Raw genomic sequence first — 107,388 nt, 5'->3', positions numbered from 1 at the left:
GGCATTTGCTCTAAGTATTGTTGCTGCCCGTTAGCGTACAGGAAAACTTTGGCGCCCACGCCAGCCGTGTTTTGGCCGCTGCCCGCCAGTTGCAGTTGCAAGTAGTGGTGGCTTAGTTGCTTATCGGATTGGTTCTGGTAAATAAAGGCGGGCTGGTTCAGGTTATTCGTAATCAGGTCTAAGTCGCCGTCATTGTCCAGGTCGGCGTAGGCCGCTCCACTGCTAGTAGCAGCTTGGTTTAAACCCCAGGAAGCACTATTATTGGTAAAGGTAAGATTACCGTTATTTTTATAGATATAATTTTTAAGGTTAGTGGCCGGTATCTGATGCACCAGGTCCAGTACATCGGTCCGTTGCAGGCGCCCCCCTTTTTGTTGCGCATACGAATTGGAGTATTTTACAAAATCAAGGTTGGTAAAATCGCGCAATACCCCATTGGTTACCAGAAGGTCTTTCCAGCCATCGTTGTCGTAATCGGCAAACAAAGAAGCCCAGCTCCAATCGGTGTTAGATATTCCCGCCAATTGCCCTATTTCGCTGAAAGTGCCATTGCCATTGTTTACGTGCAGCATATTGCGCATGTACTGGTAATAAAAACCGGTTTTTACATTCAAGTCGAACTTCTCGTAATTATCCGGCGATACCAATAACTTTTGTCTTCGGTTATCTTCCGGCAACATGTCCAGGGTATAAATATCCGGTAAGGCATCGTTATTAATATCGGCAATATCGTTTCCCATCGAAAACTGGGAAGTATGCCCTAGGCTTTTCTGGATTTGGTTGCTGAAGGTGCCGTTTTTATTATTGATATACAGAAAATCCGGAATGGTATAATCGTTAGATACGTAAATATCCGGCCAGCCATCCTGATTAATATCGGCGGCACCGGCACCTAACCCATAAGTAAGTTCCGAACTCTGTACCCCCGCCCTTTCGGTAACATCTTTAAACTTGTTTTTATCGTTCCGGAACAAGCGTACCCCAATCTGCGGATCGGGCGTCTGAAGAATATTGGAAGTGGTTATTTCGTCTAATACCGGGGCCGGATTAGGGTTATGGTTCAGCAGAAACATATCCAGGTCGCCATCCCGGTCATAATCAAAAAAGTTAGCGCTGGTGCTAAAGGCAGCATTGGTTAGGCCATACTGGGCAGCTTGCTCGGTAAACATCGGAATTCCGTTGGCATCGGGCCCTTGGTTTATAAATAATTGGGGTGTTCTTTTTTCTTCGGGTAGTTTACCGGAGTAACAAACAAAAATATCCAGCCGGTTATCGCCGTTTACATCGGCCATGGTTACACCTGTCTTCCAGGGTCCTTCCCGACCAGCTACACCGGCCTGCGCAGTAATATCGGCAAATTGCATATTGCCTTTGTTCAGGTACAGGCGATTAGACACCATGTTTCCCGAAAAATAAATATCGTCCAAACCATCGCCGTTTATATCACCTACCGCTACGCCGCCGCCGTTATAAAAATATTCGTACATGAGCACATTGGTATTTAGCCCTTCGGAGAGCGTATTGGCAAAGGTAACGCCCGTTCTTTCGGTGGGTAATAAAACAAATAGCGGGTTAGCAATTGTTTTAGAAGCTTCAGGTTCTTCTTTGTTAGTTGATTGCTGTTGGCAGCTTACCGTACAAAAAAGCCCCAGAGACAGCAATAGACAGGAAATAAACTTAAACCGGAATAACATGTTAATTTGCAAAACGATGTAAAAAAAAATCTATGCCGGTAGGTACCGGCATAGATTTTAAATAAACTAAAAACATAAACTAGTAACCAGGGTTTTGAACCAGTTCTGTATTGCGATTCATTTCATCCCGATGAATAGGTAACCAATACATTTTATCGTTCCAGGCACGGTTTTCTTTTCCTGGGTCAATTTCAAACACAGAATAAGAATAATTATAGCTGGTAGGATCGTATCTATAGATTGAAACTTCTTTGCCCTGCTTTAAGGCACCAAATATGGTAATACCATTCGCCTTACGGGCTAAAGTAGTTGGGGCAATCATCCAACGGCGAGCATCGTGGTAACGCTGCTCTTCAAACACCATTTCTACCCGGCGCTCGTTCCGGTAACGCTGACGGAGGGCATCACCGGTTTCTGTAACGGCTGGCATACCCGCCCGGAAACGCACTTTGTTCAGCCAGGTTTTGGCTTCTTCATCCTGACCTAATTCAATACAAGCTTCTACATAGTTTAACAAAGCCTCGGTGTACCGGAAAAACGGCCAGGGAACTTGCTGCCAGGTGTTCTGGTCCACAATAGCCGGATTCGGATCGGTAAATTTGCGCATGTAGTAACCAGTATAACTACCGTTCCAGTCTTCAATAGAACTCTTGCGGGTATCCAAACCAAAATGGATTTCTTTTTTTCCACCGCGGATTACCTCGTAGCTACCAGTCTGGATTTGGTTAAGCGGGTCTAAAGCTTTTGCGGCATTTGATGGCCGTACTTTCCAAGGTGAACCTTCTACCAGGAAAGTTGAATAGAAACGTGGATCACGGTTATCATAAGGCGCTGAAGCTTGCGCTGGATTGCTCCAGTTAAACTTGGTTCCATCCATCATTTCATAATCATCAATAAGGTGCTGAATAGGTGTGTTACCAGCCCAGTTATTGTAGCCATTTGGTCCGTTATATAAACCTTGGCGACCCCCATTTTCTTGTTTGGAGTTTATAAAATAACGGGCAAAAAGCAGTTCTCTTTCGCCACCGTTCCGGGCTAAAGCCACATTCATATAATTGGTGGTTCCTTGTTCCTTAGATTCTGGTGCAGTTAAGTCTAACTTATAACCATAACCTGGTAAATCCAACACTGCTTTGGCAGCATCTTTAGCTTTTTGCCACCGCTCGGTACGGCTTCCGCCAACAATCGCTAACAATTCGGGGTGAGCGTAAGCAGCCATAACGCTGGATTTAGCTTTAGCCGTATTGGCATCGTATAAATCACTGGCTGCGTAAAGCAGCATACGCGATTTAAGCGCTAATGCTGCTGCCTTTGAAGCCCGGCCTGCAACCATGTTTTTACCTTCCAGTAACTTAGCGGCCTCTTCAGCGTCTTTAACAATAAAGTTAATACACTCTTCCATGGTATTGCGCTTGGCCATATAGGTTTCTTCACCTAACTTATAAACCCGGTCTACGATTACAGCACCACCGTAGTAGCGCACCACTTGGTGGTGATAGTAAGCTCTCAAAAATAAAGCTTCTCCTTTTAACCGATCTACCAAAGTAGGGTCGTTAAACTTAGGCGTTTGCAGGTTTTCTAAAGCCAGGTTAGCTGCCCGAATACGAAGGTATAAGTTTGCGAATTGAATAGGCGTGTTTGTCCTTCCTGGAGCGGCTGGGTTCGAACGGGATTCGGTAATGGTGGTTATATCCCGGCCCGGGTGCGTAAAAATAGCTTCATCGGTGTAAGAGGCCAGCATTTCTTCGTCAAAACCGCCGTTACCAACTCCCGCATATATTTCCGATACAAATGCTTCGGTTAAACCGGCATCCGACCAAACCGCAGTTTCAGACACCTGGTCTAATGGCTGCGTATTAACAAAATCGTCGTTACAACCCGTAACCATCAGAGATCCGATGAGGGCCGCAAAACAAATATTTTTTATTTTATTCATTATTTCTAATCTGATTAAATTTTAGAATGTAACCGATACACCGCCGCTCAAAATGCGAGACTGTGGATAATACTGTCCGTTGGTATTGTCGGTCTCCGGATCGTAAATTTTCATTTTATCCCAGGTAAGAATATTAAGGCCATTAACATAAACCCGTAAATTGTTTAACCCGGCCCGGCTAGATAAAGCAGCTGGAAGCGTGTAACCTAATTCCAGGTTTTTTAACCGGATATAATCGGTATCGCGCAGCCAATAAGTGTTATTAAATGAATAATACTGGTCGCCACGGTTAGTAATGCGCGGATGTTCGCTGCTAGGATTCTCTACTGTCCAGCGGTTATCGTGGATGTATTGCAGGTAATTACCAATGTTACCCATTTCACCGGTGTAGATGTATTGTTTAGCACCGGCCGCACCCTGGAACAGGATAGATAAGTCGAAGTTTTTGAAAGAACCACCTAAAACCACGCCACCCTGGAACGGCGGAATATTGGTTACATCGGTACGAACCTGATCATCAGGAGTAATTTTTCCGTCGGGCACTCTTGTAAAATTGCCGGCAGCATCGCGTCCACCAATATCTTTGTACTTCATGTCGCCAGGGCGAAGCTGGTTAACAAGGGCTTTGTAATCAATTGTGTTAGCATCAATTTCGGCCTGATCTTTAAATACACCGTCGTACTGGTAAGTCAGGAAGGTATTCATAGGCATACCGGTAGCACGTTGCCAGTCAGGTGCACCAGGTGCTTCATCGCGGAATATAATTTTGTTTCTGGCGTAACCACCATTAACACTTACATTATATTTAAACTCGCCTACCTGGTTTTGGTAACCAATATTGTATTCAAAACCTTTATTAGATACTTCGCCAAAATTGGTTAGCGGAGCAGTAATACCAGTACTTTGCGGGAAAGAAGCAGATCTGGCAGCCAGGATATTGGTCCGTTTGTTGTAGAACGCATCAAACTCAAAGCTAAAACGACCATCAAATGCCGAGCCTTCTAAACCAATGTTGGAGTTGTTGGCAATTTCCCAGGTAATGGTATTATTCGGAATACGGGTTTCATACACAGTTTTGGTTTCTACGTTGTTCAGGATGTAAGTCCGGAAACCAAAAGTAGACAAGTAAGCATACCGACCTACGTCGTCGTTACCCAACTGACCCCAAGAACCACGTAATTTCAGGTAATTAATAGCCGGAACACTGTTTTTAAAGAAACTTTCTTCAGAAATTACCCAACCACCCATAACGCCTGGGAAGAAGCCGTAACGCGTATCCTGCGGGAAAATATCGGAACCATCGTAGCGCCACAGGAATTCCAGTAAGTATTTTTCTTTAAAGTTATAAGCCACCCGACCAAAGTAGTTAATACGGGCTTGCTCAAACGCACCACCATTGTTATTCTTTTCTAAATCGCCACCGGCAAATATCTGGTCAACGGCTGGAGAAATAAAGTAACGACGGAAAGCACTAAAATTATCGCCTGAAATGGTTTCGCGGTTAGTACCGGCTAATAAAGTAAGGCCATGGTTTTCGCCAAATTTGCGTTCGTAGTTTAAAACACCGCCTAATAAAATATTTAATCTGTTAGAAGTGCTTTGGTCTAAACGGGGTTCAGATGGGCCACGCTTGGTTGCTATCAGATTTGGATTACCGTTAGCATCAACACCAGTGCCGCGTTGGTACAAAGTCCAGGGAATTTGCCAGGTTTTACCGTTGTCTATGCGCTTATCTATAGCGGCTGTTCCGGTAAATTTAAGGCCTTCTACGCCAGGTATTAAAATATCTAAGGCACCGTTTGTTTGGAAGAAATCGCGTTTATCCCGCTGATAACCGCTTAAATCGGTAGTAATAACAACTGGGTTTTCGCCGTTTTCAATATCCGGACCAGGTACACCATTAGGCCAGTAAGCTTGTTCCTGTGGTTTACCACGCATCTGCATCCGGAATATAGCACTGGCTGGGCGGGTTGGGAACATACGCAATTCTTCCCGGCCTAATAAACCAATAGATGCTTTAATATACTTGTTTATAGTAGCATCGAGGTTAACCCGAATATCGTACTGCTTGTAACCGGTAGCAGAATTTTTGTAATAACCATCCTGATTCTGGTAGCCCATTGAAGCTAAATATTTCAGGTTATCGGTACCACCGGTTACCTGTAAATTGTGGCGAGCCTGCGGCGACCAGGTTTTTAAAGTAGCTTTATACCAATCGGTGTTGGGGTGCAGCCAAGGGTCGGTGCCATTGCGATAAAGTTCTATATCATTCGGGGTAAAGGGTGCATTACGCACTGTACCATTAGGCCGGGTATAAGTACCAGTTTTCTTATAAGCTTCGGTAGCGGCAGCCCACTCCGAAACTGGCAATTCATACACGTTCAAATCGTTCAGCATGCCGGTATATTCAGCCGAACTGGTTAAGTCCGGAATAACAGTTGGCTGCGAAAAACCCTGATTGAAGTCATAAGAAAGGGTTGGCTTTCCGGTTTTACCACGCTTGGTAGTAATCAGGATTACGCCGTTGGCAGCCCGGGAGCCGTAAATAGCAGCGGCCGCATCTTTCAATACCGAAACACTTTCGATATCTTTTGGATTAATACGGTCCAAGCCACCTTCCCGGCCAGGAATACCATCAATAACAACTAAGGCGCTGTTATTATTTAAAGTATTAGAACCCCGAATCCGGATAGCAGAGCCATCGTAACCAGGCTCACCGCTACGGTTTACCGCAACCACACCCGGCAAACGACCAGCTAAGGAGTTAGATAAGTTAACGGTTGGAGATTTTACCAGTTCAGCACCTTTTACAGCAGCTACCGAACCAGTTACGGTTTCTTTCTTCTGTACACCGTATCCTACTACTACTACTTCTTCCAGCGCTTTTGCATCTGGCGCTAAGGTAATATTAATGGTGGTACGATTGTTTACTGCAATTTCTTGCGTTTGATAACCAATAAAAGACACTACTAAAGTACCGGAAGTATTGGCCAGATTTAAGGCATAATTACCATTGGCATCGGTGGCAGTACCATTAGAGGTACCTTTCACCAGTACAGTTACACCGGGCAAGCCATCACCGTTTTCGGCAATGACTCTCCCTTTTACGGCGAGACCTTGTGCCTGGGCACCGGTCACAGCCAGAAGAAAAAGGTGCAGTATTAAGAAATACTTGAACCCTTTAAGTAAAGGTTGTTTCATAATTGTTTTGGTTTGGTGGAAAATTGTTTAATTGACTAATAAAAAAAATAAAAGCAAGACGCTAACACTAAATGAGTTAGCTAAAATTTGGATAGTTAATTAAGAACAAGCGTGTTTCATATAAGGGTAATTTTAACAATTAAAAATTGTCCTAATTTATAGAGTATAATCAGAGAATCAAGGGATGAGAAAAAATTTAGATAACTATTACTATATTCCCCCGGACAATGAATTAATAACAAGGTTTATATGTAAACATTAGAAAAATTACAACAACCTTTGAGTGCAATACAATACTTTTTAATTTATATACCAATATCTTTATAAATTTTATTATTTAATCAAAAAAGCTTCGATTCAGAACTTTGTTATTATAAATATATAAATAATTTATTATATTCTGTATACACTTATAAGTATTTTACTTCCTAAAGTCATCTCCCCTATTTTAAACCAGACCTACTTTGTAAAACTAAATTATAATTACAGCACGCTGCTATTTGTGCCTTAAGTAACTTTGTAGGGTAGCTTTTTAATGCTTGATGCTAATAAGTAAGAAATGATGTAAGAACTAGAGGATTATTAGGCTAAAAATATAAACAAGACGGCTACCAAATACCTTTAAATAAACTTACAGCCTTAATGGTATAATGCTGCTTCGTCATACAGTGGCAATCCTTGCGTGGCTTATCCGGTTGCCGATAGTGTTTATTACATATGTAAGGCTATACAGCATCACGATATTGTAACCAATAATTATTTATTTAGCTTACTAAATTAAGCGTTAAAATTAAAAGCGTAAAATATTAAGAGCGCTTAAACAAAAAGCCGGCACGTAAACGGCAAACTCAATCTATAATATGCAGGAATATTTAATAAGAGAAGCAACTGAATCTGATCTGGCCGAAATAACCGCGTTGGCGAACTGTTATGTATACGATAAGCTTTCGGCACCAGAGCGCGGTGATGGATTTCTGACCGGCCGGTTTGAGCTTAATGCCATGCGTAAAATGGTAACATCAGCTAACAGCCTGGTTACTATTTATCAGCAGCAATTAGTGGGCTTTGTTATTAACTCAAAATTACCTCATCAGGACTACCCGCCCCTGATACAAGCAATGGCTCAAAAATTTCCGGCAATAAATTACCAGAATAAGCCGCTTACCTCCTATAATTATTTTTATTACGGTCCGGTTTTGGTCAGCAAACCCCACCGTGGCCAAGGCCTGCTATCCCGCATGTTCGGGCAAACCCAAAAACTACTTTGTGGTAAATACGATATCGGCGTCGCCTTTATTCACACCCAGAACCAAAATTCCTTACATATTCATACTCACAACTTAGGCATGGAAGTAGTTGGGCAATTTTCTTTCGACGAAAATAATTACCATATCCTGGTTTTTCCGGTGGGCTAAATAATATTTAAGATTAAGTTTGTCCGGAGCATTTATTGCATTAACCAACCCAAAATATTACATGAAAAAATTTACCCGCTTTTCCTTTTTTGTACTACTAGCAATATTAGTTGTTTCCCAGAAAGCCAGCGCGGTAGCACTGCCGGCTATTTTCTCCGACCACATGGTGCTGCAGCAAAATGCCGAAGTAACCATTTGGGGCTGGGCTAGTCCCGGGGAGGAGGTAACAGTAACCGGCAGTTGGGATAAAAATGCCGTAAAAATTAAAGCCAATAATTTAGCACAATGGCAAATTAAAATTAATACGCCGGCCGCCGGCGGACCACATACGCTAACGGTAAAAGGCTACAACACCATTGTAGTGCAAGATATTTTAATGGGCGAAGTTTGGCTATGCTCCGGCCAATCGAATATGGAATGGACTACCCGCGCCGGCGTAGATAACGTACAGCCGGAAATCGCGAAAGCCAATTACCTGTCTATTCGTTTTTTTACTGTGCCCCGCCGGTCCGCAGACGGACCCCAGTTAGATGTAGAGGCGCAGTGGGTAGTTTGCACACCCGAAACAATGCCCAATTTTAGTGCGGTGGGTTATTTCTTCGGCCAAAAAATTCACGAAAACCTGAAAGCACCCGTTGGCCTGATAAATAGCAGTTGGGGCGGCACGCCCGCCGAAATTTGGGTCAATGCCAAAGCAATTACTGAAAATAAAACGCTGGCCGAAGCCGCCGCTAAATTAAAAGAAGAACCCTACGGACCGAATAAACCCGGCAAAGCTTTTAACGCCATGCTTGCCCCGCTTATTCCGTACCGGATTGCCGGTGCACTTTGGTACCAAGGCGAATCGAATACCAGCAATCCGCAAAATTACGAACAGTTGCTGCCGGCCTTAATTCAAAACTGGCGTTCTGAGTGGGGTTACGCGTTTCCGTTTTACTATGTGCAGATTGCACCTTATAGCTACGGCAATAACCAAAACGGCGTGTTGTTGCGCGATGCCCAACGCAAAACCTTAAGCGTACCCAATACCGGCATGGTTGTAATCAGCGATATCGGCAATATTAAAGATATTCACCCCCGCAATAAAATACCGGTTGGCCAACGGTTGGCTAATTGGGCTTTAAATAATACGTATGGTAAAAAAGAAATAATTTATTCCGGACCACTGTATAAAAGTATGCAGGTAGAAGGAAATAAAATCCGGATTTCTTTTGATCATACAGAACCGGGTTTAGTTGCGAAAGATAAAGCATTAACCCTTTTCGAAATTGCCGGCGCCGACCAAAATTTTGTACCAGCCACGGCCAAAATATTGGGCAGTACAGTAGTAGTACAAGCAAAATCGGTAAAAAACCCGGTGGCCGTACGCTTTGCCTGGAACAACACCGCCGAACCCAATTTATTTAACAAAGCTGGCTTACCAGCTTCTAGCTTCCGCACCGACGATTGGCCAATTAAGTAAAGTATTCCTTTACTAAAACAACAAGGCCAACGCTAATAGCAGTTGGTCTTGTTGTTTTTGCGGGCCTTACCCGCCCTAAATTTCTTAAGCAGGAACCAAATAATTTATTCAGGACTTTCGCAAAACTATCCAAAGTACTCCTTCGGAGGGGGCAAGGGGGAGGATTTACCAGGTTAAAAAACTAATTTGAGAAAGCCCTGCTATTATTACTTTTAAAGTCTACCGGCCAAAGTCGTCCTGCACCCGCACAATATCTTCTTCATCAGATGGATTGGCCGCATCGGTATGTTGCCAGATTTCGGCTAAAACACCCCAATCGGCCAGGCCTACCAGCCGGTGCCTCTCGCCTTGCTTCAGGGTAATTAAGGAGCTAACTTCGTGGGTTTTTACTTCACCTTGTTCATCGGTTTGGCTGGTTGCCACTCCTACTGTACCCTGAATTACTTTCCAGATTTCGGCCCGCCGGAAATGATATTGCCACGAAAGGCGTTTTTGGGGCGCTACTACTAATATTTTAGGACTTAACTTTCCGGAAATCCGCAAGGTATCTACCGACAAACCATCGAAGTAGTTATCGGCAAATTGCTGGGCCTGGTCTTCGTTTATCACAAAAAATCCACCCCAGGGTCGTGTCTGGTCTTGTTTATCAATAATAAATCCTTGGTCTTGTAATTTTTGCTCAATTTCCCGGAATAAGGTTTCTTTTGTCTTTTCGGTAGCCATTCTGTTTTATCAATATAAATTAAGGTTTAGCGCTATATTAGGTATTAAGGGTAAACCCGGTTTCAGTTTTAAATATGATGTGGCAATATAAAAAATTATTCTGCCGGCAACAGCACTTAATAATGCTTTACTGTTGCTAATAGCGGTTGCGAAAGGTAACACGAAAGCTCTTACTCAGGTTTGTATTAGTAAACCACCTAACTGCCACAATGTCCGCTGCAATATTTTGCTCAGTATATATTTTTAATAAGCGCTGCTGCCCGACAGTTGTTAAAACACGTGCTGAAATCTTAACGCTATTTTTGTTACGAAGCTGGTTTTAATGATTTTGCTAATTTTCACCTCATTTTGCGGCAATAAACAGGTGTATTGCAAAAGAATTCTGATAAGCGTAATCTGGTAATCATATTTTTATTTAACTTACCCACTAAGTATAGAATATTTAATATTATAAGTTTAACAATAATAAATTATTAAACCTTATTGGCACTGATTTTGTTAACACTGTTATAATTAATAACAAAAATAATGGGCATTGTAGAACGAAAACAAAGACAACGGGAGGAAGTGCGGGATGGCATTTTGCGGGCGGCCTGGGCTTTGGTGCAGGAAGAAGGCTGGCAATCGCTTTCGATCCGGAAAATTGCCGATGCCATTGAATACAGTGTACCGGTAATTTACAGCCACTTCGAAAACAAAGATGCAATTTTGCAGGAGTTTACGAAAGAAGGTTTCCGGAAATTAAATAACGCGTTGGATGAATCTGGAGCGCAAGAAAAAAATCCGGCAGCAGGATTAATGCTCATGGCCAAAGCTTACTGGCATTTTGCCTTTCAAAATAAAGAATATTACCAGCTTATGTACGGGTTAGGCATGCCTACCTGCGAAAAAGTGCGGCAAGTTCCGGAGTTAAGTAAATTCACCGATTTACTGCATGGCGCGGTAAAAAATTTGATCACCAACAGCAAAAATGCCGAAACGGATTCTTTCTTAAAATTTCATACCTTCTGGTCGATGCTGCACGGCTTGGTTTCTATTAACATGGTAGAACGTACAGCTTGTCCGGATAGCTTACACGAACTGGTTTTGGAAGATGCCGTACGCGGATTTATTAAAAATATTCAGGACTAAAAGGTTAAGTAGTTTTATGTTTAAGAGTTTGCGGGGGCTTTATCCAAAATAACGGCATTTAATTCAACTATTTTTTTTGTATCTTTGTTAACACTGTTATAATTTATAACGTACATATTTTTTTCACCTAATTACTTAAAAAAACAAACACATAAATATTTATTATTAGAACTATGGATTTAATACAGGCTTTAAACTGGCGCTATGCTGCCAAACGTATGAATGGCCAAAAAGTACCCCAACAAAAAATAGATAATATATTAGAAGCAACCCGGTTAGCACCTTCTTCTATGGGTTTGCAGCCTTACTCCGTTTTGGTAATTGAAGACGAAGACCTGCGAAAAGAAATTCAGCGGGTAGCCAATAACCAGCCGCAGATTGTGGAAGCCTCGCACCTGCTGGTTTTTGCGGCCTGGGATAATATTTCGGAAGCGCAGGTAAACGACTACATTAATAATACCGCTGAAACGCGCGGCGTTACCTTAGAGTCGCTGGATGGCTTTAAAAATATTTTGCTGGGCATTGCCCACCACAACACGCAAGAACAAAATTACCAATGGGCCGCCCGCCAGGCTTATATTGCTTTCGGAACAGCTATTGCCGCAGCGGCTACCGAACAAGTAGATGCTACGCCCATGGAAGGCTTTAATGCCGCTGCCCTCGACGAACTGCTGAACCTGAAAGAAAAAGGTTTGCGTAGTGTAACTTTACTGCCGCTGGGTTACCGCGATACCGAAAACGATTGGTTGGCTAGCCAGAAAAAGGTGCGCCGCGAAAAAGAAGGATTTTTTCTGCACCTGCAACAAGTAGCTTAATTTAACTTTAATTTATGTTAAAGAAAAGAGTCTTTGGGATTAACTTTAATCCAGAAGACTCTTTTCTTTTAAACTAAAAATAAAAACTTTAAATAATGAGAAGCATCAAGAAAATACATAAAGCTGTTTCGGCACCCATTGGCAATCTGGTAACCTACCGTGCCTTGCCTACGCCCGCCCTCGAAATTGGTGAACTCGATCCTTTCCTGTTCCTGAACCACCACGGTCCGCAGCAATATCCGGCCCGCAACAGCGGTTTACCTTTTGGTCCGCACCCGCACCGGGGCTTCGAAACCGTTACTTTTATTCTGGCAGGCGATATTATGCACAAAGACACAGGTGGCTACGAAAGTACCATAAAAGCGGGTGGCATTCAGTGGATGACAGCCGGCCGGGGCCTGATTCACGCCGAAGTTTCGTCGGATGAATTTATGGCGAATGGTGGCGACCTGGAAATATTGCAGCTTTGGGTAAACCTGCCCGCCCGCTACAAAATGACCGAACCCAACTATATTGGTTTACAGAAAGAAGATATTCCTAAAATTACGCTGGATGAAGGCAAAGTTATTCTTGATGTAGTCTCGGGCCGGTGGGAGGATGTGCCCGCGTCTATTCAATCTTTAACCGATATTCAGTTATACACCGTGTACTTTAAAGTTGGTGGCAAACTAACCACCCAGATACCCGCAACGCACACTATTTTCCTGTACGTGGTTCGGGGCGAATTAAATATTAACGGCCAAACGGTAACCAAGCTTAACCTCGTAGAATTTAACCAAGACGCGGAAGACCTTATTATTGAAGCAACTACCGACAGCATCATATTATTTGGCCACGCGCAACCTTTCAACGAACCGGTTGTAGCTTACGGCCCATTTGTGATGAATTCGGAAAAAGAAATTCAGGAAGCTTACCAGGATTACCAGGAAGGTAAATTTGGTATTTGGCAAGATTAGATTCAAATAACCCATAGGAAGCTTATAAAGCCGGATTTTCTTAAAAAACAAAAACCGCTGCCTTTTATCCGGTAGCGGTTTTTTATTGTCATCAGCTATCAAAGCCTGAATAATACCTTGATAAAACGAAACTTGCGCTTAAGTGTTTGCTACTGGGTCATCCTGAGTTTGTCGAAGGATCTATTAAAACTACGAGAAAATAAATTCAGCTATTTCGACAGGCACAACATAACTGCAATATTTTAAGCGCAATGCCCAAATAATAATAGTTTAATGAAGCAGGTTAACGATTATTTTTTAGAAGCATTATAATTAACTGAACGGGTACAAAAATCATTTACCAATTCACGCTTATGTAAAAATTAAGTTCAGTGCAGTAAATTCGATTTATTGCCTTTATAAATATTAATTATTTTATGCTTAATATTAAGGCTTCCGAACTGGCTCGCCAACGGAAAAATTAACCATTTACCACAAGTTGTTACATGAAAAAACCACTACTCTGGGCTGCCTGTGTTCTGGCCATGCTGGGCGGCGCTACAGGTTTTACCGCCATTAATCCCAACCTCGGTCCCGTACCGCAAAAAGCTAATCTTAAACTTGCACCAGGCTTTTCGGCCACCATTGTAGCCGATGGCTTAGGCGCTGCCCGCCACCTGGTGGTTAGCAAAACCGGCGATGTATACGTAAAGCTGTCGAAATTAAAAGACGGCAAAGGCATACTGCACCTGCGCGATACCGATAAAAACGGCACTCTGGATAAACAAACCGCCTTTGGCGATCACCCCGGCACCGGCATAGCTATTAAAAACGGATATTTGTATTCGGCCTCCAACACCGGTGTTTACCGCTATCCGCTCAACGCCAAAGAAGAAGTAACGCAAACCAATCAGCCGGAAGAAATTGTAAAAGGGTTGGTAGCCAAAACCCGCGATGTATCTAAATCTATTACGCTCGATAATAAAGGAAATATTTACGTAACGGTGGGTTCTCCGGATGAAACCTGTTTCGACGCTAATACCGGCAAAGGCATTATGCCTTGTCCGCTCCTGGATTCGGTGGGTGGCATCTGGCAGTTTAAAACCAATAAAAAGAGCCAAAGCTACGCCGATGCGGTGCATTATGCTACCGGTTTAAAAAACGTAGTGGGCCTGAACTGGAACAACCAGACCAATACCTTATTTGCCATGATGCACGGCCGCGGACAATTTCACGAAAGATTTCCGCAATATTACACGCCCCAGCATTCGGCCGAGCTGCCCGCCGAAACCATGTTCGAAATTAAAGCGGCCGGTGCCGATGGTGGCTGGCCTTACGTATATTACGACCACAAGCAAAAGAAAAAAATGCTAACCCCGGAATACGGCGGCGATGGTAAAAAAACCGGCGGCGAAAAAGCCTTAGACCCCGTAGCAGCTTTCCCGGCCCATTTAGGCCCCAATGCCTTATTGTTTTATACCGGCACCATGTTTCCGGAAAAATACCGCAACGGCGCATTTATTGCTTTTCATGGCAAATCCTCGGAACTGCAAAAAGGTTATTTGGTAGCTTTTGTGCCGTTTAAAAACGGAAAACCATTCGGCGATTACGAAATATTTGCCGATAACTTTGCCGGCGTAGACCTGGTGCAACCCACTGGCCCTATTCAGCACCGCCCCTGCGGTTTGGCCCAGGGCCCCGATGGCGCTTTGTACGTTTCCGATGACTTGGGAGGTACTATTTTCCGGATTGCTTATTCAGCTAAAAAAACCGAAACCGCGAAAAAGAACTAAAGGCAAAATAATATTTTCAACAACTAAATAAAGCAGAAAACAGGGTACAAAAGCCGAGGCAAGCCCTGTTTTCTGATTTTAGTTAAAGAGAAATTAATCTCGCAGCTATATTTTTATAATTACCGCTTGCAGTTGACCTTCCGAAACAAGGGACAAGCTACCCGGAATAATTGGCGCTAATTTTTGATTTTGCATTTTGTAATTAAGCCGCTCGGGTGCCCTCTATTTAGCTATCTTGATTTAATATAAATTAAACTGATGCAGTATAAATTAAACATTATTATTTTCGCGCTTTTATTTTCGATTACAAGCGTGGATTTATTTGGACAGGTAAAAGCTCCTGCACCCGCAGGCGTTAAGGTTGGCGTATACAAAAATCCGTTGGCCGTTTCGTTAGGCGATCCTTATGTATTATACGATGCTCCCAGCAAGCTTTACTATATGTACGGCACCGGCGGCGGAGCCAAAGATGGTTTTGCAACTTATTCTTCGCCGGATTTAGTAAACTGGAAAAACGAAGGGCAGGTATATTTTGGTAATAAACCAGATACCTGGGGCATTCACTCTTTTTGGGCACCAGAAGTGTACCGGGTTAAAAACAAATATTACATGTTTTACAGCGCCCAATGGCGCGATAATCCTACCAAAGAACTTGAAAATTTCCGGATTGGCGTGGCCGTAGCCGATAAACCAACCGGCCCTTTCCGCGACATGGGCAACAAACCTATTTTCGACCCGGGCTACCCGATAATAGATGCCAATGTTTATTTCGATAAAAACGGCAAAACGTATTTATATTATTCCAGGTGTTGCTACAAGCACCCGGTACAAAGCGAAGTAGCCGATTGGGCTAAGAAAATAGGCTTGTATAACGAGATTGAAGAAAGCTGGGTGTACGGCATAGAACTAAAACCAGACTTTAGCGGCACCATTGGCGAATCGGTATTGCTGCTGCGCCCACCCGTTAAAATGAACGATGCCCAGGCCGAATGGGAAAGCCGTTCTGTAACTTCCAAAGAAGTAAACCGCCGCTGGACCGAAGGCTCTTACACCTTTAAACACGGCGACACTTATTACATGATGTATTCGGCTAACCACTTTGGCGGCGAAAATTATGCGGTTGGTTATGCTACTGCCAAAAGCCCTTTAGGCCCATATAAAAAGGCTGCCAATAATCCGGTTCTGGAGAAAAATACCCAAAAAGGCGGCAATGTAACCGGTACCGGCCACAACAGCATTGCGTTTTCGCCGGATGGCAAGCAAATGTTTTGCGTGTACCACGGCCGCACAACCAAAACCGGTAAAGACCGGGTAGTTTTCATCGATAAAATGGAAATTCAGAAAGACGGAAAGTTAGTTGTACTGGGCCCCAGCACCAATCCCAAGCCATTGCCTTTAGGAAAATAAAATTTAAAATTGAATGACTTCCGCCCTGGCCGGTTTTATTACCGGCGAGCAAAACGGCTTAGTCATTATTACCTTTGATAATCAAACAAAGCACTCTCTAAAATACATTACCTAATCTTTTGCCTATAATATTTTAGCAAAGAATATTCGATAAAAATTTAGCCAGCAGATTTTATCTCCGGCAAAAAAGCTTTAGAATAATCCGGATATTTCCTTTATTAGCCAAATATTACCACTGCCCTATTATTTATTCTGTTAATCTGCCACTATGCCCTATTTTAATATTAACCGACGCAATTTTATTAAAGGGGCAACGGCCTCGCTAGCCTTAACCGCTATTGGTGCCCAGGCAGTAGATTTAAGCAGTTTAGCCCCAAAACCCTACCGGGTAGGTTTAATAGGTACGGGCTGGTACGGCAAAAGCGATTTGTTCCGGCTGATACAAGTAGCCCCCGTAGAGGTAGTGGCCCTTTGCGATCCGGATCAGAACCAACTGGAAGAGGCCGCTAAATTGGTAAGTCAGCGGTTAAAAACCCGCAAAGCGCCGCGCCTGTACAGCGATTACCGGAAACTGCTTTCTGAGAACAAACTGGATATTGTATTAATTGGTACCCCCGACCATTGGCATGCCTTGCAAACTATTGCCGCCTTGAAAGCCGGGGCGCACGTTTACGTACAAAAACCCATTAGCGTAGATGTAATTGAAGGCGAAGCTATGGTAGCAGCTGCCCGCAAATATAACCGGGTAGTACAGGTAGGTACCCAACGCAAAAGCACCCCGCATTTAATTCATGCGAAAAAAAATGTAGTAGATGCCGGCTTGCTCGGGAAAATATCGCATGTAGAAATGTGCTGTTATTACCACATGCGCAACAACGGCAATCCGCCAACGCAGCCGGTACCCGCGTTTTTTGATTATGATATGTGGACAGGACCGGCTCCGCTACGACCTTACGATGGGCTACCGCATATTAGGTGGTGGCGTACTTTTATGGAATACGGCAACGGCATTATGGGCGATATGTGCATCCACATGCTCGACACGGTGCGGTGGATGTTAGGATTGGGCTGGCCCAAACGCATTAGTTCTACCGGTGGCATTTACGTACAGAAAGAAGGCAAATCCAATATTGCCGATACCCAAACGGCGCTGTTTGAGTACGACGGACTGAATTGTGTCTGGCAGCACCGGAGTTGGGGCGCCCCGGCTAATCCGGAATATCCGTGGGCGTTTACGTTGTACGGCGACAAAGGCACCTTAATTGCCAGCACCATGCAATACGATTTTATTCCGCAGGATAAAGACGGCCAGAAAATTCACCAGGATGTGGTGTACGAAAAAGAAAAATATCCCGAAGATTTAACCGAAGAACGCATTGAACTGAATGCCGCACCGGCTACGCGCCTGCACATGCTCGATTTCCTGGCGGCCATAAAAAACAAAACCAAACCCGTAGCCGACATAGAAGAAGGGCATATTTCTACGGCTAGTTGTATTTTGGCCAACTTATCAATGCAAGTGGGAAGGCCATTGGTGTATGACCCGGTTAAACGTGAAATTGTCGGCGATTCCGAAGCTACAGCCCTGCTCACCCGCCCTTACCGGCAGCCGTGGGTGCATCCAGATCCGAAAATGGTCTAGTTTTTTTATTTAGGAAAATAAATATAAGAGTTCTAACTACATATTTCTTCCCAGGCTTCACCTTTGTCCATTTTACACCTAGTACTAATTTTTTCATAATATCCTTTAATATTTAAATTAATTATTACTATGGCTTTATTTTTATTTCTAATAGCAGCTATTGTTTCTTTTTATTGGATTTTCAAAGTTACAGAAAGAAATGATAACCGTAAAAAGTCAAAGCATGATGATTTCAGGAAGAGGACATTAAAAGTTGAATATGATTATTATATGAGGCTATCTGATATTGCTAAAAAATATCGTATTTTGGATAAAGATTATCGAAAATATTCAGATATTCAACTTAGAGAAATGCATTCATCTTTACCTGATACAGAATTTTTTACATCTTCTCATAATTTATACCATGAATATTTTTCTCTTCATTGTAAAATTATTATTCTATTAAGAGAAGAAAATTTAACTTTAGAAAATGGCCTTTATTATTCAGATATTGAATTAACATATGACTATAAGATTAAATATAAAAAGGTTGTATCTGAATTATTTAAAATAATAAATGAGAAGAGAATAGAATATGATCTTTATGGATTTGAAGTTAGCCCTGTAATTGATTCTCTTCCTAAAAGTTATTAGAATACTTTAACTAAATAGTTTATCATGAGCCCATCTGACGCTCTTTAAGTGAAACGCAACGCGTGACACGCATCTGCGCGTATCATTCTAAAAAAGAATATTATGTATTTGTCAGGTGATTCTCAAATGACACGACAAAACACGAATTTAGTTTATGGTAGATTATTGACAGTCAATAACTTTTTACCTAATAAATTTATCATAACAACGTGTAATATTTGGAATACACTTTCGGCTAAATTCAATTGCAATCCCACATCAGATTAAAGGTTTAACATGTAATAGTGGACGTACAAATAGTCAGAATAGTTAAAGATAAAAATTCTAAAGGTGAAAATTTAAAATAAATATTCATGTCAAATATGTTTAAAGATTTATACTATTTTGAATGGGCAGAACTCTTTGATTTCGAGGAAGAAACTGAAATTGGTATTGAAGCATTTAAAGCCATTTGCTCTAACCAAGAAAATTTCGTTTTATTAGCACAAAAAGAATTTGAAAAAAGTTGGAAGGATGATGCATGTTTAAATTCAATGGATCCAGAAAATTATAACGGATATTATAGAAATGTTTTTAAAAGAGAAGAGATAGTTTTAAAGGAGATTCAAAGAAGGCAAAGATACGCAAATATCATTTCTATATTCTCTTTTTTTGAAGGCCGCTTACAATCTATCTGCAACCGAATTGAATCTAAGTTAAATTTTATAATAAAAGTTGATGATTTAGGAGACAAAGCCGATTTGATGAGATATTGGAAATATCTGACAAAGGTTTTACAAATTGAAAAACAAAATGTAGAACAATACTTCACACCTCTAAATCAACGGAAAGAAGTAAGAAATATTATTGTTCATCAAGAAGGTTTAGTTAATAGCAAGCAAAGAAATCGAGTTAATTTTCATGGTCTAAGAGTAGAACCCTTTAAAGAAGATTATCTTCAATATCCAATAGGATATGAGCCTAAAGAGCGGATTGAAATTGACTATATTTATATAGAGTGCTTATTAGAGAATGTTAGTAAATTTTTTAAAAAGGCACTAATAGCAATTGATATTAGATGCAATCAAATTAGATGTTCCAAATAAGATTTTATATCTAATCTCTCAAAGGATGCCTTCTCAAAACTTATAATAATAAAATCTAAATATTTCCTGTTTTTATAAGTTTGGCAATTCTACTTCAACCTAAAAGACTGTGGTTCCAAACCCAACGCCAAAGCAATATGCCCCTGGTGGTGGGCAATATGCCAGGTAGCCATATAAAAAAATTGTTTCAGGCTTAAATAGATTTTCCGGACCGGGTGGTAAAAACTTTTGGAAAGTGTACTCTCGTATAGGGTTTTCACCAGGAAAACAAAACGGGGCGTAATAGCCGACAGCATCGCCAAAGAATCCTGGATGGGAGCCTGGGCCGCGTCGGGGGTGCGGGCCCAGTCATCCATCAGTATAGTCGTGTATACAAAGTTTTCCTCAGTCAGCGCTTTCTTCAGGCGCAGGAAATTAAGCAAGTGGATATCGGCTACGTGGTGTACTAATTGCCGAATGGTCCAGCTACCCGGCCGGTACGTTTTCTCGCAATCTGCTTCCGATAAGTTAATTAAAGGCTGCGCAAACTTTGTTGGCGCCTGCTCCATAAAATTTATCAGAAAATTAATTTCCGCCATAGTGTAATCGGGTTGCGGCTGAAAACGACCGATTGGGTAAAGTAAATGTTCCATCGTATTAGTTAACAAGTAAGGATAAAATATTAAACTTTAACTTTTTTCCAGTTTCCGCGCCGGAACAAAACAATGCCCGCCAGGGAAATGGATGTTTCGGCTACCGGTATCGATATAAAAACCCCCATCGGCCCCATGTCCAGCCCTTTTGAAAGCACATAAGCCAACGGAATTTGAAAAAGCCAGAAGCCACATAAATTTACCCAGGTGGGTGTCCAGGTATCGCCGGCCCCGTTAAAAGCGTTAATTAGTACCATACCAATGCCGTAGAAAATATACCCCACGCTCATAATCTGGATAGCCTGCACAGCCACTGCCTGAATTTGTTGGTCGTTCGTGAAAAATGAAACAAATATTTCGGCGCCGGCAAAGCTAATAATGGTAATTAATACCATAAACACCACATTATATTTGGCCGTGGTTAAAACCGCTTGTTCGGCGCGTTGCACCTGATTTGCTCCCAGATTTTGCCCCACCAACGTAGAAGCCGCATTACTTAAGCCCCAGGCCGGCAGCATAAAAAACATGAGCAATCGCAAAGCGGTTTGGTAACCCGCCGAGCCATGATCGCCGCCAGTAGTGGCCACCAGTTGCGCCAGAAAAATCCAGCTACAAGAGGCAATTACAAACTGCAATACGGCCGGTGCGGCTATCTGGCTCAATGCTTTTATCTGCAGCCAATCCGGAATAAACTGCGAAGCTTTAATTTTTAAGGTATTTTGCCCGTTGGCAAGATGATAAACCTGGTAAGCCACGCCCAATCCGCGCCCGATGGTGGTGGCAATAGCAGCGCCGGTCAACCCAAAAGCCGGAATGGGACCTAACCCGTTTATAAAAATCGGGCACAATATTATGTTTATGCCGTTGGCTACCCACAAGCTTTTCATGGCAATAGCAGCGTTACCGGCGCCCCGGAAAATACCGTTTATTAAAAACAGCAACATAATAAATATACTGCTGCCCATCATTATTTGCATAAACGGCGTACCAGCTTCGGCTGCCCCCACCGATGCCCCCATTAGTATTAATATTTCGGTAGCAAAAATTAAACCCGCCAGACTTAAAACGGCGTTGATGGCACTAGCAATTAAAATGGCCTGCATACCCGCTTTGGCCGCCGCTACCGGGTCTTTTTCGCCGACCCGGCGGGCTACTACGGCGGTAGCCGCCATACTAATACCAATGGCCAAAGAATATATTACCGTTAAAACCGATTCGGTGAGGCCTACCGCTTGGATGGCGTAGCTGCTGTTGTGCAGGTGCCCCACAAAATATAGATCTACCAAAGCAAATACCGATTCCAGAATCATTTCGAGCATCATGGGAATGGCCAGTAATATTACCGAGCGCCGGATGCTGCCAACGGTATAATCTATTTCGCCGCCTTGCAGCGATTGCTTGATGATAGAAAAAAAAGAAGATAGGTTCTCCTGCGTTGTTCCAGTTTGCGACATGATAAAGAAAATAAGATTACAAGAAAATTCTGGCAGGTTGTGGTAACGCTGCCATTTTATTAGCCGGAAGAAAGGGTGCCCTTAGCTAAATGAACAGGGCTGCTAATACAATCATAGTCTTAGAAGCTGGAACACAAATATATATCCTTTATCTATACGTAAGCAAAGTTTATTTAATAAATAATATTCTTTTACCTAGCCGGTTTCAGAATCAAAATGTTTCTGTAAATTATGCTCCGTCTTATCCACCACAAATAATAGTTGATAGTACATGAAAAACGAAATTATTTCCCGGCGGCAGTTCCTGGGTTCTTCTGCGCTGGCAATAGGCGGGTTAGCCTTGGCGGCCAGCCCTGCTTTTGGCGTTCCGGCCTACATTAAAAACCTGGGCAAACCCAATTCCTTGTTCAATGGTGTGCAAATTGGTGCCATTAGTTATTCCTGGCGCAGTATGCCCAGCAGTGCCGAACAAGTGCTGCAATATTGTATAGATTGTAATATTAGTGCTCTGGAATTAATGGGCCCGGCCGCCGAAGCTTTTGCCGGCGCACCGGAAGCGCCGGCTCGTCCGGGCGGTGGCGCTGGTGGCCAGCGCCCGCAGTTAACCCCCGAACAAAGAGCCGAGCAAGAAGAATATATAAAAAAAATGGCAGCCTGGCGGGCCAGCGTACCCATGGCTAAGTTTGAACAACTCCGGAAAATGTATAAAGATGCCGGCGTTAGCATTTACGCTTACAAACCAAGCGCTTTAGGCGCCAACAACACCGATGCCGAAGTAGATTACGCTTGCCGGGCGGCCAAAGCTTTAGGCGCCACGCACGCCACCGTAGAACTACCCAACAGCCCTGACCAAACCAAGCGGCTGAGCGATATTGCCGCCCGCAACAAAGTGTATATTGGTTACCACGGCCATACCCAGCAAACCTTCGATTGGTGGGATACAGCTTTGAGCCAATCTAAATACAACGCCATTAATTTTGACATGGGCCACTACGTGGCTGCCGGCTTTGATCCAATTCCGTTTATTCAGGCCAAGCACAGCAATATATTAAGCATGCACACCAAAGACCGGAAATCAAAAGCCAACGGCGGGGCAAACGTTCCGTGGGGCGAAGGTGATACACCCATAGCGGCAGCGCTGCAACTCATGAAAAAGAATAAATACAAATTCCCCGCTACCATCGAGTTGGAGTACCCCGTTCCGGAAGGTTCGGATGCAGTAAAAGAAACTGCTAAATGCGTAGAGTTTGCCCGGAAAGCCCTGGAAGCGAAAGGCTAAAATCCGGCAAAAAAATAAATATTTAAAACTAGCTAATAAAATATTGCTTGAGGCTTTTACAACAGGAAAGCGGTGTAGAAAAAATCCTGCACTGCTTTCCTGTTTTAGCGAATATCCAACTAATGAAAAAAAGCATACTCTTAATTTTATTCCTAACCACACTCCTACACCTAACCAAAGCGCAAACCTGGCGCAGCGAATTATACCCGGCCAATTGGCAGGAACCAACCAAAGCTAATTTTTACTCCGATAAATTAATCCAAGATTTTTCGTACGCCGGCTACCACCGGGGCGAGCAGGAAATACCCGTAAAAACCCAAAACTTAGTAGATGTAACCAAAGCGCCTTACAACGCCGATAATACCGGCAAAATAGATGTTACTAATATTCTGCAAAAAGCCCTGGATGATATTGGCGCAAAACCCGGCGGCGGCATTGTGTACCTGCCCAAAGGCACTTACCAGGTAAGCCCACAAGGCCAAAATAATTATTGTTTGCTTATCCGGCATTCGAATGTGGTATTAAGAGGTTTCGGCTCCGGCCATACGTTTATTTATAATGCTTCTACTGCCATGCGGGGCAAAGCCATTATTAAAATTGATAACGGCAATTCCTGGGCCACCGACGGCACCAACAAGCAAGCCATTACCAGCAATTTAATGAGCCCGACCAGAATTATTCCGGTGCAAAATACCGCTGGGTTTAAGGTAGGCGATTTGGTAATCATCCGGAATTATATTAACAATGATTGGGTTGCCGAACACAACATGCTTGAATATTGGCAGGACAAAGGCAATAATTTAACCGGGCAACTGTATTGCCGCGAAATAATGGCCATAAACCCTAAAACAAAAGAAATTACCGTAGATATTCCCATCCGATACGCCCTGAAAACCGCCCATGGTGCTGCCGTATACAAAGCACCCGCCATGCTGACCGAAGTAGGCATAGAAGATGTAGCCCTGGGCAACCGCCAAAATTTTACCGTAGGCGACTGGAGTGAAGAATCTTACAACAAACCCGCCAACGGTTCTTACCAAAGCCACGATTCCTGGGCCATTGCTATGGCGCAGGTTTACAACGGCTGGATTCAGCGGGTAGCTTCTTATACGCCGCCGGGCAATACTTCCGGCGCTCATTTATTATCTAACGGCATTAAAGTGTGGCAAACCAAAAACGTGAGTATTCTAAACTGCCATTATAAAAACCCGCAGTTTGGTGGTGGTGGCGGTAACGGCTACATGTACCGGGTAATGGGCAACGAAACCTTATTACAGGATTGCATTGCCGAGAATAACCGCCACGGATTTGTAATGTCGCACATGACGGCTTCGGGTAATGTATTTTACCGCTGCCTCGATAAAAATACCGGCCGCCAGACCGGACTTACCGGCCAGGAGAAAACCAGCGGCAGCGGCTCCGACCACCACATGCACTTCAGCCATTCTAATTTATTTGACCAGTGCCACGTAGAGAACAGCTTTTTTGCGGCGGGCTGGCGCAAATGGGGCGGTGCAACCATCCACGGGCTCACGGCCGCCCACAGCCTTTATTGGAATTTAACCAGCATTGGCAGCCAGGCACAGGCGGTACAAACACAACAAGGCCGCTACGGCTACGTTATTGGCACATCGGGTAATAAACCGGAAGTTAGTACGGCGGTGTGGCAACCCGGCACCGAAAAAGTTACCGACCCCGTGGATCATGTGGAGGGCCTTGGTAACGGTAGTTCGTTAATGCCGCAATCGCTTTACCAGGACCAGAAAAGCAAACGTTTAGCTAAGGTTAAAAACAGCAATCAGCAAAAATAAACCTTAACCGGTGCTGCTCTTAACTATTTATTTAAGGCATTAAGCCGTATAAATAAGTCATTTAAGCACTTAAACTTTACTTGGGCAATTTGTAACCTTAATTTAGCACCAGTTACAGAAACTAACCAATATGAGTTAACCACCAGCCTAATCGTTATTAAGCGTTCATATAAAAAGGTTGGGTGGTTAAAATATTAGAATTTTAAATATTAGTTAATTTGCCTTTAATGCTAACAATTATGAATAAGATTACCAGATTAACTTGGGCTTTAATATTTTTGGTACTGCTGCAAGGCGTTATTGCCTGTGAAGAAGATAAACCCGAGCCGGCAGTAGAGGAAGCAGGTAAAATTACGGCCATTATGTTTGATTTTCTGGCCGAAGGCAAAGGCAAACAAGATGTATCGGTGCAGTTCCGGGATAATAACGGCATTAACGGCAAGCAATCTTCTACGCCGCTGCGGCTTCAGGCCAATACTATTTATACCGGAAAAATAACTTTACTGGACGAAAGCGAAACGCCAAATAAGGAAGTAACATCGGCCTATACGATTACTTACCTGGAAAGCGGGACAGACATAATTATTACCAAAAACGGCCAGCAATTACGCGTAGAAACCAAAGCCGCTACCACTAATACGGATGGAGTATTACGCATTGAAATGAAACAAAATAACAACGTGCAAAAAATTTCTTTCCCGGTATTAATTAGTCAGTAAATTTTAGCTGTAGCTGGCGTGAGCGGCAATTTCAAAAAAGCTGAGGTCTTATTTAAGACTAATAAATAATCGTAACCGCCTGTCTTTATAAGCCATGTGCCTTATTCTTTAACAATAAAGAATAAGGCACATGGCTTTTTTGTGTGCTTCAACCGGAATATTTTACCTGCATTAAACCTACGGTATTAGTTTAACCTGTTAAAAACGGCCGTTCACCGGTTTATTTAATAAATATTATAGAAAAATAAATTTTAGCGGCGTAAATTAACCTGGAAACTATATAATGAGGAGCATCCTTAACAATGCCTGGCCGCTCCTGGTCGTTACACGTATAAACTAATCGAGTTGTTAATTTAAACGAATATACCAATGGCAATATTTTTAACATTTATACTAGCAGCCGCCCTGGGCTATATCTACGGGCACTATATCCGGCCGAAACAATTATTGCGCAGCGCCATACAAGAAGTAAGGCAGAAATGTGTAGCTGTGCTGGAAGGCGGCCACAAAGGCCTTTACCGCACCATTATTACCGATAATAACCAATCGTCGGAGTTGGTAGTGGAAGTAAAAGAGCTGGCGGTTACCAAAACCGGACAGGTAAAGGTGCAATATTTAAGCGCGTATTATAAAAATCCGGAATTCCGGACCAAAAAAGGCGATGCCCTGTTAAAAGAAGTTCAGGATTTACTAGGCGATTATTTGCCGCAAGACGCAATAGAATGGTACGAAAACAACCATCGCCAGGAAAATATTAAACAATACCTGAACGACCTTACCATTACCCACTACAACTTACTCTGATAACACTATGAAAAACACCGATATAACTCCCCTCGAAAATAAAGAACTGGTAAAGCAAAAAGCGCAGGTAATTGCCAAAACCATAGACCCCACCAAGCCCGAAACCCTGACCAACTTTGGCGTAGAAACGCAACGTAAGTTAGGCTATTATTCTAACGAACTGCTAACCCGCGTAAAAGTAAAAGATTCGGGCGATGCCGGGGCCGCCATAAACGAATTGCTGACCCAGATAAACATGATAAAAGTGGACGAAGCGGAAAACCCAACCTTCGCTTCCCGCATTCCTTTTATTAAAAAGTTTGTCGATAAATCTAAGAAAATAGCCAGCCAGTATAAATCGGTGGCGGAAAACGTAGATGAAGTAGTAATTAAGCTGGAAAAAACCCGGCAGAGTTTGTTAAAAGATACTACTGGCCTGGAAGTAATGTTTAACCAGGCCGTAGAATATATTCAGGAGGTACGCGCCGTAATGGCTGCCGGCAAGCTAAAGATAGAGGAAATTGATCAGCAGCTAATTCCGCGTTTGCAAGCCGAGGTAGAAACAAGTGACCAGGACGAAATTGCGGTGCAACGGCTCAGCGACATGATTGCGTTTAAAGACCGGCTGGAGAAAAAGGTGCATGATTTTACCTTATCCCACACCATTGCCACGCAGGCCATGCCGCAAATTCGCATGATTCAGACGACCAACGAAGTATTGGCCCAAAAAATCCAAAGCTCCGTAGATACCGTTATTCCGGTTTGGCGCCAGCAGGTAGCCATTGCGTTAGGCCTGGAAAAACAGCGCAAAGCCCTCGAAATTCAGAAAAAAATAACCGATACTACCAACCAGATGTTGCTGAAAAACGCTGAATTGCTAAAAGCCAACGTAGTTACGGCAGCCAAAGAAAACGAGCGCGGCATAGTAGATGTAGAAACCCTGAAAAAAGTAAACCGCGATATGATTGAAACCCTGGAAGCCGTTATTAAAGTATCGGAAGAAGGCAGCAAAATGCGGGCCGCGGCCGTAACCGAACTGGCAACGGTGCAAGAAGAACTGAACCGCAAAATTATTGGCACCCTGGGCCAACCCAAAACCATTGAAGCATAAGCATGACCCCACGTGAACAAAATAAAGAATATTCTCCAGTACGCATCCTGACTCCCGAGCAGGATGCGCTGCTGGATTTATATATAAAAAAACTGGATGATTATTTTGAAGAATTAAAAGCAGCAGAAAATATTCAGGTTGAAATAGAAACGCTGCACCTTAAACGAATTTTAACCAAATGATACAATGGGTGCGATCGGTTTTGGGCTTCGAAGAGGTATCTGGTAAAAGAACGGTGTTAGGCAACCCGGTACCGCTGGATTTAAAGGACGCCCAGCATGTGCATAATTCCGATAAACGGCTTAAGCTTTTGCAAACGTTGTGCAACCAGTACAAAGGCACACCGCACGAGCTTAAAATAAACCAGGTTTACGAAAAAACAAAAAATATTCATACTTACCTCGTAGATCAAAAAAAAGCTACTGCGCTGGAAATATTTCACCTGCAAAATACCGACCATTTTATAAATACATTCGCCTTAATAAGAGCCACCCACGGTAAAAACAAAGTTCCTAAAACCGCTACTATTGCCGCAGACGAAGATAATACCGGAAACGTAGTTATAGGCCGGGCCGGCCAGAGCAGCAGTTATACGCGTGCCTATAAAGCACCGCGCACAAATATTAACGCTACCCACATACCGGCCGCCGGCTTAGCCATACCGGCTATTGCCATTGACACGTTTTCGCGTATAAATTATGTGCGGTTTGATGCCAGCGGCGATCAGAGTTCCTACGAAATTGGTTTTACTTCCTCTTACCAGGATAAAGAATATTTTCTGGCCACCATTGCTACCCGCATCGGGCTCTATAAACCCGATATTACTTACGTGGGCAATACCCAGGTACTGTTACCAGATACTAGCGGGAGCAGCCAGGCCGGCTACGTACCCGTAATTAACTGGCGGGGCAGCATGTACGCCGTAAGTTTATCCGATTATCGGCTTTTTCCGGTAAGAATAAACCGTAACAACACTTAAAACTATTTGCTTATGACTACTAAAATTGATATAATGCAATCGGGGTGAGTGCGCAAGTAATAATTATTTATGAATATCTACAGTTATGATTGGTGGGAAGTTCTTATCTTTTTAATTCTGTTAGAATTAGCAGGCGTTTTAATGGCCTATGTATTAATGAATATTTGGTCCGGCAAGTATTCTAAAGGCGGCAGCGGCCGCCGCAAAAAAAATATTTTTACGCACGGCCGCAAACGCCACGATTAATTCCCAGTCCAGCTGTTCGCTTTATTGGCCCTTTGCTCCTTTAACGCTGCATTCAACCACCAGCCGTGTACCCTAATATTAAAGCTTGCTCGTTCTTAAATTCACCTATTCCTACAAATTTCCCGAAAGCATTTTTTAAAGCACCTAAATATTATACCACGCTTACCATTATAGTTATATTTTCACCTCCTAAGTAATTCCGGCTTTTTACAAATCAGTTTTTTTGAAAAACAAATACCGGCGATTCTAAATTTTGATCGTCCTCGGCATATTCGTAAAAAAGCTTATCGCCATTAAATTCTTTTAGTTGGTAATAGCCGGTACGTGGTTCTAACTCCTCGGCGGCGGCTGGCCGGGTTTTATCTTCTTTGGGGCAAGTGCCCGATTTGCCGTTTTTTACGGTTCTGAAACTACCTGTTTCGGGGTAAAAGGTAAATTTCTGGTTGCTTTCGAATTTAATTCTGCCCTGTTGATGCGTATAGATTTCGGTTACACAGTTAGAGCCATTGCGCAAGCCTAAATATTGCTGAAACTCCATCCAGTCCTGACCATCTTTTACAAAAAATTTGTATTGCCGGCCGGCTTCTATTTCCTTGCCTACTTCGTTGCCATCCGGGTCGTAATAAGACAACGGGCCAGCACTGCCCCAGAACCAAACCCCACTTTTTAAATCGGCCGGAATGGTGCCGCTCCACTTTTCTTTTGCCGGTTCCCCCTGTGGTGTTACCGAATTTTCGTCGCAACTAATAAAGGCCACTAAAGCCAGCAAGCTATAACATAGAATAATTACTTTTTTCATAGTGTTAGATAATTAAGGGATCGTGTTGTTATGTATAATCCAAAATTACCTCTTAGAAAAGAGTAAAACCTGCGCAGTAATCGGCAACTTTAAAACTAAGTAGTTCTACTTAAACTTACTTCCGGCTACTAACCCAAAATAGCTGCGCTTAAGCATGCCTAAAAAAGCAAATGGCCGCTCTTACGATGTGGCCATTAGACTCTATTTAAAAAGTGACAATATTTATTTTATAACCCCAATTACAAATTTCTTTTCTTCAGTTCTTTTACCGCATAATAAGCCGCGCGCGCGGTTAAAGCCATGTAGGTTAAAGAAGGGTTCTGGGTAGCGGTAGAAGTCATACAAGCGCCATCGGTCACGAATACGTTTTTGCAGGCGTGCATCTGGTTCCAGCTGTTCAGGATAGAAGTTTTGGGGTCTTTGCCCATCCGGGCGCCGCCCATTTCGTGAATATCCAGGCCCGGTGCCTGTTTGGAATCGGAGGTGGTAATATTTTTGAAACCGGCTTTGGTAAACATATCCGAAATCTGCTCCAGGTAATCCTTTACCATTTTCTCGTCGTTGTCGTCGTAGCCAATATTGAACCGTAATTGCGGTATGCCCCATTCGTCTTTCAGCGCCGGGTCCAGGCTTAGCGTACTGGTTTCTTTCGGTATGGTTTCGCCCATCATGTGGCTGCCCACACTCCAGTTGCCTAATTTCGGCGTTAATAAATTTTCTTTTAACTCTGCGCCTAAGCCGTTGCGGCTTTGGTACTGCCCCCGGTTGGCGCTAAACCCAGCCGCATAACCCCGTAAGAAGTCGGTTTCTTGTTTAAACACGTTCCGGAAACGGGGAATATACCCACTGGTCGGCCGACGACCATCGGTGGTGGTATCTAAAAAGCCCTCGTAAGAACCCGATACCCGCGCCCGGTAATTATGGAAGGCCACGTATTTGCCCAACACCCCACTGTCATTGCCCAGGCCATTCGGGAAACGGCTGGAAGTTGAATTCAGTAATATTAAATTGGTATTAATGGCCGCGGCATTTACAAAAATAATGGGTGCGTAAAACTCAATGGCTTCTTTGGTAATTGCATCAATTATCCTTACCCCGGTGGCTTTGCCTTTGCGGTCGTCGTAAATAATAGATTGCACCACGGCCTGCGGGCGCATGGTTAAGTTACCGGTTTTAGCGGCCCAAGGCAAAGTAGAAGCATTGCTGCTAAAATAACCGCCGTAGGGGCAGCCTCGCTGGCACAACACCCGGTTCTGGCATTTGCCCCGCCCCTGCTGGTGATGAATGGCTTGGGGTTCGGTTAAGTGGGCACACCGCGAAATAATCACGTGCCGGTCCTGATATTTAGATTTTACCTGGTCTTTAAAATATTTCTCGACGCAGTTTAACTCCAGCGGTGGTAAAAACTCGCCATCCGGCAACTCCGGCAAGCCATCTTTGTTACCCGATATACCGGCAAATTTCTCGACATAGCTGTACCAGGGGGCAATATCTTTATACCGGATGGGCCAGTCTACGGCAAAACCATCGCGGGCCGGACCTTCAAAATCAAAATCGCTCCAGCGCTGGGTATGGCGGGCCCACAGCAACGATTTGCCGCCCACCTGGTAGCCTCTAATCCAATCGAAAGGTTTTTCCTGCACGTACGGGTGCTCCTGGTCTTTCACAAAAAAATGCATGGCATCTTCGCGGAAAGCATAGCACCGGCTGATAATGGGGTTAGCTTTGGTAATTTCCAGGGGCACTTGGCCGCGGTGTTCAAACTCCCACGGGTTTTTAAAGGTGGTAGGGTAATCGGTTACGTGTTTTACATCGCGGCCGCGCTCCAGTACCAGGGTTTTCAGGCCTTTGCCGGTAAGTTCCTTGGCGGCCCAGCCACCACTAATGCCCGAACCAATTACAATGGCGTCGTACGTGCGGTTTTTGATGCTATCGGTATTTAAATTTGCCATTTGGGGTGTAATAACTTTATTTTTTAGCGGATGCAGTTACCGGAAAACAGCCATTGTACCGGCCCGGCACCAGTTCGTATTTATAAACCTCACGCATCACGTATTCAGAGTTTAAATATCCCTGAATGGTTATATTTTTTAAGAAAGGGAAAAACGGCTCTTTTTCGGGGGGTAATATTTTAGCAACTTCTTCGCGGGCTTTTAATATTTCCAGGCGCTGGGCAGGGGTGCAGGTAACAAACGACTTGCCGTAACTTGCTCTTACAGTTTCGTCTAGTTCTTTCAGTCCCTCTACAAAGCGGTTCTGGGCCGATTTCTCGTAACAGTCGGTGAGCATGGTCAGGATAAACCGGTGTACACCTAAATCTTTTGCTCCCGGGGTATTGGTGGCCGGAATGATGGTTTCTACTATTTCTGCCAATAAAGCTTGCTGGTCCGGGGAAACCAACCAATTGGAGTTGCTGGAGAGGATATCTGCATTCCAGGCTTTGGCCCAGGCGGGTAATGCAATGGTGCCGCCCATTACCAGAGCCAGGCTTTTTAAAGCCGTTCGTCTTTTCATAAATGTAAAAAAGAAAATATTAAGCTAAAGTTCAAATTGCAGTGGTAAGAAAATGTCTGATTTCTTGTAAAATCATGAATATTTTTTGTCAATCTTTTGAAAGATTCCATCTTTCAATGGGCGGGTGCTAACTACTTTTAAAAGCCTAAGTTTGCTCAAGGCCGCGGGCCCCGTTTGGTCATTCGGGCTGCTCATCTTTCCTTTCCTCCTCCGTCGGAATGCTGCGCACCGGAAACCTGAAAGGCCCTCATCGCCCAAACTAGTGTAGTTTGCTTCGTAGCTGCTGCCTTTCTAGGTTCAATTATTATCACATAATAAATATTCCCTACAAAGCTATTCTGCTATATTCCGGTTCGGCCGAACTCCTTCCCTAATTTAGGGCTACGATTAGGACACAAATTTTTGGGCCAGGGTCCACCCGTGCAAGATATGCTGGAAGTAATTCCAACCGCGCAAAAGGGTAATCACCCCCGCCTGCTTTTCGTGGGGTTTCCACCCGCCTAATCGGGCTATTATCCAGTAGCACCATTGTAAAGAGTCTTGGGGGTAAGGATTCCGCTGCTTGGCTGTTTTTCCTTCATAGCGTTTTTGTAAAGCCTGCATACAAGCGACTTCCTGCTGGGTAAAGCTTTCTGCCAGCGGCACGGCTTCTTTCTGTTTAGAAGCCAGGTGCAAGAGCATTATCTTGCTAGCGGCAAACAAAGCCAGCAGCGTGAGTTGCACTAAAGCTTTGCCGGTTTCTAAATCCAGCAGTTCCACCTGCAAGCCTTTCTGCTTTAACAGCCGGAAGACCTGCTCAATGTTCCAGCGTAAACTATACCAGTAGATTAGCTGCTGCGCCTGTTGTTGCGTTTGGATGGCATGGGTCGTGAGCAAGCGCCAGTAAATGGGCGCTTTCCCGGCGGGTGCATCTATTTCCTTGGCTTCTACCACATACAGGGCTTTGCCCACGCCTTTCATAACTAACCCCACTTTTGCCCAGCGTAAAGCCACTACCGCTTGCCTGGCTACGCGGCCGCGGCGGGTTTCGCCCGCTAGTTGTAGCTGGTAGCGTCCCCCTTCCGGCAGGCTGGTCAGTAAAGTAGAAAGCTTGCCGGCACCGTTGACCAGCAGGCGGTCAGCATTCGAGCGCACCAGCAAATGGGTCTGGTTGTCGGGCACTTGTAAAAACAACTCGCTAATGTCGCCTTCCCGGTCACAGATAATGGTCAACGCGCTGGCCTTTGCCAACACCTGCTTACTGGCTTGAGCAGCCTGAATCCAGCGGTAGCTTTCTTTCTCTTCTATGGGCTGCTTTTGATACTGCCTTTGCTTTCTATCTGGCGCCATTGCTTCTCTACTCCAGACCTGCACATGGCTGTAGCCCAGGCAGCGGCCAGTATCCGCTTGCACCACCAGCGAAGGATGCAGGAAAAAGCCTAAGGACTGCTTATCTCCAATCACCCCGAGCTGCTGCTGGTCGGAAATGTTGTGCCGGTTGCGTTCAAAGTTAGGTTGGGTCGTATCCTGAAATACTAAATAATGCGCCCCCACCTCCACTTGCCGCCCACAGTCCGCTTGCAAGTACGAAATGATTTGACTGGTCTGCAAACGGGGGTTATGCAGCAGACGGTAGTAACTCCGCTGCTCGGCTTCGCTCGCACTTAGCTGATGTATCACCACACTTTGCTTTTCTATTATCTTTTCTACTACTTGCTTGACCCGTCGCTCTATCCGAATATTGCTAAATATTGCATCTGCCATTTACCCCCAACAGCTCCCCGCTCCATTTTGTGTCCTAATCGTAGCCCTAATTTAGGGAAGGTGCCCGGAGGGCGGAAGGGTTATTCTGCGCCAGCAGAAAAGCAAGGGTCAGATGCAAAGGTGAAAACTATCGAATAGAACAATCTAATATTCTAAATTCCTAAACAGTCTCCAGCTTTACCTTTTGTTTATCCCGGACCCGGTAAACTTTAAGCAGGGTAATAATTAAAAGCACCAGCGCTACGGCCACACCCGCCGTATAAGCAATTTCAACCGGGAGACTAAACCCTTCGGGGGCAACTAAAATATGAGCGGTTACCACGGCACTCATAAAAACCGCCGGCACCAGCGATACCCAGAAATTCTTTTTTTCCTGAATCAGGTAAGCCGTTACCATCCACAACACAACAGTAGCCAGGGTTTGGTTGGTCCAGGCAAAATACCGCCAAACCGTACCAAAATCAATAAAGGTTAAAGCTAATCCGGCCGCAAATAACGGAATACTAATCAGGAAGCGGTTACGGAAGGAAGCCTGGTTTAATTTCAGAAAATCGGCTACAATTAAACGGGCACTCCGGAAAGCGGTATCACCGGAAGTAATAGGCGCGGCTACCACGCCCAGAAGCGCCAGAAACCCACCTAATTTTCCTAAGAGTGAATTAGATATTTCGTTTACTACAAAAGCCGCGTTGCCGTTTTGCTGGGTCATTACCTCGTTTAATTCGCGTACACCACCAAAGAAGCTCATGCTAATAGCCGCCCAGATTAATGCCAGCACGCCTTCGGTAATCATGGCGCCGTAAAAAATAGTGCGACCCTGTTTCTCGTTGGTCATGCAGCGGGCCATCATCGGCGACTGCGATGCATGAAAACCCGAAATAGCCCCGCAGGCAATGGTTACAAAAACCATCGGGAAAATAGGAAACTGCGCCGGGTTCACGTGCATGTTACTTAAATTCGCCATATTTATTTCGGGAATGGCCAGGCCATTTTTTAGCATTACTACGGTAATACCCAAGGCCATAAACAACAAGGCAAAACCAAACAGCGGGTATATTTTACCAATTAATTTATCGATGGGCAGAATGGTAGAAAGCACGTAATAAACAAAAATCAGGCCTATCCAAAGAGCCATATTGCCGGAGCCGGTCATACTATCCAGAATTTTCGCCGGTCCCATAATAAATACGGCGCCTACCATAATCATCAGCAGCAAGGTAAAAAGGCGCATAAACTGTTTCATGCCATTGCCTAAATAATAGCCGGTAAGTTCGGTAATGCTTTCGCCTTTATGCCGCAACGACAGCATGCCCGAAAAATAATCGTGTACCCCACCGGCAAATATCGAACCCAGCACAATCCAGATAAAAGCCATTGGCCCCCACATGGCACCGGCTACTGCCCCGAAAATAGGCCCCAGGCCGGCAATATTTAAAAACTGGATCAGGAATATTTTCCAGGCCGGCATGGGCACAAAGTCTACCCCATCAGTCATGGTCAGGGCTGGCGTCGGGCGTTCGGGTTTAATCCCGAATATGCGCTCTATTACTTTCGAATACAGAAAATATCCGACCACTAAGGCAACAACAGAAAGACAGAATGAAATCATAGCAAAGGTTGGTGGATAAGTAAAAAATTAGCCCAAAGTAAGCATTTTTAACTTTACTTTGGGCTTTAACCGCATATTTCTACAAGGCTTTTTTCGGCTGACTCAGAGTTTGCTTATCTTGCTCCAAGCGACCTTTCAGTTGCTCATAATCCAGGTCCTGTACGGCAATATTTTTATCGATGGCCATGACGGCGGCGGTAGCGGCACTTTGCCCCAGAATCATAAACACCGGCTCCATGCGGATAGAACCATAAGCAATGTGAGAACTGGATACGCAAACCGGCACCAATAAATTCTGGCATTCTGCTTTCTTCGGAATGATTGCGCCGTAGCTAATCTGGTAAGGATTTTTTAAGCCAATGCCAATATCGCCTTCATTTTGTACAAACCCGTCGGGCTTTACGTAGCGCTGAATATTGTGGGAATCTAAAGAATAAGAGCCCATGCCAACCGGGTTGGGAACCGGTTTCTTGCCTACCGTTTCGTTTTCCGTCATCACGTAATCGCTTACCATGCGGCGGGCTTCGCGCACGTAAATCTGGTGCGGCCAGTTACCATTATCTTTAAACTCGTCTTTGGCCAGGCCCCAGGTTTTTAGTTCCTGCTGCATATCGGCCGGCACCCGCGCATCGGTGGTCATGAAATACATTAAGCCTTTCTGGTAGTTTTCGTGTTCTTTAATTATCTCGCGCCGCCGTTCATAACTAGCTTCCGGGTAATCCCAGTTCATCCCAATGTAGTCGGTACTAACCGGGCCGTGGTTGTTGGTATCGGTTTTGCGGTTCGGAATCGGGTCGAATTTGCGGAATAATTCGCGCCAGCCGGAGGCAAAAACGCGGCCTAATAATTCGTAGCGGGCTGGGTCGTAGCCCTCGGGTTTTGGAAAAGGTACGCGGTTATCGGGGTGGTTCGAGAGGCACATCCGGAAATTATAGGCCTGTACTTTCTTATCACCCTCCCCTTTCACGCCGGGGTCTTCAGCCGAAATGAGTGGCAACAAGCCGCTGCTTTTATCGCCGGGCGTTTTATACGGGTCGATGTTGGTTTTAAAATAATGGTCGTGGTGCAACACACCGGTTTGCACGCCGTTGTGTTCTTCGCCGTATAAACTGTTGGCTTCCCGGCCTACGTGGTAGCTCACCCCGGCCGCCGCCATTAAATCGCCTTCGTAGGTAGCATCAATAAACATTTTACCACTAAAGGTTTTGCCGCTGAGGGTTTGAATAGAAGTAATTTTTCCGTCTTCTTTTTTCACGCCGCTTTCCCGGTTCAGCCATTCGTCGCGGAATATTTTTAATTTATTTTCCTTCGCAAAATCTTCGAACACTGCTTCGGCGGCGTGGGGCTCAAATATCCACATGGTGCGTTCGCTACCATCAATAGCCGGAGTGCCCTGGCCTTTGTTGCCATATTCTTCTTGCTTCTGCCATTGCCAGGCATCTGCTTTCTGGTAATGCATATAAATGCGGTGGTAAAACTCCCGGGCCAGGCCGCCAATTACTTCTTTTTTGCCGGTATCGGTAAAGCCCAACCCACCCGACGATAAACCACCCAGGTGTTTATCCGGTGATACCACCAGTACCGTTTTGCCCATGCGGGCGGCTTGTACGGCGGCCGTAATAGCAGCGGAATTGCCGCCGTAAACAATTACATCGGCCTGGTAAGCCTGGTTGCCCGCCTGGTTTTTGTTTCGGGTTGCCTCGCCCCCACAGGAAAACAAGCCCAAACAGAAGAGTAAACAGATAACATAAAGTTGATTTTTTAGCATAGAAAAAGTTTTAAAGGATTATTATACTTAATTAAATTTCTATTTTGATTTTGCCTGGGCAGCATTTGCCCAGGCATAGATTAATTACCAGAAATTAAGGTGCCGGAACCAATAAGATAGCATCGGCCACCACTACCCCATCGGCATCTTTATTTGATATTTTAACATAGGCCTGGTTACCTTTGGCAAAGTTATAAGTACCCAAAGACGCCCACTCACCGGAGGTTTGGCCTACCACCTGAATATCGGCTTTGTTAATTGAAATATCTTTCTGCTGTTTGCCGTCGAAAATCTGGAGATGGGTGTTGGTGCTCGCATTCGGAAGTTTCGGGAAATAAGCATACACCTGGTACCGGCCCGCTTTGCTGATAGTGGGCGTAAATTGTACGGACTGGGTTCCGGAAGCATTTGCTTCACTGGTTAAATAGGTTGGGCCGTAGCCACCTTTGTTATTCGTAGCCCAAGAACCGGTTACTTTGGTAGTTTGGGTATTATCGTTATCTACCAGTATTTCGGGCGTGCTGCCATCGGCCAGCGGATTAGCGGCTAATATTGCCTGTAGCTTTTTAATATTAACCTGTTGCACGGGTTGTTTGGCATCAATGGCCATGCTGGCCGCAACGGCCGCCGACTGGCCGAGCACCATAAATACCGGCTCCATCCGGATAGAACCATAAGCAATGTGCGTAGCCGATAAACAAACCGGCACAAATAAATTAACAGCATCTTTTTGCTTGGGAATAATGGCGCGGTACGAAATAGGATACGGCCCAAAGCCACCTTCTTCTACGTTCCCTTCGTTTTTAACCATGCCATTTACTACCTGCCGGTCGCAGTTGTGCGAGTCCATGGTATAAGCTGCCATTCCCACGCCATCCTGTACTACTTCGCGGCCCTGGCAATGGTGCTGGGTCATCACCAGTTCACCAACCAGGCGCCGGGCTTCGCGCACGTAAAGCTGATGTGTCCAGTGACCGTTTTTGGTGTATTCGTCTTTCGGATAGCCCCACTTTTTCATTTCGGCCCGAATGTGGTCCGGTACGCGGGGATCGTTGCCTACAAAATACAAAAGACCTTTAGTGTAATCTACGTGTTCGTTCCAGATTTTAGCCCGGGTGGCATAATCGGCTTCGGGGTAATCCCAGTTCATGCCAATCATGTCGGTTGAGAAACCGTTGCGGTTGTTAATATCGGTTTTGCCGTTGGGCATCAGGCTCCAGATAAAGCCACTGCTTAAAGAAGTCCAGGGTTTTTTCTCCATTAACCGAACTAATAATTCGTACTTCTTAGGATCATAATTGGCCGGCTGGGTAATGGGTAACTGGTTTTCGGGTACATTGGTCAGGGCAATCCGGAAATTGTAAGCCTGTACTTTTTTATCGCCGCTGCCCGCCGGCTTTAATTCGGAATTATGAATACCCCATAATAGCCCGCTTTTAGGATCGCCGGGTACCACGTAGGGGTCAATACCGTCCGGAAACTGGTGGCCATTCATGAGCTGCACGCCGTTAAAGGTTTCGTTGTACTGGCTGTTGGCTTCGCGGCCTACGGTAAACGATACGCCGGCCCGGGCCATTAAATCGCCCTCGTACGTACAATCCATAAACATTTTGGCCCGCACAATTTTATTCGTGGCGGCTTGGGGCTGATAAGAATTTTCGAGCGTAATTTCTTTAATTAGGTTCCCGGTTTTTTGCGCGCGTACGATCCGGTTCTCGTACAGTACATTTACCTGGCCGCGCTTAATATATTCCTGAAATAGCGCTTCCGCTACCTTGGGTTCGAAAGTCCATTGTTCAAATTTACCGTAGTGTTGCCCAATGCGCCGGTAGAAATCGCGGGCCAAACCCGTAATAGCGTATTTATTTCCAATATCGGTATAACCCAACCCGCCTGAACTCATGCCACCCAGATTGCGGCCCGGCTCAATCAGCAAAACGCTTTTGCCCATTTTCTTAGCGGTATAAGCCGCAATTACGCCCGCCGAGGTACCGCCGTAAATACAAATATCTACCTCGGTTATATTATTTTGCTGTGCCCTTGATGGAAAGTGTAAGCAGAACAAGCTCAAAAACAGCATTATTGCTGTAAGTTTCTTTTTGTATCCCATTTAGTCGGTTTTTTATTCAGTTAGTTAAAAACAGTAAGTTATGCTGCAACTCCGGTTCTCGTGCTTAACCGGAGTTGCAGGTGCTTAACTAAACTTTTGGGTTTTCTCTAATAGCATTTTCAAATATTCTACTTGCGAAAACTATTAATACTTAGGGTTCTGCTCTAAATTGGTATTGGTGAGCACTTCAATGTTCGGGATAGGCCATAAATAATCGCGCGCGGCATCAAAGGCTCTGAGTTCCACTACCCGCATATCGGCTCTGTTTGGTACAGTTGCATAGTTTGGCGTTCCGTTGGCATCAATGGCTGGAGCAGTGGCTAATAAGCCCTTCGGAATACGACCGTAAAAGGTGCCATTCATTACCTGGTCGGCAATTTTCCAGCGCCGGATGTCGTACAAACGCAAGCCTTCGTTCGCCAGCTCATATTTGCGTTCCTTGCGCACAACCGACCGCAATTCTGCCTGAGTTTTACCCGGTTCAATGGCCGGCATATTTACCGATGGCCGTTGCCTAACCGCATTAATGGCATCGTAAACCGATGGGTCGAGTTGCCCCAATTCAATTTTTGCTTCAGCGTAATTCAGCAGTACTTCGGCATAACGGGCCGCAATAATATTCAGCTCGGAGTTCACAACATCGGCCTGATCAATGATATCGGTGTATTTGCGCCAGCAATAACCGGTAAAAGTTGCAAAGGCATGGGTAGCCTCTACATTATCTACCCGTCTGGCGGGTGTGGTGCTAAAATCAGTTGTTTTTAAGCTGTCTTTATTCGTTTCGAACTTAATATTTAAAAAGGTAGAACCGGGTAAAGCTACAGTATAGCCCAAACGGGGGTCGCGGTTAACAAAAGGGTTAAGCGGGTTATAAAGCGGCGATTTATCAATCGTTAATCCGTCGGTACATTCGTAGGCATCAATCAGCACCTGGCCGGGTACTTTGTTAGAATTACCCCGGCCCATGCGCGAAAAGAAACACTGGGGTACGGTGTGCGTCCGGATGCCTCTTAAATATTGGTAAGCAAAAATAATTTCGGTTGAATTTTGCCCGGCGTAGGTAAACAACTGCCCAAAATTAGGATGTAATTTATGGTAGTTTAAATCCATTACATCTTTAGCGGCTTTAGCGGCTACTTCCCATTTGCCATTATACAAAGCCGTTCTGGATTTTATGGCCAGCGCCGCTCCTTTCGTAGCCCGGCCATTATTCTGGGCATCGTAACTAACCGGTAAATCGGCCGCGGCTTCTTCCAGTTCGGTTAAAATAAAATTTACCACTTCTTCTTTAGAACTTTTAGGCAGCGATGCTTCTTCTAATTTCAAAGTTTTGGTTACCAACGGAATGCCTCCAAAAAGCTCCACTAAATGCGAGTAATTAAACGCACGTAAAAAACGGGCTTCGGCTTTGGTGCGGGCATACAGTTGGGGCGTTGTTTTGTCTTTTACTTTATCAATATTATCGAGCAGGAAATTGCACCGGCCAATATCGGTGTATGCCTGTTGCCAAACATTGCGCACAAAACCATTATTGCTGGCATGGCTGCCTTTTCCTATTTGCTGCAAATCGCTGTTATTCCGGTCCCAGCTTATATCAGCCGCATTATCTAACAACATGGGCAACGGCAGGTTATCGCTGGGGTGCACCGCTAAAGAACTGTAACAGGCATTAATGGCCAATAACAACTCGCTCTCGTTCGTGAAAAACGAAGCGTCGGAAGGGCCTTCCAGGGGATATTTTTCTAAATAATCATCGCAGGATGGGGCGGTAAACAGCAAACCGAGACCCAGAACCCAATATTTTATTTTCTGTAACATTTTATCTTCTGATTAAAAATTAACATCAACACCAAAACTGTAAACTTTCACCTGCGGATATCCATTGCCAATACCCACGGGCGTTTCTACATCGTAGCCTTTCCAGAATTTATCCAGCGTAAAGAGGTTTTGGCCATTTACATAAAGACGCAGGTTTTTCATGCCTACCCGCTGCACTAAAGAAGTCGGGAGTTTATAGCCTAGCTGTAAATTTTTCAGGCGCAGGTAAGAAGCATCTTTTAGCCAGAATCTCGATACTTTTTCGTTGTTGGCTTCGCTAAAGGCCAGGCGGGGGAAAGTAGCATTTGGGGTTGCGGGAGTCCAGTGGTCTTTGTGCTGTTCCTGCACCGTACCGCCTAAGAAGAAAGGCATAATGCCTTGCTGCCACAGGAATCCGTCAGACTTACCTACACCCTGGAAGAAAACATTTAAATTAAATCCTTTGTAGGTGGCGTTGATGGTAGTACCAAAAGTTAAACGCGGAATAGTGCTGCCAATAATTACGTTGTCGTTGTCGTTAATAATACCGTCGTTGTTCTGGTCTTTGTACTTAATATCGCCGGGTTTAATGGTTCCGAATTGTTTGGCGTGGGCGGCCACCTCGTCCTCGCTCTGGAAAAAGCCTTCAGCTTCTAACCCAAAGATGGAATTTATGGGGTTACCCTCCCGGCTAACTGTCAGGCCGGTCCGGTTTACGCCGCGCAAGTCCACTACTTCATTTATTACATCCGACAGGTTGAAACTTACATCGTAATTAAAATCTTTAACTGCGCCCCGGTAAGTAAGCCCCATTTCCCAACCGGTGTTGTTAACCACGCCCACATTTTGCGAAGGTGCTGCTAAACCAATAATCAGGGGTACATCTAAGGTGTATAAAATATCGCGGGTTTGCCGAAAATAATAATCGCCGGTAAAAGACAAATTATCTAACAAGGTCAGGTCAATTCCGAAATCCGTCATTTCGGTGGTTTCCCAAGAGATATCGGAGTTAGCCAGGGTATTGAGCGCGGCGGTATTTACAATTTGTTTACCCAGTGTATAAGAGCCTAAATTTATGAAGGAGGTGAACGGATAATTACCAATATTCTGGTTACCCAACCGGCCCCAGGAACCCCGGAATTTTAATTCGTTAACTACGTTTTTCAACGGTTCCATAAAAGCTTCTTCGGAGATGCGCCAGCCTGCCGATACCGACGGGAAGAAGCCGTATTTATTGCCGGTGGCAAAACGCGAAGAACCATCGTAACGACCGTTTACTTCTAACAAATATTTCTGGTTATAATCGTAGTTAATCCGCCCGAAAAAGGATTGCAGGGCCCACTCGGCCCCACCGCCCCGCGCTTGTTGGTTATTGGCCGAGCCGGTATTCAGCACCGGATAATCCGGCAGAATAAAATTATCGCGGAAAGCCGATACAATATTGTTGCGGTAATCTTCGCGAGAAGCACCTAATAATAATTTCAGGCCATGGCCGCCAAGAGTTTTAGTAGCCGTTAGGGTGCCCCGGAAATTATTGTAAAAGGCCTGGTTGCGCTCCTCGGTGAGGGTGCTTCTGGCCGGAACCAGGAAACTTACCGCACCGTTTGGTTTATAGGTTTGTACCGACCGGTTAAAGTCGCTGTTGTTCGATTGGGCAAACCGGGGCGCTGCCGTTAACTCCAGTTGCAGCCATTCTGCAGGTGTATAATTAAGCGAAACATTTAATTGCGCCGATGGACTGTTGTTTTTACGTTCTCCGCCAATGCGGCTAAACGCAATCGGGTTATCGCCGTTCCAGCCTTCGCCCCAGGTGCCATCCGAATTAATGCCAAGCTGGTTAGCCGGAATCCGGTTCATCCAATGAAAAACATCGGAAGTTCCCCGGCCCGGTTCGGTGGTATGGGCGCTTACCAGTTGTAAGTCAAACTTCATGTTAAACTTATCCGAAAACAAAATATCGGCATTGTTACGCAAAGTAAAGCGTTTGAAATTAGAGCTTTCGATAAGCCCCTGCTGGTCGAAATAGCCCAAGGAAGTCAGAAAACGAATTTTTTCGCCCCCGCCATTCAGGCTGATAAAATGGCTTTGCATGGCACCCGAACCGGTTATTACTTCTTTTTGCCAGTCGGTATCGGGGTATAAATCGCGGTTAGCAGGTCCTTCGGTGCGATATTTATCTATTAAGGCATCGGAATAAAGCGCGGCCCGGCCTACGTTTACATAAGCTTCGTTGGTTAATAACATGTGATCGATGGCATTAACCATATCGGGCATATTGGTAGGGGTCTGAAACCCGCCGTAACCGTTGTAACCAATGCTGAGCTGGTTGCCCTTTGCCCGCTTGGTGGTTACTAAAATAACCCCGTTTGCCGCCCGGGAACCATAAATAGAAGCCGAAGCAGCATCTTTCAACACCGAAATAGATTCAATTAAATTAGGATCGATGTTATTAATAGAGCCCTCAATACCGTCTATCAAAACCAACGGGTTAGAATCACTCAGTGTTCCTATTCCCCTAATCCGGATGGTACCCGCATCGCCGCCGGGCCGGCCGGAGCTTTGGGTAACGGTTACCCCGGGGGCTACTCCCTGCAAAGCGGCCGAAGTTTGCCCGATTGGCCGGGAAGTTAAAGCTTCGGAAGAAACGGTAGCCACGGCTCCGGTCAGGTTCACTTTCTTTTGAGTACCAAATCCTACCACTACTACTTCTTCCAGCGCCTTGGCATCTTCTTCTAAGGTAATATTTAATGTACCGCCCGCTGGCGGCACCGCCACTTCTTTGGTAGCAAAACCAATAAAGGAAAATATTAAAGTACCGCCAGCATCCGGCACCGATAAGGTATAATCACCGCCAGAACCCGTTGTGGCCCCCACCGAGGTTCCTTTTAACAGTACGGTTACCCCCGGCAAACCTTCTCCTTTGGCAGAAGTTACTTTACCCGAAATTACTTTATCCACTAATATTCCAGAAGATGGTTTGGATAAAGGCTTTTCGGCTGGTTTTGGTTGCGGCCGGACCGGAACTATAATATAATCGTTGGCCGATATTTTTTCGAAGGTAAGCTGGTGCGGCGCCAGTAATTTGGTAAGGGATTCGTCAATATTTTTGGTCTGACCTTCCAGCGCTTTTAAATCACTCACAATCGGTAACAACAGCTCACTATCGTAGTTAAAGGTTATGTTATGCTGCTTCTCGAAAGCGGTTAATATTTTTGCCAAAGATTGGCGGCTACTTTCTTTGCCGGTACTCCTTTGTTTGGTCAAGCCCCGGTTAAGGGCGGTAAGTACCTGCGCCCTGGCCGGGGGCATGAGGCCGGCAGACCAAATTACCAGCATTAATAGCGGTAGTTTGCGTAAGGGTTTTAACATAATTTTAGATGTTTGTGGTGAATAATAAATTAGGTGATTAGGTAAGGGCTGGACGAAAAACTTACGCCGGTTTTATGGTAATATGCCGGCCTTTCTTTTCGATGGTTAATCTGAAAGACTTCTCGATAGCGGTTAAAAGCAGATCTATTTTCTTAGGATGGCCAGAGCCAGTGAAACGACGGGTGGCCAGGGCTGGGTCGGTAAAAGTTACCTGATACCCATAGGTATCTTTTAAAACCCGTGCTACTTCGGAAAGCGGCGTATCTACAAAAACAATTTTATGCTGCAGGAATGCACTATAAAGCGCCGGGTTATGAACAGTACGTTTATTTAAACGGCGGTCCGGGCCCAATTCTACCAGTTCCCCTGGTTTCATAATTGCTTCGGTTCCTTTCGGGGAGCTCTCTGAGCCATTTTCCTCCCCATGTGCATCCGCAACGGCTACTTTCACCTTTCCTTCGCTCAGCACCACCCTGGTTTTCCGAGGCCGGTTAGTCAGCACAAATTTTGTTCCCAGCACTTCCACGTTTACCCCATCTGAAGCCTGAACCCGAAATTGCTGGTGATTTTGCGTATGCGTAACCGAAAAGTAGGCTTCGCCCTGTAACTTCACTTCCCGTACTGAGGAAGCATCCCAGGAACTGGCGTAACTTAAAACCGAATTCCCGTTTAAAACCACTTTAGAATTATCGGGCAAAGTAACGGTACGGATTTCGCCGAAGCCCGTAGCAACCCGAATTTGGGTACTTTCGGTTTTCTGAAACTTCCACAAAGCCAGGCCGGCAAATAAAACGCCTATAAATATTGCGGCCACCCGCAGCCAGTTAATCTGGTTATTGGTAACCGGCCTTTCTTCCGGTACCAGCGGTATTACTTTTGTATCCTGGGTGCGGACTTCAATATTGTTCCAGATATGATTTACCTTTTCGGCCGGTAATACAACTGGTTTAAAATCAAGAGATAAAAGTAACTCACGGGCTTTTTTAACTTCGTGTTGCTTATTTGGGTGGGCTAACAACCAATTTTGCCAGAACTTTTCATTTTCCGGATTGGGTTGTAATACCCAGCTTTGAAAATAATCGTCTAGTAAAAAATCGGGTGCGGTAAATCCGGTATAATCCATCTGAAAGAAAATATTGCCTGTATACAGCTGCTTTTATATAGCAAAGGGCCAAAGGCTATAAATTCCATCAATATTTTTCAGACTTTTTTAAATATTTCACTTTTTCTAAGAATCAAACCTAACCATTACACTTTTTTGAATTAACAGGGCATAAACCTGAACTTTAATAAAGTACAATATTGGAAGGTTAGTAGTTATGGGATTTAAGCTGCTGGTGTAGGATAATTTAAAGCGGAAAAAACATGAGCAGGAAAAGCGACAGGTTAAATACCTGCACGTGTTCCCGCAATTCCTCTATTGCTTTAGAAATAAGATTATAAGTCGATTTTATTTGCAGCCCCATAATATCAGCTATTTCCTGAAAACTGAGGTTATCGTAAAACCTTAAATAAATAGCTTCCTGTTGGCGTTTGGTTAAAGCCAGTAAGGCTTGCTGCATTCTTTCCCGCTGATTTTCCTCTATGCTGGCCACTATCAGAGAATATTCCGGCGAAGCTTCGGCTGTAAGTTGTTCATAAGCAAAGCTCGTACTTAATTTATTTTTTCGGTTACCAGCTTCCAGTTCCTGGTGTATTCGGCGGCGTAAAGATTTAAACAAATAATATTTAATATTATTTGTAGCGCTTAAATTTTCTTTGTTGTGCCATAAGTAAATAAACAGCTCCTGAATGCAATCTTCTACTACCTGGTTATCTGCACAAATTTTAGTGCCGTAACTAAATAATGCCTGAATATGATTTTGATATAATTCGGCAAAGGCATTCCTATTCCCAGATTTAAATAACTCCCAGCAGTTTTCATCATTAGCCGAAAAGGCTGGTGATGCACTGAAATTTGGTTGCGCCAGAGGGAGCTCCATAGGCAGAAAACACGTTAGGTTTATTGCAGTTTCCTTGTTGCGGGTAATCCGCCGGATTTGTATTGAAAGTTCTCTAAATGTAGATTTTATCAGCCTAAAAAGCAACCGGTAAAAAAAGGTTTAAAAGAATGGGGCAGCAGTTAACACCCGGATGCAGGTGGCTTAATTTATTTAAAGAAATAGTTTTAACGGTTATGCTGTAATAAATTCAATTCCAAAACTGCTCTATAAAAGATTTTAATTTTGGGGAATATTATAAATATATTTAACATTGAGTTAGGTTAATAAAATTACAATTTCCGGCTCCCTGATTTTATTGCTTTTAGCCCAGGCAAGCCAAATTAGCAGCTAACCCATTATTTTGCCTTACAGAAATATAGCAATGCTTCAGAAACCCTACTTACCTTTTAGGCCGGGTAATTTATATTATTTGCGCTGCTTTAAAACCCCAATTTTTTTATTTTCGATGATACCATTTATGCTTAAAAGCATACCCGACCTAACCTTTGTTTAAGCCAGGTTTAAAAATATTAACTATGCCCTTAATAAGAGCTATTTTTTGCTCTAACTAAACCCAATACCGCGTACCTGCATGAAGAACTTTTACCTTTTATTTTTAATAATATTTAGCTGCCTCCCGGCTTTTGCCCAGAAAAAAAATGAAGCTTACCAATTACAACTGCGCAAAACTACTTTACCCGTAGAAGTAGATGGCCTAATGAATGAGGAAGCCTGGCAAAACACCGATGTCGCCAAAGATTTTTTTATGGTGTTGCCCATGGATACCAGCCGGGCTAAAACGCGCACCGAAGTACGCATGACTTACGACGACAAAAACCTGTACCTGATTGCGCTTTGCTACCACGCCTTACCCGGCCCATACTACGTAGAGTCTTTGCGCCGCGATTTTTCTTTCGGTAAAAACGATAACTTCCTGCTCTTTATGGACCCCTTTGACGACCAAACCAACGGATTTTCGTTTGGGGCCAATGCGGCTGGAGCCCAATGGGATGGCACCATGCACAGCGGCAGCGCCGTAGACCTGAACTGGGACAATAAATGGGTTTCGAAAGTAACCAACGATGCCGAGAAATGGGTGTTCGAAATGGCCATTCCGTTTACCACCATCCGCTACAAAAAAGATATTACCCGCTGGGGCATTAATTTCAGTCGTCTGGATTTAAAAACCACCGAAAAATCGAGCTGGACGCCCATTCCCCGGCAGTTCCCAACGGCTTCGCTGGCCTACACCGGCAACCTGGTTTGGGATCAACCGCCGCCGTCTACCGGGGCAAATATTTCGGTAATTCCGTACGTGCTGGGCGGCGGCGTAAAAAATTACGAACAAAATAAACCCGTTGATTATTTGCGCAAAGCCGGCGCCGATGTAAAAATAGGCATCACCTCGGCCTTAAATTTAGATTTAACCATTAACCCCGATTTCAGCCAGGTAGATGTAGACCGCCAGGTTACCAACCTCGAACGCTTTGAATTATTCTTTCCGGAGCGCCGCCAGTTCTTTCTCGAAAACGCCGATTTATTCGCCAACTTCGGCTACGCTAATATCCGGCCTTTCTTCTCGCGGCGCATTGGCCTTAACGTACCCATTCGGGCCGGCGCCCGTCTCAGCGGCAAAATAAACAAAGACTGGCGCATTGGGCTAATGGATATGCAAACCGCCAGCGTAGATGAAACCGGCTTACCCGCGCAGAATTTTGCTATTATGTCGTTGCAGCGCCGGGTATTTGCCCGCTCTAATATTGGGCTCTTGTTTGTAAACAAAGAATCGCTCAACTACCATCCAAAACAAGATACCGCCGCTCCTAACGCTTACACCCGCTTTAACCGCAACGTGGGATTAGAGTATAACCTGGCTTCGGCAAATAACGTCTGGACCGGTAAAGCTTTTGTGCTGAAATCTTTCACGCCCGATAAATCGGGGCAAGATTTGGTACAAGCAGCTCACTTGCAATACAAAAGTCGCAAATGGGATATATTGCTGCAGGAAGAATACGTAGGCAAAAACTTTACCGCCGAAGTAGGTTATGTGCCCCGTAATAATTATTATAAAATTAACCCGGTTGCAAGCCGGTTCTTTTTCCCGAAAAGCGGCCGCATTCTGAGCCACGGGCCTAAGCTAAGTACCATCCAATATTTCGACGATAAGTTTAAATCGACGGATTACCTGAATACTTTAGCTTATGCGTTTGCTTTCCGGACCCAAAGTACGTTTGCGGTAACGCTGGTAGATGAATATGTAAAATTATTACAGCCCTTCGACCCAACCAACACCGGCCGCGAAACTTTAGCCCGCGGCACCCGCCACCACTGGAAAGCCTGGCGCACCGAATATTTCTCGAAACCCCAAAGCGTATTTACATACGCCTTTAGCACCCGCTCGGGCAGTTATTATGCCGATGGTAGCCTAACAAACGTAGCCGGCGAAGTTGGTTATCGCTTTCAGCCTTACGTAAAACTGTTGGCCAACGCCAGTTACAACGATATTCGCCTGCCCGAACCTTGGGGAAATACCAATTTCTGGCTGGTGGGCTCGCAACTGGATTTAACCCTGACAAACAAAATATTCTTTTCCAGCTTTTTCCAGTACAACGAGCAAACCAACAATATTAACCTGAACACGCGTTTTCAGTGGCGCTACCAGCCTGCCTCCGACCTCTTTATTGTGTACACCGATAATTACCTCCCGGCTCCATTTTCGGTCCGGAACCGGGCCCTGGTACTAAAGCTAACTTATTGGTGGAATAGGTAATATTTTCTACTTAAAATATTGCTGGTTTGGGCAATAAAGCTTATTTGAAAAAAATTAAAACAACCACCCCCACCCCTCCTAAACTTAGGCGGGGAGCCCGGCTGAAGTAAAGCTTAGGCCTATCCAATGCATTAGCCTTAACTCCTTACCTAATTTAGGGAAGGTGCCCGGAGGACGGAAGGGTTAATTTCAGCCAGGAGAAAGGCTAACTAATCATTGAAAAAACTAATATTTTGAAATCACTTGCAAAACCCATAATATGGATGTTGATTTTTTAACGGCGCAATCTTTTAACTAGAATTATTTTGAATAAAATATAACTAACTACAAACAAGCAACATACAACCATAACCACCATTCTCACCACCCAAAAACAAGCTATTAAATGAATAAACTTTACACTACTCCCGCGGCTATTAATACCCCCCAGCTAACGGATAATAAAATACAGCGCTACTTATCGCTGGATGTGTTGCGGGGCATGACCATTGCCCTGATGATTGTGGTAAATACGCCCGGCAGTTGGGAAACCATTTACCCGCCTTTCCGGCACGCCCCCTGGCACGGCTTTACCGTTACTGACCTTGTTTTCCCTACTTTTCTGTTTGTGGTAGGTAATGCCCTCAGCTTTAGCATGCGCAAGTTTCAGGGCCACGACAGTGAATTTTTGAAAAAAATATTTAAACGAACGGCCTTAATCTTCTTAATTGGCCTTTTCCTCAATGCTTTTCCGTTTGTAACCCGCGTTAACGGAGAATTAACCTTAATTGATTTTTCGGGCATTCGAATATTTGGCGTATTGCAGCGGATTGCCCTTTGCTATGGTATTGCGGCTCTGGTTATTCATTATTTTAAGGCGCCCGGCGCTTTAATATTTAGCGGGCTAGCCTTACTGGGCTACTGGGCTATTATGTATATTTTCGGCGATCAACCCGACCCGTATACGTTGCCCGGCAATGCTGCCTTAAAACTGGATTTATGGCTTCTATCGGAAAAAAATGTTTACCAGGGCTACGGCATTCCTTTCGATCCCGAAGGTTTATTAAGTACTTTGCCGGCTGTAGTTAATGTATTAGGCGGTTATTTTGCCGGACGATTTATTCAGAGAAGTGGTAATAATAAAAACACGGTAATGCGGCTGGCGCTGGCCGGTGTTGTGCTTACCGCACTTGGTTTAATTTGGGATATTTTATTTCCAATAAATAAACCTATCTGGACCAGCTCTTACGTGGTTTATACCATTGGGCTGGATTTGCTCATATTAGCCACCATTATGCTGCTGATTGAAGTAGCCAATTTTAAAAGCTGGACTTACTTTTTTGAAGCTTTCGGCAAAAACCCTTTGTTCATTTATGCCTTGTCGGGGGTGCTAATCGAAACCTTGGGCTTAATTCGGGTAGATGGCCGGGGCTTACCCGGATGGTTGTACCAAAACCTTTTTACCTCCTGGCTTTCCGGCGAAAATGCCTCGCTGCTCTTTGCCATAACCTATATGTTGCTGCTCTGGCTAGTGGCTTACCTGATGGATAAAAAGAAAATTTATCTGAAAATTTAAGGCTAAGGTCAGAATTTCCTTTTTAAACCGTTAGCATTGTAAAACCATTTGTAAAAACCACGTTCAGCAGCATGAGAAAAATACTTGCCGGCACTTTTTTACTTAGTCATTTATTAACCATAGGCTGTTCGCAGGCCTCCCGCGAAGTAAAAACTTCTACCCAAACCATTACAGCCGCAACCCAAGCCCAAAATAATCCGCTTAAACTAACCTTAGAATTAAAAGATAACCGCTACCAAAATAAACCGCAGTCGAGGTTAGAACTGACCATAGCCAATACCGGCGAACAGGCTTTGCCGGCCAAAGGCTGGAAAATATTTTTTAACAGCAGCCGTCTCCGCACCGCCGACTCCACGGTAATACAGGTAAAACATTACAACGGCGATTTGTATTACCTGGCTCCCGGCTCTAAATTTAAAGAAATAGCCCCCGGCAAATCAGCTAAAATAGAAATAGCGGGCCGTTCTTTCCGCAACTATACCGATTTCCCATTGGGCTTATACCTGGTACTGGATAATAACCCGAAAAAAGGAATGCCGGTTGCCTTTGAAATAAAACCGGGTACGCACTTCCAGCAATCGGAACAGGCACTGGCTGCCAAAATATTTAAAGAAAACCAGATTATTCAGAATATTCCGGCCGAAAAATTAACCAAGGTATTCCCTACCCCGGTTACTTACCAGGAAAAAGGCCAACCATTTATTCTGAACGAAGAAACCATTATTGTAGCGGATAAAGACTTTCAGCGCGAGGCCGAAAGTTTAGCCCAAACCTTGCAAGGAATAATGGGCACCAAACCTGCTATTCAGAACCAGGGCAACGGCAAAGCTATCCGGCTACGCAAAGCTCAAAATATTCCATCAGAAGGTTACGAGTTAAAAGTAAACCCGAACGGTATTGAAATTATTGCTTCGGCACCGGCCGGCGCTTTTTACGGCATTCAATCGTTAAAAACCTTGCTGCCCGCATCGGCTTTTGCAGGCCGGGTAAATGCCGTAACCGTATCGGGTTTGGAAGTGAAAGATGCGCCGCGGTTTGGCTACCGGGGTTTCCAGATGGATATGGCCCGTAATTTTCAGCCGAAAGCGGAAGTGCTGAAGGTGCTGGATGTTATGGCGCTATACAAAATGAACGTGTTTCATTTTCATTTCAGCGAAGACGAAGGCTGGCGTTTAGAAATTCCGTCGTTGCCTGAACTAACTACCGTAGGCGCTACCCGCTTGCACGACCCCGAAAGTAAAACCGGTTTATTGCCTTCTTACGGCTCAGGGCCCGACAACACCACCGCGGCCGGTACTGGCTTTTATTCCCGCACCGATTTTATCGAAATATTAAAATACGCCCGCGACCGCCATATTCGGGTAATTCCGGAAATTGAATCGCCGGGCCACGCCCGGGCCGCCATTAAAGCCATGGATGCCCGCTACGAGCGCCTAATAAAAGAAGGTAAAAAAGCCGAAGCCGAGCGTTACCTCCTCCGGGATTTAAACGACAAATCTACTTACCGTTCGGTGCAAGGCTGGAACGACAACGTAATAGATGTATCGCTACCCTCGACCTATAACTTTTTAGAAACAGTGGTAGATGATATACGCGCCATGTACAAAGAAGCCGACGCCCCTTTAACCACCATTCACTTTGGCGGCGACGAAGTTCCCGGCGGAGTTTGGGCAAAATCGCCGGCGGTTAAAGCTTTAATGAGCAAAGATAAATCAATTAAAACCGTTGATGATTTGTGGTATTATTATTTTGGCAAAGTAAACCAGTTGGTTAAAGCGCGTAACTTATATTTATCGGGTTGGGAAGAAATTGGCCTGAAAAAAGTAGTACAGAACGGCAAAGTAAACTGGATACCGAACGAAACATTTGCTAACCAGAACTTTCACGTAAACGTCTGGAAAAACAGTCCGGGTTCCGGAGCCGAAGATTTAGCTTACCGCATGGCCAACGCCGGCTACAAAGTAATATTAACGGGTGTTACCCACCTCTACCTCGATTTAGCTTATAATACCTCGTACTACGAGCCGGGGCAATACTGGGGTGGTTACGTAGACCTGGAGAAGCCCTTCTATTTTATTCCGTACGATTATTTGCGCAATTTAAGAGAAGACGATAACGGCAACCCCATTAACCGCGCCACTATTAAAAGCAAAGAACCATTAACTGCCAAAGGTCGGGCCAATATTGTGGGTATGGAAGCGCCGCTCTGGTCCGAAACCAACCGGTCGCCGCAGGACTTTGAATACAAGATGCTACCCAAATTGCTGAGTGTGGCCGAACGCGCCTGGTCAAAAGACCCGGCCTGGGCTACCGAGAAAGATGCTACTAAAGGCCAAAATATGTATAACCAGGCCTGGTCGGAGTTTGTGAATGTGGTGGCCAAACGAGAATTGCCGCGCCTGGATGTTTACAGCGGTGGTTTTAATTATCGTATTCCTACCCCGGGTGCTGTTATCCAGGATGGCAAAGTTACCGCCAACGTGCAGTTCCCAGGATATACCATCCGGTACACCACCGATGGCTCGGAACCTACTGCCACCAGCCCCGAATATACCCAACCAGTTACCGCCCAAGGCACTATTAAGTTAAAAGCCTTTAACCCGGCTGGCCGGAGTAGCAGCACCGTTACTTTGGAGAATAAATAAAACTAGCATTAAAATTAAAATTGATAGTTGTGCAACTGGCCGAGTCGGATGACCGGCCAGTTGCATTTTAATTAAAATGTAATTCAAAAATCTGCTAAAGAAAGTAAAGTAGCTTATACCCGCCCGCCCTTGTAAAATGAGTAAAGAGCCGTAAATACCCCCGTAGCATTAAATATATAGGCCAGTTGCAGGTTAAAATAAGATATATTAATACTTAACAAAACCAAAGCGAACCCCGAAAGCCAGAGAAGCCCCATTTTACCAGGATTCTGGCTTGCCTGTATTGGGAGAGTTGTTTTAAACCCAATCAGATGGAGCAGTTTGGGAGCTTCGGCCAACAGCAATAATAAATTGAGCACCAAGAAAACCGCTATTACATAAGGGGTGCCCTGCCAATCCAGCGAAATGGTTATAACCAGAATATTTAACAGCATCGGCAGTAAACTGATGGCACCTAACGTGCGATAGCGCAGGGTTAGTAATAAAAAGCCAATGGTTACCTGCGCATAGGCCACAAAGCGGGCGAACAAACCCAAATTATATTCTTCCAGGCGGGCTTCGAGCCAAACCGGCCCAATTAACCCAGGAAACTTATGTTCGAAAAATAGCTTAGCTAAGCCCGAAGAGAAAAAAATAAAGCCCAGGAAAATACTAATGCCGTTCAGTACGAAGGCTTTTTTATTTACCTGTTTAAAAGCAAAGTGGGAAACATGAGCATCAACTTGGGTTTCCATATTTAAAACTTTAATTTCATTTCTTTACGACCGGTAATTGCAATATTACTATGCTACTTTAATTAGGCTTATGAACTCACTTGTGTCATTCAGGAGGAACCTATGTAGCAGGTAGCCAAATAGTTTCCTCCTGAATGACACGAGTGGGTTGCTTAGGCTTCAATTTTCCAAACTTCAATAATTTTAACTTGAAATCCATTGAAAATGAATATCCTTCCCTACTATTAGCTATACTTAAATATGCTCGCCTAAAGATTTGAGTTGGTAGAATACTCTTTCCATGAGCCGCAAATCTTCGGTAATGATTTCGGCGTTTCCCTGCATTTCCTGCTTAAATAGCAGTTTTTTGTTGTAACTGGTTTTTAAGCCTTGGGGCAAAGTAATTTCGATGGCGTACATATTATCTTTGGGTACCAGCGATATAGATTTTACTTTTCCGTACACGGTTCCAAATTCCTCGAACGGAAAGTTTTGGAGGTAAATATTCACTTTCTGGCCGGTTTTTACCTTACCGGAGTTCTGAATGGGCATTAATACTTTTCCGATAACTGCTTCCTGCTTATCCGGCACAATTACCATCACCTCGTCGCCGGCATTTACAAACTGGTTGCTGCTCCAGAATTTCAAGTACGTGAGTTTGCCGGCCACCGGGGCTTTAAGTAAATATTTTTGCTCCCAGTTGGCTAAAGCGCCGGACAAGGTTTTGTAAGCTTCGGTTAAGTTCAGCTCGTATTGTTTTTGCTTTTCCTCGTTCTGGATTTCTAATAAGGTTAGGGCTTTTTGTAATTCCGAGAGCCGGATGCGGGTGCCGGCAATGCTGGTTTCCAGTTGTTCGAAACTGCGCCGGGTGCGGATTAGCTCGCGTTCGTTATCTTCCAGTTGTTTGTCGGCAATTACTTTGTCTTTATAAAGCGTTAGGTTACGGTCGTAATCTTTTTGCACCAGCCCCACTTCGGTTTTAGAAATAGTTTTTTCTTTTTGCTGATTGGCTAATAAATTGGTGTATTCCTGTACTTCCTGCCGGGTAGAACTTATTTCTTTCGCTACCGGGTCCAGCCTTTTGAAAAGCGCCAGTTCATTATACGCCCGGTAAAAAACGGCGTAATCTTTTTGCAACTCGCCCAAATTAACATTGTCCGGCAAGTTCAGGCTTTGGTCTGTTACCAGGTTGGTGTACGGAACCGTCTGTAAGGTATTTATCAGGCTGAGCACATCTTTGCTATTTGCGGGGTTTTCGATAATACCCAGAATGGCGCCTTCGGCTACTTGTTCATTTTCTTTGTAGGCCAGGTGCATGATTTTACCGCTGACGCGGGCCACCAATCGGGCCGGCGGATTCGAGGTGGTTAATACTACATTCGAGGTGAGCACATCGGGGTATTTTATCAGCCAGCTCAGGCTTAAAAATATTACCATTGTCAGAAAGATGCAGGTCGTGCCCCACCGGATTAGCCAGTGCGGAATGTGCGCCATTACTTCCCGTACTTCATCGCTCCGCTCCAGCGCCTGGTCTATTTTGCTATATCCATCCATTTTAGTAATTTCTTTTAGATTTCTAACTGCCTAATCTGATTTTTTTAATTGCCCAGTTCCAGTTGATTTTTTACCAGGGTATAGTAGGCGCCTTTGGTTTGGGTTAAATATTCGTGCGAGCCGCTTTCAATAATGCGGCCGTGTTCCATCACCAGCACCTGGTCAGCGCTTTTTACGGTGCTCAGCCGGTGCGCAATTACTACCACCGTCCGGCCGATGTAAAACTCTTCTAAGCGCCGCATGATAATTTTTTCGTTGTTGGCATCCAGGGCGCTGGTCGCTTCGTCAAAAAACAAAAACTCCGGATTTTTATAAACTGCCCGGGCAATCAGGATGCGCTGTTTCTCGCCGCCGCTCAGCGAAATACCATCGCCGCCAATTTTGGTGTTATAGCCCAGCGGTAAAGCCTCAATCAGGCCTTCAATATTGGCTACCCGCACTGCGTGCAGTAATCGTTCCCGGTCGATGGAACTGTTGGAGTCAGATTCAGTAATATTGCGGGCAATGGTATCGGCGAAAATAAAACCGTCCTGCATCACGGCGCCGCATTGTTCCCGCCAAGCCTTGGCACTGATATTATTCAGGTTAATATTGCCTACCTGAATTTTGCCTTTGGTGGGCGCATAAAACTTCAGCAACAACTTTAGCAGCGTTGTTTTGCCGCTGCCGCTGGCACCCACAATGGCCGTTACTTTACCTTCGGGAATATAAAAATCCAGGTCTTTCAAAATTTCGGGCGCGTGCGGCCCACCGTAGCTGAAGCTGACATTGTTAATATGAATGTCTTTGTTGTAAGCCGGAATCAGAGCGGTTTTATCGGCGCTGGTATCTTCCTCTTCTTCCTTGTCGTGAATTTCTCCTAAACGCTGTAAGCTGAGCGAGGCATCCTGGGCGGCCCGGGTAAACGTGATAAAATTATTGATGGGCTCGTTTAATTGACCAATTATATATTGCACGGCCAGCATCATACCCAGGGTCATATCACCTTCGATAACGGCTTTGGCCGAGAAAAACGTGATGAGAATATTTTTAACCTGGTTGATAAAATTACCGCCCAAACTTTGGAACTGCGACACGCCAAGTCCTTTGAGCGAGGTTTTAAAAAGTTTTACCTGCGTAGCCTCCCATTCCCAGCGTCTTCTTTTTTCGGAGTTGTTCAATTTAATTTCCTGCATCCCCTGAATCAGTTGCAGCAGGTTGCTCCGGTTTTCCGATTCCTGGCTGTAGCGTTTAAAATCGAGGGTGGCTCTTTTCTTCATAAAGAATAATACCCACACCGCATAAAGCGCCGCTCCCACCAAAAATATCACCAGAATAGAAATATCATAGAAGGCCAGGATGGTACCGAAAACTACCAGGTTAACAATCGAGAAAAGCGTATTCAGGGTGGTGGAAGATAAAAAAGCTTCCACCCGGTTGTGGTCTTCAATCCGCTGCATCAAATCGCCGGTCATTTTGGAATCGAAAAAAGCAATGGGCAGCTTCATTACTTTTATCAGGAAATCCGAAATAAGCGAAATATTCATGCGGGAGCCCACGTGCAGCAAAATCCAGCTCCGGATAACTTCCACCATCGATTGCGAAAAGAACAGCATGAGTTGCGCAACCAGAATAAGGTAAATAAAATCAATATCCTGGTTTTTGATGCCGTAATCAACCACGCCTTGCGTCAAGAAAGGTAAGGTTAGTTGCAAGACGCTGGCGACTACCAGGCCAATAAACAACTGGTAAATATACCGGGTGTAAGGTTTCAGGTAAGGCAGCAGCAGTTTAATACCTTGTTTGCTTTTTTCCTGCTTGTCTTCTTTCTCGTAAAATTCGGGGGTAGGCTCTAATAATAAAGCAATACCTTCTTCGGCCGCGTTCTTATTTTTTCCCAGCCAGCCGTTCAGAAATTCTTCTTTGGTATAAGTAACCAGCCCAAAACCCGGATCAGCAACAAATACTTTATCCTTGCTGATTTTATAGAGCACCACAAAATGCTTTTGCCGCCAATGCACAATGCAAGGCAGCAGCATACTATTTTGTAAGGCAGTATATTTAATTTTAACGGCCAGGGTGCGCATGCCAATGGTTTCGGCGGCATCGGATAAGCCTATCAGCGAAACGCCTTCGCGCGAAGTGTAGCTTTTTTCCCGGAGGTAATCGGCGCTAAATACCCGACCGTGGTGGGCCGCAATCATTTTCAGGCAGGTGGGCCCGCAATCCATCTCGTCGAGCTGCCGGTAAAAAGGAAATTTTTTCATGCTATTTGTGCTTGGTTATTGGGTTAAGGGCTTCTTTCTGTCGCTATCGCGAGCGTCCCGCTCGTGATGTTTTCATCCGGCCTCTGGCCGCTGTAACCGGTAGTTTATTTATTTACACATGCCAGAGGCCTTAGGAATGAAGGCACGAGCGGGACGCTCGCGCCAGCAAAGAATCCGCAATATTATTCTAAAATGGGCGGCTCCAGGGTTAGGATAGAAGGCATGGGAATGGCATTGCTTAAGCGGAGCATTTGGTAGCCGATACCCGCAATACCCGTCATAAAACCCGGAATTTCGATATTTTGGGCGGTACCGCAAAGCCAGCCGTGTTCCTGCATGCTTTGCAAGAGCACCTGGGCAATTTTCCCGGCTTTAATTTTTAAGGCATCGTCTTCGAAAATAGCCGCCGCATCGGCCAATAATTCCAGGTTGCCGAAGTCGCCGTGGCAAAGCGAATGGTTACGGCCGAAGCCTTGGTGGGTAGTGGTTTGAATAGCCGCTTCTATTTCTTCTACCACCTGGTTGTCGTGGAGGAAGTCTAGCATTTTTAGGCGGGCTAAGCCAATGCCGGCGGCACCGGTACACCAGGCTACCATGTCGTTGTGCGATTCGGGGGTAGAAGAACTGGCTTTCCGCAGATCCAGCCAATTATTGCGCTCGGGTACAAACAAGGTTCTTTCGTACGCAATACCTTCCAGGGCCAGCGTTTTAAATTGCTCTTGCCGGGTAAGCAGGTATAATTTAGCTAAGGCATAGGCAATGCCGGCGTTGCCGTGGGCAAAACCAGCCAGCGGTTGCTGGTGTTCTATTTTCCAGGCTTTACCGGTGGGCATGGCAATTGCGTTTTCTTCTAAGTGCCGGCCTAACTTAATTGCCAGGTTTGAAGTAGCTGCGGCGGGGCGCACCCGGTACAAAGCCAGCAAACTTAAAATCATGCCGGCCGAACCCGTAACAATATCTACATCTTTACCGGCTGGCAAATACGGATCTAAAAACCCGATTACCGCTTCGGCCCGGTCGAGTAAATCTGCGCGCTGCCACAATATTCCCAAATGGGTGTAGAGGTAAATAATGCCTACCCAGCCATCAAACATACCCAGCCGCTTCACAAAATTATCGGCCATGTAGTCATCGGTGGTAGAAATAACGGTGTTCAACGATTGCTGGGCTAAGCGGGTATATTTGGGTTCGCCGGTAACGTGGCCCAGGTAAGCCAAAAACAAGGTTACGCCCGGCAAGCCGCTGTATAAATCCATCGCCAGCGGATTAATGTCGTAGTTCTTGCCTCTTAAAACCAGGCCAATCCAGTTGGCATTATCTTCGGTTATAAAGGCCAGCGACTGCAACCGATCTCCTATATTTTTGGCGGCAGCTATTAAGCTTTCTTCAGTAGCTTCGGTGGTTAATTTTTGGGCTAAATAATTTATACTAGCGGTATGATGCTGTTCTACGGGGGCCGATGACGAAAGCGAAGCCCGGATAAACCAGCATTGCTTTTCGCAATCGGCGGCGCTTAAGTTTTCTATTTTGTAGCGCACTTGCTCCAGGCCGGTGGCTTCGTAAAAATCGGTTACACTTTGGTTATCATCGAGCCACAAACTTTTGGCGTTGGGTTTGGTTACGAAAACCGGTATGTCCATTTTATGCAGGGCTGCTTGCTCCGCATCAATTACTTTTTCCACGTCGGGCCGACCAGGGGCTTCTTCCCAGAGTTTATCAAATAAAATATCGCGCTCGTATGCATCCCTTAGAAAATCGGGGTGAAAGCTGGCATATAATATTTGGGTATAAGTGGCGGTTTGCCGGTACATTACCCGGATGTGGTCGTTGGCAAACATATCCAAAATACTGCCTGCGGCTAACAATTCGGCTTTGCTTTGTAGTATTATTTGGTAGGTATGCCGGAAGCCGGCTTCAATCTGATCGGCATATTGGAAATAGTCAGATTTTTCGCCTTGCAGCAAGGCCACGTTCTTAGAACCCTGGTACACAATCTGCTGCTGCACCAATTTCATTTCGTCGGTAGCGTCGGCAATCCAGACGGGGGCAGCCATGGGGCTTAGTTTACCGGCAGAATCGTTCAAGCCGCCCACATCAATGCCTTCGTTTTGGTCGTTTAAATACAGGCGCATGGGCAGCAATTGTACTTTCAGCACCGAAAGTTCGAGCTGATTAAATATATCGGAATACACCCCGTGGTTTTTGTGTACCATGTTGGGGTGAAACAAAGATTCTATGTCAATAAGCACCGGATGTTCGCCGGCCGCAATAATATTTTCTAAGTGAAAATCAGTGGCGTTGATGCTGTAAAGAATGGCTAATAAACTGCCGTAGCGTTCGTAATATTGCTCTAATTCTGCTTTGGATTGGCAGGCAGTATGTTCAATAAATTCTACCCAACCGTAAGTTTCACGGTTCAGAATGGTTAATATTCTAAAAGGATTGGTTACGCCTTTTTGGTTGTACCACTGCAATAATTCCTGAAAATGGGCTTCTACCGCCAATGGTCGGGGTTTGTACACTACTTTTTTGCCCGAAACAAAAGTTACGATGGTTACGGTTTGGCCGCCCCGGTGCCGGTCGCCGGCACTCGTAATTATTTTATTTATGGTATCGTTTTCCGCAATGCCAAAAACCGACAATAGTTGGGTCCAGTCGGTGTGCAATCTTTCTAAAAACAAGCTACTATTTTGGTACCAGCTATCGAGGTAATCGCTGATTTGCCGGATTAATACCGGATATTCCTCGGCCAGGGCCTGGCGGCGTTCCGGCGTTCTGATTAGCTTAATAAAACTATTAAATCTTTCTGCGGGGGTTTCGCCGGTTAGTTCGTCTTTCAGCCGGGCAATATTCATTTCCAGCACCAAGGTGCGGTTTACCATTTCGTACAACTTCGCCGGAATATTATCGACCAGGTGGTTTTTAATATTTTCTATGGCAAAAGCATGGCCCCACTTACCAGCAGCAACGTTCGCATCAATAGTATTGGTTAACCGCTGCACCGCTTCCCGAATTAAAGGTTCTACAAAATCCAGGAAACCGGCTACCGGTACCCGGCTCAAATATTTTTCGGAGAAGTACGTGTAGTTTTCGGCAATATCGGTGTTTAACTGGGCGAGCTTTTGCTGTAAACTAATCTGGTTAAAAGAAATAAAATCTTTTAAAATATTGGTTGGTGCGCCGGTAAGGTTAATAAATTCTGCCTCGGTTAAGTTATATTTTTGCAGTTTCTTCCCAAAATATTCCCCCTCCGAAAACGGGTACCGCGCTTTCCATTTCTCGGCCAGTTTAGAGGAGGCCTCCGGCCCGGATGGGAACGCAACGTTTATATTTTTTACGAAAGCAGCTCTTTCTTTCAGGGTTAAGGCTTTTAACAGGCAGTTTGTATCTAGTTTCATAGTTCTGGTTGGTGAATAGTTCGGCGGAAAAAGGTTTAGAGCGGGAGAAAAAAACAATAGAAGTAAGAAAGACAAGCGCCGGCAAGTAATAGGTTACTTTGTTGGGATATCTTCTTACTTCTATTATTTATGAGGTTGGTGTTAATTTAAGTTGGCGGTAAAACGCGCCTTAAACTTAGGCGGTGTTATTACCAGTAGTATGGGTTGCAAGAATAACCACCATTGCACTCCCCGCTAACCGAGCAGAACCAGCCAGAAGAAGGACGGCCGCCAGAAATATTGCGCAGGGCAATGTTGTCCAGTAATGCGTTAGAATCGTTTACTGGGTTTTCAGGAAGAGATTTTAATTGCTCTTCGGTTAAAGTGGCTCTGTAAGCAGCATCTTTCCAAGCCCGGATTACATCTACATTATTTTTCATAGTTTTGTCTTTGCCTCCTGTCCCGTTATTACACCGCGTAACAACTTCGTTTTGGCTGATTCAAACATACTATGCGGCCTACCCGTTTTGAAAATAATTAAAAATGAATGACCGAAGCTAAACGTTGAGTGGCTAAAAATTAAAGTTGAAAGCCGGTAAATAAGGGTTTGCACATACCGGCGAAAGACAGCCGTAATCAGGGGAATATTTATATTTGGGGCTCTTCCTTCGCCCAGTAAGGATTAAATTAGCTGATTTTTTTAGCGCTTACATAAGATAAATTCAGGTAGCTGACTGGTTTTGGTTTGAATTAAATCCAATATCTACGTTCCGGTGCAGAGGCGTTTTCTAAATTATTATGGTAAAGTAAATTCAGATCCCATATCACTCATCTTACCTATTCGAACATAACGAACACACCCCACACTAATCTTAAAGACTTGTGTGGGGTGTTTAAACATGAGAATAATCTAAATTAAATCTTAAACCTAAGGGCTTACCTTAAAAAGAAACTTTCCCTTTCCAGAAAGCAATGCGTTGGCGGTTCCAGGTATAACAAGCTATTAAATGGCCATCCTGGTAAAAAATATCGGGGTAAGAAAGCTCGGTTTTTTCCTGTCCTTTTTGCTCAATATCAAAAGTAGTAGGCCAGGTTTTACCATTGTCGGTAGATACGGCCACGGTTATGGGGTAACGTTTGCCCCAGTTTTCGCCGACCGGGTTGTATATTACGGCAATGGTATCACCGGCTATTTGGGTAACATCAATGCCACTGTTATTATTCGGGAGGTCGGTGGGGTAAATGGGACTCCAGGTTTTACCGAAATCGTCGGAGTCGCTGCGGCAGATTTTACCACCCGAACTGCGCATGAGCATGTGCACCTGCCCTGGTTTAGATTCCCAAAAAGCTGGCTGAATAACGCCTTCGCCTTTTACTACGCTGCGGTCGAGGGGCAGTTTGCCCGTTGAAGTCCATGTTTTGCCGCCATCAGTACTCCGGTCGATAAAGACATCCCAAACTTTGTTGCGCTCAATAGAAGCCGGCGCCAGCCAGGTACCATCCGATAACACCAAGGGCTGGTTCCGAACCGGGCCGCGCCCGCCTTTATCGCCCGGCACCAGTTCGGTAGGCTTGCTCCAGGTTTTGCCCTGGTCATCGGAGTGCTGCACCCAGGTTTCCCAGTAATCTATTTCTTTGCCTACTTTAAAATACAGGTAAACCCGGCCATCCGGCCCGTTAAACAATACCGGGTTCCAGTGCGCATCGTTCCGGACTTTTACGGCCTGGTATGGTTTCGACCAGTTGCCGGGTTGCCCGTGTGCCATCCAAATACCTACATCATCATTTTTTTCGTGCGAACCGGCAAACCAAGCCACCAGGTAATTGTTATTTTTTAAGCCTATCATGGTAGAAGCATGGCATTGCGGAAAAGGCCGATCATCTTCAAAAATATGTTCGTACAAAATTGTTTTAACTACCGGAGCTGTCGCCGTCGCATTTTCTTTATCCGTGGTCGGCTGAGATACGCCACTAGTTTTAGGAGATGTGCAGGAAAAGGCTATTCCGCAAAATAAAAAAAGCAAGGCACCACTAAATAAATGCTTCATCAGGCTCTAGGATTTGGTTTATTTACTTTTTAAGCAATTACAAGATTTACATCGAAAAAAGGTAAAATATTGGCAGAAACAGGTTGGAATTAACTTTCAGACAGTAAGCTTAACTATTGCGGTTAAATATAACCGGCTTCTGCTATTATTTCTAAAATCCGGGAATAAAATGGCGCTGATTGTTTAAAAATATTTTAAGTTCTTGCGGCGCTATGCATAATAATTTATAGTATTATACCTTTATTAAAATTACTATTCAACATCCAAACATTCACCCTTATTTTATTAATTTATGAAGTATGTAAATAATATGCTTTGGGCCTGCTTGCTGGCGGTAACGTGGCTGCCGGTTAGCCTGGCCCAAACCAAAACTGGCGGTAGCGCGGCTGCCAATCAGGTAAAAACGGCCAATGGCGTGCTGGAAGGCACCACCGAACAAAGCGGCATCCGCAGTTTTAAAGGCGTACCGTTTGCGGCCCCGCCAGTTGGCAATTTACGCTGGCGCGAACCCCAACCCGCAAAAAATTGGCAGGGCGTGCGCAAAGCCACCCAATTTGGCCCCAGAGCCATGCAACTGGCCTTATTCGGCGACATGAATTTCCGGTCGAATGGCATGAACGAAGATTGCTTGTATTTGAACGTGTGGACGCCGGCTAAAACCGGAAAAGAAAAACTGCCGGTGCTGGTATATTTTTACGGTGGTGGCTTTGTGGCCGGCGATGGTTCGGAGCCGCGTTACGATGGGGAGAGCATGGCCCAACAAGGCATGGTAGCCGTAACGGTTAATTACCGGCTGGGCGTGTTCGGGTTTATGACGCACCCCGAATTAACCAAAGAATCGCCGAACAAAGCATCGGGTAATTATGGCCTGCTAGACCAAAGCGCTGCTTTAAAATGGGTTAAACAAAATATTGCGGCTTTTGGCGGTGACCCGTCCAAAGTAACCATTGCCGGCGAATCAGCGGGTTCTTATTCGGTAAGTGCCCAGATGGCTTCGCCGTTATCTAAAAACCTGATTGCGGGGGCTATTGGCGAAAGTGGTTCTTTGTTATCGCTGCAACCAACTACCCCCTTGGCGCAATCTGAGCAGAACGGGGTAACTTTTGCAACCAGCTTAGGTGCTAATTCGCTGGCTGCCTTACGGGCTCTTCCTGCCGACCAGTTACTACAAGCTACCAGCAAACCCGGCACGCCCCGCTTTTCGGTGGTAGTAGATGGGTATTTCTTCCCCAAAGCGCCCTCCGAAATATTCACGAGCGGTCAGCAAGCCAAAGTACCTTTGCTGGCGGGCTGGAACTCCGAAGAGTCTGGTTTCCGGGGTATTCTGGGACAAGAGGCACCCACTCCGGAAAATTACAAGAAAGCTTTGGAAAAACAGTTTGGCGAACGGGCCAGCGACGTGCTTAAAGCATATCCTGCCACCACCGAAGACGAAGTAATACAGGCTGCCACCGCCCTCGCCGGCGACCGTTTTATTGGCTACAGCACCTGGAAATTAATAGATGTACACGCACAAACCAGCGGCAAACTGGTTTACCGCTACATGTATTCCCGTCCGCGCCCCGAAATGACACCCGAAATGGGTAATGCTACGCCCGGTTTAGCCGGTGGCGTTATCCGGAACGCCGATCCGAACGTAAAAAAAGCACCACCGGCTCGCGGCGCGGTACATTCCGCCGAAATTGAATATGCCATGGGTAACCTGGCTACGAACAAAGTTTACGCCTGGACGCCCGAAGACTATAAAATTTCGAAACTAATGCAAAGCTATTTTGCCAACTTTATTAAATCCGGCAACCCCAACGGTCAGGGCTTACCTACCTGGCCCGCCCTTAAACCCGGCAGCCCGGCCCCGGTTATGAACATAGACGTAAATACCCGCCTGGAAACCGATAAAAACCGCGAGCGCTATTTACTGCTGGAAGAGCTCGCAAAAAAATAGATTTATTCTGTAAAATTATTTAATGCCCCTTTGAAGTAGAATATTCTATTCTCCTCTTCAAAGGGGCTTTTTATTTTTCTCTAATTTTGTTACAAATATTGTTGTAGTCTGGAATAATATTATTCCAATTCCCACGTGCCGGCACCCCATTGGGCTAAAGCTTTGAAAACCAGCTTAAATTTACTATATTTAAAAAGTAAAAGCTTCTCTAAAACTTCTAAGCCGGATGAAAAAATTATTGATTTTTAGCTTTATTTTTTTGTTTCTGGCCGCCTGTGGTCAGGAATCTTCGCCGGAAGGCCGCATGACCATGAAGGTAGAGGATTTACAAAAGCAACTCGACAGCCTGAAATCGCAAAACGCTGCTATACTGGATAGTTTGGGCAAGATTAATGAAGCTTTGCAAGCTCAAAAAAGTAAATAATTGGCCTTTGCCGGCTTAGCGCTTAATTCTGCTTTTAGTTAAATATTTAAGGAAGTAAGTTGCTTTTGTAGTGAGGCTAATTAATAGAGTGGCAAAATAATTATTTTCAAACCCAGCTTACGGTCGTGTGCTACGGAGGTAAGCATAAATCTATACGCTATGAAAATATTTACACTACTATTATTCTTTGCTCTCGGGCAGGCAACCGTTTATGCCCAAACCGATACCACCTACTGGCGGCGTTCCTTTTCTTCAGGCCTTAACTTAAACCAGGCTACTTTCAGCGACAATTGGCGGGCCGGCGGCATTAATTCCATTGCCATTGGCCTATTCAGCAACGGCAAAGCCGATTTTAAGCGGGAACGCATATCCTGGGACAATGAAATGCAGCTCCAGTACGGTTTATTCCGGAACAAGGGCCAGGATACCCGCAAAAACCTCGACCGCATTTTCCTCGATACCAAATACGGTTACAGCATCAGCTCCGACTGGAACACCTTTGTTTCGGCTAATTTTTTGTCGCAGTTCGACCGGGGCTTTGAATATGATGTAGATAGCCTGCCGGATAACCGGCGGTTAATTTCAAATTTTTTATCGCCTGGCTTTCTCACCTTTGCGCTAGGTTTGGAGTTTAAACCGGTAGATTGGTTCTCGGTTCGGTTTAGCCCGTTTGCCCCCCGCTTTACTTTTCTCACCGACCAGAACGTGCGGCCAAACCCAAACGAGGTGGTATACGGTGTGCCGGTAGGTCGCCGGGTGCGGCAGGAATGGCTGGCGGCCCAAATTCTAGCCAACCTGAATAAAGATATTGCCACTAACCTAAACCTGAAATTGCTTTACCTGGGCTTTGCCAATTACGAAACCCTGGCCTGGCGCAACATCGACCACCGGCTGGATGCCGTAATTACCGCCAAAGTTAACCGCCTGATAAGTGTAAATATTACCGGCGTGGCCTTATACGACCGCGACCAGGACCACCAAATTCAATACAGCCAGGCACTTGCCCTCGGAGTTATATATAACATCCAGAATTTTACCGATAAAAAATAATTACCCTAACTTTCATTTAAATAGCCGTTTCGGGCATTGGCAATAAATTTTTAAGGAAGAAATACCTTTGACCTGAATATATTTTCCCCGGCTGCTATTGGGGCCAGCACCCCCCCGGAATTTGGACTTAAACCGGCCTGTATGAAGCAAATATTAACTTAAAATGCTTATATTTAAGTAGGTATAAATAACTCATGCCATGAAAACTACTTTAACTTCTGAAAACCCGGCTGCTATAAAAATAATTAACCGCACCGATGCTGATTTAATCATCCAGAATATAAAAAAGGAGTTGCAAACCTGGAAATTGAAAAACTTTTTATACCATTTGCTGGTGGGGGTGCTGGGTACCGTTGCCATTCTCGGTTCGGTAATTGTTTCGGTTTATTTAGATACCCGCTCCGAAATATTAACCGCCGAAAGACTAAAATTAATTGCCATTGCCTCTACCGTTTCTTTATCTATTTTATCGGCTTTTAATATTATTTCTAAAACCAACAATTATATTGCAGCCTGCGATTTAATGCAGGTTGCCTTATTTAAACACAATGCCAGGCTCATTAACCTGGGTACTTTAATTGAGGTCTATGATAAAGCAAATAAAATTATTGGCGGCATTAATTTTAACTTCGATAAAAACTTTACCGGCGCTCCGGGCAAAACCGTGGTTTCGGTAGATACCGCAGAGGAGATGCCGGTAGTTGAAAATGAACGTATTCCGGCTGATGAAACAGACAGCGACTTAGAAGCAAAAGAATTAGAGGCGAAAGAGAATATCCCCGCTAAAAGCAAAAACCAAAGCAATTTATTTAAAACAAACGCCGGCAAATCCACCCCCCCAGCTGCCGGTTCGCAGGCAAACCTACCCATAACATCCGCCGAACCGGCCCCGGTAAAATCCGAAGCCATCATTAATACCGATGAGGTTTCGGTAATGGTATCGGAAAAATAATAGTACGTATCTGCCCCTAAAATCAGTACGCCTGCGCTATACCCGCGTACCTGGCTAATTAAAACCAGGCATAAACAGCCTGCTATAACCTATATTTAAAACAAACTTATTTTTAGTTTTGCGTACCAGCAGAAAGCGCAAAATATACAGCGCTTTATTGCTGTGCTATTATTTCTGCGGATAATTCCGCTACCCAAAGAAATATTTAATCCGAAAACAACAAAACAAAACTATGGAACACAGACAACTAGGCGCATCGGGGTTATTTGTACCGGTATTAAGTTTTGGTACGGCTACTTTTGGCGGCGGTACCGATTTTTTTAAAGCCTGGGGCAGCACCCAGGTAGCCGAAGCCACCCGGATGGTAGATATTTGTATGGAAGCCGGCGTTAATTTCTTCGATACGGCCAATACTTATTCGCAGGGTTTATCCGAAGAAATATTAGGGAAAGCCATTGCGGGTAAACGGGATAAAATGATTATTTCTACCAAAGCAACCTTCCCGTTTGGCGAAGGGCCTCATAACCAGGGTTCCTCGCGATGGCACTTAATTAAACAAGTGGAAGGCAGCTTAAAACGCCTGGGCACCGATTACATTGATATTTACCACATGCATGGTTTCGACGGCAATACGCCCGTAGAAGAAACCCTAAATACTTTAAACGGGCTGGTGCAAAGCGGCAAAGTGCGCTACCTGGCAGCTTCTAATTTTTCGGGCTGGCATTTAATGAAGTCGTTGGCCGTTTCGGAAAAATATGGCTGGAGTCGCTATGTAGGCCACCAGGTGTATTATTCTTTGGCGAACCGGGAATATGAGTGGGAACTGATGCCTTTGGCCCTGGACCAGCAGGTAGGCGGTATTATTTGGTCGCCGTTGGCCGCCGGACGCTTGGGCGGTAAATACCGGCGCAACCAACCTTTACCGGCAGAAAGCCGCGTCGCGCAAGGCGGCAGCCCGGTACCCCAGGCGGTGGTAAACGAAGAAGTGTTCTACAATACCTTGGATGTAATGGATGAGATTGCCGAAGAAACCGGTAAAACCGTGGCCCAAGTAGCCATTAATTGGCTGCTGCAACGCCCTACCGTTGCCAGCATTATTATTGGTGCCCGCAACGAAGAACAACTCCGGCAAAATTTAGGCGCTCTTGGCTGGAACCTAACCGTGGAGCAAGTAAAAAGGCTCGATAAAGCCAGCGAAGTGCCCCCCATTTACCCGTACTGGCACCAACGGCAAAACACCAAACTCAACCCACTGCCAAAATTTTATAAGTAAAATATTTAACGAATTAAATATTGCCGACTATCGCGAGCGTCTCGCTCGTGAGGTTTTCTTCCGGCCTCTGGCCGCTTAATCTTTTGTTCATTATCACCGGCCTGTCTCCCGACAGGCCGCTTTTTTGTAGCCCGTTATTAACACCGGGTAAATCCTCCCCTACCCCCTCCAAAGGGGGACTTTGGGCTATTGTGGATTGATAGGTCGTCTTTTTGTAGTTGGCGTTTGTTGAAGAAAAGCCGAAAGGTTGGTTAGGAGAGGTGTAAGGGGGTAGTAAAATAGGATCCTTATTAAAATATTAACTCTGAAAATCCTTATTCCAACAATGCTGCGTAAAGAAAAACACAAAAGCCGCCTTAGGAAACGCATTAGCGGTAAAAGCCCCATCAGCCTAGTCCCCCTTTGGAGGGGGTAGGGGGAGGATTTTCACCCAAATACCAACAAATTGCCGATTACAACGGAATATTTTACCTCCTATTTTTACGCCCCCTACTCTCCTTTCTCCCACCTTGTATAAGAAAATAACTACTTTCCTCCCTCCTCCAGCCAATTCACCTTCGGATATTTAGCTGCTAATTCCGGACGAAGTACCGAGTAATCTTCGCGCCAGAAACGATTAATATCTATAACTACCGCCAGTGGTTTTAAATCAGGGGTGAGCAGGTGGAGTTCTACGGGCATGTCGCCGGCATCTACGTGGGGATGCTCGGTCCAGCCAAGTACGTCTTGCAGCCGGATTTCGAGGCGCGGCGGGGCGGCGTTGGGCTGATAGTCCAGTTCCATTCCGGAGCCGTCGGGCAGCACGATAGTAGTTGGCGCCAGTTGTTCCAGACGGGCTTTTTTATCCACATCTAATTGCTTTTGTAATATTGGTAGTAACTCGATTTCCCGGAGGTCTGCGGGTACTTCCACGTCGGTGAGGTAAGGCCGGAGCCATTCGGGGTTGGTCATAAGCAAAGTGGGCGTACTCACGTCAGGCCAGGCTTCCTGGGGACGCCACTTGCGCAGACTCAGTACCCGGCGCTGCCATTGCGTTACGGCTTCGGAAAAATTCAGCAGTTGTTCTCCTTCTTTTTTAATCGCTTCCATAATGGCGGGTACCCGGTGTTTATCGTCGGGGGGTGGCAGGGGTTTGCTTTGCAGCACGATGGAGCCGATGCGCAAGTCGCGGGTCGCGGTGAGTTCGCCGTCGGTAGTATCCCAGGTAACCACATCCTGCTGTTTCACGAGCGGGGCCAGGTCGCGGGGATTCAGCGGCGAGGCCAGGAATATTTTACCCATGCCCTGCCGGGCATCGAGTTGGGCCACGGCCAGCCAGGGCTCGTGCGCCAGATCGTCGCGGTGACCGGCCTGGGCGTAGCTGCCGTTGGCAAGCTGGAATTGCGCGTTGTTGCCGGGGCGGGCGTAAGCAATGCGTTCGGGGTAACAGTGGGCCAGCAGCACGCCGGTTTCATACGGGTCTACGGTACCATTATCCAATGAAATATTAAATAGCCGGCGGTACGAAGCAGCAATCTTTTCTATTTTTTTCAACGCTTTGCCACCTACGTTTTCCTGCCGGTACCGGCCCAAGGCTTCTACCCTTAAATTTAGATCAATGCCGGTATCGCGGGGCAGCGGGTCGCGCTCTTCCAGCACGGCGGCAATATCGGTGGCTAAAGGCAACTGACCAGTTTCTTCGGCTTTGAGCAGCATGTGGGCGATGCGCGGGTGGGTAGGCAGCGCGTGCATTTTTTCGCCGTGGGGCGTAATGCGGCCGTTCTCCAGGGCGTGCAACTGGTGCAGCGTATCGGAAGCTTGTTGCAAAGAGGCGCGCGGCGGCGGGTTCAGCCAGGTTAAACTCCTTATATCGATAATGCCCCAGCGGGCCATATCCAACACCAGCGGCGCCAAATCGGCTTCCATTATTTCGGGGGTGCGGTGGGGTGTCAGGCGCTCGTGGGCAGCAGCGGTCCAGAGGCGGTAACAGGTACCGGGCCCCAAACGGCCGGCCCGGCCGGCGCGCTGGTCGGCGGCGTCTTTGGAAATACGGATGGTTTCGAGGCGCGACAAACCCGAATTCGGGTCAAAGCGCGAAGTCTTACCAAAGCCCGTATCTACTACTACTGTTATGCCCTCAATGGTTAAGCTGGTTTCGGCAATAGAAGTCGCCAAAACTACTTTGCGTTTGCCCTGACGGTCGGGCATCAGGGCGGCGTATTGCTTGCCTGGCGGCAGCTTGCCAAATAACGGGTGAATGGCTACGTCGCGCACCTGCCGCCGTAAAATACCCTCCACCTTTTTAATGTCGCCTTCGCCGGGTAAAAACACCAGCACGTCGCCGGTTTTTTCGCGCAGGGCCCGCTGCACGGCCCGGGCGGTCATTTCGGGCAAGAGCATTTCATCGAGTTCGCCGGCATAAATAGTCTCTACCGGGTATTGCCGGCCCATGCTCTGGGCCACCGGGGCTTTTAGCAAAGTAGTTAACGTGGGCATATCCAACGTGGCCGACATCACCAAAATGCGCAAATCGGGCCGGCGGGTAAGCTGGGCTTCGTGGCACAAGGCCATGGCTACATCGGCGTGGATGCTGCGCTCGTGAAATTCATCGAATATTACCAAGCCTACCCCCGATAAAGCATTATCCGAATGAATCATGCGGGTTAAGATGCCTTCAGTTACCACCTCTATGCGGGTTTTAGCGGAAATCTGGTTCTCGAAACGAATACGGTAACCGACGGTCTGGCCTACCTCCTCACCCAGTAAAAACGCCATGCGTTCGGCAATGGTACGGGCGGCTAAGCGCCGGGGCTCCAGCATTATTATTTTCTGGCCGGTTAACCAGGCTTCTTCAAACAAAGCCAGCGGCAGCAAAGTACTTTTACCCGCGCCCGGCGGCGCGTTTACTATCAGCGTGTTTTTAGCTGATAACTGTTCTTTTACTGCGGGTATTATTTCCCGAACGGGTAAGTCTATGTTAAATGGGTTGAAAGGCAAGGGAATTAACTTTTGTACAGTAGATAATTACGTAAACCAGTAAGGTTTAAACCGGGCAAATATCGGTAATTCTTTTGGGTTTGTATTGGTTCGCTCCTATTGCGGTGGGCTGTTTGGTATTGGCTGCTGGTAATGGGGAGAAATTTCTTTTGATTAGGGTTAAACGTTGGTGTTTTTCGGTAAGTCCTCCCCCTACCCCCTCCAAAGGGGGACTTACCGGTAATGCAGCTTTATACGAAAATGCTTTTAAAGGAGGTTTTCTCAGATAATTTGCTAACGGGTTGCCCAACCGGCGCACAGTTAACTACAACCAGATTAAAGGTTATTTCCCTATCCGCTAACCTCAATAAAGGCTAATATTTTAGCCCAGACTGCGAACGCTAACGCCCCAGAACCACACGGATTGCGAACGTCCCCCTTTGGAGGGGGCCAGGGGGAGGATTGCCGGGTAAACCCGAATTATTATTCTTTTTAACCGAACAGAATATCTAATCCAACAACTAACTACTATTATAAATAATTGAGGAGATTGCACCAATTATCACCAACAGCAAACCATTTACAACCTAAAATATTCAAATAAAAAACTAGTATAATACAATTAAATTATATATATTTATTTACGCCCTTACTGCTAATTAATTACCAACTAAATAATTACCCATTTTTCTCTAAAAGAGCCAATACTCGGAAGCTTAGCCTATAACCAACCGGCTATAATAGCTGGCAGTTGGTTGTGGGTGTAAATAAGAGCGTTCCAACTTGCTTATTTAGGAAGGGTAGATTTCCTGTAAAAGAGGAGATTACCAGGGCCGCCCCAATCAGCTAAGCATAACCGTTTGTTTACCCTTACCCGATAGTTTAAAATTTTAAAACCCATCACCATGAATACGCTGCTGTTTATTATTACTGCCAACGGGGGTTTTTACTACGACCTGTTTTATTTGCTGGCTTTTCTGGTGGGGTATATTTTGCTGATTTGGATTGGCGTTAAACAGCAATACAACCTGGCGGTTTGGCTGTTGGTATTGGCGGCGACGCGGTTGCTGTTTATTCTGGGCACCAAACTGTTTTCGTTTTCGGGGCAAGAGTGGCAGGTGCTGCTGAACCAACATTATTTACCGCCGGCTACGGGCAAAACATTGCTGGGCGGCTTGCTGCTGGTAAGTGTGGGGTACTTTGGTATTAAAAAACTACTTCGGCTAAAAACCGAAACCCTCGATGCTTTTGCCCTGGTTATTCCGTTATCGATTACGTTACAGCGGCCGGGCTGTTTTTTAGCGGGCTGCTGCTACGGCAACGTGACAACGGTGCCCTGGGGCGTGCAATATTTACCCGGCACGCTGCCGCATTACCACCAGTTTCAGGCCGGGTTAATACAAGCGCCGGAATTATATTCGTTGCCGGTGCATCCTACGCAATTGTACGAAGCCCTGAACGGCTTGCTGGTGGTGGGCATTTTACTGTTGGTACGGCGGTATGTTAAAGCTCCTGGCAATTACCTTACGCTATCTTTTATTCTGTACTGTTTCTTCCGGTTTTTCAGCGAGTTTATGCGGTCGCCGCTGGCCCATGCCAACGGAGGCACGATGGTGGGCGGACTGATAAAAATACAATGGTGTTTGCTGGCGGCTATTTTGGGGTTAAGCGTTTTATTTATCTTCCGCGAAAAATATACCAAACCAACGTCGGCCACCAACCAGCCGCCGGCTATGGCGGTAATGCTGATGCTGTTAGCGGGCCTGGTAGGCATTACCTGGGGGTTGCGCAACTGGCTTACGTTTATCGAGCTGCTGGCCATTAACATGGCCCTGGTGCCGGCCGTGGTGTTTGTAAGCATATATTTTTTCCGGCATATATTTTTACCGCCGTTCCGCTGGCTGGCGCTGGGCATTTTAGTGTTGCCTTTGTTACTCATGAGCCAGACCTTGCCCCCTGCGCCCGAAGGCGCGCAACCCGATAAAAATAAAATCAGTTCGTTTAGTTCTTTTAAAGTGGGCTTTGCTACCGGTAAGTACCAGAACGACCACTCCGTAATTCTGAGCCGGGGCACCGACCCCAACAGTTCCTGTGATGATCAGAGTATTACCAAATATTACCAGCAAAAATATACCCTGCAAGGGGCCGGTTACGCTTATACCAAAAAAAGAGAAGATACCGAAGTAACCTACGGCCTGAATGCGTTTGCGGGTAAACACCAGGAAACAGAAGTCCCCGACAACATCACCTTTAAGCAACCGGTAAAAACCACCTTATTCGGGGTAAACCCTTATATTAGTTATAATGCCAAATGGGTTGGTTTGGGCGGCGGTTTGGTAGTAGGCAATTTACTAATCTCCCGCGAAAACCAGGACAAAGAAGGCACTAAGCCGCCTACCTCAGCCAATATTAAAACACCTATATACCCGCAGGCCTCTATCCGGGTAGGCCCTATCCGGTATTTTTTTATGGATTACCAACTAGCCCAGCAGTTTCCTTCGGCTTTACCGGGTTTGCGGCACCAGTTAGGGGTTGGCAGCGGCTTTGGCCTCCGGAACGGCAGTTTTTTACGGGGTGGCATAACGGGCATGGATGATAAATTTGTGAGCGGCCAAATTATATTGCAAAACCGGATAGTGCTGGAACCGCTCTACCTCTGGGGCACCTCACATACCCCCTACGAAAGAAGCCAGCGCCAATTTTCTTTGGGTTTGCATTATCGGTTTAACTACCAGGGAGGCAAATAAAATTGGGGGTTGGATCAACAAACATTTCAGCTTTATTAAACCTAGTCAACTGTACAGAACTTACGGTTTGGCCTATCTTTCCGGCCATCTTTACTCCATGTGTTTGGTTAGCTTGTGGCCGGCTATGCGCCGGAGTTCCAGCACAACTATTTTCTACCCGGTTAATCAGGTTTATTAAAAAATAGTCAGATGCAGCAAGGTACTTTTTTCGACTCCCGGCGACGCGTTTACAATCAGCGTGTTTTTAGAAGCAACTTGTTCTTTTACTTCGGGTATTAACTCACGGCAGGGTAAGTCTATTTGGAATGGGTTGAAAGGCAAAAGAATATTGCTTACAAATTAATTATAGGCAAATTTATAGACTTTTGCTGATTTTAATGATATAACCATGCTTAAACTTAACAATATTGCTCTTATTATAGCTTTTCATGATTATTCTACTTTGGAGTATATTATATTTTAGTAATTCATGAATAGGCTTATAATACTCTTAATACATAAGTTATTAATACCTGCCATATATTTATCTTGATGAACTTAATGAGTTATTAATAAATAAGGTTAATGAACCTATTGCTAATAGAGATAATGATAATAAATTTGCGATTCGCGAATCGCGAATTAAGAATAGTAATAATGAAGAAGCATAATGGAATGCGGCCGCAGGATATTGTAGTGTTGCTAAAGATAGTAGCATACAATAATAAAGAATGGCGTAATATTGATGTAGCTCATGATATTCATATAAGTCCTTCTGAAGTCTCTGAAGCATTAAACAGATGTAAGATTGCCGGACTTATTGATTCTAAAAAAAGGAAAGTAAATCTTAATTCCTTCTATGAGTTTATTATATACGGTTTAAAGTATGTTTTTCCTGTCGAACCAGGTGCAGTTGTTAAAGGAGTTCCTACTGCACATTCTGCATCGCCTATAAAAGATTATATTGCAGCAGGTAACGATATCTATGTTTGGCCTTATGCTAAAGGTACTGTTCGTGGACAAGCTATTGAACCACTTTATAATACTTTACCTCAAATTGTACAGCAAGATGATATATTTTATGAGTTACTAGCTATTGTAGATACTTTCCGAGTAGGCCGGGTACGGGAAATAAATATTGCCACAGAAGAATTAAAGAAACGATTGCTAAATGACTAATACTAATATTACAATGCTACAAACTGTTGCAAACGGTTTAGGAGATTTAAAAAATGAAATGGTTTTTGTAGGAGGTGCCGTAGCTGAATTATATGCGGAAAACCCGGCTATATCTGATATTAGGCCAACAATCGATGTAGATTGCGTAATCGAATTAAGTTCCAGAATAGCACATGTGCAACTGGAAGAAGATTTAAGGGCAAGAGGATTTACAAACGATTCCTCCCCTGGAGCCCCTATTTGCAGATGGATATATAAGGGAGTAATAGTAGATGTAATGCCAACAGACGAAAAAGTATTAGGCTTTAGTAATAAGTGGTATCCGGAAGGGATTGAAACGAAAATAGTAAAAAAACTGCCAGACGAAACAGAAATAGCTGTATTTTCTCCGGCCTATTATATAGCTGCAAAGTTAGAAGCCCATAAAAATAGAGGTGGCAAGGATTTGAGACAAAGCCACGATTTTGAAGATATTATATATATCTTGGATAACTGCCCAAACATTTTAGAAGACATTACCAATTCAAGTAATACAGTAAAAATGTATTTAAAAGGAGAATTTACAAGCTTATTAAATAATAAAAATTTAACAGAAGGAGTTGAAAGTGCTTTACCGTATGGCTCAGGAGAAGAAGCTACTGATATTATTTTGGAACTAATACAAGGTATTGCAGAGATTCAATAATGGAGCAAAAGGAACATTTAGATAATTTACCTAAAGGTTGGGTATGGTCAAATATTTCAGAGTTATTTATAATCATTGGAGGTGGAACACCTTCAAAAAAGCACGCAAGATATTGGGGAGGAGATATCAAATGGGCCTCAGTTAAAGATATCAAATCACAATTTATAACAGAAACAATTGATAAAATCACGAATGAGGGATTAAAGCAAAGCAATACAAATCTTGCAAGTAATGGGGATATAATTTTAGTAACAAGAATATCTCCGGGCCAAGTATCAATAGCAAAGGACAAAATTTCTATCAATCAGGACTTAAAAATTTTAAAGCTTTTCGGAGGGGTAATTCCATCTTTTGTATATTTTTTAATTAAAACTAATAATCAAAAGTTTATTTCAAAGGCAAGTGGTACAACAGTAAAAGGTCTGAAAGTATCGGATCTTAACAAGATTAAACTTCCATTACCTCCAATAAAAGAACAAAGTAGAATTATTATCAAAATAGAAGAACTTTTCAGTGAAATAGATCATGCTCATAAAAATTTACAAAAGGCGAAGGATGATTTATATATATATAGACAGAGCGTATTAAAAAGTGCCTTTGATGGGAAATTAACAGCTAATTGGAGAACATTTAATACATCTGCAAATGCGCTGGATGAATTACAGTCAATTCAAAAAGAAAGACAAAAGGAATATAACCTGAAAATAAAACAGAAGCAAAATAAAAAACCAAAAGCTGATTACGATTTTGTATTTGAGCAAGATACTGAAATATCCACATGGGCAAATGCTAAGCTTGAGAATCTAATTGACATAAACGCCCGAATAGGTTGGCGAGGATTAACACAAAAAGAATATACTAGAGAGGGTCCCCTATTTCTTTCAGTACATGCATTAAACTATGGCAAAAACGTAGTTTTTCATGAAGCAAATCATATCACACAGGAAAGGTATGATGAAAGTCCTGAAATAAAATTACAAGTTAATGATATACTGTTATGTAAAGATGGAGCCGGAATAGGGAAAGTAGGAATAATCAATCATTTACCTGCAGATGCTACTGTAAACTCATCCTTATTAGTTATAAAAGCACGAGAAGCATTTAATCCGACCTTTTTGTATTATTTCTTCACTGGCCCAACAATACAGAAACTTGTAAATGAAAAAATTTCAGGAAGCGCGATTCCTCATTTATTTCAAAAAGATATCAAAAACTTTAATTTAAAAGTACCTCCAATTGAAGAGCAAAATAAAATAGTTGAAATACTAGAAACAAGATTCACTTTAATTGAAAACCTTGAAAAGGTAATAAATAAAAGTTTAAAGGATATTGAGTTATTTAAACATTCAACACTTAAAAAAGCTTTCGAGGGGAATTTAGTAAATCAAGATGCATTAGATGAACCTGCAAATATTTTATTAGAACGGATTAAGATTGAAAAAGAGGCATATCTAAAAGCACAAAAAGAAGCAGAAAAATCAAAGCCTAAAAAGGAAAAGCTTATGGAATCAAAGAAAATAGTTTTAAATATTCTTAAAGAAGCTGAAAGACCAATTTCGGCTTTAGAACTTTGGCAATCATCAATACACGAAGATGATGTGGAAAGCTTTTACAATGAGATAAAGAATATTTACAGCCTAATAACTGAATATAAACAGGAAACTGAATCATTTTTAACCCTAAATAATGAAGATAGATAAAGTTCATATAAAAGGAGAATTCAAAAACTTAAAAGATTTTTATTTTGAATTTGATCAAGATGCAACAGAGACAGTTCTATTAGGCTTAAATGCAACTGGTAAATCTAATTTCATGGAAGCCCTGGTAATTATTTTCCGGGACTTAGATTTAGAAACCCCTCCAAAGCTTCAAAAGAAAGGACAAACATTAGAGTATTACATAAGATATAATTGTAGAGAAAAAAATATAGAAATAGAATATTCGGTCAGAGATGGTTATACTTTTATTGTTGATGGAGAGAAACTACGCTCTAAAAATCAATTCTTTAAAAATAAGAATACTTATTTACCTAGCCATGTATTTGTCTATTATTCAGGATTAAGCGAGCGGCTAAAATCATTATATGCAGAACATAAGCTTTTGCAATTTAAAAAAATGATGACCCCAGGACTGAAATACGAAGACTTTAATGAAATGCCCCGAATATTTTTAGTAGAGCCTATACATGCAAGTTTAGCACTAATAGCCTTTTATTTATTTCCAGAAAGAGAAAATGAAACTATAGAGTTCCTGAAAAACGAATTAAACATAGTTGATTTTGGTTCTGCTTTATTCATGCTAAAACAGCCTAATTGGTCAAAGTCTAGGCAAGGAGACGAAAGATTTTGGCATACTAATGGGCTAGTCAGAAGGTTTATTGAAGATTTATGGAATTTCGCTATTGCGCCTATATTTTTCAAAGAAACTGTTAAAGGCGCATTAAATAAAAGAGAATCTCTTCAAAGATTATTTTTATTCATTAAAGACAAAGCCACATTTAGTTCTTTAGTTGAGATGAAGATGTATAAAAGCAAAATACCTTTGTTTAATGCATTATGCAGTTTACACTATTCAGAATTAGTTGATGACCAAGATGTAAGGATTAAAGTTGTGAAAGAAAATATTCCTGGAGAGCTTGTAATGGGAGAATTGAGCGAAGGGGAAAAACAATTAATAACTGTTCTTGGGCTATTAAAATTCACTAAAGACGATGAAGCACTAATCTTATTAGATGAGCCAGACACACATTTAAATCCATTATGGAAATGGAAGTACCTCGAATTTTTAAATAATGTTGTTCATAAATCTGATAAAACTCAGGTTGTGTTTTGTACGCATGATCCATTAGTTATCGGAAGCATGGATAAAAAGCAGGTACGGGTATTTAAAAGAAATAATAAATACGAAACAACAGTTATTGAACCTGATGTAAGTCCTGAAGGAATGGGTGTAGCAGCAATATTAACCAGCGAACTGTTTGGACTACCTACTATTCTTGATAAAAAAACACAAGAAAAGCTTAACCGGAAAAGGTATTTACAAGGCCGCTTAATGCGAGACGCACTTAGTAATGTTGAAAATGAAGAATACCAAAAACTAAAGTTAGAATTAGAGGAGTTTGGGTTTTATGAAGAAGTTGAGGATAAATGGTTTAAATATTATTTGGCTGAGATGTCGAAATTAGACGCTTTTGAAAAAACAGAATTATCGGAAGCTGAAAAACAGATGCTGGCAGAACAAAGTGCAAAAGCTGCAGATCGTGTTTTGAAGTTAATGGAAAAGGATGGATTAAGATGAGGGTTATAAATCTCGATCAATTAGAAGAAGTATTTGATAGTCTAAACGGAAACAGGAAAGGAAGTTTCGATACTTGGCTTGAGAAAGCTGAAAAATGCTTAGAAGAAATCAGGTCTATGAGTAAGGAAGATAGAAGTACATATTGGTCTCGTAATAATATTTGGAGAGAATTGTACCCAGCCCTCTCAAAGCTGTCCGGTCATAAATGTTGGTACTCAGAAGCTCCTGAAAATTCTAGTGAATGGGAAATTGATCATTACAGACCCAAGGCAGAATCAAGATCTGAAGAAGGAACAATTGTTAGGGAAGATGGTTATTGGTGGTTATCATATAAATGGGAAAATTTTCGCTTGGCAGGTTCATTAGTCAACAAGCTTAGAAAAGATAGATTTGATTCAAATGGGGAAGTTTATGGAAAAGGCAGCTTTTTCCCACTAGAAACTGAAGACATTGCTCAACCCGAAGATGAAGATTGCAACTGTGAAAGGCCATTGCTAATTGATCCAATTAAACCAAGGGATGTTACTTTAATATCTTTTGATAAAAATGGAGATCCTTTCCCAACCTATAATGAAAATGAAAGCAAGTTCTATCATAAAAAAGCTATGCTTTCGATTAAATATTATGGTTTAGACCACAAACCTTTATCTAGAGGTCGAAGAAAGATTTGGGCTAACTGTGAAATGGTAGTAAAAAAAGCCCATAATTATATAAAAAATAATATAAATGACCCTGTAAGAAGGGATGAAAAGATTGACGAATGTTTTTTACAATTGTCCAAATACTCTAGATATACAGAACCATATTCTATGATTGTTAGAAATTTCGTAAAGGAAAAATTAAAGGATAAGGAGTATAGCTGGCTCAAAGAAGTTGAACGCGTTTTAGTCTAAGCAGATTATGGAAACCAATATATTAGTAGCAAAAATCTGGTCATTTTGTGATACCCTTAGAGACGACGGGCTCGGGTACGGTGATTATTTGGAACAGCTTACTTTTTTGCTTTTTCTTAAAATGGCAGATGAGAAGAAATCACAATACAACTTACCTAAAGGTTGTACCTGGCAAGTACTAAAATCTGGAACTCAAATAATAGAAACATATGAAAAAATCTTAAAGACCCTTGCAAACTCTGGCGGAATGCTGGAGAAAATATTTGCCGGAGCTCAAAATAAAATTCACGACTCTGTAAAACTCAAAAAGTTGGTAAAACTTATTGATGAAGAGAACTGGTCAACAACAGACACAGATATAAAGGGAGATATTTATGAATCGTTGTTGCAAAAAAACGCAGAAAGTAGTGGTGCCGGCCAATATTTCACACCACGCTCAGTAATTACGGCTATGGTTGATTGTATACAACCAAGACCTAAAGAAACTATTGCTGATCCGTCTTGTGGTACTGGAGGCTTTTTTCTTGGTGCTTTACAATATTTAAAGCCTTCTATTTCAACAGTTGAAGAGTCTAACTTTTTAAAGTTTAAAACCTTTCATGGTTGGGAGATTGAAAAGTCCACGGCTCGTTTATGTTTAATGAATCTTTTCCTTCATGGAATTGGCGATTTAAAGGAAACTCCTGATATCGAGGTAACAGATAGCTTAAAAAGAAAAAATGGGCAGGTTGAGGAAGATGAAAAAGTAGATATAGTTTTAGCTAATCCACCATTTGGTGTCAGTAGTAGCGACATTCCTACCACTGATGAAAAACAAGCAGCTAAAGATGGTTATTTTTTAAGAAAGGATTTTTGGGTTACAACTAGTAATAAACAACTGGCATTTCTACAACATATTGTAACTATGCTTAAAGATGATGGTCGGGCTGCAGTAGTACTTCCTGATAATGTTTTATTTGAAGGTGGTGCAGGTGAAACCATACGGAAAAAACTTTTGGAAGAAACGGATCTACATACAATTTTAAGACTTCCGACAGGAATTTTTTATGCTCAAGGAGTAAAAGCCAATGTGCTCTTCTTCGATAAAGGAAGAAAAACAAAAGAAATATGGTTTTACGATTATCGTACAAATATTAGACATACACCTAAAAAGAATCCATTACGTTCCGAACATTTATTTGATTTTGTAAAAAATTATCAACCAAATAATCGGGTTGAAACCTGGAATGCTGAGACTGAAGATGGACGTTGGCGAAAGTATAGTTATGAAGAGATAATTACTAGAGATAAGACAAACTTAGATATTACCTGGCTTAAAAATGAGAATCTAATAGATTTAGAAAATCTACCAGAGCCAGATGTTTTAATAGACGAAATAATTGAAAATATAGAAAGTGCTTTAGCCAGTTTTAGAACAATTAAGGAAAATATAGAATAATTTTTCAAGTATTTCTCTACATACTATAAGTTAAAATTTGTTTTTAATCCTACTCCAAGTTACCGCTTCGCTCAAATTTGGAGTATAGCCTTTTTTAACAAAACTACCTAAGTATTAAAACAAAGAACAGCAAAACAAATTTTGCTTTGGCTGCCATTACCTCATTTCTGACAATAAGAATCTCGCGGTACTTCTTTGTGGGTGCTAATGGCAATTCGGTTCCAGGCATTTAATAAAAAAAGCCGCTGGGTGGTTTCGCCGTGTTTCAGGGCGTCTTTGGTGTGCATATCAATACAAAAGGCACAGCCGTTTATTTGCGAAGCCCTTATTTTTATCAGCTCTTTGTGGTTTTAGATAATGCGGTGCCGGCCAGGTAAGTTTCCAGCCCCATCAGGGCTTTGCCCGCCAGGGGTTGGGTGGCCAGAATGTCGATGCGCTTTTCCATTGGTTTTAAGTTTTTATGGGTATTAATTTTATGATGCACCAAAGGTAGGCAACGCGCACCCCAAAAAACTTAAACTGGTTTAAGAACGCTTTTTACTTCTGATTTCGCTTAGGTACTCCGGGGTAAAACCTAAAAAAGAGGCGAGTAAATATTGCGGTATGCGCTGCACAAAGTCCGGGTAATGGTCCAGGAAATGGTAAAACAATTCTTCGCGCGACAAATCGTATAAGTATTTAATGCGCATTTGCGAGGCGGCATAGGCACGCTGGTAAATCATCCGGAAATATCGCTCCAGTTTGGGGTGCTGGTGCAGCAAGGCTTCCTGCGCCTAGTAATTAATACACAATAGTTCGGCGGGTTCTACGGCTTGTATAAAAAATGCGCTGGGCAGCTGCTTTTCGTAAGCAATATTATCGGTGAGCCACCAGTTTTCGATGGCAAATTCGGTGGTTTGTTCTACGCCTTTCTCGTTTATAAAAAATTTACGGAGGCAGCCTTTCAACACAAAATAATGGTGCTTACACACCTCTCCGGCCGTTAGCAAATTTTCTTTCTTGCGCACCTGCATCGGTTCAAAATACCCGCAAACGTCCGTAAATTCTCCGGGGCTTATGGTTATAAATTTATCTAAGTGGTTTTTAAATATTCCTGACATGGCAAATGGCTTAGGCTACCTAAAACTAGAAATTAAATGCACTTGGTAAAATAGTTTCGGGCTGGCTGCGCCCCACCTGTTGCAAGTTTAGCTATAGCGTAATTGGTGGCTTTTTAACAGCCAATTTTTAACTAGCGCAGGTTGAAAACCAGCCAATATTTCTACTTCTGTATACCGCCGCGCGCAATACAAAAGTATTCTTTATGCTTATGCTCGTGAACGGAGATTATTCTTAACCTAAACCCTAAATGTCAGCGGCACAACCGATTTATTAATTCGCTTTGCTCCGGGTATAGCGGCCCTAAGTCTTTTGCTTTAGCCATCTCGAAATCCCTAAAATCGAAACCCGGCGCTACCGTACAGCCCACCAGCGCAAACGTTGTTCCGGGCGCGGGCTCCGAAGCAAACCAGGCACCCGCCGGTACCACTGCCTGAAAAATTTCGCCGTTCGCCAGGTCCGGGCCCAGTTGCAGGCGGGTGTACTGGCCGCTGGGGTCCAGCACATGAATATAAAGCGGCCCGCCGGCGTAAAAATGCCAGCCTTCGTCGCTTTTAATCCGATGAAAAGCCGAAAACTCCCCGGCTGGCAATAAAAAATAAATAGCCGTGGCAAAACTCCGGTTGCCGGTGGTTGGCCCAAAACGCGCGGGTAAACCGGCGTTGGGAATATTTTCAGTAGCCCGGTAGGTTTCGCGGTAATATCCACCTTCGGGATGCGGTAATAAATTTAAGTGTTGTATGTAATCCTGGGCAGTCATCGGCAAAAAGGTTGGGTAATATTTTACCCCGAAAGAAAAGCATAATTTGGGTGTTTGCGGTATGGCCGCTGTAAAATATTTTAAACCGGCTGCCGGTTGTTCCCTTATTATGCGGCTGGTGGTGGGTGGCGCATCCAGTTGGGCTGGGGCCGCATTCCGCAACCCGGTATGCCGTTTAACAACCTAATGTTACTGCCCCCCGAACTTACTTTACGCACCACTAAAAGCGGCGTGCGCCTGTTTAGCGTGCCGGTAAAAGAAATTGAAGCTTTATTTACCAAAGTACAACAAGCCCAAAACCTCACCCCCGCCCAAGCCAGCCAGCAACTGCAAGCTTTTAACGCCTCCGACCGCCTGCGCCTGAAAACCACCATCTAGCTCAGCCACGCCACCAGTGCCGGCCTCAACCTGTTCGGCCAGTGCCTCCTCGATTACGACCTGAATGCTAACCTAGTAAACGGCATTTTTTACTCACCCGAAAACATGACCAGCACCGAAATTACCGCCGACATTTACCTCGACCGCACCTCCGTAGAAGTTTTCATCGACGGCGGTGCCTACTCCTATTCCATGGCCCGCAAACCTGACAGTAAAAACAAAGAAGGTTTCCATTTCTGGGGCAATCATATTCAAGTCAAAAACCTGGAAGTTTATTCGGTAAAATCTTTCTGGAAGTAGCGGTTTAGTAGTTAATGGGTGCTCTTGTGGGTTGTGGTTAGGCTGGTAAGTTCTGGTTTGATTGAAGTAGGAATACTTTTAGGAGGTGCGGGCGTTTAGGTAGTTGTTCTGCGGCATTTGGTTGGGCAGCGGTAGTTGTCCTCCCCCTACCCCCTCCAAAGGGGGACAGCTCCGGGCTAGCTTTTTAAGATATTTAACTGGTATTGCCCTGCAACTACTTTTACTCGGAGGTTCTAGCATTAATATTCCTGTGCTGCTTTTACTTAGCCTTTTATAGTTTGTTATATTTAGCTAGTGCTCTACCAATTTAATTTCTAGAACTAAAAGTAAAATAATTACCTTCTTAAAAAAAGCAGGAGGCAAGATGAGCAAGCTAAAAGCAAAGATACAGTTAAGTGCAGCCGAAGTAGCCAGGCTGCAGTTATTGGTACACAAGGGTAAACATTCAGTAAGAAAGATTAAACGAGCCCAAATACTTCTCCAGCTCCATGATGGGAAGAAACATATAAGTGTTGCAGAAGCAGTAGGCGTAAGCTTGGCTACAGTATATAATATTCACGACCGCTATTTGGCCGGCCAGCTAAATGCTTTGGAGGAAAAGGCTCGTGCTGGTCAGCCACGGAAAGTAACCCCGTCGGTAGAAGCTGCCGTGACCCGTATTGCCGGTAGCGAATCTCCGGAAGGAAAGGCTCGCTGGACTGTATCCCTGATAAATGCGCGGATGGTAGAGCTGGGTCATGCACTAAATGATGAAACAGTCCGGCTAATCTTAAAAAAAGCAAGCTTAAGCCTTGGCTGAAGAAGCAGTGGTGCATTGGTAAGCTAGACGGGCAGTATTTAGCCAATATGGAGGATGTGCTGGATTTATATGCACAGGAGCCGGCCTTTAGGAAGGCAAGAATCTGCTTTGATGAAAGGCCTTGTCAGCTGCTGGGGCAAGTAGTAGCTCCTTTGCCCATGAAAGCTGGAAAGCCAGAAAAGCAAGACTATGAGTATACCCGCCAAGGTAGAGCTGTTATTCTCTTAGCCTATGATATAGATACCGGACAGCGGTATGTTCAGGTAAGAGAGCAGCGCACTAAAAAAGATTATGCCGAGTTTATGGAGTGGCTGGCAAAGGCGCATTATTCACAGGTAGAACAAATCGAACTGGTGCAAGATAATTTGAATACGCACACCTATGGCGCTTTCTATGACCATTTGCCTGCTGAGCAAGCAAGAGCATTAGCTCAGAAGTTCAACTTTCATTTCACTCCTAAGCATGGTAGCTGGCTTAATATGGCCGAGATAGAATTTTCCTCCTTAGCCCGTGAGTGCCTGGATAGAAGAATTGAAAGTGTAGAAAGGCTCCAGCAAGAGGTCGTGGTCTGGAGTGAAAACCGTAATGCTAAAGCTACTAAGATTCATTGGAGCTTTACGGTGAATACAGCCAGACTAAAGATGCTCAGCCAGTATGCAGATGTAAATGAAGCCAACTCCACTTATAATAATTAATTTGGTAGAGCACTAGTTATATTTTACCTAAGTGTGTTTCTGTGGCATTAGCTACGCTTAACTAGAGGTTACTCCAATATATTCATCTTTTACAAAACAATTTGCTACAAAACCACAACTGATAAATTATCATCAGCCCAAGTCCCCCTTTGGAGGGGGTAAGGGGGAGGATTACTTATCCTGCTCCAACAATACCTCCTGCGTACACGGTTTATTCAGCTTCCACTATAATTGCTTCCTCCAAAAACTACAGCACAGCAAAGCTTAACATTTTATATCAGCTTTAGCAGAATTGCTGCTTACAGCCGGTCCAACAACTTTAACTATTTACTGTAGTGATGATTCGTGTTCCAATCTAAAATTCTTACCCTCAAAAATAAGAACATCGATGTCTTACAACTAATAATGTTAGTAAATACATTATTTGTCTGAATTAAATATTTGCTAATTTTGGAAGCATTATAAATATTATTGCCTATTATCTAGGATAAACATTTAATATTTGTTTCTAAAACCTTGCTGCAAGTATTAAAACTAAAAATAATAGTAAAAAAATATTTAAGATCGCTAAAAATAGACAAGCTTTCTGTCTGGTTTAAATACAGGGCAAACATGCAGGCTTATAAGGTTCTATTTGATTGAACACAGTTTACCAAAAAGAATGCCTTAAGACTTAAAAGTCGAAAGCTGATTTATTTTCTGAATAATCTAAAATCTAAAATTCCACATGCGAGCAGAATATTTACTCATTATTTCACCTTCAACTTCTGTTAGAGATGTAGTACTCTATTTAAAGAAGCAACTCGGTAATAAAATAAATGATTATCCTGGCCGCTACTCTCAACCTCATATTTCCATTTTATGGGTTGAGCTAGATGATAGTCTGGAGCATCAATTATTCAGTTCGTTATTTAAGATATTAGCTTTGGAAAGCCCGATAGTCTTAACCACTAATGGTATTAAATATTTCCCTTCAAGTAAAACCATATATCTGGGAATTGAAGAAACTAGTTCGTTCGAGCAAATGAGCAGGAACATCGGGAAAAGTTCTTTTATAGTTGGTTTGCCAGCAGAGTTCAGAAGTTCAACGTATGTACCGCACCTTACTATTAATAGGAATTTAGAGCACAGCTTTGATTTTGCCCGCGATTATTTTGGAGAATATTCTTATAAAGAAAGCTTTACGGCTTCTTCTGCTCTTTTATTGAAAAGATACGATGGCGGCAGGTATTTTCCGGTGCAGGAATTTCCTTTTTGCGCAGTACTTTCGGGGCAGCTTCCCATGTTTACACCACCTATCTACGTTTAATAGCAGCAGCAGCTTATAACTTTTATTCACTGTCTTTTGAGCTTATACCTAATTTAAAGGCGGCTGGCATCTTTAAAATTACTGCTACCATTGTTAAATGGCATGCGCGGGAATAAATATTTATTATGGGGTAATTTAATAAAAAAAGGGTGAATATTTATTCACCCTTTTTTTTGCTTCTGCTATTAACAGCCGCTACTATTATTACTTTACCAACTTAGGTAATTGGGCTTCAAACAATACGGCAAATTCCTGGGCCGATAAAATATGACCTTGTTTTTGTGCACTGTTAGCTAAATTATAAGCCCATTGGGCTGCAGCAATTCTTTGGGTAGGAGTACCGTGGTGGCTGGTGCTGGTAAAAGAACAATCGCCAATATTAAAAAATACCTGCAAGAATTGTTGTACCCTTTTCCACTGCATAGCTGCCCCTCTGGCATGCGACAAATAATAAGCAGCGTACGCATCGGCCATTAGTTCGGTCCGGCGGGTAGCTTCGGGCGTTCTAGGACCAGCGGTAAACAAGTTTAAATCAAACTGAATGTGATGGGCAAACTCATGCGCCAAAATGGCCTGTGGTGCAATATCAGCGAAGCCAACGGCGGCAAAAGAATCCATAATACCATCGCCCATAATAATTTTGTCTGGGATTATACCATAACCAGGTAAATTAAACCCTTGCTGGGCAAAAGCATTATAAGTAAAAATAGGGTGATTGCCCTTGCGGTATTGCGGGAATGCATCAACTAAGGCTAATACAAAATCGGCATAAAATGCGGCATCTTCTTCGTTCATACCATAAGCGGCAGTATAAGTTCTGATAAGTTTATCGCGATCCTGTAACATGTTGCCGTGCATGGCCGCCATAATAATATTATCAGATTCGATATTCCAAAAGCGCTTTAAATCTTTAAAGGTTTTGGTTAGCCGTTGCGTGTACTCGCCATTTACCCCATAATATTGGTTTTCGGAACTGTTCTCGAAAACCAAGGCATCGTAAGTAGGTAAATTAAGCATATCCAAATCAATGGCATAGTTAATAACCGTCCGGTTCCAATCGGCAAGTTGCTGGTCTAGCCAAATATTGGTGGGCGTATTATCGTTGCAAGGAGTAGGGGCAATAGCATTAATGGCCCGCTGCGCCATTTCGCGGTACTGTTGGTCGGTGGTGATTAAAAGATTTGAACCTTGTTTTAGTTGCTTGGCAGCATCGGCCGGCAACGCAGCCCGCAACTTGGCCAGATTTTCCTGGGCAGCTACCGAAAGCTGCGAATTTTGTTCTGTTGCGGTAGGCGTAACTGAAAGATCAGACTCTGTTTTACAACCATTTAATAAAATAAAAGAACAGGCAATTGCTGCCGTAAAAAGTTTAAGCTGTTTCATGTAGTTTGCTGGTAATCTAAATAAAGTTAAAAAAGTTAAAAAAAAATAATAGGGTGAAAAATTTTAGATAAAAGGTAATTATTTACATATGCTTTTTAAATATTAAGTTAAATAAAATATTCGGGAGCATAATTTAATGAATAATTTTTAATTACTTGGTTTTAAATATAATAATTTAAACAAATTTTTCAAAAATCTTATTCCAGCAGAGCTGTTGCATCAATTTTCAAGATTGTATTATGCTCATTCTCAACCCATTTGCGAAACCAGAATGGCTTTAATTAATTATTAAAATAATTATAACAACTATCTTAATTTTGCATTTAATTTTTAATAATCAGGACAGGCAGTATGGGAACTTATACAAATCTGGTTTAAGCTTAGTTCCTGTTTTGGGCTGGCTTTTGAAATAGCTGTTAAATTTTTAAGCAAGGTTATGCCGGATTAGCTTTTAGTGGTTAATGGCGCAAAGCCTAATTGCGGCCTACGCCGTATAGGCTTACAAAACTAACTTGTTAATCAAAAGAGCGCTCCCTATCTTAGAGCCCGGCTGCAATAAGTTAAAACAAGCGCTTACTAAAATAAATTATTCCTAACTCCTTAAATTAACATAAAGAATACCTAATGGCTTCCGGACTACTTGCTTTATTAGATGATATATCGGCCCTTGTAAAAGTTAGTGCGGCCAGCCTCGACGACGTGCCCACGCAAGTTGCCAAAACTACGGGTAAGGTATCGGGTATTGTAATCGACGATACCGCCGTTACGCCTAAGTACGTAGTTGGCCTGGACCCTTCGCGCGAGCTCACCATTATTTGGCAGATTGCTAAAAAATCGCTCATTAATAAAATTGTTTTTTTAAGTCCGGCAGCGCTCTTGCTCGGGTTCTTTGCGCCCTGGGCCATTCAGCCTATTTTAATGCTGGGTGGTGCTTATTTGTGTTTCGAAGGCTACGAAAAGGTGCATTCTATGTTTAGCCACCACGCCGAAGAACACCCGGAAAGCGAGGAAATAGAAGTAATTACGCCCGAGGAATTGGAAAAAGAGCGGGTTACCAGCGCCGTGCGTACCGATGTTATTTTATCCGCAGAAATTATGGCCATTGCTTACAGCCAGGTAACCGGCCAACCTTTGGTAAACCAGATAATTGTGATGCTGGCGGTAGCGGTATTTATTACGGCGGCCGTTTATGGGTTTGTGGGCTTAATTGTAAAAGCCGATGATTTTGGCGTGCACCTCGCCAAAGGGAAAAATAGCCCAACGGTGCAGAATATTGGGCGCGGTATTGTAAAGTTTATGCCCAGCTTTTTAAAAATATTGGGTTATGTGGGTACGGCCGCCATGTTATGGGTAGGCTTTGAAATTATAACCCACGGCGTGCCATTTCTGCATCATTTGCTCGAAAATATTGAACATGCGCTCGCGGGTGTACCTATTCTGGCCTGGTTAGCGGTGGTGGTGCTTTGCTTAATTGGCGGCCTTATTTTGGGTTTTATTATTGAAAAAATAGTGGCGCTGGTACGGAAAATATTAAAAAAACAACCGCAGAAAGTTTAAGCCGGCATAATGCCCTGGTTATAATTTTTTGCGCTGTAAGGCAATAATAAAGAAAGGCGCTGTTGCGCCTTTCTTTATTATTGCTTTGTTCGTTGCGGTACCTGTACGTATCGGGCCGGCCCACTGATGAGTTGGTATAAATTTGCCGGCTTAGCCTTACCCCAAAATAGGACACGTTCGGGCAGAGAAATATTCCGGAACTCCGCCCTTACTAGCCAATATTTTTAAGTTAATTCGCAAAATAAGCTGCGTATTTTTTGGGCAATTCGGGCAGTTTTTTAATCTTAATATCTTTGTAAAAAACTTCGGCGGCTTCGCTCTGCAATTGTAATTTTCCTTTAGCCAACGGAATAATTTTGCCGTTATCAACGTACCGCGAGTTTTGAAGTACCATTACCACGTGTCCGTTTACCAGGTGCAGGCTTTTATCGCCGTAGGTAATTAATTCTATTTCGGTCCATTCGCCGTTGGGGCTTTCGTGGTCTTCGCTGCGCAAACAAAAGCCGCTTAGGTTGGTACCTTTGCCCAAAGGCAGAAAAGGCTGCCTGGCACTGGCTACGGTGTTCATGGCCCCTTCGGGCAGGAAAGCCCGAATATCAATGGCCGAAGAAGAGATGGTCCAGTAATCGCCCATGTGGCCTTCCATTATTTGAAACTCCTGCCCCAGCATCCAGGCCCGCCAATAATCTACGCCGCTTTCGCCCACCGAATGGTAAACAATGCCGGAATCTTTGAGCAGGTTGGTACGGGGTTCCCACTTTTTTTCGCCCCATTTCACTTTTAGTTTTAAATGGTAATTTTCGTATTCTTGTTTCGTAAAAACACAGCCGTATATTTCGCCGCTGATGTGCAAGATTGACTCACCGTTTTTTTCAATTACCGAAAAAACCTGGCTCTCATTTTTATTATAGCCAATTGGTTCGATGGGCAAGCCCTCGGCATCTTTGGGTACCTGGCCGTTGTAACCTACTTTGTGGCGGTAACTCAGGTACATGCCCCATTTACTTAAATCTTTGTCCAGTAAATCTTCCCAATCGTTCTTCGGCTGAAAAGATACAAAACTGCTTAACGCACACCAGATTAACCCCAAAAAAACTAAAGTATTTTTTTTCATAGTAGTTGTAATAAAAGGTAAAAACAATAACCGGCCACTTTACGCAACCGGTAAATAAACCCGGAAACTTAAACGGCTATAAGCTTAATAAAGAATGTTTTATTTACTTCAAAGGTAAGGCGGGCAGCACCGGAGGCTGTGGTAAAAATCCGTTATTTTTTAGTAGAAATATATACAAATGCGCGCACGATGCGGCAATTATTGGCATAATCTAAAACCAATAAAAAGTAGCGCACCAACCGCTTTCCCCGTAAACTATTTTATAAATGAAAGCTTAATTTATTCCGGAAGCCACGGCGTTCAGAATAACAGACTGGTTAATTATTTTTCCGGAAGTATACGCAGAACGTGGAGCCTTCTTCTAGTTTACTTTCTACGGTTATTTTGCCGCCGGCATTATCTACTATTCGTTTTACCATATACAAACCAATACCTGAGCCTTCTACGTGGTCGTGGAAGCGCCGGAACATGGAGAATAATTTGGCCTGGTTAGCCGGGCTCAATCCTAAACCGTTGTCTTGTACAGTAAGTACCAAATAGGCTTCTTCGGCAAAAAAACTTACTTGTACCAGGGGTGTCCGGTGGGGGTGGCGGTATTTAATGGCATTGGAGAGCAAATTGTACACAATGCTGCGTAAATTTTTCGGGGAGAAAGAAAGCGGTAAGCTGTGGTCAATATTTATCTGAACCTGGGCGCCGGTTTCTTCGATTAGTGCGGCTAAATCTAATTGTACTTCTGCTACTACTTCGGCCACTTGCACTAAGGTGGCTTCGGTGTTATCGCCTTTTGGCAGCTTCGATATTTCGGTGAGGTTAAAGATAGTTTTCTTAAACCTATCAATGGCATCGCGGATTAATGTAATTAGCTGGGGCGTATCGCCGGTTTGGTAACTTTCGGCGGGAAGTTCCAGCAGCAATTCTTCCAGCAGCATTTCAATATTAGAGATGGGTGCTTTTAAATCGTGGGAGGCCGCGTAAATAAAATTATCCAGATCGATGTTGGTGTGCGTGAGTTGCTCGTTGGCCCGGCTTAACTCCTGGTTGGCTAATTGCAAATGCTGGTTAGCTTGCGCCAGTTCTTTAGCCATTTCGCGGGTTTCCTGCGCACTTTGCTCTACGCGCAGCCGGGCTTCCACCTGTTCGGTAACATCACTAACCAGGGTATAAAAGCCAACTACTTCGCCTTCGCGTACATCGGGCACGTAGCTGGTTCTAATGTGTTTGGTAAAGCCTTCGCGATAAGGCATAACGGCTTCAAAATCGAGTCGCTCGCCCGCTAAAACCCGGTTTATGTAACCTTCTGCGTTCCGGTAAGCTTTTTCACCAATCACATCCAGCAATTTACGGCCTATTAAATCCTGGGATTTCACCAGAAACCAAGCTTCGTAAGCCCGGTTGGCAAACTGGTAGCGTCGTTCTTTATCAATATACCCAATTAATACGGGTAAAGCATCGGTTATAAGCTGTAGTTGCTGGGCATTCGCTTCTATGGCTTTGCGGGTTTTTACCTGTTCGGTAACTTCATGGGCAAAAACCATAATACTGTCTATTACGCCTTCGCGATTGCGGTGGGCTAAGCACGTAAAAGTCCAGTAAATTTCTTCCATGGGGCCACTTTCGTACCGGGCCATGCTTAACAGTATTTCCTGGCCTATATATTTTTCGCCGGTTTGATAAACCCGCTGCAACTGTCCGGGAATGGCGGTATAGGCCAGTTCGGGCAGCGCATCCAGCAGCGGTTTACCCAGCAACATCCGGCCCGGAAAAATTTGCTGGTAAACCGGGTTAATTAAGGCAAAGGTTAAGTCGGGTCCGGTCAGGATGCAGATGGCCGAAGGCGCGTGCATCATTAAATCTTCGAGTTGGTGCCATTGCTGCTTGGTTTCGGCTTGGGCCTGGTGCAATTCCTGGGTTCTGGCGATTACCCGTTTTTCCAGGTCCTGGTTTAATACGTGCAAGGCCGCCGCACTTTTTTCTAACTGGTGCCGGGCATCAACAAAATTGGTTACATCCAGCGCAAAAATCAGGATGCCGTTAATTTTTTGCTGCTTATCGTAAATAGCCTGGTAAATAAAATTCCAGTAAATATCTTCGGGCTCCTGGTTCTCGAAACGGGCAACCGGAATTAATATTTCTTTGCCTTCAAAGGTTTCGCCCGTGTTATAAACCTTGTAAATAATATCGTAAACCACCGAATTCCGGAGTTCGGGTAAAGCCCGAAATAATGGCAAGCCCACGAGTTCGCGCCCCGGAAATAATTGTTGGTAAGCGGCATTTATGTCTTTGTATACTAAATCGGGGCCTTCCAGAATAGCCATAGCAGCCGGAGCCTGATCAAACAAGCGTTCCAGGCGCATCCGCTGCAGTTCGGCCTGGGCATTGGCCGCCTGCTCCCGGGCCTGGCTTTCCAAGAGTTGCAGTCGCGCTTTTTCGGCTTCGGTTACATTAGCGGTTTCGTGAATAATACACAGCAGTTTGCCGTTTTGGTCTAATAGCGGCGTGTTGGAAGTACGCCAGTAACGTTCAAGAAAGAAGCCGGCTTTATTCGGGTCCGGAATATCGTACCGGTAAACGGCCATCTGGTGGGTTTTACCATTGGCAAGTGCTTGCTGAATAGAGGCCTGCAGGTTGGCGGTGGGCGAAGCGCCGTCCTGCGCCGGATTATCCGGGAATATTCTAAAAACCTGCTTCCCAATAATATTTTCCCGCAACGTTAAGGTTTCGCGCAGGTAAGAATCAGTAGCCGCTTTAATAATCAGGTCCGGCGACAGCACCATAGCCAGATTGGCCTGCTTCTCGAAAACTTTAGTAAAAAGAAATGCTTCCCCGGTGGGTTCGGCCTCCGGATTAGCAGATACGTTATCAATCATGCAATATTTGCCCAATGGTAAGTATAACCTAACCCCTTACGTATTTTCTTTAATTTGGCTTAGGCTACCCTTCAAAACTAAATAAATTCTGTTTACCCAGCTGCAATCAACAAAGAAATTAAAGCTAATAGTTACAGAATTCCGGAAAATCTAGTGCTTCGCCAAACTAAAAATTAGAAATTATAAATTATGAATGATTATCAAATTAGCTATTTACACTTTGATGAATGAGTTCCCTAATGATTATTAAGGTGAAGCTCTAGGGCGAAAGTTTTACAACCACCTTCCCAATTGTTTTGCCCCGCTGAAACAAACCAATAGCCTCCTGCATTTGATTAAAATTATAAACGTGACCAATATATTGGGGCGCTAATTCCAGAGCCAGAAGCCCTTGCAACATCTGGTGCATTAAATCGGTTTGCTCGTACAGGTAAATCAGGTTAAAACCCATCAGCGATTTATTCTGAGTGGGTAACCTTAAAGGGTCTATTTTGGGTCGCCGGAAAAATTTCCAGAGGAGTTGGGGGTAATTGGGTTTGGCGCTGTGGCTGGAGAAACTGGCATTGCCGTATACCACCATGCGACCCATTGGGGCCATGGCTTGCCAGCCTTGCCGCAATATTTTACCCCCAATGCATTCCATAATCAGGCGCAGGGGCCGGTTACCCAAGGTATTTAGTAAATTTTGGTAAAAATTATTATCCCGCAAAATTAACGCATCGTAAGCTTCCTGCTCCTGCAAAAACTTTACTTTAGCTGGCTGCCCCACGGTACCAATGGTATAAGCGCCTATTTTTTTACAGATGCGGTTGGCCAGAATACCCACTCCGCCGGCTGCACTGTGGATGAGCACCGTCATGTTGGGTTGCAAATTGCCTAATTCTATAAGCGCATAATATGCGGTAAGCCCTTGCACCAGAAATCCGGCGCCTTCTTCAAAATTCCAGTTAGCCGGCAGCGGAATTACGTAGCGCTGCTGAATATTTAAATGCGATACATAGCCGCCAAACTTGGTAGCACCCATTACTTTATCGCCTACTTTCCATTCGGTTACACTCGTTCCGACGGCTATTATTTCGCCGGAAAATTCCAGGCCCGGAATAAAAGAACCTTTGGGTGTGGCACTGTACAAGCCCTGCATGGCAAAAATATCGGCGAAATTAAGTCCAATGGCTTTTACCTGCACGCATACTTCATCGGGTTGGGGCGGGGCCAGGCTTTCGGATTGTAGTTTTAAATCTTTAATAGACCCGGCCTTGGGCATGCGGTAAACCTGACGTTCTAACATAAATAATATTTATATATTAAACAGATTTAGATATTATTAAAGTCAAAACGTGTGGGCAGGGCTTATGTTCCTGGGTTCAGTACATAGGCTTTATTTTGTGGGAAAAACAGTTGTCGCAAACTACCCGGTTATTGTCGTTTTTGCACCGCCTATTTTTGGTGAACTGCCGGTATATTAGCAGAAACCATCTTAACATTTATTAGCTATGGAAAAGATGCAGCACAACCAGCCCAAAATTACGCCTTTCCTGTGGTTCGATAATAAAGCCGGAAAGGCATTTGGATCTTACTTAACAATATAGCGTATTGCAACAGGCGGCAGCACCGGAACTTCTGGTACCCGCTCAACTGGTAAGTAATTTATTTTTAAAATATTAGTATTAATTTTTACGAACCTATATAACCCGGAATAAATCATGCAAAATTACCAGGCTGCTAATGTAGACGAATACCTGAACGCCATTCCGGATAAAATGCGCCCTGCCCTAGCCCAGTTGCGGGCTACCATTAAAGCCGCCGCACCACTAGCCGAAGAAGCTATCAGCTACATGATGCCTGGTTATAAATATTTGGGCCCGCTGATTTACTTTGCCGCTTTAAAGAATAATTTGGCTTTGTACGGCATCAGTAAGGCTATTCTGGAATTATTCAAAACCGAGCTGCAGCATTTTAAAATTTCCGGCACGGCCATTCATTTCACCCCGGAACAGCCGCTTCCTGCCAGCCTGGTACAGAAAATAGTAGCCGAAAGAATTCGGGAGAACGAAGAAAGAAATGCTGTTAAAATATTAGCCTTAAAGGCCAAAAAGCAGAAACGTTTGGCTAAACCAAATAATTTAGATAATCAGGGAAAATGAAGCGGGTCTGTAATGTTCGTTTCGCTACGCAAGGTCTACCATTATTTTAGACTAAAAGAGTCGGCGTGATGGCAATTAATTTAGCAGCTTATATAATTTCAAAATCTCTTTATAATTACTAATTCACCCTTTTGCGTTCTTCCTCCGACCCAGTGTTTCTTCTGTTCAACACTTTTAAGTATTTATTGCCAAAGTTGCGGGTATAAATAAGCCGGAATACGCGGGGTTCAAACCTGACCGTAAGATCTACATCCTGGTTTAATGCGGGATTTCTATTTACAAAAGCTAAACGCCGGGTCCAAAATAAGTCGGAACCGGTTAACCGAAAGGTGCCCTTGTCATTTTTAAGTTTTTTCTGGATTCCCGCATTAAAATAACCGGTTGGTTTATGGTAACCAATTCCCATTGGCGCACGGGTTTGAAAAAAGTAAGCCAGTTCAAAAGTAATACCTTTGGGCAAAGTAAAACTTTGGGTTGTGTTTACTTGACCGTACCGGCCGCTAATCTTTATTTCTTCGCCCTGGTAATTGGTTTTGTTTTGCTGCCAGTTTACCATTAGGTTATTTTGCATTTGCCACCAGGCATTAATCTTAGCCGGGAAATTTAAATTTACAGAATAAGTATCAGCATCTCTGATGTTTTCTTTTGTGGTAAACTGTACATTTTTCTCCGGGTCTACGCGTATGGCCCAGGATATTGCATTATAGTCATGACTGTACTGAAAGGAAAGCAAATATTGCTTTTTTAACTGATAAGAAGCCTGCAAAGCATTGGTTAAGGTTGGCCTTAATTTATCGTTACCGGAAACAAAAGAATAAGGGTCCCAGAAGTTGACAAAAGGAGCTAAATCGTTGAAGGTGGGGCGGGTAATCCGGCGGCTGTAAGAAAATTGCAGGCCATGGTCAGGGTTTAGTTCGTGGGTAATGAAAATACTCGGAAACAGATTGTGGTACCGCCTATTTATTAAATTTTCCTTATCTACTACGGTGGTCAGGTTAGTGTAAGTAAATTCCCAGCGCAGACCCGTTTGCAATTTGGTTTTTGCATTTAGCTGGTGGCTGAAGTTTACATAAGCCGCGCCTATATTTTCCAGCATTTTAACATTTTGCCCCAGTTCCGGATCAATCTGCCAGTTTTCATTAATCAGCCGGTTAAATTCTACTTTATTATTTAACCGGGATGTGGTTCCTTTCAGGCCTGTTTCCAGTTTAGAATCTTTACTTAATACGGTACTGAAATCAGCTTTCCCTACCCACATGTGAATGGGCGTAAGCTTGCTGTTATTCATTTGTTCCTGCGCCTGAGAATTTTCATTAAAATAATTGTAATCGTTTTCATACCAATGCGGATTGCTGTGGTGATAAAACAAGTAGTCCAGATCAATATTTATAGATTGGTCACTGTTAAATACATGTTGCAGGTTAAGGTTACCCATTAAGTTACGCCAATGGTTTATTTCATGGTCTTGCATGTAAACATGGGTAACTACCTCCTGATCGTGTTTTATATGCGCGTTATTTTTACAATACTGGTGCCAGTTGTTATTAAACCCACTTACCAGCCCCCCAATCGTAGTTTTAGGGTTTGGGGTATAATCAAACCCAAATCTGCTGTTATAGCTTGCCTGGTAAGAATATCGTTTAGAATGGGTGTTACTTTCTTTTAACTGGCCCTGATTAACTACACGTCGGTTGTTTTGTATCTGAAACATAAAATGGTCATAGGAAAAAGCAGCATCACCGAAAAGATTCAGTTTGCGCGTACGGTGATTAAGGTTGGCCGAAGCGCCGGCTTTTTCGTACCAGCCGTGGCCTACATTACCGGAATAGGACCCATTGGTGCCCATATTTTGGCTTTTACTTAAAACAATATTAATAATACCTGCATTTCCTTCGGCATCGTACTGGGCCGATGGCGTGGTAATAAGTTCTATCTTCTCAATATTGCCGGCCTGCATGCTATTGAGCATCTGCATAACCGCTTCGGTGGGTAAGCGCGAAATTTTACCGTTTACCATTACCACTACTCCCGTTTTGCCGCTCATAGCTATGCTATTTTGTTGCCGGTTTACATTTACCCCGGGCGCTCGCTCTAGTACGTCCAAAGCTGTACCACCCGCAGCAGTTATGCTGTTTTGCACATTCACCACCAACCGGTCCAGGTGTTGTTCCAATAAAGGTTTCTTTTCCGTTACCGATACCTCCTGTAATTCCCGGGTCCTGCCAGCCAAAACCAGGGTATTTAATTGTATAACCTGCTTTTCAGAATGTATAGTGAATGTTTTACTGTAGGTTTGTTTATACCCCACCGCCGAAATTGAAACCAAATAAGGACCAGGTTTAACGTTCTCGAAACGGTACAAGCCGGTTTCGCCGGATAACATACCTTTTACCAACGCAGAATCATGGGCGCTTAATAACAATACATTAGCAAACGGAAACGCTTTACCCGATTCTTCCTGTACCTGGCCATTAATCAGGGTTTGCCCAGATGCCTGTAAACTAAACAAGAAACAAAATCCAAGAAAATACAGGCTAAAATTTCTAAAAGTATGCTTCATGTAAACAGATAAGAGGCAGTAGAGAATAAGCAGGACAGTAGCAACGGGAAACAATATTGGTTAGCGCAATATACCGGGAGGCAGCATGGGAATAGGAAGAAGTACCTGTAGATGAGCCTTATTAGCTTATCTAACTGAGAATTATTTTTGTTATTTTAATAAATACTAGTGATATAACAAGATAAAATTTATGTATGAATTTTCAATACCTTTTTTGTTAAATTTTTAAAAATAAAATCCAATTTAGTTGCAGCCGGATAAACAAGCAGGAAATAGCTGGTACGTACATATTTCTATCCGCACATAATTAGCCTAACATTCTTGTTAATAATTCGAAAAATTTAAGCTTTATTAGGAGAATAATTCTACCGTATTATTAAACTATCCTGGCCTCAAACGCGCTTACGCATGTATCTTCTGCCGAAACTTTATACTTGTTTACTCTTAATAATATTTAAAGCTTTTCTGCCGGGTTATAGCCAGGATAAAACGCAAAACACTAGTAAAACCTTAACTAATGAAGTTAAAGTTACGGGTGGCATTATTTCGGGCAGCCAGGCATCTACCGGCATTCGCGCCTACAAAGGCATACCGTTTGCTGCCCCGCCAGTAGGCGAATTGCGCTGGCAAGCGCCGCAGCCGGTAAAACCCTGGTCGGGTGTGCGTTCTTGTACTGTCTTTGGCCCAAGCCCCATGCAAAGAGAACCCGCCCCTTTTAGTATGTGGAGTGCGGAATTTCTGATCCAAAAAGAACCCATCAGCGAAGATTGCTTGTACTTGAACGTTTGGACCGGAGCCAAAACCGCGGGCGAAAAGCGGCCGGTAATCGTCTGGATTTACGGTGGCGGTTTTAACAGCGGCGGCACCAACGTACCCATTTACGACGGCGAAGCCATGGCCCGGAAAGGAGTTGTATTTGTGAGTGTAAACTACCGGGTTGGCATTTTTGGCTTTTTTGCGCATCCGGAACTTACAAAAGAATCGGGCCGGAATGCCTCGGGTAATTATGGCTTGCTGGATCAAGTGGCTGGTTTGCGTTGGGTGCAGCAAAATATTAGCGCTTTTGGCGGCGATCCGCAAAACGTAACCATTTCGGGACAATCGGCAGGTTCGATGAGTGTAAACTTGTTGGTAGCTTCACCGCTTGCTAAAAATTTATTTACCAAAGCCATTGCCCAGAGCGGCGCTTCCTTTACGCGCAAAAGCCTCTCATTGGCCCAAGCCGAACAGGAAGGTTTAAAAATGGCCGAAAAACTAAATGCTTCTACCCTGGCTCAATTACGAAAAATGCCGGCCAATGAACTACAACAAAAAGGGCAAGGCTCCCGCCCTATTGTAGACGGCTACTTTTTGCCCGACGATGTAGCCGCTATTTTTGCTGCCGGCAAAGCCAATAAAGTAGCTTTATTAACGGGTTGGAACGAAAACGAAGGTTTATCGGGACAAATTAAAAGCGCCGCCGAATTCCGGCAGCAGGTCGAAGCTGAATACGGAACAGCAGCCAAAACTTTTCTGCAATATTACCCGGCCACCAATGATAAAGAAGCCGAGTTTTCGCAACAAAATTTATCGCGGGATTTAACTTTTGGCTTACAAAATTATACCTGGGCCAATGTGCAGGCGCAGCAAGGTAAACTACCGGTTTATGTGTATCGGTTTGCCCGCATTGTACCGGCTACCGGCGAGTATAAAAAATACGGCGCTTTCCATACCGGCGAAGTGCCATACGCTTATAACAACCTGAAATTTGTAGATCGCCCCTGGGAACCCGCTGATCACCAATTAGCCAATATTATGTCAAGCTACTGGGTAAATTTTGCCACCAAAGGAAATCCAAACGGTCCTGGCTTACCAGAGTGGCCCTCCTACACCCTCACCGGCAAAAAGATTATGGTACTGGATACTAAACTCCAAGCAAAACCAATTCCGGATAAAGCGGCTTTAGATTTTTTGTACAAAGCAACCGTTAAAAATTAAAGAAAGCAGCAGTACATTTTATAAGCCCTGAAGGGGCGTGCTACCCTAGCCCAGGGTGCAGCCCTGGGTATTAGTAGTAAGTTCAACTAAGCCCTGAAAGGGCGAAATTTCTTTAATATTAAATATTCCGCCCTTTCAGGGCTCATGAAATATCCCGGTTCTTCTTTCCGATGGGCTTCACCCATCGCTGATTTATTACGCCCCGCTGGGGCTAAAAAATCAGGTAAGCTATACGGTTACTTCGAAGTTTCCTCTAATAAAAACCATAATTCCTGAACTCCGCCGTGCTAAACTTAGTTGTGCTATCTTTGCGCACTTTTAAAATGTATATGACGCCTAAAAAATATTATTCGCTTATCCTAATTCTGGGTTTCCTGACGGCCTTGGGTCCGTTTTCCATTGATATGTATTTACCGGGGTTTCCGGCCATTGCCGCCGATTTAAAAACTTCGGTGGCCGATGTTTCACTTTCGTTATCGAGTTTCTTTATTGGTATTTCGGCGGGTCAATTATTATATGGCCCCTTGCTGGACCGGTTTGGGCGCAAAAAGCCGTTGTATATTGGTTTAGTAATTTACCTGTTTGCATCGCTGGCTTGTGCCTTTGCTACAACCATTGAAGCTTTAATTTTGCTCCGATTTATTCAGGCGGTGGGTAGTTGTGCGGCGGCAGTAGGTTCGGTGGCCATGGTGCGCGATTTATTTCCGGTAAAAGATAGTGCCAAGGTATTTTCGTCGCTGATGTTAGTGGTGGGCGTTTCGCCGATGGTGGCTCCAACGGTTGGCGGTTACGTAACGGCTGGTTTTGGCTGGGAAGCCGTATTCCTGGTTTTGGCCGGAATGGCCGCGCTCATAATAATGGCCGTTTATATTGGTTTACCCGAGAGCAGCCGACCTGACCCGTCTATTTCGCTTAAACCCAAACCCATTCTAACTAATTTTTACGCGGTAATCCGGGAGCCGAGTTTTTACACCTATGCGTTAGCGGGGGCGGTTTCGTTTGCCGGCTTGCTGGCTTATGTGGCCGGATCGCCGTTGCTGTTTATGGAAATATTTGGAGTAAACGAAAAACAATACGGCTGGATATTCGCTTTCCTGTCGATTGGCTTAATTGGCGCCAGCCAGGTAAATACTTTTTTGCTGAAACGCTACCGCAGCCAGACTATTATTAAAACCGCACTTATTTGCCAAACCCTTATTGCCTTTGCTTTACTGGGCGGCATGAGCTTAAATATACTCGGATTAGCTGGCACAGTGGCGCTGTTATTTCTTTTCTTAAGCAGCCTGGGTTTTACGTTTCCGAATGCTTCGGCCCTGGCCATGGCGGCTTTTGCAAAAAATGCCGGCAGCGCCAGTGCACTAATGGGAGCGGCCCAAATGGGTATTGGGGCTTTGGCCACGGTAGCTTTAAGTTTATTTAACAGCCGTACGGCCTTGCCCATGGCCGGTATTATGGCAACGTCTGCTTTGCTGGCATTTATTATTTTGTTGCTCGGCCGCAAAGGCATCCCGGCTAGTGCTGATCCGGATGCTGAAGCTGTACCGGTTTTTCATTAATTTTAATTTATTCGTAAAACAGTTGTACTGATTAAACCTCACAGGTCTTTAAGCCTGTGAGGTTTCTTTAAGTGTAGTTTTTAATAATTTACTTCTTTTCCTTTATAAATTCAGCAGCAGGTTGGCTTGCAGAATAGATTCTTCTAAACCCGCATTTCCCGCTACGTTTTTCCAGTAGCGCCACTCGGTTCCTAAAAATATTTTATTAGGCTTACCCCAAGCGTTACCTAAGTCGTAGAAAAGTTGCGGCTGGGTTAAATATTGCGTTCTGCCGGGCCCCCGGTCACCAATAAAATCCATAAAACCCCTAAAGCGAAAACGTGCTTTTACAGCAACCGGTAAAACAATATCCCAACTAGGAGTAAATTGGTAGGTGCCGTGGTACTGGCCCCCGTGCTGTTTGTAGTAATATGTTTCGAGTTGCAATAAACCCGAACCGGGAATCCGGAACCGGAAAGCCGGGCCGGCGGTGTATACAAAAAAATCTTCGGAGCCGCCAAACAACACGTTTATTCCGCCTGCCAACGCTACATCGCTAAGGGGTCCACTTTTAATTTCGCGGCCGAAAGCCCGGCTTAAACTTACTTTCGGGTACCACTCCAGGTACAAGCTCGGGCTTTGCAGGCTAACATCGTTAAATAAATCAGCGAAGCCAAAATGCTCCAGGGCCCCATATCCGCCAAAGTGCTCCAGCGTAACGGTAGCTAAATCGCCGGATTGCTTTAAGTTTCGCCCGTAGAGGAACTGCACATTGGTTCCGCCCTGGTAAATTACTTGCGCCGTGGCGGGCAAACCAACCAACCCCAACCAACTTAATAAAAGCCAACTCAAAAATTTGCTGCTAGCACAATACCTTAATTTGGTAACGCCTGAATACATAGTGCAATATTTTTAATACAATTTGCTGGGTGTTAAATCTACTGACGTGCGCCACTTACCACATATAAATATTAAATACGAACTGTTTGTTTTCCTGTTTAAGCTGGGGTAAATACTGCCATTATCATCCGGAATATAATTACTACCTATTCATTAAAAGCAATGCTTAAGCGTTGTTGCCAAAGAAATATTTGGCTATGGTTTAAACTGCACGATGGTATTAAAATATTGATTTAAAATAGTTTATGACAATATTTTATTCATAAGCTTTTCATAATGACAATAATTTAAGAGACTTTAATGCCTTTTTAAGCATATTCTTTTTCAGGAAGCAGGCCTGCAACATATTAATGCTGTTTTTAAAAAATTTATCTATCATATATTTTAAACCACTACCAAAAATTTTCTGAAAGGTGAGCCGGCAGAATGAGAACAACTAGTATCTGAAATTTCCAATGCTTACCAGGCAGTTTTAAAAGCCCTAACAGCTACTTAGCTATAATTGCTGCTGCTAATAAATTTGCCTTTAAAATATCTTGCTAAACCAATTAAACAGCGGGTAGGATTTCTTACTAATTAAATGTTATCTGGTATTATTCTGGTAAACCAATTTTAAAATTTTATTTCTGGTAACCAGTAACCGCTATACCCGATCCCCAATCTGTACCATTAAAGCTACTTTTACAGGCACCTTTCTAATTTACAGGAGCCCCAACTTTAGCCAAGGCTCCAACACATATTTAAAAATATATTAAAAAATACATATTTAAATATTTGAATATTAAATATCCTTTTTCTATTTTTGGTAAAGAAAGTTTAGTAGGTACGGAAAGCGCTGGCTGAACTGCCACATTGGGCTAAACCCAGCATAACACCTTTCACCGGCACCACAGGCGGCCAGTTATATTAAGTTATTATGAATCAGAAACTAACATCAGTTGTATTTGTAACCCATAACCGAAAAGAGCTGCTGCAGCAAGCGATTCTGGCTATAAAAAGCCAATCTGTACCCGTAGAAGTTATTGTAATGGACGATGCTTCTACCGACGGCACCGCTGAAATGGTGCTAGCCCACTTTCCCGAGGTTATTTATTCCCGTTCGGATATAATTCTGGGGCCTTCTTACCAACGGAATGAAGGCGCTAAAAGAGCGACTTCTGATGTTATTGTTTTTTTAGATGATGATACCGTCGTGCAAAACAGGTTTACCATTGCCGATACCCTCCGGGATTTTGATAAGCTTGATATTGGTGCTGTTGCCATGCCGTTTATTAATATTCTGCAGAACAATAAAATACAAACTGGCGCCCCCGACAACAACGAAGCTTACTTGCTGCACTCATTTGTAGCCGCTGCCTTTGCCATAAAACGCGATTTATTTTTACAGCTAGGTGGTTTTAGAGCCGAATATTTTTACATGGGCGAAGAAGGCGACCTGTGCATCCGGTTGTTAGCTGCCGGTTATTATATTAAAGCCGGTACGGCTTGCCCGGCCCACCACTACCAACCCGCTAACCGCGTTTCTTACCGCGCCGATTATTACGGCCGTCGTAACGATATATTTTTCTTATACCTCAACTCGCCCCGCAAATACTTGTGGCCCAATATTGCCGGCACTATTCTCAAAGGTTTATTCTGGGGCGTAAAAGTGGGTCGGGTAAAAAATATGTGCGCGGGCATTGCCGCCGGTTTGGCAGCCTTATGCCGTCCCGAGTACCGTAACCTGAAAAACCCGGTAGAGCATAGCGTATTTCTAAAATTTAATTACCTCAAAAAGAAAGAGCCATTGCCTTTCAGCCGCTTGTTCTAAAATAAAATTTATTACTCTCGGTCAAGGTTCTGGCATACTTTCGGGCTTCAAACTATCTATAATATTTAATATTTACCTGGTGATGCTCTTGGGTTATCGCCGCTTTATTTTACCAGAATGCAAACCCCAAAACCAAAACTCCGATACCTGGAATTAGACGCCTTAAGAGGTATTGCTGCCTTGTTCGTAGTATTTTTTCATTTTACTATTTACCGCCCGGAAGCTAATTACGGCTTTGGTCTGGGCGTTACCGGCGTCGATTTATTTTTTATTATCAGTGGGTTTGTAATATTGCTTACCTTAGAAAAAACTAAAAGCTGGCAGGATTTTGCCGTTAGCCGTTTTTCGCGTTTATATCCAACTTACTGGGCCTGCGCTGCTTTTACTGCCTTGTTAATTTTTGTTTGGCATATCTGGCTCGGTAAAGAAAAAATGTACATCCAGTGGCTCGATAACCAAGATTCCGCCGCGGGTTTGCTCGGTCAGTTTCTGGCTAACCTTACCATGTTTCAGCATTATTTAAGGGTACCTGACCTCGACGGCCCGTACTGGACCATGCTTATTGAAATGCTGTTTTACTTTTATATGGCAGGTATATTTGTAAGTAAAAAGTTAAAGCAAGTCGAAAATATTGGTACCATTACCTTGGTGCCCATTATTATATACAGCTTGCCTTTTTTTGCCAATAACTTTGCGCTGGCGCATAAAATTCTGGAGAAAGCTCTACCTCTCATTAATTATTTTCCGCTGTTTTTAGCCGGCATTATTTTTTACAAAATTAAATTCGAAGGGCCTACGGTACGCCGGTACCTACTAATTGTTATCTGTTACCTGAGCCAATTATCTTTATTCGACGATGGCAGCAAATCTGATATTTACCTGGCATTTACCCCGTATAGTTACATGCTTACCTTCTACTTTATCTTATTCATGCTGTATGTAAATAATTTTTTAGGATTCATCGTAAATCGCGTTACCTTATTTTTAGGCGAGGTATCTTTTAGTTTGTACCTGATTCACCAATATATTAGCATTGCTATTGTTTTGCCGGTGCTGATGCAGGAATTTAACTTAAACTTCTGGCTGGCTTCGGCTATTACGCTGGGCGTAGCTTTAATATTAGCTACCCTGGTAAACCATTTTATCGAAAAGCCCGCTATGAACTATATTCGTCGTAAATACAAGCGCAACTCTAAAGCTACAGACAAAGCTGTACCCCAATTGGCTTATAACAGTTAAGTTGGGTTTAAAAAAGCTAAACCCCGGCGGGTTGACTGTGCTGCTGTCACAGATAACCCGCCGGGGTTTTTACATTATATGCTTTATATGAATGCTAGCTTGTGAATGGCAGGTGCCAGTTGCTTACAACATTAACGGAATGGGTTGCAGTACTTCTCTGCGTAAAACCACTCCGGATTTTAATTTTGGTTTTCTTGCTTTTACTACCGGATAACACAGGAATTTATCTTTTAGCGCTGCTTCATCAAAATCCGGATTTTCTGCTACATCTATCGCGTAAAAATCCTCCGTTTCTTTATGCTGCACCGGAAAAAACCTTGTCAGATCTAATTTCAAAAATAAATCCTGCCCCTTTTTCATTTTTAGAAAAGCTTAAAATTTATTTAAATTCAAAGTTCTGCTTAAGCCGTTTAGCTTAAAACTTAACCCTACTATCCATTTAAATTTTCAGAAAAGTTAAAGCCTATATTTTTAAACAAACTATTAGTTCTTAAAATAGTACTCATTTTTTCTTTCTACCAAAATACAAGTTTAACCTATTCGTGGTTCTATATATTTCCAAAATTGCGTATAAGTACCTGAAATTTAAGTATCTACCCGTATACGTAAGATTATCTTTAACATTTATCAGCATTTTTTCAGCGAATGAATAGAAATA

At 43.9% G+C, this 107,388-nt stretch carries 80 protein-coding genes; 44 read left to right on the top strand and 36 right to left on the bottom strand.

Annotation, left to right across the window (positions count from 1 at the left end):
- The 3 genes from F0145_RS05005 to F0145_RS04995 all read right to left on the bottom strand — a co-directional run.
- A partial coding sequence (locus F0145_RS05005) for an FG-GAP repeat domain-containing protein (protein ID WP_150087221.1) occupies window positions 1-1,694 on the bottom strand: 1,694 nt, incomplete at its 3' end.
- Window positions 1,695-1,773: 79 nt separating this feature from the next.
- Entirely contained in the window at window positions 1,774-3,630 is a 1,857-nt protein-coding gene (locus F0145_RS05000) for a RagB/SusD family nutrient uptake outer membrane protein (protein WP_150087198.1), read from the bottom strand.
- A gap of 21 nt (window positions 3,631-3,651) precedes the next feature.
- Window positions 3,652-6,831: a SusC/RagA family TonB-linked outer membrane protein gene (locus F0145_RS04995; RefSeq protein ID WP_150087197.1), complete on the bottom strand. Its 3,180-nt coding sequence runs from the start codon at window positions 6,829-6,831 to the stop codon at window positions 3,652-3,654.
- 860 nt (window positions 6,832-7,691) lie between these two features.
- On the opposite strand from F0145_RS04995, the gene F0145_RS04990 reads away from it, so the two are divergent.
- Together F0145_RS04990 and F0145_RS04985 are read left to right on the top strand one after the other, a co-directional pair.
- Window positions 7,692-8,246, top strand: coding sequence for a hypothetical protein (locus F0145_RS04990; protein ID WP_150087196.1), 555 nt, complete (start codon window positions 7,692-7,694; stop codon window positions 8,244-8,246).
- 61 nt (window positions 8,247-8,307) lie between these two features.
- Window positions 8,308-9,708 (top strand): sialate O-acetylesterase, encoded by a 1,401-nt coding sequence (locus F0145_RS04985; RefSeq protein ID WP_150087195.1) that lies wholly within the window; start codon window positions 8,308-8,310, stop codon window positions 9,706-9,708.
- Between the two features lie 219 nt (window positions 9,709-9,927).
- Here F0145_RS04985 and F0145_RS04980 read toward each other — a convergent pair whose 3' ends face one another.
- Window positions 9,928-10,431, bottom strand: coding sequence for a cupin domain-containing protein (locus F0145_RS04980; protein WP_150087194.1), 504 nt, complete (start codon window positions 10,429-10,431; stop codon window positions 9,928-9,930).
- Window positions 10,432-10,959: 528 nt separating this feature from the next.
- Between F0145_RS04980 and F0145_RS04975 the strand changes: the two genes are divergently transcribed.
- From F0145_RS04975 to F0145_RS04940, 8 genes are all read left to right on the top strand, one after another.
- Entirely contained in the window at window positions 10,960-11,562 is a 603-nt protein-coding gene (locus F0145_RS04975; RefSeq protein WP_150087193.1) for a TetR/AcrR family transcriptional regulator, read from the top strand.
- 173 nt (window positions 11,563-11,735) lie between these two features.
- The gene (locus tag F0145_RS04970) at window positions 11,736-12,377 is read left to right on the top strand and encodes a nitroreductase family protein (RefSeq protein ID WP_150087192.1); all 642 of its coding nucleotides are present in this window, start codon (window positions 11,736-11,738) and stop codon (window positions 12,375-12,377) included.
- Between the two features lie 95 nt (window positions 12,378-12,472).
- The gene (locus tag F0145_RS04965) at window positions 12,473-13,333 is read left to right on the top strand and encodes a pirin family protein (RefSeq protein WP_150087191.1); all 861 of its coding nucleotides are present in this window, start codon (window positions 12,473-12,475) and stop codon (window positions 13,331-13,333) included.
- Between the two features lie 485 nt (window positions 13,334-13,818).
- Window positions 13,819-15,105, top strand: a complete 1,287-nt coding sequence (locus F0145_RS04960) for a PQQ-dependent sugar dehydrogenase (RefSeq protein ID WP_150087190.1) — start codon at window positions 13,819-13,821, stop codon at window positions 15,103-15,105.
- A 258-nt stretch (window positions 15,106-15,363) separates the two neighbouring features.
- On the top strand, window positions 15,364-16,512 hold the full coding sequence (locus tag F0145_RS04955) for a glycoside hydrolase family 43 protein (protein WP_150087189.1): 1,149 nt from the start codon (window positions 15,364-15,366) through the stop codon (window positions 16,510-16,512).
- 268 nt (window positions 16,513-16,780) lie between these two features.
- The gene (locus tag F0145_RS04950; RefSeq protein ID WP_150087188.1) at window positions 16,781-18,154 is read left to right on the top strand and encodes a Gfo/Idh/MocA family oxidoreductase; all 1,374 of its coding nucleotides are present in this window, start codon (window positions 16,781-16,783) and stop codon (window positions 18,152-18,154) included.
- Window positions 18,155-18,283: 129 nt separating this feature from the next.
- A complete protein-coding gene (locus F0145_RS04945; RefSeq protein ID WP_150087187.1) occupies window positions 18,284-18,790 on the top strand; it encodes a hypothetical protein in 507 nt (168 codons plus the stop codon).
- Between the two features lie 353 nt (window positions 18,791-19,143).
- Window positions 19,144-19,875: a hypothetical protein gene (locus F0145_RS04940; RefSeq protein WP_150087186.1), complete on the top strand. Its 732-nt coding sequence runs from the start codon at window positions 19,144-19,146 to the stop codon at window positions 19,873-19,875.
- 89 nt (window positions 19,876-19,964) lie between these two features.
- Here the strand turns inward: F0145_RS04940 and F0145_RS04935 are convergent, their stop codons facing one another.
- Both F0145_RS04935 and F0145_RS04930 read right to left on the bottom strand, forming a co-directional pair.
- Window positions 19,965-20,507 (bottom strand): DinB family protein, encoded by a 543-nt coding sequence (locus F0145_RS04935; protein WP_150087185.1) that lies wholly within the window; start codon window positions 20,505-20,507, stop codon window positions 19,965-19,967.
- A gap of 29 nt (window positions 20,508-20,536) precedes the next feature.
- On the bottom strand, window positions 20,537-21,961 hold the full coding sequence (locus F0145_RS04930) for an MATE family efflux transporter (RefSeq protein ID WP_150087184.1): 1,425 nt from the start codon (window positions 21,959-21,961) through the stop codon (window positions 20,537-20,539).
- Window positions 21,962-22,232: 271 nt separating this feature from the next.
- Between F0145_RS04930 and F0145_RS04925 the strand changes: the two genes are divergently transcribed.
- The 8 genes from F0145_RS04925 to F0145_RS26095 all read left to right on the top strand — a co-directional run bounded on the left by F0145_RS04925 (window position 22,233) and on the right by F0145_RS26095 (window position 28,889).
- Window positions 22,233-23,240: a sugar phosphate isomerase/epimerase family protein gene (locus F0145_RS04925; protein ID WP_150087183.1), complete on the top strand. Its 1,008-nt coding sequence runs from the start codon at window positions 22,233-22,235 to the stop codon at window positions 23,238-23,240.
- A gap of 122 nt (window positions 23,241-23,362) precedes the next feature.
- A complete protein-coding gene (locus F0145_RS04920) occupies window positions 23,363-25,051 on the top strand; it encodes a glycosyl hydrolase family 28-related protein (RefSeq protein ID WP_150087182.1) in 1,689 nt (562 codons plus the stop codon).
- Between the two features lie 239 nt (window positions 25,052-25,290).
- On the top strand, window positions 25,291-25,770 hold the full coding sequence (locus F0145_RS04915) for a hypothetical protein (protein ID WP_150087181.1): 480 nt from the start codon (window positions 25,291-25,293) through the stop codon (window positions 25,768-25,770).
- A gap of 369 nt (window positions 25,771-26,139) precedes the next feature.
- Window positions 26,140-26,574: a hypothetical protein gene (locus F0145_RS04910; protein ID WP_150087180.1), complete on the top strand. Its 435-nt coding sequence runs from the start codon at window positions 26,140-26,142 to the stop codon at window positions 26,572-26,574.
- A gap of 7 nt (window positions 26,575-26,581) precedes the next feature.
- Entirely contained in the window at window positions 26,582-27,664 is a 1,083-nt protein-coding gene (locus F0145_RS04905; RefSeq protein ID WP_150087179.1) for a toxic anion resistance protein, read from the top strand.
- Between the two features lie 2 nt (window positions 27,665-27,666).
- On the top strand, window positions 27,667-27,846 hold the full coding sequence (locus F0145_RS04900) for a hypothetical protein (protein WP_150087178.1): 180 nt from the start codon (window positions 27,667-27,669) through the stop codon (window positions 27,844-27,846).
- Window positions 27,843-28,643: a hypothetical protein gene (locus F0145_RS04895; protein WP_150087177.1), complete on the top strand. Its 801-nt coding sequence runs from the start codon at window positions 27,843-27,845 to the stop codon at window positions 28,641-28,643. Before F0145_RS04900 ends, F0145_RS04895 begins: the two co-directional genes overlap by 4 nt.
- 69 nt (window positions 28,644-28,712) lie before the next feature.
- Window positions 28,713-28,889, top strand: a complete 177-nt coding sequence (locus F0145_RS26095; protein WP_190277473.1) for a hypothetical protein — start codon at window positions 28,713-28,715, stop codon at window positions 28,887-28,889.
- A gap of 214 nt (window positions 28,890-29,103) precedes the next feature.
- On the opposite strand, the gene F0145_RS04890 is transcribed toward F0145_RS26095, so the two are convergent.
- The 11 genes from F0145_RS04890 to F0145_RS04840 all read right to left on the bottom strand — a co-directional run bounded on the left by F0145_RS04890 (window position 29,104) and on the right by F0145_RS04840 (window position 46,580).
- Window positions 29,104-29,688, bottom strand: a complete 585-nt coding sequence (locus F0145_RS04890; protein WP_150087176.1) for a hypothetical protein — start codon at window positions 29,686-29,688, stop codon at window positions 29,104-29,106.
- A gap of 239 nt (window positions 29,689-29,927) precedes the next feature.
- Window positions 29,928-31,640 carry a GMC oxidoreductase gene (locus tag F0145_RS04885; RefSeq protein ID WP_150087175.1) on the bottom strand — a complete coding sequence of 571 codons (1,713 nt, stop codon included), beginning with the start codon at window positions 31,638-31,640 and terminating at the stop codon, window positions 29,928-29,930.
- A 16-nt stretch (window positions 31,641-31,656) separates the two neighbouring features.
- Entirely contained in the window at window positions 31,657-32,202 is a 546-nt protein-coding gene (locus F0145_RS04880; RefSeq protein ID WP_150087174.1) for a gluconate 2-dehydrogenase subunit 3 family protein, read from the bottom strand.
- Between the two features lie 387 nt (window positions 32,203-32,589).
- The gene (locus tag F0145_RS04875) at window positions 32,590-33,945 is read right to left on the bottom strand and encodes an IS4 family transposase (RefSeq protein ID WP_150087173.1); all 1,356 of its coding nucleotides are present in this window, start codon (window positions 33,943-33,945) and stop codon (window positions 32,590-32,592) included.
- A gap of 160 nt (window positions 33,946-34,105) precedes the next feature.
- Complete coding sequence (locus tag F0145_RS04870; RefSeq protein ID WP_150087172.1) at window positions 34,106-35,554, bottom strand: carbon starvation CstA family protein; 1,449 nt, start codon at window positions 35,552-35,554, stop codon at window positions 34,106-34,108.
- A 79-nt stretch (window positions 35,555-35,633) separates the two neighbouring features.
- Window positions 35,634-37,322, bottom strand: a complete 1,689-nt coding sequence (locus tag F0145_RS04865; RefSeq protein WP_150087171.1) for an FAD-dependent oxidoreductase — start codon at window positions 37,320-37,322, stop codon at window positions 35,634-35,636.
- A 94-nt stretch (window positions 37,323-37,416) separates the two neighbouring features.
- Window positions 37,417-39,432 (bottom strand): FAD-dependent oxidoreductase, encoded by a 2,016-nt coding sequence (locus F0145_RS04860; RefSeq protein WP_223815819.1) that lies wholly within the window; start codon window positions 39,430-39,432, stop codon window positions 37,417-37,419.
- Window positions 39,433-39,576: 144 nt separating this feature from the next.
- Complete coding sequence (locus tag F0145_RS04855; RefSeq protein ID WP_150087170.1) at window positions 39,577-41,250, bottom strand: RagB/SusD family nutrient uptake outer membrane protein; 1,674 nt, start codon at window positions 41,248-41,250, stop codon at window positions 39,577-39,579.
- A 12-nt stretch (window positions 41,251-41,262) separates the two neighbouring features.
- Window positions 41,263-44,598: a SusC/RagA family TonB-linked outer membrane protein gene (locus F0145_RS04850; protein WP_150087169.1), complete on the bottom strand. Its 3,336-nt coding sequence runs from the start codon at window positions 44,596-44,598 to the stop codon at window positions 41,263-41,265.
- A gap of 61 nt (window positions 44,599-44,659) precedes the next feature.
- The gene (locus F0145_RS04845; RefSeq protein WP_150087168.1) at window positions 44,660-45,721 is read right to left on the bottom strand and encodes a FecR family protein; all 1,062 of its coding nucleotides are present in this window, start codon (window positions 45,719-45,721) and stop codon (window positions 44,660-44,662) included.
- A gap of 226 nt (window positions 45,722-45,947) precedes the next feature.
- Window positions 45,948-46,580 carry an RNA polymerase sigma factor gene (locus tag F0145_RS04840; protein ID WP_150087167.1) on the bottom strand — a complete coding sequence of 211 codons (633 nt, stop codon included), beginning with the start codon at window positions 46,578-46,580 and terminating at the stop codon, window positions 45,948-45,950.
- Between the two features lie 592 nt (window positions 46,581-47,172).
- On the opposite strand from F0145_RS04840, the gene F0145_RS04835 reads away from it, so the two are divergent.
- From F0145_RS04835 to F0145_RS04825, 3 genes are all read left to right on the top strand, one after another.
- Complete coding sequence (locus F0145_RS04835; RefSeq protein WP_150087166.1) at window positions 47,173-49,350, top strand: carbohydrate binding family 9 domain-containing protein; 2,178 nt, start codon at window positions 47,173-47,175, stop codon at window positions 49,348-49,350.
- A gap of 385 nt (window positions 49,351-49,735) precedes the next feature.
- Entirely contained in the window at window positions 49,736-50,905 is a 1,170-nt protein-coding gene (locus F0145_RS04830) for an acyltransferase family protein (protein WP_150087165.1), read from the top strand.
- A gap of 71 nt (window positions 50,906-50,976) precedes the next feature.
- Window positions 50,977-53,550 (top strand): family 20 glycosylhydrolase, encoded by a 2,574-nt coding sequence (locus tag F0145_RS04825; protein WP_150087164.1) that lies wholly within the window; start codon window positions 50,977-50,979, stop codon window positions 53,548-53,550.
- Between the two features lie 113 nt (window positions 53,551-53,663).
- Here the strand turns inward: F0145_RS04825 and F0145_RS04820 are convergent, their stop codons facing one another.
- The 6 genes from F0145_RS04820 to F0145_RS04795 form a co-directional block, all read right to left on the bottom strand.
- Window positions 53,664-54,284, bottom strand: coding sequence for a hypothetical protein (locus F0145_RS04820; protein ID WP_150087163.1), 621 nt, complete (start codon window positions 54,282-54,284; stop codon window positions 53,664-53,666).
- 234 nt (window positions 54,285-54,518) lie between these two features.
- Entirely contained in the window at window positions 54,519-55,817 is a 1,299-nt protein-coding gene (locus tag F0145_RS04815; RefSeq protein WP_150087162.1) for an HlyD family secretion protein, read from the bottom strand.
- 44 nt (window positions 55,818-55,861) lie between these two features.
- Window positions 55,862-58,063 (bottom strand): peptidase domain-containing ABC transporter, encoded by a 2,202-nt coding sequence (locus tag F0145_RS04810; RefSeq protein WP_150087161.1) that lies wholly within the window; start codon window positions 58,061-58,063, stop codon window positions 55,862-55,864.
- A gap of 182 nt (window positions 58,064-58,245) precedes the next feature.
- Entirely contained in the window at window positions 58,246-61,461 is a 3,216-nt protein-coding gene (locus F0145_RS04805; protein ID WP_150087160.1) for a type 2 lanthipeptide synthetase LanM family protein, read from the bottom strand.
- Window positions 61,462-61,649: 188 nt separating this feature from the next.
- Window positions 61,650-61,880 carry a mersacidin/lichenicidin family type 2 lantibiotic gene (locus F0145_RS04800; RefSeq protein WP_150087159.1) on the bottom strand — a complete coding sequence of 77 codons (231 nt, stop codon included), beginning with the start codon at window positions 61,878-61,880 and terminating at the stop codon, window positions 61,650-61,652.
- 501 nt (window positions 61,881-62,381) lie between these two features.
- A complete protein-coding gene (locus F0145_RS04795; RefSeq protein ID WP_150087158.1) occupies window positions 62,382-63,488 on the bottom strand; it encodes a sialidase family protein in 1,107 nt (368 codons plus the stop codon).
- Between the two features lie 292 nt (window positions 63,489-63,780).
- Between F0145_RS04795 and F0145_RS04790 the strand changes: the two genes are divergently transcribed.
- The 5 genes from F0145_RS04790 to F0145_RS04770 all read left to right on the top strand — a co-directional run bounded on the left by F0145_RS04790 (window position 63,781) and on the right by F0145_RS04770 (window position 69,129).
- The gene (locus tag F0145_RS04790) at window positions 63,781-65,430 is read left to right on the top strand and encodes a carboxylesterase/lipase family protein (RefSeq protein ID WP_150087157.1); all 1,650 of its coding nucleotides are present in this window, start codon (window positions 63,781-63,783) and stop codon (window positions 65,428-65,430) included.
- Window positions 65,431-65,656: 226 nt separating this feature from the next.
- Window positions 65,657-65,854 (top strand): hypothetical protein, encoded by a 198-nt coding sequence (locus F0145_RS04785; protein ID WP_150087156.1) that lies wholly within the window; start codon window positions 65,657-65,659, stop codon window positions 65,852-65,854.
- A gap of 159 nt (window positions 65,855-66,013) precedes the next feature.
- The gene (locus F0145_RS04780; protein ID WP_150087155.1) at window positions 66,014-66,904 is read left to right on the top strand and encodes a DUF3078 domain-containing protein; all 891 of its coding nucleotides are present in this window, start codon (window positions 66,014-66,016) and stop codon (window positions 66,902-66,904) included.
- Between the two features lie 199 nt (window positions 66,905-67,103).
- On the top strand, window positions 67,104-67,856 hold the full coding sequence (locus F0145_RS04775; protein WP_150087154.1) for a hypothetical protein: 753 nt from the start codon (window positions 67,104-67,106) through the stop codon (window positions 67,854-67,856).
- A 232-nt stretch (window positions 67,857-68,088) separates the two neighbouring features.
- Complete coding sequence (locus tag F0145_RS04770; RefSeq protein WP_150087153.1) at window positions 68,089-69,129, top strand: aldo/keto reductase; 1,041 nt, start codon at window positions 68,089-68,091, stop codon at window positions 69,127-69,129.
- Window positions 69,130-69,654: 525 nt separating this feature from the next.
- Here F0145_RS04770 and hrpB read toward each other — a convergent pair.
- Window positions 69,655-72,105 carry an ATP-dependent helicase HrpB gene (hrpB, locus tag F0145_RS04765; protein ID WP_150087152.1) on the bottom strand — a complete coding sequence of 817 codons (2,451 nt, stop codon included), beginning with the start codon at window positions 72,103-72,105 and terminating at the stop codon, window positions 69,655-69,657.
- Window positions 72,106-72,989: 884 nt separating this feature from the next.
- Here hrpB and F0145_RS04760 point away from each other — a divergent pair.
- A complete protein-coding gene (locus tag F0145_RS04760) occupies window positions 72,990-74,831 on the top strand; it encodes a prolipoprotein diacylglyceryl transferase family protein (RefSeq protein WP_150087151.1) in 1,842 nt (613 codons plus the stop codon).
- Between the two features lie 174 nt (window positions 74,832-75,005).
- On the opposite strand, the gene F0145_RS26090 is transcribed toward F0145_RS04760, so the two are convergent.
- Window positions 75,006-75,152, bottom strand: a complete 147-nt coding sequence (locus tag F0145_RS26090) for a hypothetical protein (protein WP_190277472.1) — start codon at window positions 75,150-75,152, stop codon at window positions 75,006-75,008.
- Between the two features lie 315 nt (window positions 75,153-75,467).
- Here F0145_RS26090 and F0145_RS04755 point away from each other — a divergent pair, with 315 nt between their 5' ends.
- The 6 genes from F0145_RS04755 to F0145_RS04730 are packed head-to-tail and all read left to right on the top strand — an operon-like array spanning window position 75,468 to window position 82,302.
- Window positions 75,468-75,989, top strand: a complete 522-nt coding sequence (locus F0145_RS04755; RefSeq protein WP_223815817.1) for a hypothetical protein — start codon at window positions 75,468-75,470, stop codon at window positions 75,987-75,989.
- The gene (locus F0145_RS04750; protein WP_150087150.1) at window positions 75,982-76,674 is read left to right on the top strand and encodes a nucleotidyl transferase AbiEii/AbiGii toxin family protein; all 693 of its coding nucleotides are present in this window, start codon (window positions 75,982-75,984) and stop codon (window positions 76,672-76,674) included. Before F0145_RS04755 ends, F0145_RS04750 begins: the two co-directional genes overlap by 8 nt.
- On the top strand, window positions 76,674-78,374 hold the full coding sequence (locus F0145_RS04745) for a restriction endonuclease subunit S (RefSeq protein WP_150087149.1): 1,701 nt from the start codon (window positions 76,674-76,676) through the stop codon (window positions 78,372-78,374). The genes F0145_RS04750 and F0145_RS04745 overlap by 1 nt, the downstream gene beginning before the upstream one ends.
- Window positions 78,361-79,971, top strand: coding sequence for an AAA family ATPase (locus F0145_RS04740; protein WP_150087148.1), 1,611 nt, complete (start codon window positions 78,361-78,363; stop codon window positions 79,969-79,971). The genes F0145_RS04745 and F0145_RS04740 overlap by 14 nt, the downstream gene beginning before the upstream one ends.
- Entirely contained in the window at window positions 79,968-80,864 is an 897-nt protein-coding gene (locus F0145_RS04735; protein ID WP_150087147.1) for a hypothetical protein, read from the top strand. The genes F0145_RS04740 and F0145_RS04735 overlap by 4 nt, the downstream gene beginning before the upstream one ends.
- A gap of 7 nt (window positions 80,865-80,871) precedes the next feature.
- Complete coding sequence (locus tag F0145_RS04730; RefSeq protein WP_150087146.1) at window positions 80,872-82,302, top strand: type I restriction-modification system subunit M; 1,431 nt, start codon at window positions 80,872-80,874, stop codon at window positions 82,300-82,302.
- Window positions 82,303-82,463: 161 nt separating this feature from the next.
- Here the strand turns inward: F0145_RS04730 and F0145_RS26495 are convergent, their stop codons facing one another.
- The 4 genes from F0145_RS26495 to F0145_RS04715 all read right to left on the bottom strand — a co-directional run bounded on the left by F0145_RS26495 (window position 82,464) and on the right by F0145_RS04715 (window position 84,160).
- Window positions 82,464-82,589, bottom strand: a complete 126-nt coding sequence (locus F0145_RS26495; RefSeq protein WP_223815816.1) for a hypothetical protein — start codon at window positions 82,587-82,589, stop codon at window positions 82,464-82,466.
- A gap of 237 nt (window positions 82,590-82,826) precedes the next feature.
- Window positions 82,827-83,063 (bottom strand): hypothetical protein, encoded by a 237-nt coding sequence (locus F0145_RS26490; RefSeq protein ID WP_223815814.1) that lies wholly within the window; start codon window positions 83,061-83,063, stop codon window positions 82,827-82,829.
- A 12-nt stretch (window positions 83,064-83,075) separates the two neighbouring features.
- A complete protein-coding gene (locus F0145_RS26485) occupies window positions 83,076-83,402 on the bottom strand; it encodes a Crp/Fnr family transcriptional regulator (RefSeq protein WP_223815813.1) in 327 nt (108 codons plus the stop codon).
- A gap of 251 nt (window positions 83,403-83,653) precedes the next feature.
- Window positions 83,654-84,160: a cupin domain-containing protein gene (locus tag F0145_RS04715; protein WP_150087145.1), complete on the bottom strand. Its 507-nt coding sequence runs from the start codon at window positions 84,158-84,160 to the stop codon at window positions 83,654-83,656.
- A gap of 96 nt (window positions 84,161-84,256) precedes the next feature.
- Here F0145_RS04715 and F0145_RS26480 point away from each other — a divergent pair, with 96 nt between their 5' ends.
- From F0145_RS26480 to F0145_RS04690, 5 genes are all read left to right on the top strand, one after another.
- Complete coding sequence (locus tag F0145_RS26480; RefSeq protein ID WP_150087144.1) at window positions 84,257-84,538, top strand: hypothetical protein; 282 nt, start codon at window positions 84,257-84,259, stop codon at window positions 84,536-84,538.
- A 105-nt stretch (window positions 84,539-84,643) separates the two neighbouring features.
- A complete protein-coding gene (locus tag F0145_RS26475) occupies window positions 84,644-84,838 on the top strand; it encodes a GH32 C-terminal domain-containing protein (protein WP_150087143.1) in 195 nt (64 codons plus the stop codon).
- Window positions 84,839-85,202: 364 nt separating this feature from the next.
- Window positions 85,203-85,637 (top strand): helix-turn-helix domain-containing protein, encoded by a 435-nt coding sequence (locus tag F0145_RS04700; protein ID WP_150087142.1) that lies wholly within the window; start codon window positions 85,203-85,205, stop codon window positions 85,635-85,637.
- Window positions 85,634-86,332, top strand: a complete 699-nt coding sequence (locus tag F0145_RS04695) for an IS630 family transposase (protein WP_150087141.1) — start codon at window positions 85,634-85,636, stop codon at window positions 86,330-86,332. Before F0145_RS04700 ends, F0145_RS04695 begins: the two co-directional genes overlap by 4 nt.
- Window positions 86,333-87,059: 727 nt before the next feature.
- Window positions 87,060-87,641: a 2'-5' RNA ligase family protein gene (locus tag F0145_RS04690; protein WP_150087140.1), complete on the top strand. Its 582-nt coding sequence runs from the start codon at window positions 87,060-87,062 to the stop codon at window positions 87,639-87,641.
- Between the two features lie 204 nt (window positions 87,642-87,845).
- Here F0145_RS04690 and F0145_RS04685 read toward each other — a convergent pair whose 3' ends face one another.
- Window positions 87,846-89,024: a M48 family metalloprotease gene (locus tag F0145_RS04685; RefSeq protein ID WP_150087139.1), complete on the bottom strand. Its 1,179-nt coding sequence runs from the start codon at window positions 89,022-89,024 to the stop codon at window positions 87,846-87,848.
- 624 nt (window positions 89,025-89,648) lie between these two features.
- Here F0145_RS04685 and F0145_RS04680 point away from each other — a divergent pair.
- On the top strand, window positions 89,649-90,581 hold the full coding sequence (locus F0145_RS04680) for a DUF808 domain-containing protein (protein WP_150087138.1): 933 nt from the start codon (window positions 89,649-89,651) through the stop codon (window positions 90,579-90,581).
- A 229-nt stretch (window positions 90,582-90,810) separates the two neighbouring features.
- Here F0145_RS04680 and F0145_RS04675 read toward each other — a convergent pair whose 3' ends face one another.
- The 3 genes from F0145_RS04675 to F0145_RS04665 all read right to left on the bottom strand — a co-directional run bounded on the left by F0145_RS04675 (window position 90,811) and on the right by F0145_RS04665 (window position 95,853).
- Complete coding sequence (locus tag F0145_RS04675; protein WP_150087137.1) at window positions 90,811-91,695, bottom strand: 3-keto-disaccharide hydrolase; 885 nt, start codon at window positions 91,693-91,695, stop codon at window positions 90,811-90,813.
- Between the two features lie 317 nt (window positions 91,696-92,012).
- Window positions 92,013-94,565, bottom strand: coding sequence for a PAS domain-containing protein (locus F0145_RS04670; RefSeq protein WP_150087136.1), 2,553 nt, complete (start codon window positions 94,563-94,565; stop codon window positions 92,013-92,015).
- A 259-nt stretch (window positions 94,566-94,824) separates the two neighbouring features.
- The gene (locus F0145_RS04665) at window positions 94,825-95,853 is read right to left on the bottom strand and encodes an alcohol dehydrogenase catalytic domain-containing protein (protein WP_150087135.1); all 1,029 of its coding nucleotides are present in this window, start codon (window positions 95,851-95,853) and stop codon (window positions 94,825-94,827) included.
- 415 nt (window positions 95,854-96,268) lie between these two features.
- Between F0145_RS04665 and F0145_RS04660 the strand changes: the two genes are divergently transcribed.
- On the top strand, window positions 96,269-96,709 hold the full coding sequence (locus F0145_RS04660) for an iron chaperone (RefSeq protein ID WP_150087134.1): 441 nt from the start codon (window positions 96,269-96,271) through the stop codon (window positions 96,707-96,709).
- 118 nt (window positions 96,710-96,827) lie between these two features.
- On the opposite strand, the gene F0145_RS04655 is transcribed toward F0145_RS04660, so the two are convergent.
- Complete coding sequence (locus tag F0145_RS04655) at window positions 96,828-99,218, bottom strand: TonB-dependent receptor domain-containing protein (RefSeq protein WP_190277471.1); 2,391 nt, start codon at window positions 99,216-99,218, stop codon at window positions 96,828-96,830.
- 459 nt (window positions 99,219-99,677) lie between these two features.
- Between F0145_RS04655 and F0145_RS04650 the strand changes: the two genes are divergently transcribed.
- Complete coding sequence (locus F0145_RS04650) at window positions 99,678-101,246, top strand: carboxylesterase/lipase family protein (RefSeq protein WP_150087132.1); 1,569 nt, start codon at window positions 99,678-99,680, stop codon at window positions 101,244-101,246.
- 329 nt (window positions 101,247-101,575) lie between these two features.
- Window positions 101,576-102,802: a multidrug effflux MFS transporter gene (locus F0145_RS04645; RefSeq protein ID WP_150087131.1), complete on the top strand. Its 1,227-nt coding sequence runs from the start codon at window positions 101,576-101,578 to the stop codon at window positions 102,800-102,802.
- Between the two features lie 102 nt (window positions 102,803-102,904).
- Here the strand turns inward: F0145_RS04645 and F0145_RS04640 are convergent, their stop codons facing one another.
- The gene (locus tag F0145_RS04640) at window positions 102,905-103,633 is read right to left on the bottom strand and encodes a hypothetical protein (RefSeq protein WP_150087130.1); all 729 of its coding nucleotides are present in this window, start codon (window positions 103,631-103,633) and stop codon (window positions 102,905-102,907) included.
- A gap of 964 nt (window positions 103,634-104,597) precedes the next feature.
- Between F0145_RS04640 and F0145_RS04635 the strand changes: the two genes are divergently transcribed.
- Window positions 104,598-105,491 carry a glycosyltransferase family 2 protein gene (locus F0145_RS04635; RefSeq protein ID WP_150087129.1) on the top strand — a complete coding sequence of 298 codons (894 nt, stop codon included), beginning with the start codon at window positions 104,598-104,600 and terminating at the stop codon, window positions 105,489-105,491.
- A gap of 117 nt (window positions 105,492-105,608) precedes the next feature.
- A complete protein-coding gene (locus F0145_RS04630; protein ID WP_150087128.1) occupies window positions 105,609-106,730 on the top strand; it encodes an acyltransferase family protein in 1,122 nt (373 codons plus the stop codon).
- Window positions 106,731-106,853: 123 nt separating this feature from the next.
- Here F0145_RS04630 and F0145_RS04625 read toward each other — a convergent pair whose 3' ends face one another.
- Window positions 106,854-107,090, bottom strand: a complete 237-nt coding sequence (locus F0145_RS04625) for a hypothetical protein (protein WP_150087127.1) — start codon at window positions 107,088-107,090, stop codon at window positions 106,854-106,856.
- Window positions 107,091-107,388 lie beyond the last annotated feature (298 nt).

Source organism: Adhaeribacter rhizoryzae, assembly GCF_008629685.1.
GTDB lineage: Bacteria > Bacteroidota > Bacteroidia > Cytophagales > Hymenobacteraceae > Adhaeribacter > Adhaeribacter rhizoryzae.
This window is presented reverse-complemented; position numbering and strand designations above follow the sequence as displayed.

What these genes read in the sequence shown, in the direction of transcription:
- F0145_RS04975 (WP_150087193.1), top strand. Translation starts at nt 10,960, where the DNA reads ATGGGCATTGTAGAACGAAAACAAAGACAACGGGAGGAAGTGCGGGAT.
- F0145_RS04805 (WP_150087160.1), bottom strand. Translation starts at nt 61,461, where the DNA reads ATGAAACTAGATACAAACTGCCTGTTAAAAGCCTTAACCCTGAAAGAA.
- F0145_RS04685 (WP_150087139.1), bottom strand. Translation starts at nt 89,024, where the DNA reads ATGAAACAGCTTAAACTTTTTACGGCAGCAATTGCCTGTTCTTTTATT.
- F0145_RS04660 (WP_150087134.1), top strand. Translation starts at nt 96,269, where the DNA reads ATGCAAAATTACCAGGCTGCTAATGTAGACGAATACCTGAACGCCATT.
- F0145_RS04680 (WP_150087138.1), top strand. Translation starts at nt 89,649, where the DNA reads ATGGCTTCCGGACTACTTGCTTTATTAGATGATATATCGGCCCTTGTA.
- F0145_RS04780 (WP_150087155.1), top strand. Translation starts at nt 66,014, where the DNA reads ATGAAAATATTTACACTACTATTATTCTTTGCTCTCGGGCAGGCAACC.
- F0145_RS04670 (WP_150087136.1), bottom strand. Translation starts at nt 94,565, where the DNA reads ATGATTGATAACGTATCTGCTAATCCGGAGGCCGAACCCACCGGGGAA.
- F0145_RS04950 (WP_150087188.1), top strand. Translation starts at nt 16,781, where the DNA reads ATGCCCTATTTTAATATTAACCGACGCAATTTTATTAAAGGGGCAACG.
- F0145_RS04755 (WP_223815817.1), top strand. Translation starts at nt 75,468, where the DNA reads ATGAAGAAGCATAATGGAATGCGGCCGCAGGATATTGTAGTGTTGCTA.
- F0145_RS04835 (WP_150087166.1), top strand. Translation starts at nt 47,173, where the DNA reads ATGAAGAACTTTTACCTTTTATTTTTAATAATATTTAGCTGCCTCCCG.
- F0145_RS26485 (WP_223815813.1), bottom strand. Translation starts at nt 83,402, where the DNA reads ATGTCAGGAATATTTAAAAACCACTTAGATAAATTTATAACCATAAGC.
- F0145_RS04745 (WP_150087149.1), top strand. Translation starts at nt 76,674, where the DNA reads ATGGAGCAAAAGGAACATTTAGATAATTTACCTAAAGGTTGGGTATGG.
- F0145_RS04750 (WP_150087150.1), top strand. Translation starts at nt 75,982, where the DNA reads ATGACTAATACTAATATTACAATGCTACAAACTGTTGCAAACGGTTTA.
- F0145_RS04890 (WP_150087176.1), bottom strand. Translation starts at nt 29,688, where the DNA reads ATGAAAAAAGTAATTATTCTATGTTATAGCTTGCTGGCTTTAGTGGCC.
- F0145_RS04870 (WP_150087172.1), bottom strand. Translation starts at nt 35,554, where the DNA reads ATGATTTCATTCTGTCTTTCTGTTGTTGCCTTAGTGGTCGGATATTTT.
- F0145_RS26495 (WP_223815816.1), bottom strand. Translation starts at nt 82,589, where the DNA reads ATGCACACCAAAGACGCCCTGAAACACGGCGAAACCACCCAGCGGCTT.
- F0145_RS04855 (WP_150087170.1), bottom strand. Translation starts at nt 41,250, where the DNA reads ATGTTACAGAAAATAAAATATTGGGTTCTGGGTCTCGGTTTGCTGTTT.
- F0145_RS04845 (WP_150087168.1), bottom strand. Translation starts at nt 45,721, where the DNA reads ATGGATTATACCGGATTTACCGCACCCGATTTTTTACTAGACGATTAT.
- F0145_RS04895 (WP_150087177.1), top strand. Translation starts at nt 27,843, where the DNA reads ATGATACAATGGGTGCGATCGGTTTTGGGCTTCGAAGAGGTATCTGGT.
- F0145_RS04730 (WP_150087146.1), top strand. Translation starts at nt 80,872, where the DNA reads ATGGAAACCAATATATTAGTAGCAAAAATCTGGTCATTTTGTGATACC.
- F0145_RS04915 (WP_150087181.1), top strand. Translation starts at nt 25,291, where the DNA reads ATGAATAAGATTACCAGATTAACTTGGGCTTTAATATTTTTGGTACTG.
- F0145_RS04630 (WP_150087128.1), top strand. Translation starts at nt 105,609, where the DNA reads ATGCAAACCCCAAAACCAAAACTCCGATACCTGGAATTAGACGCCTTA.
- F0145_RS04735 (WP_150087147.1), top strand. Translation starts at nt 79,968, where the DNA reads ATGAGGGTTATAAATCTCGATCAATTAGAAGAAGTATTTGATAGTCTA.
- F0145_RS04905 (WP_150087179.1), top strand. Translation starts at nt 26,582, where the DNA reads ATGAAAAACACCGATATAACTCCCCTCGAAAATAAAGAACTGGTAAAG.
- F0145_RS04965 (WP_150087191.1), top strand. Translation starts at nt 12,473, where the DNA reads ATGAGAAGCATCAAGAAAATACATAAAGCTGTTTCGGCACCCATTGGC.
- F0145_RS04935 (WP_150087185.1), bottom strand. Translation starts at nt 20,507, where the DNA reads ATGGAACATTTACTTTACCCAATCGGTCGTTTTCAGCCGCAACCCGAT.
- F0145_RS04880 (WP_150087174.1), bottom strand. Translation starts at nt 32,202, where the DNA reads ATGAAAAGACGAACGGCTTTAAAAAGCCTGGCTCTGGTAATGGGCGGC.
- F0145_RS04955 (WP_150087189.1), top strand. Translation starts at nt 15,364, where the DNA reads ATGCAGTATAAATTAAACATTATTATTTTCGCGCTTTTATTTTCGATT.
- F0145_RS04740 (WP_150087148.1), top strand. Translation starts at nt 78,361, where the DNA reads ATGAAGATAGATAAAGTTCATATAAAAGGAGAATTCAAAAACTTAAAA.
- F0145_RS04925 (WP_150087183.1), top strand. Translation starts at nt 22,233, where the DNA reads ATGAAAAACGAAATTATTTCCCGGCGGCAGTTCCTGGGTTCTTCTGCG.
- F0145_RS04960 (WP_150087190.1), top strand. Translation starts at nt 13,819, where the DNA reads ATGAAAAAACCACTACTCTGGGCTGCCTGTGTTCTGGCCATGCTGGGC.
- F0145_RS05000 (WP_150087198.1), bottom strand. Translation starts at nt 3,630, where the DNA reads ATGAATAAAATAAAAAATATTTGTTTTGCGGCCCTCATCGGATCTCTG.
- F0145_RS04885 (WP_150087175.1), bottom strand. Translation starts at nt 31,640, where the DNA reads ATGGCAAATTTAAATACCGATAGCATCAAAAACCGCACGTACGACGCC.
- F0145_RS04775 (WP_150087154.1), top strand. Translation starts at nt 67,104, where the DNA reads ATGAAAACTACTTTAACTTCTGAAAACCCGGCTGCTATAAAAATAATT.
- F0145_RS04985 (WP_150087195.1), top strand. Translation starts at nt 8,308, where the DNA reads ATGAAAAAATTTACCCGCTTTTCCTTTTTTGTACTACTAGCAATATTA.
- F0145_RS04875 (WP_150087173.1), bottom strand. Translation starts at nt 33,945, where the DNA reads ATGGCAGATGCAATATTTAGCAATATTCGGATAGAGCGACGGGTCAAG.
- F0145_RS04990 (WP_150087196.1), top strand. Translation starts at nt 7,692, where the DNA reads ATGCAGGAATATTTAATAAGAGAAGCAACTGAATCTGATCTGGCCGAA.
- F0145_RS04625 (WP_150087127.1), bottom strand. Translation starts at nt 107,090, where the DNA reads ATGAAAAAGGGGCAGGATTTATTTTTGAAATTAGATCTGACAAGGTTT.
- F0145_RS04900 (WP_150087178.1), top strand. Translation starts at nt 27,667, where the DNA reads ATGACCCCACGTGAACAAAATAAAGAATATTCTCCAGTACGCATCCTG.
- F0145_RS04830 (WP_150087165.1), top strand. Translation starts at nt 49,736, where the DNA reads ATGAATAAACTTTACACTACTCCCGCGGCTATTAATACCCCCCAGCTA.
- F0145_RS04650 (WP_150087132.1), top strand. Translation starts at nt 99,678, where the DNA reads ATGTATCTTCTGCCGAAACTTTATACTTGTTTACTCTTAATAATATTT.
- F0145_RS04715 (WP_150087145.1), bottom strand. Translation starts at nt 84,160, where the DNA reads ATGACTGCCCAGGATTACATACAACACTTAAATTTATTACCGCATCCC.
- F0145_RS04930 (WP_150087184.1), bottom strand. Translation starts at nt 21,961, where the DNA reads ATGTCGCAAACTGGAACAACGCAGGAGAACCTATCTTCTTTTTTTTCT.
- F0145_RS04690 (WP_150087140.1), top strand. Translation starts at nt 87,060, where the DNA reads ATGCGAGCAGAATATTTACTCATTATTTCACCTTCAACTTCTGTTAGA.
- F0145_RS04770 (WP_150087153.1), top strand. Translation starts at nt 68,089, where the DNA reads ATGGAACACAGACAACTAGGCGCATCGGGGTTATTTGTACCGGTATTA.
- F0145_RS04825 (WP_150087164.1), top strand. Translation starts at nt 50,977, where the DNA reads ATGAGAAAAATACTTGCCGGCACTTTTTTACTTAGTCATTTATTAACC.
- F0145_RS04700 (WP_150087142.1), top strand. Translation starts at nt 85,203, where the DNA reads ATGAGCAAGCTAAAAGCAAAGATACAGTTAAGTGCAGCCGAAGTAGCC.
- F0145_RS04635 (WP_150087129.1), top strand. Translation starts at nt 104,598, where the DNA reads ATGAATCAGAAACTAACATCAGTTGTATTTGTAACCCATAACCGAAAA.
- F0145_RS26475 (WP_150087143.1), top strand. Translation starts at nt 84,644, where the DNA reads ATGACCAGCACCGAAATTACCGCCGACATTTACCTCGACCGCACCTCC.
- F0145_RS04850 (WP_150087169.1), bottom strand. Translation starts at nt 44,598, where the DNA reads ATGTTAAAACCCTTACGCAAACTACCGCTATTAATGCTGGTAATTTGG.
- F0145_RS04820 (WP_150087163.1), bottom strand. Translation starts at nt 54,284, where the DNA reads ATGGAAACCCAAGTTGATGCTCATGTTTCCCACTTTGCTTTTAAACAG.
- F0145_RS04940 (WP_150087186.1), top strand. Translation starts at nt 19,144, where the DNA reads ATGTCAAATATGTTTAAAGATTTATACTATTTTGAATGGGCAGAACTC.
- F0145_RS04945 (WP_150087187.1), top strand. Translation starts at nt 18,284, where the DNA reads ATGGCTTTATTTTTATTTCTAATAGCAGCTATTGTTTCTTTTTATTGG.
- F0145_RS04675 (WP_150087137.1), bottom strand. Translation starts at nt 91,695, where the DNA reads ATGAAAAAAAATACTTTAGTTTTTTTGGGGTTAATCTGGTGTGCGTTA.
- F0145_RS04840 (WP_150087167.1), bottom strand. Translation starts at nt 46,580, where the DNA reads ATGGAGCTCCCTCTGGCGCAACCAAATTTCAGTGCATCACCAGCCTTT.
- F0145_RS04970 (WP_150087192.1), top strand. Translation starts at nt 11,736, where the DNA reads ATGGATTTAATACAGGCTTTAAACTGGCGCTATGCTGCCAAACGTATG.
- F0145_RS04865 (WP_150087171.1), bottom strand. Translation starts at nt 37,322, where the DNA reads ATGCTAAAAAATCAACTTTATGTTATCTGTTTACTCTTCTGTTTGGGC.
- F0145_RS04785 (WP_150087156.1), top strand. Translation starts at nt 65,657, where the DNA reads ATGAAAAAATTATTGATTTTTAGCTTTATTTTTTTGTTTCTGGCCGCC.
- F0145_RS04910 (WP_150087180.1), top strand. Translation starts at nt 26,140, where the DNA reads ATGGCAATATTTTTAACATTTATACTAGCAGCCGCCCTGGGCTATATC.
- F0145_RS04995 (WP_150087197.1), bottom strand. Translation starts at nt 6,831, where the DNA reads ATGAAACAACCTTTACTTAAAGGGTTCAAGTATTTCTTAATACTGCAC.
- F0145_RS04790 (WP_150087157.1), top strand. Translation starts at nt 63,781, where the DNA reads ATGAAGTATGTAAATAATATGCTTTGGGCCTGCTTGCTGGCGGTAACG.
- F0145_RS04665 (WP_150087135.1), bottom strand. Translation starts at nt 95,853, where the DNA reads ATGTTAGAACGTCAGGTTTACCGCATGCCCAAGGCCGGGTCTATTAAA.
- F0145_RS04760 (WP_150087151.1), top strand. Translation starts at nt 72,990, where the DNA reads ATGAATACGCTGCTGTTTATTATTACTGCCAACGGGGGTTTTTACTAC.
- F0145_RS04795 (WP_150087158.1), bottom strand. Translation starts at nt 63,488, where the DNA reads ATGAAGCATTTATTTAGTGGTGCCTTGCTTTTTTTATTTTGCGGAATA.
- F0145_RS04800 (WP_150087159.1), bottom strand. Translation starts at nt 61,880, where the DNA reads ATGAAAAATAATGTAGATGTAATCCGGGCTTGGAAAGATGCTGCTTAC.
- F0145_RS04860 (WP_223815819.1), bottom strand. Translation starts at nt 39,432, where the DNA reads ATGGGATACAAAAAGAAACTTACAGCAATAATGCTGTTTTTGAGCTTG.
- F0145_RS04980 (WP_150087194.1), bottom strand. Translation starts at nt 10,431, where the DNA reads ATGGCTACCGAAAAGACAAAAGAAACCTTATTCCGGGAAATTGAGCAA.
- F0145_RS04815 (WP_150087162.1), bottom strand. Translation starts at nt 55,817, where the DNA reads ATGGATGGATATAGCAAAATAGACCAGGCGCTGGAGCGGAGCGATGAA.
- F0145_RS04645 (WP_150087131.1), top strand. Translation starts at nt 101,576, where the DNA reads ATGACGCCTAAAAAATATTATTCGCTTATCCTAATTCTGGGTTTCCTG.
- F0145_RS04810 (WP_150087161.1), bottom strand. Translation starts at nt 58,063, where the DNA reads ATGAAAAAATTTCCTTTTTACCGGCAGCTCGACGAGATGGATTGCGGG.
- F0145_RS04920 (WP_150087182.1), top strand. Translation starts at nt 23,363, where the DNA reads ATGAAAAAAAGCATACTCTTAATTTTATTCCTAACCACACTCCTACAC.
- F0145_RS26095 (WP_190277473.1), top strand. Translation starts at nt 28,713, where the DNA reads ATGAATATCTACAGTTATGATTGGTGGGAAGTTCTTATCTTTTTAATT.